Genomic DNA, 115,343 nt, shown 5'->3' with positions numbered 1-115,343 from the left:
GCAATTGCCGCACGCAGTGCACATTCATTGCAACAATCTGGGCGTTCCGGGCAACAGCGAAACGACACTGCGGACGATGGAAGCCCTAGGCGGACATCGTGGCCACTTCGCGCACACCCAGTTTCATAGCTATGCCGGCGACGAGAACGATCCGGCCAGTTTCCGTTCGGCCGTGCCCGAACTGGTGGAGTACGTCAACGAGCACGAGAACATCACCATCGACGTTGGCCATGTGAATCCAGGGCAAACGTTGGGTGTGACGGGCGACGCGCCGTTTGGCTACTTCCTGTCGAAGCTGACCGGTAATCGCTGGTACGCGGCCGACGGCGAACTAGAAAGCAGCTGCGGCGTGATTCCGATGGAGTTTCAACCGCAGAAGGTGTTGGTACACGCCGTGCAGTGGGCGGCCGCGCTGGAATGGTACTTGATGATGAAAGACCCGTGGCGAATCGCGATGAGCAGCGATCATCCCAACGGTGGTGCCGTCTTTCGTTATCCGGAAATCATTCACCTGCTGATGGATGCCGCGTTCCGTCGCGAGGCGATCGCGCGGATGCACAAGACACTCGGCGATCGGACGATGTTAGCTGATTTAGATCGCGAGTATTCGCTCAACGAAATCGCGATCATTACTCGCGCCGCGCCGGCGAAGATGCTCGGGCTAACCACGAAGGGGCATCTTGGCATCGGTGCTGACGCCGACGTAACCATCTACACGCCTAGTCTCAATCGGACTGAGATGTTCCAAAGGCCACGCTACGTAGTGCAAGCTGGTCGGGTGATCGTCGAAGATGGCGAAATCGGCCGCGAGGTGTTCGGCAAACTGTTCGCTGTCAATCCTGGCATGGACGACGGCCAATTGCCAGTCATCCAGAAATGGTTCGACGAAGCCCATACAATTCGCTTCCGTAATTTCGCGATCGAAAAACAGCATTTAGGGGAAGTTCATACGGTGGCTACGTCGTAATCCAGAGCCTGTTCCCTCTCCCCGGATTGGGGAGAGGGAACAGGATATTGGATCTTAGCCGCCGGTTGCTTCCAGCAGCTTCTCTTGCCCCAGGCGATCGCAGAAGTCTCCGAGACTTTCCCCTTCAACGCGCTGTTCCTTGAATACGGTGAGCACCTTCACCAGTTCTGGAACCACTTCATCGGCAGGGACCATGTCTTTGTAGATGTAGCTCAAGCGGTTGCCGAGCAAACGGCCGCCGAGGAACATGGTGTACTTTTCCTTCGCACGACCAACCAGGCCGATGTCGCTGTTATAAGGCCGGGCACAGCCATTGGGGCAGCCGGTCATTCGCATGGTGAACTTCTCGCCGGAAAGACCAAGCTTTTCAACTTCCTTTTCCAGGTCATCGACCATGCCAGGTAGCGCACGTTCGCTTTCGGTGATCGAAAGACCACACGTCGGCCAAGCGACACAGGCCATCGACCAGCGAAGCGTGTTGCTGATTTCTTCGGTGAGCACGACTTTGTGCTTCCGCAGGATGTCTTCCAGCTTGCCTTTGTCAGCTTCGGCGATGCCGCTGAAGATGATGTCCTGGTGGCCGGTGAAGTGAATGCCGGGATCAAGAGTCGTACAGATCTCGCGAATTGCGGTCTTCAAGCTGTGCGTCTCGTTATCGGCAATACGGCCGTTCTCGACGTTCAGACCATAGAACCAGTTACCATCCCCCTGCTCCGACCAACCTTTGTGGTCGTCGAAGTCGGTGACGTCGGCTGGGTGCGGATCGGGAAGGTCGCGGCCGAAGTATTCTTCGACCTTCTTCTTAAACTCGTCCAAGCCCATGTTGCGGACCGTGTACTTCAGCCGCGCGACCTTGCGGTCTTCGCGATTACCGAAGTCACGCTGAACTTTGACAATCGCTTCGCAAACCGGGATGAGGTCTTCTGGCGAAACGTAGGTCAGTTTCATACCGAGGGCTGGATAGGTCTTGTCCGCGCTTGGCGTACGACCCATACCACCACCGACCAGGATGTTGTAGCCAATGATCTTGCCCTCCTCGTGGATGGCGATCATGCCCAAGTCTTGGGTATAGACGTCGATGCAGTTATCTTCTGGCAGGCAGATGCCCATCTTGAATTTACGAGGCAGGTAATGCTTACCGTAGATCGGTTCGATGGTTTCGCCAGTGTCGACCTGTTCCTTCTCGCCGGTTTCCGGATCTTGCAGGAAGATCTCGCGGTAGGCGCCGGTTTTCGGGGCGAAGTGATCGGCCAGTTGGAACGACATGTCCTGGATCTGGTTGTGCAACTGGTTGTTCTTGAACGGAGCTGGGCAGCACATGACGTTACGGTTGACGTCGCCACAAGCGCCAAGCGTGGTCAAACCGACGCCCTTCATCCGCTGCATCAGCGTGCGAACGTTGTCCTTGTGAATGCCGTGGAATTGCGTGGCCTGACGGCTAGTGATGCGGAGCGTGCCGTTGCCTAGCTCATCGCACAGGTCGAGTTCTTCCATGAGTTGCTTGCTGGTCAACAGACCGGCTGGCAGCCGTGTCCGGACCATCATGATGTACTCTTTGCCCGAACCCCCGGCGGCTCGGCTGGCAGCACGAGCGTCACGATCGTCTTGCTGGTACATGCCAAAGTGCTTGATGAGCTGGATGCTCTCTTTGCTGAAATGGTCCGTTCCGTCAACCATTTCGGTGGCGATGTTGCCGCGGAGGTAATTGCTGTCGTCTTTGATGCCCTCTACCGGGCTCAGCTTTTTATCAGTGGAAGCCATGGAGCAAAGTTATTTGGGGAAAATAGGAAGGCAGGTTGGTGTGCCTGCGTAAATTCGGACTTCGGCACGCATTTTTGACCCTCTATCGATGGCAATCCGGCCAAAATAGTGGGAACACGCGCCCAATATACACATTCGGACAATTCTTCGTAATGCGTCAATCTCGCCAGGATTTCCCTAGCGGATTCCTATTTTGGACGTCCTGGAAGGGTGAGGGGTTAATTCAATTTCGTAATTTGGCGTTTGGTCGGTTGTCAGAGGGCTACCGGAGGCAGGCGTACAATCGGCAGCGGAGCGGGTTATGGGGTGGTGGTTGGCGAGGGGGATTCAGCGATAAAATGACAGGCATTCCCAACATGCCCGATAACACCCTAGTGGGGAGTATGCCCGGTGAGTGCCACGATTCTGGATGGAAAAACGGTTGCCAATGCCCTGCAAGAGGAAATCGCAGGTCGTGTGGAGCAATTCAAAAGCGAAACAGGCATTACTCCTTGTCTTGCGGCCGTACTGGTGGGGGAAGACCCAGCCAGCCAGGTCTATGTCCGCAACAAAGAGCGAGCGTGTGAAAAAGTCGGTATGGCCAGCGAGTTATTTCGCATGCCAGAGGACATCTCGCAGCAGGATCTGCTCGCTTTAGTGAATCAGCTTAACCAGGATGACAATGTAAGTGGTATCTTGGTTCAGTTACCGTTGCCAAAGCATCTCGACGCTTCCGAAGTACTCGATGCGATTGATCCCAAAAAGGACGTCGACTGCTTTCATCCCAGTAACGTCGGTTTGCTTTCGCAAGGACGACCGAACTTCCTGCCCTGCACGCCGCATGGCGTGGTACAGATTCTTAAGCACTTCGATCTACCGACGGCCGGGAAGAACGTCTGTATTCTTGGGCGAAGTGATATCGTTGGCAAACCACTTGCCCTGATGTTGATGCAGCGAACAAGCGAAACCTGTGGTCCTGACTATGCCAATGCGACTGTAACTGTTTGTCATAGCCGGACCCCAAATCTGAAAGAATTGACTGCCCAGGCCGACATTTTGGTCGCCGCGATCGGTGTGGCTAAGTTTGTCACCGCTGATATGGTGAAGCCAGGAGCAATTGTCGTTGACGTTGGTATCAATCGCACGGAAGAAGGATTGTGCGGCGATGTCGACTATGACGCACTACTGGAAGTCGCTGGAGCCGTGACACCTGTGCCGGGCGGCGTCGGGCGATTGACCGTTACCATGTTGATGGAAAACACGTTGAAAGCAGCGATGCTGCAAGCGAAGTAGGTTGCGACTAAGCTCGCTGCCGCAACGCTTCATAAAGCAGCACGGCTGCAGTGGTCGAGACGTTCAAGCTGTCTGCGATGCCATTCATCGGTAGGTGGATATTCGTAATCCCAGCTTGATGCCAATTATCACTGAGCCCGTGTGCTTCACTGCCAAGAATGAGAGCGGTAGGTTTCGTCATGTCGACGGTGGTGTAAGAAACTGAACCGTCCACGCGTGCGGCCAGCATCTGAATCCCCTCCCCTCTCAGGAATTTGATAGTCTCTTCCGATGTGGCATCGACCACCGGTACCGAGAAGATAGTGCCGAGGCTCGCGCGGATGGCATTTGGATTGAAAAGATCGGTACGCCCGTCGGCTGAGATTAACAGGTTTGCTCCGACGGCGTCCATCGTTCTTAGAATCGCCCCAACATTCCCTGGCTTTTCGACCTGTTCGATAACACCAATCAAAGGACACGGTGGGAGCTTGATTTCGCTGAGGGAAGTCTTGGGAAGTTTGGCGACCGCCACGGCCCCTTCCACGCGTTCTCCAAAGGCCAACTTCGTCATAACCTCGCGTGTGACATGTGTGATCGTATTCGGTGAAACCTTGGCCAGGACTTCTTCGAATGTGTCTTTCTCTGGGCCAGAAAGTGCCGCTGGATCGACATAAATAGTCTCAATCGGAAATCCACAGGCCACGGCGCGACTGATCTCTCGCAGGCCGTCAATAATCGTTCGCTGCTGCTGTGTGCGTCCCCGCCGGTCGCGAAGTTTCACAGCCGCTTTGATCTGCGAGTTTTGAAGCGAGCGGATAGTTTCCATGCGGCAATGATTCTTTAAATCGATAAACCGTGTTAAGTCACGCTTTCGTACCGAGCAAAATAGCCACTGGGTAGTTGGCGTCCTTTTTTGTCCGTGATCGTGAGCGGCCCTGCTTCAATCGCTTGGCGACGGATGCTGGGGAAGTACTCGCCAATCAAGGCCCTCAACGTGTCGGCCTCGAAGCCAGGGGAATGGCACGTCAGCAAGATCAATTTCGGGTCGTCACTTAGCAGTTGATTCAGGTGCCCTAGCAGCAAAGGCAGATGCTTACCGATACGCCAAACTTCCCCCTTCGAGCCATGGCCGTAGGTAGGAGGATCGAGAATCACGCCGTCGTACTTATTACCCCGCTTATTCTCGCGCTTGACGAACTTACGGGCATCCTCCGCGATCCAGCGGATGGGGGCATCGGTAAGCTGGGACAGTTCGGCGTTATGGCGAGCCCATTTCACCACGTTGGCCGCCGCATCCACATGAGCGACTTCCCCTCCGCCTAATGCACATGCCAAGGAGGAGCCCCCTGTGTAGGCAAACAAATTGAGCAATTTCAGTGGCGGCGAGCTTTGTTGGCAAGTTCGCTGAAGCCACTGCCAGTTCTCGAATTGTTCGGGAAAGAGGCCTAAGTGACCAAATTTAGTGGTTTTCAACCGAAATTTGAGCTGACCTGCGGCGATCTGCCAATTCTCTGGCAGGCGACTGCCATCGTGCCAAACTCCTTCTGTTTCGCTCTTACGTACGTACTTGGCGATGGCCTGAGGCCAGATTTTCGGGTTAGAAGCTATAAAGCCTTCGGCAGACGGGGAATAGCGATCGAGAATCACCGATCCAAATTGCTCCAGCTTTCTCCCGGAACCGAAGTCGAGCAAGCTATATTGAAAGGGAGCCAATTGGGGGGCGGTCATAGTGGCAAGGTTACAAAATACGGTTAAGGGGCGAGAAATAGGTTTTGCCCTGGAATAATTGACAATATGTCCCCACAATAACAGAACATGGCTGGCCTGTCGTCGACCCTATTAACCCGAGATTGCTTGTGACTTTCCGTCGAAATTACTGCCTGCTCGGTTGCCTGGTTTTGGGCAACATGATGTTACCGTTGGCGGTAGGGGCGGAGCCGACCGCTTCCACGTCTGCCGAGGTGACCACCACGGAATCTGCCCCCAGCGAGGCCGAAATCAAGCAGTGGATCGAGCAACTCGATAGCGACAAATTCCTAGTGCGGGAAAGTGCTACTCAGAAGCTAACGACCGCCAAGGCGAACTCGATTCCCATGCTGATTGAAAGCATCAGGACCGCCAGCAGTCTCGAAAAGGCGTTTCGTTGTATCCATGTCCTACGCAACTTCGCGGCAGGTCACGACATTGATATGGAGAAGCAAGCGACCGCCGAGTTGGTGGAAATCTCAGAAACTCAAAACGATCGCGTCGCCGGCTACGCCAAGGAAGTCCTCAAGCGGATTGCTCCCATTAAGCAAGAACGTGCGATTCGCATGCTCAGTGGTTTAGGAATTCGGTTTTCTTCGTACAGTGCCCAGCCATCGGGATTCCAGGCTCAGATCATGTCAGGGCCTGGTATCATCATCGACTCGAGCTACCAGGGGAATGTCGACGACCTGTACTATCTGCGTCATCTTCAGTTCATCGAAGACGTCCAGATCAGTAACGACAAGGTGACGGCCGATTGGTTTGCTCAGATCGCAAAGATGCCGAACGTGCGGTTGATGACTATTAAGGATGGTCCTGTCAACGTCGCGATGCTTCGCGAATTAGAACCGATCCTCCCGAAGTTAGACGCGATTCGTCTGTATTACATCGACGTGAATGTCGAGGTCGCTCCCCTGGCAGCTAAGCTTGACAACGCTACGTACGTTGAGTTTTACGGGCTTCCGCTCAGCGAAGCGGATGAGCGGCAGATTACTCAAGTCTTACCCCCCACTGCTCAGGCAAACGTCAAGTTCCGCAGCGGTGGCTTTCTCGGCGTATCTGGATCAGGTTCTGGGATGACCGGCACTTGTTACATTCAAAACGTCCATCAAGACAGCGGCGCCTACAAAGCGGGCCTGCGTGGTGGTGATACCGTGATCGAGGCCGTTGGTACGACGGTCGAGAGTTTCCAACACCTGATTAACTTGCTCAAAGATAAGAAGGTTGGCGAGACGATTGATCTTAAGGTCAATCGTCATGGGCGAACGTTGAAGATGAGTGTGACACTGGGTAAATGGCCGATGCGACCCGACTACGGCCCGTAAGGCATGACGATAGCATGCCCCTCTCTTCTCGAACTCCGCTGGGATGGTATTGCTTTGGACAAGCGGTTGCCCCTACGATAGGCCCCGCTTACGTCCCGCTGGACTAATCATGCCTAGGCGGGCAATGGCACACGACAAAAGGAGTTGTCGGCCTCATGCTATCATCTGCCCCCCGCATCCTTATCACCCGTTTGAGTGCCCTGGGAGATACGGTCCTCACCCTACCGGTTCTATGCGCGCTGCGACGTGCCTATCCGGCGTCCCAAATTGGCTGGGTGGCCGAACCAGCCGCTGCCAAGGTGTTGGCTGATCGGACCGATCTCAATTTCCTGTTCACGGTTGAAAAAGGGTGGCTGACGAAAATCAGTGAAGTTGCTCGGCTGCGGAAAGCCTTGCAGCGACACCGCTTCGAGATCGTGATCGACGCCCAAGGACTCACCAAGAGTGCCGTCGCTGGCTGGCTTTCTGGAAGAGCCGAGCAAATCACATTCTCACGTGGAGAATCGCGGGAACTAGCACCCAATCTGGCACGCACAAGGATTCAACCGACCGCGACCTACGTTGCTCAGCGCTATTTGCAATTACTGGCACCATTGGGAATTGAGCGGCCAAATCTTGAATTTCAGATGCCATACGATAGTCTCGCCCATGATTCAATCGGCGAGCGAGTGAAGACCGTCAAAGCTGGCCGCTATGCGGTACTCAACGTTGGGGCTGGATGGTACTCGAAGACCTGGATTCCAGAACGCTTCGGTGAAGTGGCTGCCCAGTTATTCCGGCAATACGACCTTCCAAGCGTCCTGTTATGGGGTAATGATTCGGAATACGCATACGCAGAAACGGCTGCTCGGACGGCACGCGCGGTGGAACCTCACTGCGTAACCATCCTTCCGAAACTGTCGATCGCGGAAATGAAAGAAACGATCCGTCATGCCCGGTTGCTAATTAGCGGTGACACGGGACCTTTGCACTTCGGCGTCGCCCTCGACACGCCCACGATTTCCCTGTTCGGTGTGACCAAAGCCGAGTACTATAGTCCAAGTCAGGGTATCCATCGTACGGTGCAAAATATGTACGATCCCCTTTCGTGCCGCGAGAGACGTAAGGCCGGAAACGAGGCCATGCAGTCAATCTCGACCGAGGATGTGCTGACCCAGGTAGACAGCCTGCTTTCAATGCGCCATTCTAAAGCTGCATGAATTGGCTGAAGCCAAGCAACTTGGATCATTTTGTGTCTTCCACGAGTATCCCATTGCCGACCGATCAGAAAGAAGAACGCGCACCGCGGTGGGCCACTTATGTGGCCGCGCTAATAGGTGTGTTGGCGATCGTCGTGATGATTATTCTCAATCGGGAGCCCAGCGAAGAGCCTGCCCCACCGGCTGCCAAGCCTGAAGATCTTTCCCGCTACTTGCCGTTCGACGGCGAGAAGGCATACCAGCATTTGGTCGACGTTTGCAAGTTTGGTCCCCGCGTCAGCGGTAGCCAGGCGATGAAGTTGCAGCAAGACTACATCCGAAAGTACCTGACCGACGCTGGTGCTCAAGTTCAATTCCAATCTTGGGACATCCGCCATCCCGAGACCGGTCAGCCGGTAACACTCTCAAACATTTTTGGCCGCTTTCACCCAGAGCGAACCGAGCGAATCTTGCTCGCTTGTCATTACGATACCCGGCCGTATGCTGACGAAGATCCTGATAACCCACGGGCTCCCTTTGTCGGGGCGAACGACGGGGCCAGCGGTGTGGGCTTGTTGTTGGAGTTAGCCAGACACATCAATGCCGTAGACACCAAGTATGGGGTCGACGTTGTCTTCCTGGATGCAGAAGAGTTTATCTTCGATCGCGAGCGTGATCCCTTTTTTGTTGGATCAACCTATCTGGCCGAAAAATATCGCAGTGCCGACATCAACTTCCGTTATAAATGGGGAATCCTGGTCGACATGGTTGGCGACAAGGACCTGCAAATCTACCAGGAACGCAACAGCATCTCCTGGCGAGACACGCGCCCGTTGGTGCTCGACGTGTGGCGAGTGGCGAAGAAATTGAATATTCCGGAATTCGTTTCTCGTCCGCGGCACACCGTGAACGACGACCATGTCCCCTTGCATGATATTGGTGGTATTCCGATCATCGATATCATTGACTTCGATTATCCAAGCCCTGGATATGGTCCGAAGTATTGGCATACCACGAAGGATGTGCCTGAAAATTGCTCGGCGGATTCGCTGGCCAAGGTTGGCAAAGTGATCCTCACCTGGCTTCAAGAACTCGAATAGAAATCGCCTCTGATCGGCGAATCAACGCTTATGCTTTTCGCCACTTCCATTCTCGCTTTGATTTTGGTTGCCACTGCCTGGATGATGCACAGTCATCACCTGCACACAGTCAAGCAGGTCGAGCAACACCCTGATTGGGATCCACGTAAGCGAAGCTTCTTATTGGCTCAGGTCCAACGCCGCAAGAAGGTGACGTTCACCATCATGGCGATTGCCGCTGCCGTGCTCTTGAGCCCGATGATACCTGAGAACCTCTTCTTCATCGCTTACTGGGGAGGGATTTGCTTGCTGGTGTTGTGGATTGTGGTGTTGGCGTGTGTCGATATGTTTGCCACGAAGACCTACATCCTTTCTCTCCGAGACGAACGAATCGCCAGCCGCCGCGCACTCGAAGAGGAAGTCAAACGCATGCGGGAAGAGCGTGCCTCGACCGAGCCTCCTGCAAAGGACTAGTGCCGTCGTCCAGCGGTCGACAATCAAGTTCGATCGACATCCTAAGATTTCTGCGTGACAGGCCAACATGCAGATGGGACAATACCGGTTCTCCCCCAACTTGTCCCCGCGCGAGGATCTCCTGCCATGCTAAATCGGCTGCTTCTTTCCGTTGTCCTGATGGGCCCAGTCTTCCTGTTTGTGTCTACGACCAACCTCGTTTATGCGGAAGATGTCGCTTACGACAAGCTTCAGTTGACCGAAGAGTATTTCGCGGAAGGTGCTTCGATCGGCGATTTCAATAAGGATGGCAAGGTCGATATCGTGTGCGGGCCAAATTGGTTCGAGGGCCCTAATTTCAAGACCAAACATATCTTCTATGACGGCAAGGCCTATCCGAACGACAGCGGGTATTCAGACAACTTCTTCTCCTTCGTTGGTGACTTCAGCGGCGATGGGTACGACGATGTGCTGGTCGTGGGATTGCCTGGCACGCCGGCTCATTGGTACGAGAACAGTCAATCCGATCAACCGTGGAAAAAGCACTTCGCCTTCCCTGCAGTCGATAACGAAGCCCCTGCGTTTGCCGACATTACTGGCGATGGCAAGCCAGAATTATTGTGTCACTTCGAAGGCCAACTGGGCTACGCAAAGCCCAACGAAAAGGATCCGAGCCAACGCTGGACTTGGACGCCGATCTCCGAGAAGCAAGGTTGGGGACGCTATCAGCATGGCCTCGGTGTGGGCGACATCAATGGTGACGGGCGGCCCGACTTCTTAATGCCGGAAGGTTGGTGGGAGCAGCCAGAGAACTGGGATGGAAACACCCCATGGAAAAAGCACGCCTACCGCTTCGCCCCAGGGGGCGCCGGGATTCATGCCTACGACGTGGATGCCGACGGCGACAACGATGTGATCACCAGCCTTCACGGGCACGGATACGGATTAGTGTGGCATGAGCAAACCAAAAGCGATAACGGCGAGATCAAGTTCACGCAGCACGAAATCATGGGAACGCCAGAGAAGTCGGTGAGCGATGCGGTGTTCAGTCAATTGCATGCAGTGGAATTGGCCGACATGGATGGGGACGGCGTGAAGGACATCGTCACGGGAAAATGCTACTGGGCTCACAACGGCCACGATCCAGGTGCCAGAGACCCTGCGGTCATCTATGTTTTCAAGACAATCCGATCAGACGACGGCAAGGTCCAGTTCCTTCCGATCGAAGTCGACAGCAATAGCGGCACCGGAAGACAGATCACGCTGGCTGACGTGAACACCGACGGAAAGATGGATATTGTCGCAGGCGATAAGAAGGGAACCTTCTTGTTTTTAGCGAAGTAGTCGTTGGTGAACCTGATTTCGCGATTTCATCACAACACCCTGTACCTCTGATGGGGTCGGGTGTTCCGAGTTGGTAGTTGTCTCCTCAATCATTTGATGACAACTGGCGATAACCGATCTGCGGTCATCAGCGACCTAACGTGCTGCCGTTCCACCTTTGCGCAGTAATAAGATCGGTTTTGTTTCTTTTTCAGGTTATTTGGCACTACTCCGATCTGGCCGTAGGTTCTCTCAAATGACTTGCGAAATTTTCCATAAGTCAATCTTGATATTGCTTAGGCCCTTCTTTGCTTGACAGATAGAGCCTAAGGGTTAGTATTTTCAAATCCTGCCCTTTGCCCCTGGGGAGGATTAAACCCCCGTGAAATAATAAAAAGACAGTTTTTTGTCTTTTTTCACGCCTTTGTTTCTGTATTTCATCCCTCCATTACCCCACCCCACATCACGCAAAAGAACAAGCGTTTGGGCTTCACGCTCGTGGAGCTTCTCGTGGTTATTGCCATCATCGGTGTTTTGATCGCCCTGCTATTACCGGCCGTTCAACAAGCGCGCGAGGCAGCTCGCCGTATGCAGTGCACCAATAATTTGAAGCAGCTCGGTATCGCGTTTCACAACTACCACGATACCTACAAAACACTGCCGGCGATGAACTATCGCCCATCCGGCAAGAACCCCTACCTCGGCTATGGCGCCGTGGTTCGAATCTTGCCATTCATTTAACAAGGCAACTTGTACGACCAACTTCAGGTCACGTCGCTGAATTTCGGCCGTGACTGGGCTGATGGTAACAACGCTGCTGTTCGTCAGACGGAAATCGATGCCTACCGATGTCCGTCCGATTCTAACTATCCAAGCAATCCTTCGGCAGGAAGTTGGCACGACGGACCAGGTAGCAACTACGGTGTGAGCTTCGGTTCCTCGCGAAGCTGGTCGAGCGTCGCGAATCAAAACGGGATGTTCCGCGGCCCAATTGGTTGGGACGGAACAAGCGAAACCGGTGGCAAGCCAGAAATGGGCTTCAACGGTGTGACCGACGGTTTGAGTAACACGTTAATGGTTTCCGAGCATTTGGTCGGTGACGACAACGACAACGTGCTGGCCAACGGAAATACCTCAGAACCACGTGAGGCCTCAGATGTCTCTTGGAACCAATATCCTACGCAAGCCGAGATCAACAGCTTCGGTCAGACGTGCCAAGGCGTGACCGCGCATAACGGCACCAATGGTCAGCATTGGATCATGTCGTTGCCAACGCAAACCGCGTTGAACACGGTGGCTCCGCCAAACTGGAAGTATCCAAACTGCCAGACCAGTGGCAGCGGAATCGCCTCGGACCGCGACGGCGTCTACGCTCCTCGTAGTCGTCACCCTGGTGGCGTTGTCTGTGCTGCTGGCGACGGTTCGACCAAGTTCGTCACAGAAACAATCGATCTCACCACATGGCAATCGTTTGGTGGTCGTAACGACGGCAAGGTCGTCGCGCTTCCATAAGAGGTCGCGTCCTTTAGTTGGACTCAGGCTCTCCATTTCTCTTCAGCCGTCTTGGCAAGCGGGCTTTCATCTGGAACGCCCGCGTTGCCTGTTTCTGGCTGACGTCACCCCAAAATCGAAATTGATACTCAGACATAGAGAGGTAACGACCATGGCGTCGTCGATTCGTATTGCTTGTTTGCTACTTGCCGGATTCGTCATTGGCTGCGGCCAAGGTGGAACGCCTGTTCCAGAGAATACCATTCCTGTTACAGAAATGATTCGTAACGATCTGAAGTCGATCGTGTCGAACAATCAATTGGGAAGCGAGATGGTGACTCTCGACGAGAATCTGAAGAAGCTTGCTGAAACCGAACCTGAGAAAGCTGCCGAACTTCGTAAGGAATACGAGAAGCTTGAAAAGTCAGGCGGTCGTCCTTCGGGGCAAGCGAAGAAGATGATGGAAAAGATCTAAGCAGTCCCACCCTTTTGAAACGATGCGTCGGCGATCGTGCTTGATCGCCGACCATCCATCGGAAGTCATCACGCTCGAATTAGGATGGCTCCCATTCTCCGCGATTCTTGCGGCTCCCCAAAAGTGTGGTGCTTCGTTTTCTGGCGAGGTTCATAACTCTGTCTAACCATTGGTGGGGTTTGTGCCCGGCAATAAATGCTTTGGTGATTTTACGGAAATGTTTTGGTTGACTCGGCGGTAGGGTCCGCAAAGGATTTGGATAACCCCACCTTTCATACCCTCCTACTTGCCGCGTCAAAAGATCACCTCTTCGATCGATGGTGCGGCGTACATTCTCAACAGCCGAGAACATCATGCCTACTTCGAAACGGTGGGGCTTCACGCTCGTGGAGCTTCTGGTGGTAATTGCCATCATTGGGGTTTTAATCGCCCTTCTCTTGCCTGCAGTTCAACAAGCTCGCGAGGCAGCACGTCGGATGCAATGCAGTAACAACATGAAACAGTTGGGACTGGCAATGCATAACTATCACGACACGTACAAGAAGTTTCCTTGCCTCTGCTACTTGGATGGTAGCAACAACCCGTCCTATCTCGGATTCAGTGCGTTTGTGCAGATCTTGCCCTACATCGAACAGGGGAATCTACAAGAGCAAGTTCGTATCGCCACCAAAAACTATAACAACCATTGGGACAGCAACAGCACCATTCAGAATCTTCGCTCGAAGAAAATCGAGGCATTCATTTGTCCTTCCGATACCTCGTTTCCCGCATCGACTGGCTGGTTGGCGAATGGGCCTGGTTGTAACTACGGCCTAAGTTTCGGCCCTACGCTAAGTTGGAATAACCTTACCAATCAAAACGGTATGTTTCGCCAGCAAAATAATGCCAAGGGGCAGGAAACCAAGATGGCGGACGTTACCGACGGTTTGAGTAACACGATGATGGCTTCTGAGCATCTTGTGGGCGACAACAACAACAGTTCGCTAATGAACGGCAATTCCTCCGAGCCACGCATCGGTTCCAGCCCCGGCTGGAGTTCACCGATGTTCCCGACTCAAGCTCAGCTGAATTCCTTCGGTCAGACGTGTCAGGGCATTACTAGCCACCTCTCAACGAATGGAAACCAGTGGATCGCACCCGTTCCGACGCAGACGATTATCAACACTGTGGCGACACCGAATTGGCGGTATCCTGACTGCCAGACGAGTGGTAGTGGGTTTGCGTCCGATCGCGACGGCATTTATACCCCGCGAAGCCGACATCCCGGCGGCGTGCTCGCCGTGGCCGGCGATGGGTCGGTGAAGTTCATTACTGAGACGGTTAACTTGCTGACATTCCAATGTTTCGGGGCACGCAACGACGGCAAGCCAGTCTCGCTACCGTAAGCGATTCTTCGCGTCGCTGGAAAGTGTCCAGTATGTGTTTGGTCTGAGAAGCAATTCGTCGAAAACTTTGGCGACGAATTGCCAAGGCCGAGCAATGTTTTCCGAATGGGCAACTTTCCTTTTCTTTGCCTTAGATTCTACTTCTTTCTGTTATCACACATGGAAAAGGAAGCGTCACGATGAAGTCGCTACTACAAGTTATCGCTCTTGGAATATTCGCGTTGGCGGTTGGTTGTGGCCAATCAAGCACACCGGTCGAACAGGTCACGGTTCCCCTCTCAACGCAGATCAAATCAGATCTCGAGTCGATTGCTTCGACGAATCAAGTTGGAAGCGAGATGATTCCGCTTGGCCAAAAGATTGATGAGTTCGCCAAAGAACAGCCTGAGAAAGGAAGCGAACTGAAGAAAGATTACCAAAAGCTGCAAACGGCTCATGGGCATGCTGCCGGAGCTTTAGCGAAAAAGATGGCCGCCAAATTGTAAGCGTTCGTCTTCTAGCTCTAGCAACGCATCAACCATCAAATTGCACGGGACGCTCTCAGGGGCAGCGCCCCGTGCTTTCGTGCGCATACTACTCGGTTTCGTAAAACCAGTCGATCGGCAGGCATTGTGTGTTGGTGACGGCTAAGCCGTTGTTCTCGCGACGATCACCGGCACAGTAGGCCATGACAGCATTGCCTTCGATGAAGTCGAGTGCGATGTAGCAGTACCAACCATGCGGATTGTCCTCCAATGTTTTCACATTAGTCCAGGTTTGGCCATCATCTTTCGAGATCGCGGAACATAGCGGCGTCCGTTTCCCTTTCAATGCATCGGGGATCTCCGAGTGATCGTTCCAGATCAACAAGAGGTCGCCTGTGGTTGGAATTCTTTCAATCGTTGCCGGTGCGAGTGGCGACTTCATGTCTGATGGTTTTAGCTGAGACCAAGTGTCCCCTTTGTCACGACTGAACGTTACAAATTGACTGCCAGCATTGGTGCGAATCCACATCATCAGTCGTCCATCTTTTAGCTCGACGACGCCTGGTTCCTGGCTGATCACGTCCTGCCCATTTCGCTTTGGCGGGCGCGCTGCATATTCACTTCGCTGCCAGGTTTCGCCAGCATCATCCGAGTAATAAACCAGAATCGCAGCCGCGTTGTTTCGTTTCGGCATGCCAGGACCAACGTGTTGGGCAACCGGTAATACCAACCGACCGTTGGAAAGCTGTACCGCGCGATCATTATTTAGGATGTAATAGCCGAGGTCTTTCTCGCCGATCACGGTGACGGGTTCACCCCACGTCTTTCCTTCATCGGTGCTGATGCGCATATACGGTCGACAGTCGGTGTGCGAATTCTTCCGCAGATAAAACAATGCCAAGCGTCCATCGGCTAGACGCAGAAGAGAGACCGACATCACGTTCAGCCCCGCTTCGTTTTCGACGACCACCTTATCTTCTTCTGACCAGGTCTTACCACCATCTTCGGAGATTCGGCTGGCCAAGTGTGCTTTGGCGTGGTCGCCAGATCCGCCATCAAAGTGCGTGTAGACCAAGAGAACGTTGCCATCCTTGAGTTGGACGACGTCCCCTTCGCTGTTGCGTGGATTTGCCGGGCCAGGCGGTAGTACCACGCTAGATTTGGGAGTTTCGGCCGCTGAGAGGGAAGGCGAAGCAAAGAGGCCAAACAGCAAGAGTAGTAGGAGCGAAGTCCGCTGCATCGAATGTCTCCGAGAACGCAATGTAGGGTGGATTCTGGCAAGGCTTCCATCATACGGTGCGTGATCCCATAGAACGACCAAAAATGGTATTCCAATATGCGGAAAACTTTCTTGAGGAATGTGTCACATCTTAAGTGGCTTACTCGTCTGGTCGGTAGTGAGGGAGAACTTAACCCTGAGTTTCGTGACTGACCAATTAGCGGGAGTAATGGCAATGAACGTGGAAGAAACCAAGGCCCAATTGCAGGCCTTCGGCGAAAAGTATGGCCACGATATTGGCTATATGGTCCAACTACTAGAGGATTCACCGCGGGCATTTGAAGCATTTGCGGCTGCTCAGACAATGGGAAGGGTTTATGAAAAACTGCCCACAGAAGCAGCTTACGTCGCCCGCGTGACAGCGATGAAGACCGACGATTGCGGACCCTGCTTGAACCTTGGTCTGAAAATGGGAGCGGAAGCAGGTGTCGATCGAGTATTACTGGCCAATGCGGTGAAAGCTCCGGAGAAGTTGCCCGCAATTTTGAAAGACGTTCACGATCACACGGTCGCGTCGCTGTTGAACCAAGGGGATGATGCCGATCGGATGGAACGAATTCGCGATGAATATGGCATCGAGGCGTTCGCGGAATTGGCCGTCATCATCACCGGCTGCCGTATCTATCCAACATTGAAACGCGCCATGGGTATGGCGGCCTATTGCGAAGTGGCGAATTTCGATTTCTGATAACGGACGGGCCTAGCCACACAGAGATGACAGACGATGACCCATGATTCCCGGGGAGCCAATGCAGTCTTTTATCTGTGGCTTGGTATCTTTGAAATCGGTGGAGCAAAACATGGTTAGTGGAAGTGAATTCGAAGCACTCAGGAAGGATCTGGTTGGTTTCTGCTACCGGATGCTGGGCAGCGTGCCTGATGCGGAAGACATTGTACAAGAGGCGTACATCCGTTGGGAGCAAGCTGGCCGACCGGTGTTGGAATCACCTCGTAGTTGGTACCTAAGAGTCTGTGCGCGGTTGTGCCTCGATCGCGTGAAGTCGGTGCGTTATCAGCGCGAGCGATACATCGGACCTTGGCTTCCCGAACCGATTCTGGCCGATCATGCCGAGCAAGCCGAACTGGATGAATCGATTTCAATTGCGTTAATGCTGACAATCGAACGACTGACACCAACCGAACGGGCCGCATTCATCTTGCATGACGTTTTTGGCTACGATTTCAAGGAAGTCGCCGATATCGTGGGACTCAAGCCCGACCATTGTCGACAACTGGCCCGGCGGGCACGCGACCATGTCCGAGGAGAGAAGCAACGATCTCCAGCGGATGTCGAAAGTGTGCGACGCATCTCAGATGCATTTTTCCAGGCTGTTCAAGCAGGTGACCTAGCAGCCCTGCGTCATGTGCTCACCGAAGATGTCACTCTCTACACCGATGGTGGAGGCAAGGTCAGCGCGGCGAAGGAACTGGTGCTAGGTCTTGATAGCGTTACAACATTCCTGATTCGCGTGTTTCAAAATGCTCAACGCGAATACCCCTTCGAGATGCGAACCGTTTGGTTCAATGGTTCGCCGGGAGTGGTTTGTTATTTGAAAGAAGAGATGATCTCGGCGTTTCAGTTTGAACTCGTCGATGGACGAATCGCTTCCGTTTTCGTCCATCGCAATCCCGAAAAACTGGCTCCGTTAAGTGTAGCTGCGAAGCCAGTTATGAAATGATCAGCCGAACTAAGGTGTTGCTTCCAGATCGAGATACTCGACCGGGACGTTCTTGAGCACTTCTTCCATGCTGGTTTCCCCCTGGGCAACTTTCAGCATCGCCGCTTTGCGGAAGGTGATCATGCCGAGTTGTTCGGCTGTCTTCTCCAGTTCGTGGGTGGGACGTCGGGCAATAATCGCTTCTCGTAAGATGCGACCGATGGTCACCATTTCAAAAATGGCCGTTCGCCCGCAGTAGCCTTCATTCTCGGCGGACAGGTCGGGGCCATAGAATGACGTTCCCTGCCCTTCTTCCAGCAGCGGTTCAATATCAGCGAACGTGTTGCCAGTATCACCCAGTTCGTATTGAACACGCGTGTTCGGATCGAGCTTGCGTACCAGTCGCTGGGCAATTACACCGCGAAGGCAGCTTGCCAGGAAGAACGGATGGATTCCGTAGGCGAGCATGCTTTGCACGGCACCTGTCGCGACCGGAGCGTGAAGCGTGGCGAACACAAGGTGACCACTGTTCGCGGCCCGGACAGCGGTGAGGGCCGTTTCCTTATCCCGAATTTCACCGATCATGATGATGTCGGGCTGTTGGCGAATCACTCCTCGCAGTAAGTCCGGGAAGTCCAAACCGATCTTTAAGTTGACCTGCGACTGACGTATACCAGGCAGCGAGAATTCAATCGGATCTTCCAGTGTGTTGATCTTGCGATTGCCGTCGTTCAAATGCTGTAAACAGGCATACAACGTGGTCGTTTTACCGGTACCCGTTGGACCTGTGACCAACACGAGGCCAGATTCTGACTGGAGCATCTCCATCAATGCTTGGCGATCGTGCCGTCCCAGGCCGATCTCGTCGAGCGAGAGAAGGTTCGAGCTTCGATCGAGTAGACGGAACGTGAGGTCTTCCCCTTCGCGAGTTGGGATGATGCTCATCCGAAGGTCGATAATCTTTTCGTCATCGCGATAGAACCAGCGACCGTCTTGCGGACGGCGACGTTCGGCGATATCGAGACCGGCGAGCGCCTTGGCGTAGTTCAACAACTGACGCCCTTCGTTGACTGGAAGGGTGGTGATTGGTTTCATCCGTCCCCAGAGCCGCATCGAGATCTGGTACTCGGGATCACCGGAGAAGACGAAAATATCGCTTGCGCCGACCATGTGACAATGCTCGATCAGAAGCCGCATCAAGGCATCCGGTTCGAGAGTGGTCGCGTCAATGTTTGAGAATTCGATACCGTGAGGGTTATTCTTGGGAAGTGACACCGGCGAGTTTCTCCGCTTCCGCGGCATTGGCCGCGCTATCAAAGACTAAATCCATACGCATCAATCGAAAGACGTTTGCGACGACTGGAGGAGCTGAGTAGCAAATCATGCGCCCTCCGTTTTCCTTGAACTTCTTATGACAAACAAGCAGCCAACCAATTCCGCTGGAATCGATCATCTCGGTATCGCGAAGGTTCAATAGAACATTTTGCGAATACGCTTCCGCGCCAAGAAGTTCCGCTATTCGATCAACGTCGCGCGTTGTCGCGTCTTGCGTAACCTTGCCAAAGATGGCGACGTGGACAACGTTATCCTTGGAGGAGGTAATTTCTAAGTTCATGGAAAAGCCAGATCGACATGCTGTGGTTGCCGGAAAGCAACAGGACAAAAGGAGGTAATGTCTGGGGGGCGTCCGGTGTTCCTAGGAGGGAACAGGCCTGGGCATGAGGGGGATTCCAGGCAGGCGATGAGGAATCTAATCAAAGGTGCGACAAGTTAAACCGCCATCGGCGAGGATCGTCGTACCTGTAATGTAAGCTCCCGCGTCGCTACCAAGCAATAAAGCTGGGCCTACCATATCAATAGTTTTTCCCCATCGCTTAACCGCCGTACGATCTGCGAAGCGTTGTTTCTGCTCGTCATTCAATAGGCTCATCGGCAAATCCGTCGCGATTGGGCCAGGGCAAATGCAGTTGACGGTGATTCCGAAGGGGCCAAGTTCTAAAGCATGAGCTTTGGCCATGCCGATAAGCGCAGCCTTCGTACCTGAATAAAGACCACGGCCTGGATTCGAGGCCAAAGCCATCACGCTAGAGAGGTGGATAATCCGCCCCCACTGCCTCTCTTTCATGTCGGGGACAACATGTCGAGCGAGCCGCATGCAGGCCGTGAAGTTAAGCTCGAGAACCTGATCCCAAGTTTCGTCATTGGTTTCCGTCAGAATTTCGGGCCGATTGGTTCCTGCGTTATTGATCAGAATATCGATGCCTTGAAAGTCTTTCAGCACATCGATTGCCATCGCATCGACCGCTGCCCGATCACCCATGTCACACACACGATAACCGACGCGTCCACTAAGTCCTTGACCGATCTCGTCCGCGGCTGTTTTCAGTTCATCTTCGTGGCGAGCCGTAATACAGACATCGGCGCCACATTCGGCGAAGGCTCTTGCGAGCATCTTCCCAATTCCCTTGCTCCCACCGGTAACGAGAGCGGAGCGGCCCGTTAAATCGAATAGACTTCGAACAGACATGGTCGGCTGCCTCCTGCGAACGGGATTTAGATAGGATTGGCCTGGCTCAGTGAATAACGTTCACGGAGCCAGGCAATGTTCGGCCGCCTTCCAAGATTTTGTCTTAGGAAAGCGCGTCGACGACCAAATCGCCCACTTCGGTGGTGCTGTAGCCCATCTTCCCTGCACTCTGGCTTTTCATCTTAGTGCCAGTGACGGTTTGGATGGCCTTCATCACGCGAGCTCCAGCGGCTGGCTGGCCGGTATGTTCCAGCAGCATGGCCGCGGCGCTGATCGCTGCGATTGGGTTGATGACGTTCTTGCCGGTGTATTTCGGAGCACTACCACCCATCGGTTCGTACATGCTCGTACCGCCGGCATCAGGGTTAATGTTCCCACCAGCGGCAACGCCCATACCACCTTGGATGATACCGCCCAGGTCGGTGATGATGTCGCCGAACATGTTGGTGGTAGCGATCACATCGTAGTACTCAGGATTCTTGACCATCCACATGCAGCATGCGTCGACGTGGTTGTAGTCTGGTTCAACGTCCGGATAGTCCTTGGCGACTTCTTGGAACGTGCGCCAGATCAGGTCGTGTCCGTAGGTCAGCACGTTGGTCTTGGCGACCAGCGTCAGCTTCTTACCTTTAGGATTGTTACGCTTTTGGGTGTACTCGAAGGCCCAACGCAGCCAGCGTTCGCAACCCTTGCGCGAGTAGATCGCCGTTTGGGTTGCGACTTCGTCGGCTGAACCCTTCTTCAGGAAACCACCGATGCCCGCATAAAGGTCTTCGGTGTTTTCGCGGACGACGACAAAGTCGATGTCTTCTGGGGTCTTATCCTTCAGTGGTGTTTCCACGCCCGGGTAGAGCTTAACTGGACGCAAGTTGATGTACTGGTCCAACTGGAAACGCAACTGCAGCAGCAGTCCTTTTTCCAAGATACCGGGTGCCACGTCGGGGTGGCCAACGGCCCCCAGGAAGATCGCGTCGAACTTCTTCAACTCGTCGACGGCGCCTTCCGGCAGAATTTCACCGGTCTTCAGGTAGTGATCACCACCGAAACCAAAATCGGTCTTTTCGACGGTGAATCCTTCCAACTTGGCGGCGGCGTCCATCACTTTCAAAGCTTCAGCGGTGACTTCTGGCCCGGTTCCATCTCCACCAATAACGGCAATCTTCATGTTCGGCATCTTTTCGGAAGGTGAGGTGTTGAGAAATGAGCGATCGCAAGGGACTTGCCCAGAGCTAGATCGACAACGCTCCGGCACGATCAAACCTTCAGTTTATCCGTCATTCCGGGCAGGAACAACGGGCCAAAGCCGCTAGATCAGGCCACTTCCGGCAAAGCGAACAGAGAGATTGCGGCTCGCGTTTGGGCGTGTTAAGTGAACCGTTTGCCCTAACGCATGTGTTGTCCTGGCCGATAGGCAGTCGCGGGAAATCAGTTTTCGCTGAAGGATATCGATGCTGCAGGCACATCACGGCCAACCGGATCGATCATGAATCGCTGATAGCAGTCGCGGCAGACACGGAAGTCCCGCTCCGGCTGATCGTCATGCAAGGTTGGATCTGGAATTGGGTAGACCTGTTCGAGGGTGTCGGCCAACACCGAGAGGTTGTCTCGGTCGGTGTCTTCGAAATCGACTTCATCGAAGTGGGGCTCAATCTCCAGGAAGGCAGTGAAACGAATGACGAAGCATGGCTCACTGCTTTTGTCAAAAACTTGCTGGCAGCACTGGCAAGTAAATTGACTCATCAGAAAAGTCCTTCTGTTTTTCTTTCGAGAAGGCCGCATGATGGAGCGGCGAATTAGCACTTTTTCATCCTAACCCGGCGTGACAATCGGAAGCAATACGAGTCTGACGAATAAAACGCATGCGGGCGTTTCGTTCGAAAATATGCGTTAAATCGACTTGACTTAATAACAATCAGAGGTTCGTGTTTTGCTTTTTAAACGACGTTATTGTTCGTGAAGTAAGCATTATAGAACCCCGTTTGTACGGCCGTATTCGTGAACAATTGTTACGAAAAAAGCCACAACTTATTCAGTTGTGGCTTTTGAATTATTGGCAACGTCGGAGGGGCCTGAAGTAGAACCCTAACAGACGTGGCGATTACTGATCGGCCAGTGGCGTCTTCTTTTCGGTGATGACTTCGCACTGAGGAGCCATTTCAGCATTCAGTTCGACGAAGCCGTTCCACTCTTCCGGAACATTGTCTTCATGGAAGATGGCTTCAACCGGGCATTCCGGCACACAAGCTTCGCAGTCGATGCATTCTTCGGGATGGATGTAAAGAATCTTGTCCCCTTCGTAAAAACATTCGACGGGGCACACAACGACGCAATCCGTGTACTTGCAGTTAAAGCACGGTTCGCAGACTACGTGAGTCATTCTTTATATCTCCTGGCCAATGGATTGGCGCTGTTGAAAACAACTTTCTCGATTCGGGGCAGCACAACTTGGGCTTGCCCCAGATTGCAAGTCGCGTCTATGAAAGGTATTGACGTGACCGTCTTTTGGTTTTTATTCCTGTCTCAACAAGGTGTCAAGGCAACATACGGCCATTTAGGGCCCGATTCCAACCTAAAACCAGTATTGAGCTTAAGTCTCAGCTAGTTTAGTTTTCTGATGCCTCATTTCGCCTGTTTTAAAAGCGCACGGAAGCGTTTGCTATGAAATCTAGTTCGGCTGACTTGCAGTTGTTGGATGAGCTTTTCAGCTCCCCTGCCCTCCACTGGCGACGTTTTGTCGATCGTTATGCCAGCACGGTCGTTCAAGTCGTTCAGCATTGCCGACAAACGCAGAAGTGGACGCTGACCAGCAAAGAGGCTGATGAAGTGGTTGTGAGCGTTTTCGAGCAATTGGCAGAGAATGACCTCGCAATCCTCCGCCGTTTCGACACTGCCAGTAGCTTTACCACTTTTTTGACGGTCGCATCCCGGCGAATTGTCGTACAGGAATTGCAAGATCGAGGAGCCGAACAGCGGATTCAAACGGCCCTGAAAGACGCCTCTTCTGAGCGGCTGCAAATACCTGGCACCTAGAATATCGCCTTGGTTGGCAGCAAGTGGTCTACCGCATCCCTCGAATAGGCGGCGAGTTGAATTCTTCACGGGCAGCCGTTTCGTAAACCGGCCGAACCGCTGTGAACTGGCTCGATGGTTGATTCATGCTAGGAGCAGTGTTGGCTCCCAGCGGGTAGCCTCCACTGGATGGATATTGAGGTGTGATCTGCGGCTGCGTGCTGGTAGGAGCATACGGATCGAATTGGCCTCCACCCGGATATGGCTGTCCGACCGGTGCCGGTTGTTGGCCAGGATAGGGTTGACCAGTGGGAAGTGGTTGTCCGGTGCTCGGGTAAGATTGGCTGGTTGGCTGATACTGTCCGCCTGGTAACGGCTGACCAGACGGAAGAGGCATGCCACTGTTACCGACCAAGTTGATCTCGGGCACGTCCGGTCGATGCGGCTTGGCAAAGGTTCCGTTTCCTTCGGTCAACTGATTGATGCGGTAGCCGATGATTTGAATGGAAAAGTCTGCCCCAGACTTCGGTAAGCGAATGTCGACTTTATACGGGAGTGAAACGTTCGAGTTGGGATCGTAGCGGTAGTTGGATGCCATGGCCGAAGCGATCGGCTGGCCCGCCATGTCGTACATGTGCTGTTCTAGGACATAGCCGTACTGCTTGTCGATCACCGTGACTTTGGTGATTTGTCCGGCGGACGAAGTCATCGTGGTGCGAATTTCATAGTTGCCGGTCGCTGTTGGGAATGGACCTTGGTGGTAATCGTTGGGGTCAAATCGCGCCAGCCCCATTGCTTGTGCGACCCAGCTTGGTTCCACCGGCAGAATAGTCTTGGCCATTGTTTGTTGGAATTCGTCGTGTCGAGCGTACATCAGGCCAGGCGACTCGAATCCCCGCCCCCAGACCCAAAACTCTTGGTCGTTACTTCCCAAATCCAAGAGTTGCCCCGTTAACGCCGTCTCGCCAATCATGCGAAACTTCATCGGAGGCATCATGTAAATTTGGGCGCGAATCGAAGGAAAACCCTTCAATCCGAGCGTGGCACCAGTCGATTCAAGCGACTGCACTCGCTGCGTGTTCATGTTGACCTGGGCCATGAGTTGCTCCATCGTCGGAGCGGTCTCGAACACGACCGGTGGCTGATAAAGAGGATCGACCGGACGCATCAACTGCGGGCAGCCGGCGCCACAAGCCAAACCAACAAGCAATATTGCGGCGACCGAATGCAGTTGAAAGTGTGTCACAGGCGCATCCTTGCGTTGTGGGGTTATTCGGCCGGAGGATCGCCCGATTGGAGCAGCGAAGTCAGCTCGTTCTGAATCTCAACAATACGATTGGCGGTCGGTTCTACCACGGGAATCTTGTAAGAGCCTTCTCGTTTGAGGCCGACCAACACCAAGCGTTCAACTCCGTCTTCGCCCTTCTCGGTATCGTCGAGACGGACGATCTTGCGGCGTACCATGAGTAATGCCACCACGTAAGCCGCATCTTGATGCTGGGGATCTTGCAGCAACCGCTCGAAGTGATCGAGCATGATGTCGTGCGGTGCCCAACTGATCTTGTTCGTCTGTGGATCGGGCATGGTTGCCTTCCACCAACAAATGGCATTCTCCGGTGGGCCCTCCCACGCTTCTTTGCTGAAATCTTGCCGCACAACCTCGGATCCATCCGGGACTAAGACCGAATAATACAGATCGCCCGGGCGCAGTTCACGCGCTGTGGCGTGGCACTTTCGGGTACAGCGTTGAATGTCGAAGTCGATCATGGCAGCCAAATTCCAAAATATGGGGGCGGCAGATCGTACGGAAATCGAGCGGATGGCTCAATATGGACGTGCAGAGGATGCTATCGCCTATGCTAGCAGGCATTCAGCCGAGTTCTTGGGAGAAGATAGTTTTTAACCACCGATTTCACGGATAGGCACGGATAAAAGAGAGCTCGACGTAATTGTTACTTCCTGGCCGTATTCGGTTAGCGTTTCGGGTTTCAGGCGATTGATACGTCGAAGCGTTTACTTCGGATTCGTTTCGACCTCTCATTCGCGCCCATCGGTGGAATCCGTGGTCTTCATTCGAATTGTTTTTTTAATACGCCGTAAAGAAGCGGTTATTGCTGCCCCCGTGGCCGATTTTTACGCGGACCTGCTTAGCACATTTAGGGCAATTGCCGACATAATGTGTGCCGTCTTTGTTTTGATAGATCCGGGCGTAGATACTGCAGCAAGCGAACTTGATTCCCAGGAAGGGGCGTACTTGGCGGGAAGACTCCCCTTTTGGTTGGTCTGGTTCCGGGTCGCTGGTGACGTCCAAGCGTTCATTCATGACATAGGAACTCCACTTTTTGCCCGCCTTTGGCAATTGAATTAGAGAAACTGATTCCATTCATCGGTCACCGATCGGATCGGTTTTCGCTGTTTTGTGGTTAAGGTCCCAGGAAAGGCGTTTCTACGGCAATTACGCCGCCTTGACCGAACCCGACCGCGGGAGTAGAGTCATTCATAGCAAAACAACTCAACTGCGAGCAAGATTTAATGAATCTAAACCTCCTACTGCTGCAACTGCTGCTAAGCACCCCTGGGTGTTAGGGAAGGTTTCGCGTTCGCATTATAACGAGATTACCAAAAGCCCTAAGGCCCAACGCCTTAGGGCTTTTTTTGTTGATTTGAAATCGATTGATTGATTTGAAGTAGGCGAAGTTTCCCATGTCGATGCCCCCCAAAATCGAAGTTCCTGGAGTGGCCAGTTCTGCCCGCCAGCTCCTAGTCGCGCCGGCTTGCGGCCGGCTCTTCGATTTCAGCGACATTTAAAACCCAACGAAACACCGATCAAACACACATCTATCCCATGAACGATACCATCAAAATCTTCGATACCACCCTCCGCGACGGCGAACAGTCTCCAGGTGCCAGTATGAACCTGGCCGAGAAGATGGAAATCGCCCAGGCCTTGGTCGACTTGGGGGTCGACATTATCGAAGCTGGTTTCCCGATTGCTTCGCCGGGGGACTTCGACTCTGTTAAAGAGATTGCCTCGAACATTCGCGGCGCCTCAATTTGCGGCTTGGCCCGCTGCAATCCACGCGACATCGAGCGGGCCTGGGAAGCGCTCAAGCATTCCAGTCAGCCTCGGATTCACGTTTTTCTGGCAACCAGCGCGATTCATCGCGAATTCAAATTGCGAATGACACCCGAAGAGATCATTCAGCGAGGTATCGACTCGTTGAAGCTGGCTTCTTCGTTGTGCGATGACATCGAGTTCTCGCCAGAAGATGCTTCGCGGACCGAGCCAGACTTTTTGTGTCGCGTGGTCGAAGCGGCGATCGACGCCGGCGCGACTACGGTCAACATTCCTGATACGGTCGGTTACGCCACGCCGAATCACATGCACAAGATCATCGCCGATCTGAAGAATCGCGTGCCGAACATTGATAAGGCTGTGATCAGCGTTCACTGCCACGACGACCTTGGCATGGCGGTCGCCAACAGCTTGGCCGCCGTTGAAGCTGGGGCTCGCCAGGTTGAATGTACCATCAACGGCATTGGTGAGCGTGCCGGCAACGCCTCGCTAGAAGAAGTCGTGATGGCCCTTCGCACTCGACACGACTATTACAACGTCGAATCGAAAATCAATACGCGTCGCCTGGTGCCGACGAGTCGGTTGCTTTCAAATATCACCGGCCTTCAGGTGCAACGCAACAAGGCGATCGTTGGTCGTAATGCGTTCGCTCACGAGTCGGGCATTCATCAGGATGGCATGCTCAAAGAGCCGACCACGTACGAGATCATGCGGCCAGAAGATGTTGGGCTCGAAAAGACGGACCTCGTGCTCGGAAAACATAGCGGTCGGGCTGCCCTCTCCGATCGTGCCAAAGCGCTTGGCTATCATTTGTCGGCCGAACAGCTTCAAGAAGTGTTCGACGAGTTCAAGAAACTCGCCGATAAGAAGAAGGAAATCTACGACGGTGATATCGCTGCCCTTTGTGATCAACAGATTCGCGGTGATGCCCGCCAGGTATGGGTTCTGGAATCACTTGACGTCAGCCATGGCACGGGCAAAGAACCTTGCGTGAAGATGACACTCAAGCATGGTGAAGAAACCAAGTCGGCCGAAATCACCGAAGGAGATGGCCCGATCGATGCCGCGTTCTGGGCGGTCGAACGCATTACCGGAGTACCACTGACCTGCAAAGATTTCCAGGTTCGCAGCGCAACCCTTGGTCGTGATGCGCTAGGGGAAGTCACGGTCGAGATTCAATCGGACAAGAAGATTGTCCGAGGTCGAGGCAGTTCGACCGATACGGTCCAAGCCACGGTTTACGCAATTCTGGACGCCGTGAACCGGATTTGTCAGATGTAAGTGAGTTGACTACCACTTGTCGACCCAACTCATTGCCTGCGGGACCTTTTGGTTTCGCAGGCTTTTTTTGTACCTGGTCTGAAGTTGCCAGTCTTCCGCTTTCAATGGGAGACGGACAAGTTCTCTATCGGATCGGAAGTTAGTGGTATGCTGATATCGATTCATTCCTTCATGCATCGATAGGAGTTGGTCGTGAATATCGGAGACTTTTCGCGGCAAGCAGACGCCTACGAGCGTTCGCGGCCAGGCTATCCACTCGATTTCTTTAAACGTCTTATGATATTGGCGGAAGTTGAGCCTGGCGATCTAGTCGCTGACGTCGGAGCCGGCACGGGCATTTCGACTCGGCTTCTTTCGGGACTCGGACTTCATGTCACGGCCATCGAGCCTAATGCGTCAATGCGTGCAAAGGGTAACGATTCCAGGGCTACCTGGGTCGATGGAACCTTCGAGTCAACTGGCTTGCCGGATGCTTCCCAGGACTGGACTGTGGCTGCGCAAGCGTTTCATTGGGCAGATGTTCCACGAGCATTGCCGGAGATGCGTCGTATTCTCCAGCCAGGCCGTTTGTTTACGATGTTATGGAACGATCGGGCAATGGAGCATTCTGAGGTACTGCGTTGGACGTCTGAGGCAATTCAACGACATGTCCCTGAGTTTGACGAAGCGTACCGTAATCGACCTTGGGATGAGATCCTGGAGTCAACTGGCGACTTTCAGTTCGTGCAAAAGGATAGTGAGTTGCACATCGTGCCGATGTCCCGTGAACGATTCTTAGATTTGTGGAAAAGTCATAACCGGTTGAATAACATTGCTGGGCCAGAGCGATTTGAATCCTTTCATTCCGAGTTATTGAATTACTTGGTTGAGCACCGCATCGATACCATCGATGTTGCGTATCACTGCCAGGCATGGTCGGCTCGAAGTCTCTAAGCTGCCAGTATTTTCAACTGCAATGTTTGAGCGTACACCAAGCGATCGATATGCTTGGTCTGACCACAAAAAATTCTGCCAGGAATATCGCGATGATTTTGTCTCGACTGTATCGTTACTTGCCTTTGTTGCTGTCTGCAATTCTTGTCTGCTGCTCACAAGTCACGGCCGAGATGCCGATAGTTGGCAGGCCGGCGCCCGAGCTTGGCAAGCTCGACGAAGCAATGCTCGAGTTTATGAAGGAGAACGATATCTCAGCCGGTTCGTTGTCGGTGATGAAAAATGGGCAGATCTTGATGCACCATACTTACGGATGGCAGGATAAGCAGCGGACGGAACCGATTCGTGAAGATGCCATGTTTCGAGTGGCCAGCGTGACCAAGCCGTTTACTGCGGCGGCGATTCGTGAGTTGATTCGTCGTGGGCAGATCTCACTCGACTCGAAGGTGTTTCGCCTGCCAGGTTCCACGGACGGAATTCTGAGATATGAACCTCTGGGCAAGCCTGACCCACGACTTAAAGACATCACGGTTGATCATTTACTACAGCATCGTGGAGGCTGGGATCGCGATATCGTGGGGGACCTGACGTATCGTGAGAAACAAATTGCCCAAGCATTTGGCGTTGCGAGTCCGCCTGGCCGTGAGAAGACCGTTCGCTACATCATGGGGCAGCCACTTCAGCACGATCCGGGGACGAAGCGTTCGTACTCGAACATCGGTTTCCTTTTACTGGGGCTAATAGTGGAAGAAGTATCAGGGCAAAGCTACCAGCAATACCTCCATCGGCATGTCATGCACCCGGCCGGAATTGCTTCAAACAATTGGCTGTTGGGGCGAACGTTTAAGAAAGATCAGAGCCCGCGAGAGCCGTATTACGACAATAACGAGGTCGTTGATAACGTTTTCTACCCGACTCACAGTACAAAACGTCAGGTCAAGCGGCCGTATGGGGGCTTTGATGTCGAGGCTCGCACGAGTCAGGGGCGACTTGTCGCCAGCGGTGTTGCCATACTGGGTTTTCTCGATCGTTATCAGGTTAACGGACCGAACATCGGCGGCCCTCGCCCTGCTCCAGGCAATTGGAAATGGAATCATAGCGGTTCGTTACCAGGAACGAACGCCGTGGCCCGACAACGTGGTGATGGAATAAACTTTGTGGTGCTATTCAATAAGCGTCCTGAGGGTGGCAACTACGCGACAATGATGCGCGAAAAGTTGGATGCCCTTTTCGATGAGGGAGAGGTTCTCTCGGGCAACTAGCAATTCACGCATTAGAATAACCCCAGGTCAGCGAACTATTGAAGAGCTGTTTTAGCCCGAACACCTAACATCACTGGAATCGGTCGATGTTTGCCGCCGGATGGTCGATTAAAAGCTTTTAGTTCATCGTCAGCCTCGTCGTGGAACATCATGATCGAACTTCCGCCTCCATCTAAGTTGATTGCGTTGGCACAACCATGTGATTGCATGAACTCGGCAAGTTCGTACAGCGTTACTCCTTCACTGTAATCTTTCCGCCGACCGTCGATCACTACCAGCAACAGATAGCGGCCTGAGGCGTCGAGTCCGATTGCCGTGCGTGGGTGTAGATCTTTATCTTTTTTGCGAGCAATTTCGCCATCGATCAATAAGGTCGAAACAAACCGGCCTACTCCTTCGTGGATGGTGGCATCAGAAGCAGGAATATTCAGATGAGGTTTAAGCTTGTCGTCTTGCCAAAATGCGGCTTCGCCTCGTGTGCGATTCGGTTTTGATTCGGACTGACTTCGAACGATGCCGTTACTTACCGCTAACCCGACGATATCAACTGGCATCCCGAGGTAATAGCCTTTCTTCTTGTCTTCTTCTCGCACTGCCCCAAATGCGTTGGCGTTGATGCCAACGATGGCGTTGAACTTCTTCATGTGCGTTTCCGGCATCGCCAAAGAAGCCTCTGCAGGGCCGTTCCCATCAGGGTCGTCTTCCATCATCACGACGCACTGGTAGTTGGGATTCAGAAGATCAATCCGCGCGAGCGAAGCGACAAGTGGTCGTGGCGAGTCGAGCTTCTCTTGCCAGAGATAAATCAGTGAAGGCTCTTTCGACGATTCGACTTCCGGAGGAAAACTCCTTACTAAAAGAGCCTCTTCCGCGAAGAGTACGCTGCTCATTGCAATCGCACAAAGAAGCGTGAAGACACGGTACGTCGAGGAAAGAAACATGGTGTCAGCTCAAGAGGTTGGGATTCCGCTTTGTCGTTGCCGCGGAGGCATACACCCAATTCTAACAATTGCCTGACTAAGAAACGCTGTAAACCAGATGCGAATGTACAAGCAACTTCGGAATTTAATACTTGTTTGTCTAAGGCGATGAATTGCATCAATGTTAGGGGCGATCTGCCGTTAAGGTGTCACAGCGTGTGACCCAATAGATTTGCTTGTGAATACTTTTTTCAAGTTCAGTGACCCAGCATTGGGCGTCACGATACGTGGTTGGGTTCCCCATCGACAAAGGATTGCCGTCGTCTCCCTGACGCATTACTTGGTAGTCTCGATGCGTGAGGAGCTCAGGCATTGTTTCTTGGAACCGTATGAACATTGATTCACGGTCGATTTGGAACATCTCGTCAGGGAAAATGCGAAGCGATTTTTTCCAATGACGGAGGTGCCGTTCGACATGCTGCGGGCAGAATACGTCGGCGGAAACGACTCCACAATTCCCAGGGTGATGAAAATACTCGAAGACAAGCTTTAGGCCGCAGGCGTATTGCACTCCCCAATAGTCCGCTAGTCCCAGGCCAGGTTCTTCTTCGATCATTGGTTCAGCGTGATAGAACGCCCTTGCTTCCTCGCGATCGATCCATACCTCGGCAACGGTGAACCATGGGCGGTCACGACTACCGATGATCTTCGACATGTCCAGGTGTTGCATTGGTCACTCCCGAATGGTTTCGTATGCCACCATGTCGAGCTTCTTCGTTGACAACAGAAGGTCTTCCGGTGCGACGAGTTGACCTACCGACGGACTTCCTACACAGGCGATTAACTCGCCGTCAGCGTCAAACAATGCGAAGTAAGGATCTGCCGAAACGCCTGGGACACGCTTGCGCGGATCGAACTCGGCATCCACTTCCCAACGGTCGTACATCTCGTTGTCACCGCTGCTCTTCATGATCGTGACCGGACGATGTCGCGTGTCGAGATAGAGACTATACTCGGCCTTGCCTTTTGGGTTTAAGTGGGTGTTACGACTTTTTTCTTTCGCATCTTCAAAGGCAACCGCAGCCGTTAAGTGAATTTGATTGATATTGCCGACGGATGTGGTGCTGGAATCGAGTTCATCGAGCTTCGTGATTACCTTTCCATCGCGACCGACCAATTCTAAAGTCGAGGCGGTATCGATTGCTTCACTGCCAATTCGTTTATCGGATTCATAGATCACGATCTTAAACTGTGATGCCTTCAGTAATTCCTGCTCCGGTCCGCGAAGCACTAAGCTTCCAAGTTGTGTCGGTCCATCGTTGGGCTCCATCTCGGCGTCTTGCTGGCAGCATCCAACCAGTTTGCCATTGTCATCGAAGAATACCGCATGAAACGCCGCATACATTTTGGTGTCCGTTGGGTTGGTAACATCGGCCAACGGATTGATACACCACTCGTCGCCAATAAACGGGGCGCACGAGATTCGTACCTGATATTTCAGTTGGCCTGCCATCTCAAATTCAAACCGGTTGTCTTGCCCGTGCTGGGGTGCGTCGAAGGTACCTTCCGCGCTAAGGCGACGCGTGGTCCCGGTGTGCTTTTTAGGCGTCGTATCGATAACCGTACTCGTGCTGCTACTCGGCGACGAACTATCAGAATTGCTTGGATTACTAGTCGTGGGTGAACTGGTTGGTTGGCATCCAGCTAAATAGCCAAGTGCGAATAACAGTAGTGTCGCGGGGGTGTGATAACGGGACATGGAACTCGCTCCTTGTTCAATGTTCGGGGCGTTCTCTTTATGCACCGTTCATCCTACCTGACTTGCCGTGCGATATCACGATGATTCGTGGCGATCCCTTTTTCGTAGAAAGACGCCGCGAGATGTGATCGTGACTGCCTTGGGATGCCGTTTACAAGAATGGCAACGCAGCGCACGCTCAAAGCTGCGGCAGCCAACCTTCCAAGCCCGGCAGGTTGTATCCTCAGCAAGATAAACTTGGCTTGGCGATTGTTACGCAACAAACGCGGCGTAGTAAAACACCCAGCCAGTGACCGCAGTCAGTAGCATGCCGATCGCGGCCAGGCGAGCCCAGAAGATGTGAGTGTTGCTATAGGGGCTGGGGGCAGCTGGATTGGGAAACTTGGCGAGTCCATGCCAGATGACAAAGATCCAAAGCAGCGGCGTCGGGATAGCGAACAAGAGATGGAAGTAAAGTAGTCCCTTGACCGTTCCCATCCCGTAGCTGGACGGCTCGGCCAAGGCTTGCCAGTCGGTGAAGAATCGCATGTCGATTTCAAAGGCCAGAACTGCCAATAGTAGCACGACCCCGGTGACGACTTGGATCCATTTGTGGACTTCAAACATTCGGCGGTAACGAACCAGGTAAATGCTGGTGCCTAGAATCAGAATGATTCCGAACATGGCCAAGAAGACGAAATCGATCATGATCGACCCGCGAGTTGGCAGAAATCCGGCGTTTTGAGCTATCAGAGTCATTGCGTTCATCAATTCGCCCCTTGGCGAGCGGTAGAAATTCTAGTTTGGGGGTCGCTCGCCTCGTAACTGTATCGTCATGCCCCGATGATATCAGGGACGAAAATCTTTCCCAGGTGGGCGGATCTTCAGCTTTCTTGCGGAGTTACGACATTCCGCATCCTGCTTGCTAGCACCACGAAAGGTTTCGGTGGCTTGCTCCGGGAAACTGACCTGTTGGTGATTGGCCCGTTTTGGCATACTCTCGCCCGATTATTTCCCTGGATCCGCTTTTTCCGAGGAATTTCATGCGCCAACTGTCACTGTTCATTCCCTACACCGACTGGAACGATTCGATCCGTCAACAGGTGGAGTCGATGGACGACGTGCTGCGCTCTATGAATGTTCGGAGCGAGATCATTTTGCTTTCTCTGGCTGCCGACTGCCAGGACACCCCGACTGGGCTTGCTCAGCGGGAGGGTATTCGGCGCGTGGAGATTCGCCGCCCAAGGACTTACTCATCCGCCCTGTTTTGCGGGACTCAGGTTGCGGAAGGAGAGTTAGTCATTCACTTGCCGGCCGAATGTAGTATTCCAGACTCGGTATTGCGAGGAGTACTGCAGCAATTGATCCAGCAGGATTTAGTCCTTGTTTCGACAAGTGATAATCAGGCGTCTGCCGTATCGGTCGTTTCCGACTGGATACAGCGACGCATGGGGAATCCAGCCCGATTGGACGTTTCGCGGCTAATTTGGGGAGCTCGTCGTGAAGCATTGACTCGCTTGCCACAGATACAAGGGTTGAGCCGCGGCTTACCTTTACTAGTTGGCATGTTGGGTTATCGCGTGGCCTATTGTGCTTCCCCTGTGATCGGTGGCCAGCCGAATCAGGCTTCCCCACTTCCCGATTGTTGGTCCTGGAAAGATTGGGCCGGGCACCGCTGGTTGCAACAGCGTTGGACCCAAGTCGATTTCAGCGAAGTAGGCGCGAGCACGAATATCCTGCCGGATCTTCGTGTGGCGTTCTTCGAAGACGAATCACGACGCAAGGCGGGCTAGAGCGAGGTTGACGGAACCGATGGAGATATTTTTCAGCGTCGGCGAACCAAGCGGCGATTTACACGGCGCGAACTTGATTCGCGCGCTTAAATCGCGCCGACCAGACATCCGATGCGTTGGCTACGGCGGGCCGAAGATGGCCGAAGCGGGTTGCCAACTGCACGAAGACCTTACGCGCTGGGCCATTATGTGGTTCCTGCGTGTATTCTTGAACTTACACAACTTTATTGGCTTGATGTTGCGAGCCAATCGTTACTTCCGCGACCACAAGCCGGACGCGGTTGTGTTGATCGACTATCCCGGTTTCAACTGGTGGATTGCTGCCAGAGCCAAGGCGAACGGAATTCCGGTGTTCTATTACGGGACGCCCCAAATCTGGGCTTGGGCCGGCTGGCGAATCGGCAAGATGCGACGGTTGATCGATCACGCTCTTTGCAAGCTACCCTTCGAAGAAGGTTGGTATCGTGAACGTGGTGTGAATGCAACGTACGTCGGACATCCTTACTTCGATGAACTTGAGAATCAGCATCTCGATACGGACTTCTTGCGACAACAAACGGAAAACACGGCACCTTTGGTGACGCTACTCCCTGGGTCGCGAAGTCAGGAAGTAACCTCGAACTTGCCCGTGTTTCTCGAGACTGCTCGCAAGATTCAGAATGAGGTCCCAGGCGTCCGGTTCGCAATTGCCGCGTTCAACGATCGCCATGCCGCACTCGCTTTCGAGCATGTGCTGGCCAGCGGTGTGGAAGCGGAGGTCCATGTCGATCTGACGCCAGAACTGATTCACAGCGCTACATGCTGCCTGGCCTGTAGCGGCTCGGTTTCGCTCGAGCTGTTGTATCACGAGAAGCCGGCGGTGATTCACTATCGCATCAGTCGAATCGCCAATTGGGTACAAAGCAAATTTCGTAAGGTGAAATACATTACGCTGGTGAATTTGCTTTCACGTGATGACCTGTTCTACGAGGACGGTTATTACACCTACGATCCAGACGCCCCAGGTGCAGACGAAGTCGTTTACCCTGAGTACCTCACGTATCGCAATCGTAGCGACGACATGGCACGGCGAATTGCCGGTTGGTTGAAAGAACCTTCTTCGACCCGGTGCATGGTTCAACAACTACGCACTTTAAAGGATCGCGTGGTTGGCCAAGGGGCGTCCAGCCGCGGTGCCGAGTATATTCTCTCGCATATGGAAGAAGCTCGGCGTGCGAAGTCGAATCCATCGAAAGCGGCCTAACCTGGACTAGCCAGGCCGCTTGTCATCAGACTGACTTCATTCAGCATACTAGCTTAGCGAAAGCGGTTGTCCTGGCTTGGGGACGTGTGGCGTCGCGTTCGTTTCATGACGAACTTTGCTGGTCCACTCTTCGATGTCCTGAGCAATCACCGGCCAAGTGTTGTAATGGCCCGGGATGATGTGTGTTGGCTGTAGCAACTTCACTGCGCGGATCGAATCTTCCGGTCCCATCGTGTAAAAGTCGCCGATTGGAAGAACTGCAGCGTCGAGTCCTAGTTCACCGATCAATTTCATGTCGGAGAACAATGAGGTGTCTCCTGCGAAGTAAATTTTGCGACCAGCAGCTTCAACGACAAATCCGGCCGGCGGACCACCGTAGGTTCCGTCGGGAAGTCCGTTGCTATGCAGGGCTAAGGTCATCCGCACCGAGCCGAACGGTAATTTAAGCGTTCCGCCCAGATTCATGCCGGTCGCATTTTCGACCCCCTTGCCGGACAGCCACGTCGCTGTCTCGACCATGGTGATTACCTGGGCTCCTGTTCGTTTGGCTATCTCGACGACATCGAGTGTTCCATCTTCGTTGGCTCCGACATGGTCGCCATGGCCATGGGTGAGCAAAATGGTGTCGGCTTCAATCTGGTCAGCCGTCGTATCCGCCATCGGATTGCTGGAGAAAAACGGGTCGATCAAGATCTTGTGATCGGCCGTATGCAGCGACCAGGTTCCATGTCCGTGCCAAATGAGTTGCAGTGCCATGATGTAAGGTTCCTTTTTCCCTTGGTCAGACTTGCTCGGTGTTCGAAATCTGAATTGCCCGTCGAGCCGATCCAGGCTGGTCGAAATTTCCAATAGTGGGGCAAGTTTTATGCCCTCGCGTTCTTCCATTGTGGCGGTGGCGAGCATGTCGCAGGAATGTGCGGTGATTGACTCTTATCGCCGGTTATTCCCGCAAGGGTGAAGCGTAAACGGCCTGAATTCCTTAATTCACTTCACGATAACGCGCTGTGGTAACGATTGCCAAGTCCAGACAAGGTTAAGCTTTAGCGTGATTGGCCTGGTTTCAACGTGGTTGTGAAGTAAGCAAAAAAGCTGATAATTAGAGGTATTGATCGTCATGCATTTTCACCACCCAGTCATTTCAAATATCCCGGAAAGAGTAACGCCATGGACCAAATCGACCTGGTTCGCAGCCTGAAAACCAAGAACGACACCAAGATCGTCATGTTTGTTGGCGACGGCCTGGGTGGGCTGCCGCACGAACCAGGCGGTCAAACGGAACTCGAAGCCGCCAAGACTCCTAACCTCGATGCTTTGGCTGCCAAGAGCGTCCAGGGAGCGAGCATCCCGGTGAAGCCAGGTATCGCTCCTGGTAGTGGGCCGGGGCACCTGGGATTGTTCGGCTACGATCCACTGAAATTCCTTATCGGTCGCGGTGCTTTAGAAGCTACCGGGATTGGCTTGCCGCTCCAGCCGGGCGACGTCGCCGTTCGTTGCAATTTCTGCACCATCGATGCGGACGGCAAGATCACCGATCGCCGTGCTGGTCGAATCCCGACCGAAGAAAGCGCTCCGCTGGCCGAAAGTCTCAACGCGATCAAGATTCCTGGCGTGGAAGTGATCGTCAAGCCGGTGAAGGAACATCGCTTTGTTGTGATCTTCCGGGGCGGCGAAGGCCTGGGCGGTAATGTGCACGATACCGATCCTCAAGCGACGGGTGTTCTGCCGCTTGATCCCGTCGGTGTCGACGATCCGAGCAAGAAGACGGCAGAGATTGCCAAGCAATTTGTCGAAGCTGCCAAGAAAATGCTTAAGGACGAGAAGAAAGCAAACTGTCTGACGATGCGTGGCTTCTCGGCCAAACCAGATATTCCGACCTATGAAGACGTGTACGGCTTGAATGCTGCTGCGATCGCCGTTTACCCAATGTACAAGGGGTTGGCGAGCCTGGTTGGAATGGAAATTCTAGGCGAACCGCAAACCTTGGAAGAGGAGATCAAGGTCCTGGAAGAGAACTGGGACAAGTACGACTTCTTCTTCATCCACTTCAAGTACACGGACTCGAGTGGCGAAGATGGTGATTTTGACGCCAAGGTCAAGCGAACCGAAGAGTTCGACGCACAAATCCCACGCATCCTGGCACTGAATCCGGATGTTGTGATTGTGACCGGTGACCATAGCACGCCATCGTTCCTGGCGAGTCACAGTTGGCATCCAGTTCCTACTTTGCTGTACTCGAACTGCTGCCGCCCAGACGGTCATAAGACCTTCGGCGAGAACACCGCCATCACTGGTGGCCTAGGTCACTTCGAGGCCCAATACCTGATGACGCTGGCCATGGCCAACGCTCATCGATTGCAGAAGTACGGGGCGTAAGCTCGAATCGCATTCTTGAACCATGATCTGCGGCGGAACGCATCCTTTGCTTCCGCCGCTTTCTTTTTCGAACGTTGTCATTGGCGGCGTAGAAACTTGCCAGCGTGGGAAAGCAAACCACGTAAGATCTCGTCGGGACAAGTCGGATCGTCGACGAAGAACCACCATTCCCCCAACTGAGTGTTGGCCGCGAATAGGTGTTGTTGGTAGGTGAAATGAATCCAGGCCTCGGTTACCTGGTCGGTGACAAACTTGGTCACCTGAACGCCAGCAAGCTGGGACAAAACGTCGCGGAGTGACTCAAAATCGCCGTTGTCAGGTAACGAGCCGAAGTGACGTGAACCGTCGTGCATGCGGAGATCGATCAGCGGCAACATGCGAGATCCAAGTCCCCTGCCCTACTCTGGTTCAAAGCGAGCATCAAGCCAGTCGGCATGATCAAGCACGTCGGCACCGTCGGCAAATTCGACCACCAAAGCCAGCCCTTTCATTCCCTTAACTGGAACATCGACATCAAGCGGTTGATCGCCGCCGCGGACAATCGGGCTTTCAAAAACCGTCTTCCACTGGCTACCGGTCTCGCTGACGTACACCTTGAAGATGACACTGCCAGCCCCATCCGTATCGTCGTCGATACCAATCTTCGCTCGGAAACGGGCATCCTGCTCACCGATACGGTAAGCGATTCGAGAAGTCGCGTGCAGACCGAGACCTTTTTGACTGATATAGCCATCTGATTTCAGCGAACCACCACTAATGTTGCGATCGTTTCGATAGTCCCATTCTGGGGCAAGGAAACCCAGGTATTTGAAACCGATCGCCTTTTCATCAGAAAGATAGCGCACAGCGGTACCAATCGGTCGCAGATAGGTAATGAATGCGTATGCATTCTCCAACGCAGACGAACGCAACGCGATACCATTTCGTGTTTGTAGCGACAGGCGTTCATTCTGCAAATTCGCATTTTGAGCGAGAAACATGCTCCCATCACGTAGACCGATCCACAGACCTTGCCGCGGAGGCGATGGCGGTCCCGCTGGCTGGGCGAAATGAATTTCCTCCACGCGTTTACGATCCAACTCAAGTGACTTCTCGCCGACCTGAAACTGGACATACAGCGGTGTCAAATTGCGGAATGTGCCATCGATGTAGTCGCCGTTGGATAATCGCAAGCGGTCCTTGGAACCGTGGTAACTTTGGATTCGATCGAGCGACTTCCTTGTTTCGTCCGCATCGAGGTGTGCCCGTAACAAGATTCCGCGGACAGGACGCAAGGGGACTTTCATCTCGTCCCAGAAACGGTTGTACCCATGCAGCGTAATGCCTTCGGTTTTCAGTTCTTTCGCTACGAAGTAAGAGCCATCTTCCAGGGAGATCACACCATCTTCCTTGATTACACCAGGATTGCCGAAACGTACGACCTGCGAAGCATCGATCGGCTCTCCCGAGTTCGACCACTCCAGCGTGCTCGTTAGATCGGTAATCGACGCGATCCGTTCCGGCTGACCCATGGTAAGCAAAGGACCTGACAACGATATTTGCCCGCAGCAGAGCGAGGTCGTGCCAAGTACGGCAAGGAAACAGGCGAAACTTAGAAGACGAACAAACAAAAGAATCACTTCTGGAAGATTGGCAAATAGTTGTTAGGAAGCTGAAGCACGATGCAAGCCATCGCAGTGCCATATTCAGGACAGATGAAATCAGTCCAAAACCCTTGAGCCGTTTGGCGATCTTGCAGGACTTCGCGAATTGTCCGGTAGTACCGTTCCCAACGCTGCGTGCCGACTTGCCAGAAAGCTTGCGCAGCGTAGTACTGGCCGTAGAAGAAATGATTGTTCCCGCGGAAGGTACTCTCTTGCGGCAAGTTGTCTTCTAGATAGCGGAGTGCTCGCTCGATGATTTCTCCGTCGTACATGCCGGCGCTATACAGGGCGACCACTCCGGCGGCCGAGCGCGGGAAGGCACTCGGGCCACCACTTAGCATGTAACTAAATCCGCCATCGGCGTTTTGACTGCGGGTGACATAGCTTATGCAGCGATCGACGGTCTCGTTCGGAACGAAAACACCTGCGTTGCGAGCCGCCCGGAGGGCCATCATCTGGCAGACCGTAACGGAGATGTCCGCTTCGCTTCGTACCGGCTGATATCTCCAACCGCCGTCAGCGTTTTGCGTGTCAACAATCAGCTTGATCGCTGCGCGAAGTGTGTCACGCAGTTCCGGATTGCCGGTCATGCCGTAGACTTCTGCCAAAAATAACGTGGCAAAGCCATGACCATACATGGGGCCGTGCGTTCGCGCATTGGGAAGTGCCACGAAGCCGCCGCTTTGCGTGTTGGCTAACAGGTAATCGACGCACGCGGAAATGTTTGCCCCGTAAGGACCGCGGTTGGGGGAACTGCCGGAAGCCATGAATGCCAGGCCTGCCAAGCCTACGACCGCTGTGTTGGCGCGATAGCCGTCGTTCCCAAACGAGCCGCGCTGATTACCAATCATGGTTTGGCGCTGAACGAGATACTGAAGGCCGTTATCGATCGTGGTTTGGACGTCCTGTGTGATGAGACCACGCGATCCGCGACGTGAAGTTCCACGCCAATCTTGAGCCGATAACAGCGAACCGATGCCGCAAGTCCCAACGGTGGAGAGGGCTGATTTGAGGATCGTTCTGCGGGAAAGGGCGTTCATGAACTCGGTGCTTTTCTACTCTTCGATTTCGGCCAGCTTGCGAAAGTATTCCTGGGTCAATCGCTCATACTTCGGCAAAAAACGCTCCATCGAGGTGTTCGAAATCTGCTTGCGAAGGTGCGGTGGCAGATTGCCCCAGGCCTTTTTGATCAGGGCGTCTTGTTCTTCGGGCGAAATGGCTAAGACCTTTTGGTCGCGCAGTTTGTCATTGCTGTCTTCACCATCCTGCGATTGCTCGCCCGGCTGCATCTGCGATTCACTCGCTTGGGAATCGCTGCCTTGCGACTCTTGCTGCGACTGTTGTTGCTGGCTGTTCTGCTGCTGCTGACCCTGTTGCTGAGATTGTTGTGATTGCTGCTGCGATTGCGATTGTTGTTGGTTTTGCTGCTGCTGTTGCTGCTGATCTTGGTTCTGGTTTTGCTGCTGATTTTGATTGTTATTTTGCTGCTGCTGTTGTTGTTGTTGTTGTTGCTGTTCCTCTAACAGTTTGTTGATCTCTTCAATAATCTCTTGTTGCATGGCGACCGTCTGTTGTTCGGCTTGGCCCTCAGCGATACGCTGCTGCACTTCCCGCATCAAACCACCGATTTTGGAGAGCGGATCACCCGCTGGAAGATCTTGGGATGGATCGGCACCAAACCCACGAGGGCCCTTGTTGTCATCGTCACTCGGATCTGGTTGACCTGGTAGTGTTTTTTTCGATGTATCTGCGTTGTCGCTCGGTTTCGTTTCTTGGGGAGCCTCCATCGCTTCTGCGGGAAGATCAAGATCGTCGAAAAGGTCACTGCCCAAATCGTTGAACAATTCCTGATCGAGCGAAGACATGCTCGGATCTTCCTGTTTTCCAGACTGGGCGGCAGCATACCGAGGTACGACCCCATTCCCAACAGCAAGAAGCATCGCAACGATCATGAGACCAAACGGAATCGATCTACTCAACATCAGGCACCTCCTGTTGTTCTTCATCCGGAATCGTTGGTTCGATCTCAGGGAGTTTATTCGGATCGAACAACTCTTCTTCGGTCGCTTTGATCAAGTTCAGAGTGAGCTCGGACAATCGACCTTGTTCCGCAGCTAATCGCGAAAGTTCGCTGGGGTTTGCTGCCTTGGGATCGGCAGCAATCTTTTCTCCCAGGGTTTGCGTCCGAGCCTTGAGCGACTCTTGCATCATTTTCAGTAATCGCAATTGGGCGGTTTGGCTGATGCCATCTTGATTCCCACCGGGCTGTTGTTGCTGTTGGTTTTGGCCTTCTTGTGGTTGTTGATCTTGTTGGCCTTGCTGTTGGTTCTGTTCTTCTTCGAGGGCTGTGACCAACTGTTGCAAGCGATCGACAGCCTCCTGTGCTAAGGCAATCATCGAAGCATCAATTTCACCGGTATCGAGCAGACGTGCCAAGTCGGTCGTCACTTCCGCCGTCATTTGCAGGGAAAGATGGTAGACTTCCGCCTTAGCGATTGCCTCGGCAAACGACCGGATCTCGTCGGTAAGAGTGGCTTGTTCTATGGACAGTCCGGAAAGCGTTTGACGCTGCGCGGATGTCAACTCGCCGTCCGCTTCTTGCAGTTCGTTCAGGCGAACCATTTCATCGCGAATACGCTCTTGGCGGATGATTAGCAATTCGATCGATTGTTTCAGCTTGGCCGCGATCTCTTGCGCCAGGTCTTGTTCGACCTTTTCTTTCTGCTTTTCGAGTTCTTTTTCGGCCTCTTCTAAATCCTTTTCCGCTTGTTCGATCTGCTGTTCAAGTTGGCCTGGGTCTTGGTTTTGAGCTTGCTGGGCGGCATCTTCGAGTCGCTCGGCTGCGTCACGCATCTTTTGGGCAGCCTCTTTTGCAGAAAGTCGCTCGAGCTTCCTAGCTAACTGTTCCGCTTGTTGCTGCAGTTGCTTTGCTTGCGCAGATAGTTGTTCCAGCTTCTGACGCTGTGATTGCTGCGAGCCGTTTTGTCCGGATGGATCGGACTCGTTCTGCATCTTGGCGTCTTGCGTCTTATCCTTCAGCGCTTTCTGACGTTGCTTCAATTCCTGCAAATCTTTCTGGGCATCGTCCAGTTTGCGAAGCAACTCCTTCTTATCGGTCTCGCGGCGATTCTGTAACGTATCGAGAACATCTTCAAGCGAGTCTTCGACCTGCTTTTGCGAATCCTTGGCAGACGAAAGTTGGTTGTCTTCAATGCGTTGGCTGGCTTGTCGCATTCGCTGCGAAACGGCTGCGTCCCGATTCTCGTTGATCGCGTCTTGAAGGGTGTTGGCAACGTCTTCGCTTTCCGGATTGTTCTGCAGCATATCCCGCATTCTTGATTGGATGCGATCCATTTCACCGGCCAGGTTCGCTTGTTGCTCGCCCATTTGCTTAAGGGCGGCTCGTTGTTCGGGCGTCATCTGCTCGACTTCCTGCCCGAGGGTTTCCCCTTGTTGGGACTCGACGTTGCGGGAAAGCTCGGCCTGACGATTGGCCAGGTCGCGGACATCCATCGCAAACCTGCGGAACGTATCCCACTTGTTCAGATCGTTTTGCCAATCTTGAAGTTCGCCGGCAACTTTCTCTTGCCGCTCGCCGATATCCTTCAGCTGCTCGTGCGGATCTTGCTGAGCATTGGGATCCGATTCGGGGTTGCCTGCGTCAGATTGTTGGTCAGCGTCGGAATTATCAGAATCACTTTTCTGGGGATCCGCTGATGTTTGTTGGGATTGAGCCCGTGATGCGCCGCGGCGAAGCTCCGTGAGTTCCGACTCAATCGGGCCAAGTTCGGCGTTTGCGACCGCCTCGATTTTCTCTTTCAAGTCGCGAAGCAGATCGGCGGCGTCGTGATCTTGCTGTCGATTTTGATCCAACTCGTTCAGCAACGCGTCGATCTTGGCTGCGGCACTTTCTTCGCCGGCCACTAGCTTGTCTCGCACACTCTTTTGGTTTTGCTCGCCGTTTTGCAGGTTCGACATCTCAGCGGGGCCCAGCTTCGACCCCTCTTCGAGCTCGATTTCAACGCTGCGAGTTTGTTGCCGGGCATCTTGCTGTAACCGGCGAGCTTCCGCGATCTTTGAAATAATGTCACGTTGTTGGCGATTCACTCGCTGATCAAGTTGTTCTTCTGAGATGATCGTAATGATTCGTGGAAGGCTCTTGCCGGTCTGTGGTCGATAGTCATTGCCGGTGATGACAAGCTCGAGTGCAATGCCAGGAACGATGTCCTTCAACTTTGTTAGATCCAACTGATACTCGACCGAACGCTCTTCCGCTTGCCCCATGGCCAGGTTTGTCGGTGCTGATTCAAACGGCCGGTCGGTCGGTCCCGTGTACAGGTTCTCTTCCAGAACGATGGAATTGTCGGCTGGTTTGCGAATGGTGAGCTTGATCGATTCGGTTTGCAAATCGTCTCGGACGCTGGCGGCGAGATCAACCATCCCTTTCGGAGTGAGCGTCATGTTCCGTTCCGGGGCGATCCAGGAAACGACAGGAGCTTTGTCTTTGACGACACGAACTGGGTAGCGTTGGCCTTCCGCTTTTTTCAGGCCGGACTCTACGGTGACTTCAATCCAGTAGTTGCCACTCGCTGCCAGGATTGGGCCGGCCGGCTTGTTGGGTTTATTGGTTGGAGTAGGCGAAGTTTTGGTAGAGAACGTCAGCCGGTCATCGCCGATGTCGAGGGGAAATGATTCCGAATTGCCGGCAGATTCGAAGACAAAGTTTGCGTCGGTGATCTTTTGATCGACCTTGCCAAACAACTGTAGCGAGGTTCCTTCTAACGCAATGATCGATCGAGGCGACTCGCTAGGAAGCCAACGCGTATACTGCGGAGGAATCAACGTGATCTGAACATCGGAGAACTTAGGAGGTTTGACTACATCGACTGGTTGCCAGGCCATCGTGTCGTCGTCGCCACCTTGCACGCGAAACTCGAATGCTCGTTGAACTCCCTCCAGTTGATAAACCATTCGCTCGGTCGGCATATCGAATTGCATCGGATAGGTGACCGGCCGACCGTTCGGTTCATAGCGAACCTGGAGCTCGACAATTTCAGGGAGGTTCTGATTGAGATCTTCGACTTCGAACGTCGCTCGTCCTCCAAGAGGAACCACCGCTGGGGGATCGACCAAAGCAAGATCATTGGTACGTGGCCATTCAACCGATTGCCACGGCATCGCTAAGCGAGCGATTGCCGTGCTGAACGACTGAGGGGAGAACGCGAGCACACTGAGCAGTACAAAAATTGAACCCCCAAACGCATACAATGAACGAGCCGCCAATTGCCGGTTGAGGGCAACCGAAAGATCGGTGTGGCTCAGTGTATCGGTCATTTCGGCGATGTGCTTGCGGCGGAAATAAGGCGAACTGCCTGTAGCATCTGCTTCGTCTTGCTGCAAGAAAAAGAGCGCGCTGGAGATCTTGTCACGTAGTTCTGGAAAGAACTGTTCGATCCGTTGAGCGATTTGTTGGAGCGACGGTTGCCACTGCCAAGCCGGCACCATCCACCAGACGACGGCAAAAACGAGTCCAGACAACGTGACAAGAGAGAGAAACCAACGGGTGCCCATGTCATCCTGACGAAGCAGATAGTCGAACAGGGCCATCGCCAGGACAAAGCTGATCGCCGCGAAAAGCCCCCAGGCCGTGCCGCGAATCCGAACTCGCCGCACAACGGCTTGGCGCGCTTCTTCCACGCGGCTAACCAGCACATGGCTGACCGGTGGAGCGTTCGATTTGCGAGCGTCGGAAGCCATCCGTTCCATTTCCTATGCGAAGATTAAACCAGACCCATTCGTTTCCGTAGGACCCACTCACCAATTAATAGTGTGACGAACAATAAGGCAAGTTTCCAGGAATTCCAGAGCGGCTCAGGGGGTAACGTCTGAATTCTTACCTGTCGCCCGCGTGGTAACACATCTAACAGGGAATCCGCCTCGAGGAACGAGAAGTATTTACCCCGTGTAATTGTGGCAGTTTGTTTTAATTCCGCCAAATCCATGTCTAATCGCGTCATCTCGCCGGCGACCGGCTCAACGGTAAACTCAGTGGAGGGTGGCTTCGTTTCACCCGTTGTCCCTCGCAAGAGGGGCTGTACGATCCATAATCGGTGATCCCCTGCTGTCAGTCCAGGTATGGTCGCCTCGAATAGATCCCGGTTCCCGGCGACCCGACTCATGGTGATGGTGCGGGTTCGGCCATCGGGCTTTTCCAGGGTCAATTGCACACCGTCATCTTCGGGTGGAGCTTGGCTTTCATCGAAAAAGCGAACGCGAGCGGTAGCTGACTCACCCGTGCGGTAAGTCGATCGATCGACCGTCAACTCGACGGCACCGTCAGAATCGAGCAAGCTGGAACGGGCCAGGTAGCGAATCGACTGCATCCAGAATTCGTCATGGTAATCCCAACGCCATAAGTCGTCGGTTCCCAGGAACATTACCTTGCCGCGACCGACGAACTGTTGGGTTAAAAGCGGTTGCTGTGAACCGTCGGGACGATCCGCATTGGCAAGCTCTTGAGCACCTGGTTTCAAACGCTCGATCGGAACATTCCAGTAGACCTGCGACATGCTTCGCCAAGCGGCGATCGTATCGGACGGTAACTGCGTAACCTGCAACGGAAGGGTATTCAAACCGAGATCGGTTAAGCCCACGCGAACTGGGTCGACGTAGGCCTGTTCGGTATCGGCTTTCCGAACGTCATCCATTGAGAAAGGGAATAATGAATCAAGGGGCGTCGACCGGTAGTCCCAGGGCATAAAGAATTGACCCGCGACAAACATCAAACCACCCCCCTTCACTTGTACGAAGTCTTGTAGGTTCTGCAGTTGTTCGCGGCTGAGAAACGCCGAATTGACATCGCCGATGATGACAACGTCGTACTCGAAAAGTTCCTGGCGAGTGGCAGGGAACGAGATTTCGGCCGTCTCGTCTTGATCTGCATACGATTGATCAGCGTCTTGCAGGATGGTTGTTAACTTGAATGCCTTTTCGTCTCGACCCGAAGTCGGGCTCCGCTTCAATTGCCGTTCAAGCAACATCTTCAAAAAGCGGAATTGAAAGCGAGGATATGCCTGGACGTACAAGACCTTGATGGTCGCGTCGAGAACCTTCACCTTGCGGAGCACAAGGTTTTGATCGTCACTCGGTGCTGGCGAACCAGCTTCCGCTTTGACTTGAAAATCGAACTCCCCGATTTGTTCTGGGCGGAACTGCAACCGTATTTCACGTGTGACTTGTTGTTCGGGGAGGGTAATCGACCGTTCGTCAAGGATGCGGCTGGGATCGTTCTTATCGGCAACGGAAATGGTAACCGACTCGCCTGGCATCCCTTGGGCAGAAAGGCGAACCACGAACGTCAGCATGTCACCCACGAAAGCCACGGGATCGACAACGACTTCCTCAATTTTGAGTTCCCTCGTAAGCTGCTGACTTCCGATACCGATCGGAAAAATGGGGATGCCGCGCAACGCAGCTTGTTGAGCACCTTCGGCGAGATTAGGGCCTTCGATCGTGATCCCATCCGAGAGCATCACGATGGCGGCCGTGGGACGCCCGCGTTGCTGTTCTAAGATCTGAGATAAGCTAGTTCCCAAGCGGCTGACCTGCCCTTGGGGACTGGTGGATCGCAGCAACTCGGAGAACTGCTCGTCAGGAGCCGATAAGGCTCGTCCTGATTCGCCCATCCAATAGGTCCGCACGTTGTACCGTTCTCGTAATTCGCTGAGCAACTTCTCGTTGTTTTCAAGCAGCAAAGTCCGAGCTTGATTCCAACGGGTCGGTTCGCCGAGGTTGGCCGATTCGACGCGTGCCCGAATGAGCGATTCTTCCTCGGTGGGAAGGGAATCCAAATGGGACATGCTTTGCGAATCGTCCAAGGCGATCACGAGGTCTGGCGCATCGGTCTGAAACGGTTGTTGCTGCAGACCGTACAGCATGAACAGCACGATCCCTACGAGTGTCAATCGACTGAACAGCAGGAAGGCCCATTTAGGAATGGCGCGTTGTACGTTCTCTCGCTGATAAATCCAGCCGAAGAAGACGATCGCCGCAATTACAATTACCAGCGTGACCCAGGCCGCCCAGGGAGGTGACCATTGCAGTGTGACTTCCATGGTCGAGTCGATGGCGGGATTATCATCCGCTAGGGACCATCGAACGAATTGTCGCCAGGCATCGTTCATCGTGCGGCTGCTCCATATCGATAGGCCAAGAAGCTTTCGAGGAACAACAAACCAAGCACCATCATCAATGCGTAACGGAACAGTTCGATCGCCGAAGGCAACGCACTCATCTGCCCGCCTCCTGCTGAGTCGATGCCATGATCGCCGGGTTGAAGTCCAGCCGGCAAAGTGTCGATAGTGACCCGCGTAAGATCACTTTCGCGTGAATCAGGATTTACCACGAACTCAACTATTTTCTTCGAATCGGTCGAGAGCGACTTCGAGTAGTAAATCCCGACTTGGTTGGTGCGGTCAAAACTCCAAAACAGACGTTCATCCCTGGCTGTCGCTTCGATTCGACTCGATTGACCATCGGGACGGATGACTTCAATCAAGTTGGCACCCAAGTCGCCTTCCACGACTCCCTCGAAGACATCACCGAGTTGGAGGTTTTTTCGGTCGAGTTGCGATGATACCGCTTGAGCGAGTGACTCCTGGACGAGTGGCGGGAAACTGGGCCACGTGGGAAAGACGGTCCATGCCGCTGGCGGCTCGACGCTACGATCCACAGATGCCGTGCTGGCGGGAAGACAAAACATAATCACCTTGCCACCAAGTTGCCTTAACGTATTTGCATCTTCATCGGTCTCTGTTTGGTAACGTGAAGTCACAATTGCGGGGTCGCCGGTGCCGAACCACAACGCGGTTTGTGCAGGTGAGTTCTCTGGAATGGTCACCCGATAGTAGGTCCAGACCGGAGTTGTCAGCAAGCCGCCCGCTTGTTGCCCGCGGAATGGCTGAACCATGGCGTGGTCGTACTCGCGTGGATCGAGAAAATATTCACCTCGGGCTGAAGGTCCATCGAATGTCAGCGGAATTAATGGGGCCTCGTCTTGGGTTGCCGTTGCCAGCGAACTATTCCAACTAGCGGCGTTTACGTGGTCACCTAGAAAGAAGACCAAACCCCCGCCACGTTTGGCATAACTCCGCAAGATCGCGACCTCGTCGGGGGCGAACCGAGCGACATTCGAGATGTAGACGGCGTCGTAGGTTAACAGGTCGATGTCCAGCAGCGACGAAGAACTTAGCGTGTCGATCTTGACCGACGATTGGACCGAATCGGTTGGGTCGAGAGCCAATTTAAGGAACTTGAGCGAAGGGACATCGTCGGCGAGGCATAGAACTTTTAGTTGCTCTTTCACATCCACCACAACATAACGATGGTTGTCGGTATCGAGCAGGTCGTTATCTAAATGAAACTCGACCGAGTGGGTACCCGCCTCTTGAAAGACCGTTTCCATCTCGACGCTGACGAGTTGATTGTCTACGAAGGGGACAATTTTCTGAGAGACCAACTTGCCATCAACGATCATTTGCAGGACCTGACTCGACAACTCGGTCGCATTATCGCAGGCGACGTCAATCCGGAATCGAGCTGGCTGCGACGGTGTCAGATACGGGGTCAACGGTTGGACGTTCAGGATTGCACTGTTGGTCGTGGAGGGTTGGCCCAAATCGAACGCGCGAACGATCGCCATTTCCTCGATCTTTTTGACCATTTCCTCATTCGTTTGCGAAACGCCACTTTCCCACGTCGTGGCCCCATAATCGGTCAATAGACAGACCTGAGCTCGACGTAAACGTGGAAAGTCCCGCGAGGCAATTCGCAATGTACCTTCGGTTTCAGCGAGTGCTAAGTCGGCGACAGCGACACCGGGATCGATGGTGATTTGGTCGATCTCACGGAGAACATCATCGGGGTCAAATGCGGGTTCCGAGATGACATTTCTGGCGGTCCGGCCCATGGTGATCAAGGTAAAGCCATCTCCTTCATCGGCTTCACTAACGATCCGACGGGCGAGCTCCTTCGCTTTATCGAGCCGCGTTTGGCCTTTCTCGCCGTACGCCATGCTGTAGGAGTGATCGATCACAAGCACTGTGTGCGTGGCCGAACCTGGGCCACCGAAATTGGCCAGGCTCGACCCGGCAGTGCACGACATGTCGGCCAGGGCAATGGCAAAGAAGAGCAAGATGGCACAGCGAACCAATAGGAGCAGAAGTTGTTCGACCTGTATCCGACGACGGTTCTTTTTCATAGCCGCCAGCAGAAACTTCATGGCGGCCCAATCGGTTTCACGATAGCGACGACGATTCCACAGATGAATGAGAATCGGCGCTAACGCGGCCAAGCCCCACAAAAGCATCGTCGCACTGGAAAAGACGAAAGGGTTCACAAGTATCCGATGGTCAAAACTGTTTCGTTAAACAAGCCGCGCGTTACGATGGTTCAGGAAGTTTCGTAACACCGCATCGAACTGTTGGTCGGTCCGAATTTGGGCATAGTCCATTTGGCTTGCCAAGGACTGCGAGCGAAGATCGTTGACGAACGCTTCGATCTCTTGGCGGTAAGCCTTGCGTACCGAAATAGGATCGGCCAAGAGCTCAGGAAATGCTTCCAGGCCGTGAAACATGGTCGGTCGATCGAACGGAAAATCTAATTCTGCGGGATCGAGAATATGCAGCAAGATGATATCGTGTTTGCGATACTTTAAATGCTTTAGCCCCGCCATGATCGAGTCGACTTCGTCGAAAAAGTCGCTCATCACGATCACCAAGCCACGACGATTCAAGCGGCCGGATAGTTCATGCAGAAGTGGACCGATCTGGGTTTTCTCCTTCGAGTCGGCCGTTTGCAACACGTCGATGACCTGCTGAAGCTGCACTGGGCTTCCGTTGGGGGGCACCAGGTTACGGACTTGATCGTCGAAGGTAACTAACCCGACGGCGTCTTGCTGTTGGAGCACCAGCCAGCCAATCGTGGCGGCCAAACACTGGGCATATTCCAACTTCGACATCGCTGCGTCCGGGCCACGATAGCGCATGCTTTCGCTGACGTCGACCACCAGATTGCAAATCAGATTGGTCTCGTCTTCGAACTGCTTAATGTAGTACTTGTCGGTTCGGCCAAGTACTTTCCAGTCGAGATAGCGCAGGTCGTCCCCAGGCGCGTAGTCGCGATGTTCGGCGAATTCGATCGAGAACCCGCGATGGGGACTGCGATGCGAACCGGCGATCAACCCTTCCACGATGTGCTTCGCACGCAGTCGAAGCCCCTGGACTTTAGCCAGCGTCTGAGGATCTAAAAGCTTCGGCAAAATTGCTGTCCTCTACCGTGGTAGGTGTCGAATCCAAAATCTTCTGAATGACGTGATCGGTGGTGATGCCTTCCGCATCGGCATTGAAGCTCGTGCGGATACGATGACGCAAAACCGGTAAGGCAACCGCTTTGATGTCGTCAGTCGTAGCGAACTCGCGGCCATGCAAGATCGCACGCGCCTTAGCACCCAAAACCAGGAACTGGCTGGCCCGGGGACCGGCACCCCATTGAATATAGGGAGCCATCGGAGATTGGTTTCCTTCCCCTTTACGAGTGAGCCGCACCAGGCGAATTGCGTACTGAGCAACCGGGTCAGCAACTGGTACGCGACGTACTACTTGGGAAAGCTGAAGGATCTCTTCGCCGGTCAACAGGGGATTAATCTTGGTATCGATGTCGGCGGTCGTCCGTTTGACGATTTCCAACTCTTCCAATTCCGATGGGTAATCGATCCGCACATTGAACATGAAGCGGTCCAACTGGGCTTCGGGGAGCGGATAGGTCCCTTCCTGCTCAATTGGGTTTTGCGTCGCGAGGACAAAGAAGGGAGACGGCAACGCATGTTTTGATCCTCCAGCGGTAACTTGCTTTTCCTGCATCGATTCGAGCAGCGCAGCTTGCGTCTTCGGAGGCGTTCGGTTGATTTCGTCCGCCAGGATGACATTGCTGAAGATCGGACCACGGACAAAGCGGTAGGCTCGTTCTCCGGTAGCACGGTCTTCCTGAATGATTTCCGTTCCCGTGATATCGGACGGCATTAAGTCAGGCGTGAACTGAATGCGATTGAATTCCAGGTGCAACGCGTTGGCGAGCGACCGAACCATCAACGTCTTGGCTAAACCTGGAACGCCTTCCAGCAAGCAGTGACCGCCAGCGAAGAGCGAGATCAAGAGCTGTTCGACGACCTCTTGCTGGCCGACAATCACTCGGCCAATCTCACGCTGCAACAATTCGTAAGATTCGGCCAGTTTCGCCGCGGCGGCGGCATCGTTTTCGCTACTCATCCGTTTGATTTCCGTCCAGGGTTTCGCTTGCGGTTTGCCTGAGTCACTGGATGTGGCTGCGTCAGGTTGTCATGTCTCTATTCTAGTTACTGGGGTCATCCGCTTCTCGTTTTGGCAAGACATCGGAGGAGGTTGGCGAGTAAACCGTCATGCGGCTTGGGGAAGCGATAATCATGAACTCATCCGAGACAAGCACATTACCTCCCTCTTCCCCGTACTGAGCCAAGTCGACGGGCTCGCCGGCTGTTACGACTTGGGCGTTCTCGTCCAAGCGAGAACCCAAGCGATAAACCGTATCATGGGTTGGCCAGTAAACTTGATCTCCTACAATTGTTCCTCGTCCGAAGCCACTATCGCGTGGATCTCTGGCGACTTGCGGAAACTCGGCACGGATTTTTCCGGAATGCAGTTGAATCCAGAAGAGCTGTTTTCCGCTAACCAAAACGTCTTCGTCGGTGGCACCCAGGATGTGCATGGGTTCGATCCCGCTGGGAACGGTTTGCCAAACGAGCTGCCCCGTGGCGGCATCTAGGGCGAACACGCGATCGCAATCGAGCGGCATGCTAATCACCAATCCTTGCGTAACAACGCATGGATTGATATTTCGCTGGACTAAGCCGTGGGCAAGTTCCAAGCGGGGTGTTGGAACGAGCGGCAATCGGGGATACCGCGTCAGCCACAACGTGTCGCCACGCTCGGCATCTAGCGCGGCGATGACTCCATGATTGGTGTTGTAGTACAACACGCCATCTTTCAGTGTCAGCAAGTTGTACGAGCGATGTCCGTAATCTGCTTCCTGAACCAAACCGCTGCCGTATGGCTGGGTAATGGAAAGGGACTTTCGCCAGAGCATTTGAGATGTAGTCCAATCGAAACAAGCCACCGCTGATTCGTCGCGGACCCCTGATTTCGTCATGCCGCAATAGAGGCGATTCCCATCAATGATGGCGGTCCCTTCAAACGACCAAGGAAGGGAAAGCTCGGTCACGGGAGGGATGCGGGCAATGAGCTTTCCTTGCTTGCTCATGTCGAAGATGACCATGTCGGCCGGATCTTGAAACTGAGCTTGGAACATTGGGACACCGATCGCAGTTATTCCGAGTCGGGCCACCAGCATGTCGCCATCGGACGACTGGGTGAAGCGAGGTACCCCCAACGCATGCAAAAACTTGATGGTCATCGCCGAAAGCAGATTGCCTCGACGACGCGATTCAAAGTCGACGTCAACTCGGCGACCAGGCGAATAGAACGCACCATACTCCAGATCGGTTTTATCAAACGCTCGTCCGCTGGTCGGAAACGCGGCCAAGCCACTCTCTAACTCAAATGCGCGAACACGCTGCTCATCGGCGACCACGACAACACCATCGTGAACGATGGGGAATGTGCTGTTGAGCTCTTTCTCGGTCTCTGAAATGAGCGGCGTGGCCTCAGGTTCTGCCGCCTGGCCGTTGGTGACACCACTTCCCGCCGGGCGGGATAAGACCTGACGATCGATTGCCACGCTCCAATTCGGCTGATAAGTACCAGCCGGTCGGGTTAGTTTTCCGTGGCCATTGCGGGAATAGGCCCCAGCGAATGTCGGCCAATCTTTTTCGTGACGGCCTGGCAAAGTTCCGTGCGATGTGTCGACAAGACGTGAGAGGAACTGAGCGAAGTTGGTTTCACGACCGCCGAGATAACCGTGGCCGTCGGGATAAAGTTGCTTGAGCAATTCCAGTTCGGATTGAGCACGATCTTCGGCACCTTCCAGCCAAGATGCCAGGCATAATCGAGCCCAGACGGCGGCTGGATCGATATTGCTGTTTGGAATCGTGGCAAGTGGGCTCGACGAGGCGTTATCTTCTAGACACTGTCGAATGTAATTGCGGTGCTTCTTCCAATCGATGCCGTCGACGGCGACCCACATCGGTTGCCCGGGCATCGCCAGTAAAACCCCGGACGGATCGTTGGGGGTACGAAACCGTGGAGAGATCCGTTCCCAAGCCGTTCGGGCTTCGTTGAAGCGAGCCTGTTCTAGTAAAAGGTCGCCAAGGTAGAGCAACGCGTCGTCGGTGTAGCTGCTGAGAAAGTAGTCGTCGATCGCGGTCGCCAACTGCGCCGGATCTCGGGATGCCTTGGCTTCATCGAGCACGGTTTGAGCCAAAGGATCAATCCGCTGCCGATAGACTTCCAGGAATTCAGGCGTCTGGCGGGAATACTCAGCAATACGTCGCTGCAAGTACGACTTCAAATCAACGTAATACGTGTACTGGCTTCCCAGGTCGACTTGATCGCTACCACGAGCGATCAGTTCATCGCCGTGGCTGCCGATCAAGCGGCCAAGGGTATCGATCGCATCTTGCCAGTTCTTCTGCTGCAAATGCTGATCGATTTGAGAGAGTAGGTTCTTTGTGTCGTTCCTGATTTCAGGAAGTTCAACCGTCAACGAGAACTCTGCGCGAACCTCCAGGTCTCCGACTTGACCGAAAGACTGTCTGGCCCCAAGCAAGCTAAGGGCGAGGAACCCAACGAGTCCCGCGGTTCGGATTGTTCGCACAGTCAGATCGATCATGCCCTCGCTTTTCCTAGCGACGTAAGATGAATACTCACTACAGTATAGAACCGCCAACCTAGCCAGAAAAGCAAACCGGCGGCCAATGTGTGCGGAAAAGGCCCGATGAAGGGGGAATCTTGCCCATTGAGGTAGGCTGGGAGATCAATGAGAAGGGCGACTTAATCGCGATTCTGCGGTCGATTACGAATCCCAGGCGGGCGGCTGCGTGGGGATCCCCTGCTCCGCCTTCTTGAGTGCCAGCTCCGACAATTCGTCGACGGACAGTTGTTTTCGCTGCTCGACAGGACGACGAAAGTAACAGGCGGCGATGTATGCGAAGAAACCCGCCAGAAGCAGATACGGAACCACCATCATGAATACGATGCTGAAAGCGTATGCCGCCACGTAGTTGTCGCTCAGGCCATCCTTGCAGGTCGGACAGGCCCACACCCAAGAAGGAAAGCCTGCCACTAGAAAAAAACTAGCGGTAGAGAACGATTTTCCAATATGGTTGTTCAGTCTGATCATCGCTTTACATAGCCGCTTCGGCCGGAAAGAACTGATACAAACAAAGATACACCAAGACACCGGTCACGGAAACATAAAGCCAGATCGGAAACGTCCATTTGGCAATACGCCGGTGAGCCGCCCGATTGTCCTTCAAGCCGTGATAGATGGTGATGACCGCCAGGAAGGGAACGGCCGCCGCAAGTACGACATGCGTTAGCAGCATCGCGTAATAGCTGTACCGAATCCAATTCGGAGGATAGTCTGGGAACGCCTTACCGTGCCCAGTGAGTAGTGCGTGGTAAACCAAATAGCATCCTAGAAAGACGATCGAAACGCCAAAGCAGCCAAGCATCGTCCACTTATGGGCGTTTACTTTCCCCTGCTTAATCAGTACGAAACCAATGATTAGCAGCAAGGTTGCCAGGCCGTTGAGCGAGGCATTCACATGCGGCAATAAAGTTACCAGGTCCACGCACTAGTCCTTCTTCTCGGGGGCTTCATCGGCGGTGTCGGTCTGAGATTCTTCCGTTGTGGCTTTCTCGGCAGGCGGAAGCATTTCGTCCAACTTTTTGCGGGCAGCTTCCATTTGTTCTGGCTTGCTTGTGCGGAACGAGTCGATCACTTTGCCTTCCCGGTTCACAAGAAAAATGCGATCGCTGTGATACTGTTCCTTCACTTCGATATCGAAAAACTCATCACCAATTCTCTTGATGGTGTCAAATTCACCTCGCACAAAGTACCAGCGGCTAGGATCAGCCTGGAAAACAGAAGCATAGCCGGCCAGCATTGCCGGTGTATCGGTCTCTGGATCGCAGGTAATGCTCACCATTTTGAGTCCGCGATCTTTGAACTCGTCACGCAGCTTGGCGATTTCCAGATTCTGCATGCGGCAAGAGCCAGGGCAGGAAGTGTAGAAGAAGCTTCCTAGCCAAACTTGATCCTTGAGCGATTTACTATCGAACGGTTGTTCTAGGCTGTCTGTCAGTTGGAAGCTTTCCATGGTTTGCTTGCGGGGCTCGTCTTCCCCTTTCGCAACTTCAGCCTTCTGAACGTCTTCCTGCGCTTCGTAGGGTTCTTCCAGCAGCTTTTCGATCATCTTTTTCGCGCGGCGGAAATCGGAGTCTTGCGTAGCGCGGAATGTGCCACGAAGCTTGCCGCTTTTGTCGATGACCATCAAGCGGTCGCTGTGTGTTTGGGTCTCGAACATGACCTGAAACGAGTCTTCCACGATCGGCTTCAACTTATCCATGTCACCAGTCAGAAAGGTCCATATACCTGGCTCGGCTTGCATCGACTCGGCGTACTTACGTAGCACTTCCGGTGTGTCATTGGTGGGATCGCAGGTGATGCTGACGAACTTGACACCATCATCGGCGAAGTCTTCCTGCAAGATAGCAATTTGTTGATTTTGCAACTTGCAAATGGATGGGCAGGATGTGAAGAAGAAGCTGGCTACCCACACGTTCCCTTTCAGAGTTTCTGTGTTGAACGGTTCTTCTTCAGCCGACGTCAACTCAAACGGCGGAATCTGTCGATCCAGTTCCATCTCTTCGGACGAGCCAGCATGGTCGTCGATTTCCATTGCCAGCGGGCGAGGTGTCCGATTCATGGCGGCCCACAGCATGGTGATTCCCAGCAAGATGAGCAGCACGGCAGATACAAAAATTCCGGTAATCGGTTTCATAACCAATCTCCTCGTCGTGTCTTGGTGGCGGCGCGACAAGATAGAGCAAACATCACAATCGCAAATAGCAAAGTAATCGTTACGCCAAAGGAGACACTTGGCAACCAGAACTGCCCTCCCGAGGCCCCTCCGAGAAAGCTTGGGGCAACCTCGGCATGCAGGATCCGGCGAATCGCCCCCAAGGCGTAAGTCACGGGATTTAGCGTCATTACCCAACTCAATACCCATTGCCCGGGCGACGTAATCGCATCGCCGGTGGGAATTGGAAAGAATGCTCCGGAAAGAAGCCACATGGGCATGAGCAGCAGATTCATAACCGCATGAAAACCCTGCGTCGAGTCCATTCGCCAGGCCAGCCAAAAGCCGAGCGACGTGAGGCCAATACTCGCGACAACCAGGATCCCGAAGATCGCAAGGAACTGAATTACCGACAGGGAGATGCCAACAAAATAACCGAGGCATAGGAAAATCATCGCTTGGCCAACTGCCAGGATGGTGCCTCCGAGTACCTTGCCCAGCACCATCGACCACCGCGGAATTGGCGATACAAGCACCGATTGCAGGAAGCCTTCGTTGCGATCTTCGATAATCGAGATCGTGGCAAAGATGGCCGTGAACAGCACAATTAGGAGCAGCGTTCCCGGGAAAAAGTATACGGTAAAGCTTTCGTCACTTCCCCCCTCCCCTTGCGTGCGAAAAACGCCTGTCAAACCGGTGCCGAACAACAGCCAAAAGATAATGGGTTGTCCAATTGCGCCGATGATTCGATTCCGTTGACGAAGGAAACGAATGATTTCGCGGTAACAAAGCGACCATGCGGCCGTCAGCGGCTTGGGCGTCGAGAGGGATTCGGAGGTCATTAGGATACCTCCTCAGAAAATTGTCGCCCCGTCATCGCAATAAAAACATCTTCTAAGGACGGCTTAGCTAAAGTGATCGCGTCGACCAAGTCGCTGGCCGATTGCATGATCGTGCGGATCGTGCCCGGTCCATCTTCGGTTTCGAGCCGCACGAATTCGCTGACCTCAGTCGCGCTCAGATTGAGGTCGTTATGTAACTTCTCGAGCAACGCTTGCGGTTGACGCGTACGTATGGTGATGGTGTCGCCGCCGATACGATCCTTGAGGGCGTCCGGCGTATCCAACGCTACCAAGTGACCTTGATCGAGAATCGCAATTCGATCCGCCTTTTCTGCCTCTTCCAGTAAATGGGAGGTCAGCACGATGGTGACACCTTGATCACGGCGAAGGAATTCCAGGTAACGCCACATGGCCTGACGAGCCGCAGGATCGAGTCCGGTACTCGGTTCGTCCAGCAACAGAACCTTCGGCGAGTGGAGCATGCCTTTGGCCAATTCCACTCGACGACGGAGCCCGCCCGAGAGGTCTTCGGTCACGTCGTTCTGGCGGTCAGCGAGTTCCAGCTTTTCCAGCAGAACGCTTGTCCGTTCCTTTAGCGTTTGACCAGCCACACCGTATAGCGCGGCTTGCTGATCAATGTTCTCTCGGACTGTTAGTTTCTTATCGAGGCTGGGCATTTGAAAGACGACGCCAATCTGCTGACGCACTTCATGCTGATGAGCCGTTACGGTGCGGCCATAGATACTTATCGAACCGTGACGCAGGGGCATGAGGGTTGAGAGCAGTCGAAACAGCGTCGATTTGCCTCCCCCGTTCGGTCCAAGGAAGACAAAGATCTCGCCCGGATCGATCGATAACGAAACATCCGCGAGCGCTTGTCGCTTTCCATAGAAATGGGAAACGTTCTCGATCGAGACAGCGCGGGGGGAAATCATTCGCAGTTCAACTTAATGGGGCGCGTTGGTCGCATCTGCGGCAGCATTATCGGCCGATTCGATGTGGGGAACCGGAGCATGATACCAACGCTCTTCCGAGTAATTCTCGGTTCGCAGGCCGATATCAGGAATCAACATACAAGTGAGGAAGATAGCCATCATGGCTGCCGGGATCGTGAGAACCCATTTCCAGTTCGCTTCCCATAGCAAATGCATGAAGAACAACATCACCAGCAACGCCTTACCGCAAGAGACGGCCATCATGAAGGCCATGCTGACCTTTGCTGGAATCGCGGTGTCCCACCATTCGAAATAGGTGAGAAACGAGCAAAGGGTCAAGACGCACAACGCCACAAACACGACCCAATACTTGCCGTTGCCGGTGGTCGCGTGCAAGGTCTCGTCGTTTTCCAGATGGGCATCTGGAAGTGGCTCGCCATGGGGTGGGACTTCGCTAGGTTCGCTCATGGTGTCGCTTTTTCTAAAACAGGTACAGCATGGGGAAAAGGAAGATCCACACTAAGTCGACAAAGTGCCAATACAACCCGGCATTCTCCAGGTAGTTGGCCTTCGTCATATCGAGGGTACTGAAAAGCACCAGCAGGAAAATGATTAGTCCGATCACCACGTGCAAAGCATGAAATCCGGTCAGCAGGAAGTAAGTACTCGCCCACATGTGACCGCTGGGAATGACCATCGGAAGTTCCATCCAGGCCATCTCGTGATTGATGCCGTGATTCAACAAATGGGCATCGTCCGCCAATAGGATATTAAGAAACGCAATCCGTTCTTCCAGCGGCTTCGCTTCAGTCTGCGTCTTGGCTTGATCTTGCATCAAGGTCGCTTGCTCGGCACGCATCTTGTTGGCATCTTCGTCAGAAGGCTTATCGTCACCTTCGGCAGCCAAGGCCGTTTGAATCTCTGCCTTACGAGCTTCGATACCTTTGAGCTTCTCGTTGAGATCGGCCAACGGACCTTCCAGCGATTTCTTTTCGTTTCGCAAACGCGTCGCCTGGTAATCGGTCGTTTCGTGGTGTCGCACGCTGTAGACTAAGGAATCGATGATTGCCTGTGCTTCGAGCGGGTTGTTCGCTGCTTCGGTCGCCTGGCGAGCCGTATAGGCGACGCCTCCGTTGAACATGGTTTCAACGAACGACTCACGAGTCACGCCAGGAGCGACTTCGATTTGCTTCTCTTCGTCCGTAAGCGACGTGCGAAGCTCTTCCAGACGGACTTTGAGTGCCGACACGTAATAGACGTCAGATCGATCGTAGAGCCGGCGGTGTTCTTTGTTGGGGAAGATGCCGTGGGCAAATTTCTCTTTGTATTCGTAAGCTTTGATTCCGAGAAAGACGCAGCCAAGCGTGAACGTGATTAACAGCCACTTCTTCGCGTTGGCTGCATTGTTCTTACGAGCCGCCTCCAGCGACAGAACGATCGACAAGCTGCTGCAAATCAGCACGAACGTATTAATCGCCCCTAGCGGTTCGCTAAGATGGACGTCGTGTGGCGTCGGCCAAGTGCCCACTGGGCTGCCGAATCGTAGAACCACGTAGGCCCCGATCAAGCCCGCAAAGAACATGATCTCGGTCGACAGAAATAGCCACAAGCACAGCTTGCCTAGAGGCAAAGGTAATGCTGGATGGTATTCCAGTTTGACGTGGTCGTGATGATCGTGGTTGGAATCGGACATGCGGGGTTCGTTCTAAGACTCGTTCCGTGGAAACTTACACGCCACTAGGCAGGATGACCAACAGGCCAAGTTGAATCGGCAGGTAAAATAACGAAGCAAACAGCAACTGGCGAGCGGTCTTCTCGTCGCGTGACGTGAAAAAGCGAAGCGAGGCGATCAACATCACCGTGCCACCAAATAGCGACAGGAGCATGTACGTGATGTTGGGCATCGCGATATAGCCGAGGCCTGGGACCACGCTGACCAACAGCAAGGCCATCGCCCCGGAAACGGCTTGAAGACCGGCTTTCGTGCCGCTTCGATCAACGACCGACCACATCTGCATGCCACCCTTTTCATAGTCTTCGCGGTATAACCACGCGATGGCCATGAAATGGGGGAATTGCCAGAAGAATAAGATCGCAAACAGCGAAATCGCCTTAATGTCGAGCGTCGGATTCACGGCCAGCCATCCCATGAGCATCGGCAACGCGCCGGCGATCGCACCGACGGTGGTATTCCATGGTGTCCACTGCTTCATCGGGGTATAGATGCAAACATAAAGCACCCACGTCAGCACCCCGATCAACGCAGGCATCCATCCGACGGTTGCTAACAAGTAGGCAACACCGATCGAACCGAGCAAGGTGCCGAACATTGCACTGGAGTAACGCGAAAGTCGCCCACTGGGAATCGGTCGCTGGGAAGTTCGGTTCATGCGACGGTCGGCATGCACTTCCAGGCATTGATTCCAGACGCAACTGCTAGCCGCGACCAATGCCGTGCCGATGATCACGTTGACCAAGCGAACGACATCAGGCTGACCACCGCTGGCGTAGAAGCCGGCAATTGCCACGCAAACTAACAGTAGAACGGCGATCTTCGGCTTGGTGAGTTCCAAGTAGTCGCTCAATTGCTGCTTCATGCCCGAGGGGCGTTCGGTCAAGGTGGCGGGACCTGTGCTCATACCATCACCTCCTTGGCGGACGCGTGGGATGTCTGCGGCGCGGAGTTCTTTGAGATTTTCATGGAATTGGAATAACAACGCGAACTGTAAGTTGCCAGCATCACGGCTACGGCCAGAATTGCAGAGCCAACAGCGACGTGGCCTGTGACGATCATTGCTTGTAAATTGCTTTCCCACTCGATCACAAACCCGGCAAAGTAGCTACTACGTGGCAGGAAAGTGGGCCAATTATATTTGACGGTGTACGCGGCGATACCGAGGCCAATTTGACCCACGACCAGCAATACTGCAATCACGGCGACCACCACGATATGCCGATTCGATTGTCGATCGCGAACCGCCAACCAAAGCAAGATCATCGCATTGGCGGCAACCAGGAATGCCGTGATTACGTGAAAGAGGACCGCGACCCGAAATGATTGATGCGGCATCGTCGCTGGGACGTGCCGGATTAACGATCCGAGCGCGATTTGCAGGAAGGCCAGCACTACGAATGAAACGGAACGTAAGACGTACGTTCGGCCGAATTCGCTCTCGATCGGCGACATCAACTGCCATCGCCGCGAAGTACGACACTCGAGATAGACCAAGTAGCCGAAAAAGAGTGGGCCGACGCAGCCGTGGACTCGTGCGATAGTCGTCGCATCCAAAACAACCCGCAGGCCACCGAGAATTCCCTGAGCCAAGACGAGGACTAACGCCGCGGAAGCCAACCAGATTTGCGTCCGATCTTTCCGCCAGATTGCCAGACCTAAGAACAAGATGCACAAAAATCCAACCGTCGAAGCCAACAGACGATGCCCATGTTCCAGGAACAGGTCATAGGGACCGAACACCCACGTCTGCCACGGATACAGAAACATGTTGTATCCATAGGTCGACGGCCAATCCGGAACGGCCATGCCGCTCTTGGTGGTCGTGACCAGACCGCCGATCCAGATCAGCGGATACGTCGTCAAGACCAACAGCAACGCCAAGCGATGCGGCCAGCGAGATTCGGATTGGGATAGTTCAGTCATACGTACTTAGTCAGCAGCTAAAGTCGGTGGGACGTCTGCTTTGCCACGCTCGGTCGGTGGCTGAGTCTGTGGGTAATAATCCTGGTCCGTTTCGGGTGATCCATACTCGTAAGGACCACGATAGACAATCGGCTGAAAATCGAAGTTGCCATGCCCAGGAGGACTCGGTGCTTGCCATTCCAGACCGTTGGCGTGCCAAGGATTGCGTCCAGCCTTGGGGCCGAAGAACATGCTGTAGAAAAAGTTCAAAATGAACGGGATCTGCGAGGCCACCATCAAAATGGCACAGATCGTCATGAACTGGTTGATCGGTTGCAAGTGGCGGAATGTCTCGTAGTGGTACGGATCGGCTAAACGACGTGGAAAACCCACGGCGCCCAGGATGTGCATCGTGAAGAATGTCCCGTTGAGGAACACAAACGTCAGGAGGAAGTGCACCTTTCCCCAGAACTCGTTCATGGTGCGACCGAACATCTTGGGGAACCAGAAATAGATCGCACCGAACACGGCCATCGCTGTTCCACCGAACAAAACGTAATGGAAGTGAGCGACAATGTAATAGGTGTCGTGGATGAAGATATCCACCGGCGTTGCAGCCATGAAGATACCGGAGAGGCCACCCACCACGAACATCGAAACAAATGCCAGCGAGAACAACATCGGCGTGGTGAACTGGATTTTTCCGCCGTAGATCGTGCCGAGCCAATTGAAGGTTTTTACCGCACTTGGCAAGGCGATCATCATCGTCGCGACCATGAACGTCATGCCGAGACCAGGATTCATACCAGAGACAAACATGTGATGTCCCCAGACAATGAATCCGAGACCCGCAATCCCATTCATGGCGTAAACCATTGGTTTGTAACCGAACAGCGGCTTGCGAGCGAAGCAGCACAAAATGTCCGAAACCATCCCCATCGCTGGCAAGATCATGATGTAGACCGCCGGGTGGGAATAGAACCAGAATAAGTGCTGCCACAGCAGCGGCTGTCCACCACCAGGTGCCATGGGCGAGTTGTTCACCGACAACGCTTCTGGAATGAAGAAACCAGTCCCCACGGTGCGATCGAGCAGTTGCATAAAGCCTGCGGCGGTCAGCACGGGCAAGGCGAACGCTTGCAGGAGCGCTGTAATAAACATGCCCCAGATCGTCAGCGGCAGACGCATCATCGTCATGCCAGGAGCACGCATCTGAATAATCGTAGTCAGGTAGTTGACTGAACCCATCATCGAACTGATGCCGACACAGGTCAGACCAAGCAGCCACATCGTTTGCGCGAGACCGCTACCAGGAGCCGATTCTGGCACTGAGGATAATGGGGGATAACTGGTCCAACCACTCGATGCTCCGTTACCGGCAACGAAGAAGCTTCCTCCAAAGAAGAAGAACGCTGGCCACATCACCCAGTAGCTGAGCATGTTGAGCGTGGGGAAAGCCATATCGTCGGCCCCGATCATCAGCGGGATTAAGTAGTTGCCGAATGCACCCGCCAAGATCGGAATGATCACCAGAAAGGTCATCACCGTGGCGTGCATGGTAAAGAGCATCGTGTAGAACTCAGGTGAGATCTGACCACCTTCTGCCGAGAAGAGCATTGGCCCGATCACCGGCATGTCGCTCCAAGGCCAAGCCAATTGCCAACGGATGCCAATTGCAAGCAAACCGCCCACCAGGAACCACAGCAAGGTCGAGAACAGGAATTGAATCCCAATTACCTTGTGGTCGCGTGAAAACACGTAGGTCGAAATGAACTCGCCAACGCCAAATTCGCTGGACGAGTGGGCGTGCGATGCGTGCCCATCCGCAGTGATGCTGCTCATCGTATCTTACTCTGCCTCAGCCAGCGAAAATTCGGACAACTCTTGTTCGTCATAGGTCTTCTTTAGCCAGACGTCGAAATCATTCCGCGACTGGACGGTAATTTGACCTTTCATCTTGTAATGACCCCAACCGCAAAGCTCGGCACAGACAATATCGTACGAACCATCTTTGATCGGCTTGAACCAAATAAACTGCTTCATACCGGGGACGACGTCCTGTTTGACGCGGAAGTTCGGCAGAAAGAAGCTGTGCAGCACGTCTTCACTTTCTATTTCAAGGACCACTTCCTCGTCACGGGGAACGTGCAAAACGTTGGTAACATAGAGATCGTCTGGCGTGTCGAACTTCTGGTCTTCACCCGGGTATTGCATCTTCCATTCAAACTGCCGACCTGTCACACGCGCGATCGGCGGTTTGGGCTGGCCGTTGGCCAACACGGGACGTTCCATTCGAGCACCCGCCCAAGCATCCATTTGGTATATAGCCAAAAAAAGCAGGATGATCGCCGGAACGACTGACCACATCACTTCCAGGTAATGACTGCCGTGTGTGAACACGACTGGCTGGTCATTCTTGGCTGCATCGTATTTCCACAGAAACCAGAACAGAAGGATTCCCGTTGCGATGAAGACAATGCCGGTCAGCCATAGGATGAAGTAGAAAAGGTGGTCGATGTTACCATCCTCGACAACCCGTTCAGGGAACCAGTGGCCTTCAAGCGGATACCAATCCATGGCTGCCCACACAATGATGAGGGTGCCCAAGATTGGGATGCTCAAAAAAACAAGACTCCAGAATCTTCCCACCAGGGACTCTCCTACTTCCAGCCTGTGCTGTATGGCATGTTCGACGAGGTGTCTCGTCGAGCGATCAAAGGTTGTGCGGTTAGTTTCTTAGCCGAATATTCTCTTGCTCATGCAGCGACGGCTGGCTCAAGCTGTCGTATGGCAAGCCCTTCAGAACAAAGTCGACTAAGTGCCAGACGTCCTCGTCTTGCAAGTCGTAGGCAGCGGCAGGCATTTTGGCGCCTTCGATGCCGTTTTTGATACGCCAGTAGACATCGACCGGGCGGCGACCACCACGGAAGTTGCCCAAACGCAAGTTACGGGGGTCGAGCTTGCGAGGTGGCAAAGCGCCTAACGCCAGGAACTCTTCCAGATTGTCAGGGGCTTTTGGATCGAAGAAGTCTTCCGTCCAGTCGTCATAGAACATTTCGGCCGTTTGACCATCGCCCAAGCCAGACTGTCCATGACAGGTCGCACAGCCACCCTTACCGAAGAACAAAACCTTCCCGGCGGCAATCGACTCGTCGAGATCCCAATCGGGACGTGCTGGGACTTCAGTCGGTTCGGCGTCACGCCACTTCTCGTAAACTGGTAGGATGAAGTCCATTCGCGCGTATTCGGTCAGCTCTTCGACTTCCGCCTTGAGGTCTTCCTTCGCTTCGGCCAGCTCTTCGGGAGACATCTCTTTGATGTATTCTTTTTCTTCCTCGTTTCGCTTTTCGGCTGGCTTGGCGACCGCCGCGTCCAGTTGCGAGAACTCCATCAACAGATTGCGTTCGGATTCGCCCCGGATTGTCAGATACTTCACGTATTGAACGAGTGCTTCGACCTCTTCTTCGGGAAGCAGTTTGAAGCTGGGCATCGCGGTGCCAGGAGCTCCGTTCATGATGATCCGTTTCAGATCGTCGTGAGTTGGTGGAACACCTGTCTTGGTCGACTTCCACTTAAACTTGCCCATACGGAAATCGCGTGGGTAAGGGTTTAAGAACGCAGCCGTCGGACCTGCTCCATCGCCGTTGATACCGTGGCAGTGAACACAGTGTTGGCGGTACAGTCCTCGTGGGCTGCCATCTTCTTCGCTTCCGTAAGGGCCAGCGGCCATCTTTAGCATGTCGATCTTCAGCAGATCTTTGATGCTGGATTGTTCGACTTCGAGTTTCGCCTTTTCATCTTCGTCGAGGCTTTCAGGATCCTCGTACAGATCGGGGAACAGTTCTTCGTAGTCGAATTCTGGAACCTTCGGATCGTCAGGCGTGCCGAAATTCTCGGACAGAATCTTGGCGATCGGATCGATCTGATACTCCAAGCTAAGGCTTGCGTCTTGCGTGATTTCGGTTTTGCGCAAAGCGACTTCGTTCAGATCGAACTGGGGAGGTTCTGACGTGCATCCAATGATTGCCCCAACCAAGACGGCCAGAACCAGGCCTCCCGCCTGATAACGTCCGCCAAACTCCGGGGCCTGGCAAATTCGCATTGTTGATTCCAGTTTGCCTTCGCCTATCACTGGGAAGACGACGCTGTTAGGTGGATCTTCAGAAACAGAGCAGAGTTGGCTTCCACGAGAGCCAAGCCTACGTTCGCTTACAGGGATCAACGCGGTCCCCATAAACAAGGACCGCGTTCTCACTGTTTTCATCACGTTACTTCAACAGGTTGGCATCGATCACGATGTCGCCCAGGTCGTTATTGCCTGGTTTGACGTCGATTTCGATGATGCCCTTTCGGTCTTTCACCGTCTTGCCGTCGATTTTCATTTCTTTGACGTAGTTGCTCACCGGATGCCAGACCTGGAATTGGTGCTTACCAACCGGCAGGTTCTCGATGGTGAATTTCCCGTTCTCGCCAGATACCGCCATATAAGGAGAATCACGCATCACGATACGCGACTTCATCCAGCCATGGATCGTGCAGCCAGCCATCATCGGCGACTTCTCTTCCGAATTGAACTTCTTTTTCATGCTTCCACCGGCGGGCACTAACGTATTGATGCCACCGTTGCTGAAACCATCGATTTTGAAGTTGTGCGGAATCGGATCGGAATTCTTGAATTCGATTTCCTGTCCCGTGCACACCAAGGCAACTTGAGGGTCGTACAGGCAATCCTTGTTATCGACCACCACCGTCTCCTTCACCTTTGCGGCATACATCGGATGAGGATCAGGTGCCTTGTCACCGCGATCGAGGAACAGCCACAACGCGGCATCTTTCAAGTTCCCTTCGGAATCGACTTGCAATGCCGGATCGGGAATCTTGTTACCGCAGAACTGGTTGTCCTGGGTTACCGTCAGATCTTTCAGGTTGTTAGGCTTTCCGTTGACCACGAATCGCCCGGTCACCGTGCCCCACTGCTGGGCTGATGCATTCTGGGTCATTAAACCCAGAATGCCCAACAGCAGGACTGCAAACTTGGCAGTTCTCATGACTTACTCCGCAGAAATGAAGTGTGATACTACTTCTTTGGCGTCAACAAATCGGCTTCGATCTTGATGTCGCCCAGGTCGTTATCACCTTCCTTCACTTCAATCTCGAGCAGACCCTTACGGTCTTTCACCTTCTTGCCACCGACGTTCATTTCTTTGATGGTGCCAGGGATTTCGTGCCAGATTTGCAGCTTGTGCTCGCCAACCGGCAGATTCTCGATGGTGAAGGTACCGTCCTTAGCCGAAACCGCCATGTATGGGGATTCGCGAACGATAATCTTGCCGGCCATCCAAGGGTGGATCGAGCAACTGGCATTCATCGGATAACGTTCTTCCGAGTCGAACTCGTGCTCGAACACACCGCCGACAGGAACCAGATTGTTCATGCCAGAGTTTGAAAAGCCTTCGACCTTGAAGTTGTGCGGAATCGGGTCGGAGTTCTTAAATTCGACCGGCTGGCCAACCAGGATACCGACCACGTGTGGTTCGTATAGACACGCCTTGTTGTCAATGACAACTGGCTTCTTGGCGGCTTCGGCGTAGGAAGGATGCGGAGTCGGGGCCTTATCGCCACGATCCAGGTAAAGCCACATCGCAACGTCCTGAATGCCACCATCGTCGCTGACCTTCAGCGAAGGATTCGGTAGCTTGGCGCCGCAGAATTCGACGTCTTTTGTGATTTCATCTTCTGGCAAGGTTGGGGCTTTGCCATCGATCACGAAACGACCAGTCACCGTGCCCCATTTTTGGGCTTCGGCGCTTTGAACATTGACAGCGAGGACGGCCAGAAGCATCAAACCAAGTTGCGTTATTTTCATCCAGTACTCCTTAATTGGCTAATTACTGAGGGGGTTTTTGTAGGAAGGATGGGTTGAAAAGCGAGGGAAAAACACTGCCCTCATAGGGGCGTGGAATTCCACCACACATTATATGCATCTGCGATTTTCTTGCCCATGTATTCTGTCGCACCCCAATGAGGGGAGCGTAATTGGTTTAATTTAAGAGCGAAACAGCCGCGTTTCCACCCCCAAGTAGGCGGATTCAAACGACTGTAAAAGATCTCAAGTGCCGTGAGGCAAGGTGGGGAGGTAGGAAGGTGGGAGCTGAGCGGGCCAGCGAGGGAAGTGGGATTTCGTGGTAGATTGCCTGTTTTACCAGGGTAAACGCTGGAATCAAGCCTTAGTTTCTTGCAACGAGATGCAGATTTTTGCCAAGTTGACGACCAATTCGCGGTCGCTTTCCTCGTTTTTCCGCTAGAGGTGAGCGAGACAATGGTAATTTGGTACACTGCACGATTCTTCAGTTCGTCGATTTTATCGCCAGGAAAGCGGCAGCCGTTTTATGAACGTTTTGGTCTTAGGTTCGGGTGGACGCGAGCACGCGTTGGCTTGGAAGTTGTCGCAAAGCTCGCGCGTGCGGAATGTGTTCGTAGCTCCAGGCAATGCCGGGACACAGATCGATGCTGAAAACATTGCAATCGACGAAACCGACTTCGCCGCTTTGGCAAATTTCGCCAAGCGTAATGATGTTGGTCTCACAGTCGTTGGGCCAGAAGCTCCTCTCGTGGCTGGTGCGGTTGATTACTTCCGTGAGCAAGGTCTGAAGATCTTCGGCCCCAACAAGGCGGCTGCTCAACTGGAAGGAAGCAAGGCCTTCTGCAAGCAAACGCTGCGAAGCGCCGATGTTCCGACCGCCGACTATCGCGTATTCCGAGAAGCGGATGCGGCAGCTCGCTACATCAAGGATCGTTTCCCACACGAAGGGGAAGACGTTCCGGTTGTTATCAAGGCCGATGGTCTCGCTGCCGGCAAAGGCGTTACGGTGTGCGATACAGCGGAAGAGGCGTTGGAAGCGATCGATCAGATTGGTCGTCAGCGGGTCTTCGGCGATGCGGGGGCTCAGATCATTATCGAAGAGCGGCTCGATGGCGAAGAGGCCAGCGTTCTAGCGATCACCGATGGTAAGACAATCCTCACCCTGCCCCCCGCTCAGGATCACAAGCCTGCTTACGACGATGACAAGGGACCGAACACCGGCGGGATGGGAGCTTACTCCCCAACGCCGCTAGTTACGCCACAAATCATGTCGATGGTCGAAGAGAAGGTTCTCGTTCCGACCGTTCATGGAATGAAGCGGGCACGCAATCCGTTCCAGGGTGTTTTGTACGCTGGTTTGATGATGACCAACCAAGGTCCCAAGGTGTTGGAGTACAACGTTCGTTTCGGCGACCCTGAATGTCAGCCGATTTTGATGCGGTTGAAGTCCGACCTCGCCGACATTTTGGAAGCCTGTGCGGAAGGTCGGCTCGATTCAATCGACCCTCCAGAATGGGACACCCGCCCCTCGGTCTGCGTGGTGATGGCTTCCGAAGGCTATCCTGGCAGCTACGAAAAAGGGAAGCCGATTCGCGGCCTCGACGAAGCCGCCAAGCTGGAAGACGTTAAGGTCTTTCATGCTGGCACAAAGTTTGACGGCGAACAGATTGTGACCAATGGCGGTCGCGTTTTAGGCGTGACGGCGATTGGCGACACAATCTCGGCTGCCAAGCTTAAAGCCTACACCGCGGTGAAATGCATCCGCTGGGATGGGGCCTGGTGTCGCAAGGATATCTCGGACAAGGCACTGCGGCACTCTTAATGGGTATTTCGCGAGAGCCGGTATCGTCAACGGATGCCGGTCGACAGCGAATAACCTGTCAGTTGTCTACTCGTTCGTTCCGAAGAATTCGTCCGCGATCTTCTTGAGATAGTCGTCTGTGAAGACGTTCGGCGAACCTTGCTTCCCCTCCCCTGTCTCAGGTTCTCGATTGCCAGATGTCTGCTTCGAGGGACGTGTTTGGTCGCCTGGTGGCGGTGAGGTTGGTGGGGTCTTGCGCGGCGTAATCTTAGCGATTGAAGTTTCAGGTGGCGCAAGTTCGTCCAGATCGATTTCGCCGAAGAATTTAATCCATTCGTTGACCTGAGCGTTAGGAACCGAGGCAGATGGTTGCTTAGGCGGTGGTGGTTTCTTCGCCTCTTGCTCCCGGATTCGCTTACGCGTTTGTCGCATCAAGCGGAACCAGCTATCGCTATCGATCGCTTTCGCCTTACGCCGTCGGGCGGCACGTTGCACGCGGTGATCGCTGGAGACTACCGTTAGGCGTTTGGGGGCATGATGATCGCGAATCAGTTCTTCGATCATCTCGTCCGCATCGGCGTAACCAGTGGCAAAACGCACGGTGATTTGTTGATGATGAACCGTCCGCGGCAGACCAGGTGGAGGATTGGCAGAATCGAAAACCACCGTGGTTTGTGGTAGTTCCTTCGGGTCGATCACACTTAGTAGAGCGTCGAGTAAGGCCCGGCGTTCCCCCTCAAATGATCCTTCCCCATCGACAGAGCCCACGAGCCCAGCTGCGTACAGCAGGTTGTATCCGTCGATGATCAGCGACATGGAAGTCCCTCTCTTTCCTCGGCAACGAGGCGTACTACGAGAAAGGCGATTTACGCTGCATCGTAACGGAACTTGCTGACTCCGCCTACAATTGTCTCGACAACGCGGCCCACTAGTTCTTGGCCATGAAATGGACAGTTGAAGCTTTTTGAGCGGTAGCTCGCAGTATCTACCGTCCAGCGTTGTTCGGGATCGATGATCGTGACATCGGCATCGGCACCAACTTGAAGCGTTCCCTTGGCCAGGCCGAGAACTTGAGCGGCGTTGAACGACATTGCTTTAATGGCGATCGCCCAGTCGAGGTGCCCTGCTTTGATCAGGTGCGTGCTAACCAAGCCAAGTGCGGTTTCCAGTCCGACCATTCCGAATGGTGCTTCCGTGATCGCACACATCTTCTTTTCCGAAGATCGCGGCGCGTGACCACTGGCAATGACGTCGATCGTGCCATCTTTCAGTCCGGCGATACAGGCCTGGATGTGGTCGGCCGATCGAAGTGGCGGGTTAAGCTTGAAGCTGGTGTGAAACCCTCGCATCGCTTCGTCGGTGTTGGCGAACTGGTAGGCACAGATACTAGCCGTCACTCCGACGTTGCGGATTTTCGCTCGGCGGAGAATGTCGACCGTGCCGCTGCATGAAATCCCCAGCAGGTGAAGCTTCCCTCCCGTGGCTTCGCAAATGCGAATATCACGGGCGGCCATCACGTCTTCCGCTTCGGTCGGCATCGGAGCCAGGCCCAACACGGTGGAAACCTTCCCGTCATGCATCACGCCATCGCGAGATAGCTCGACCATTTCTGGCCGGTTCAGCACCGGACGGTCGAACATCAACGTGTATTCGAGGGCTCGCCTCAGCAGTTCAGGATTAGAGACAGGGCGAGTTCCATCGCTGAACGCAATCGCGCCGGCGTTGTTCAAGATGCCGATTTCGGCCATCTCTTCCCCTTGCCGTTCACTGCTTACGCAAGCTACAGGGTAAACGTTGCAGTGATCGGCCTCAGTTGCCTGACGACCGAGGTAGGTTACAGCGGCAGCACTATCAACGGGAGGATTCGTTTCCGAGATGGCGGCAATCGAAGTGAAACCACCAGCCAGAGCGGCGTAGGCTGCTGACTCAATCGTTTCGTCTTCTTCAAATCCAGGTTCGCGAATTTGGACGTTCAGGTCGATCAGCCCAGGAACAACCAGCATTCCCGTGGCGTCGATAACACGTGTGGCTTCCAAGCCTGAGTCGACATCGATCGCACCGATACGTCCCTCTTCGATCAGCAGGTTCGTAACGCGGTCGATCCCCTGGCTAGGGTCGATCACGCGACCATTTTGTATGAGCGTTCGGGGCATGGTTGGTTCCAATCGCCTTGGTTCTTGCTTGGAAAGGCTCGGAGGCGAAATCTCTTTGGCTGACGTTCTCAGAATTTACGAAGTGGCTCGACCATCATTGAGCAGCCACATGGCCGCCATTCGGACAGCTAGGCCATTGTTGACTTGATGTAGGATCACCGAGTGTTCCCCATCGGCGACCTCTGGGGTGATTTCCACCCCACGGTTAATCGGGCCTGGGGCCATGATCAGGATGTCCGACTTGGCCCGTTCCATTCGTTTACGATCCATTGCATACAGCAGTGCATACTCGCGAACGGACGGAAATGGTCGGGTGTACTGACGCTCGAATTGAATCCGCAGCAAGTTCAGCACGTCACAACGCGGCAAGATGGAATCAAGATCGTGCGAGACCTCGACGCCGAATTCTTCCCAACGACGGGATACGAGCGTTGAAGGACCACAAACGATCACATGGGCACCTAGCTTTTGCAGGCCCCAGATATTCGAGCGGGCAGTTCGGCTGTGAGCGATATCGCCGACCATGGCCACCGTCTTGCCGGCCAAGTCGCCGCGGTGTTGGCGAATGGTCAGAATGTCGAGCAGGCCTTGCGTGGGGTGTTCGTGAGGGCCGTCGCCGGCATTGATCACGGCACAGTCCAGGTTCGCGGCTAACATCTGAGGTGTGCCGGGGGCCTTGTGGCGACAAACCAAGGTGTCAATGCACATCGACTCGATGGTCTTCGCCGTATCGAGCAGCGTTTCTCCCTTGGAGAGACTACTGCTGGAGGCAGAAAACTCGACAACGTCCGCTCCTAGACGGCGGGCAGCCAGCGAGAAACTGGTGCGAGTGCGTGTCGAATCCTCGAAAAACAGATTAACCGAGGTTCGCCCGGTGAGTACGGGCAATTTGCGACGGCAGCTTTCCGTCGAGTCTTTAAACGCTTGTGCGACGTCGAGAAGAAGGGTGATTTCGTCTGACGTCAAACTTTCCAAATCGAGCAAGTGCCGCTTTGTCCAGCGGCCTTGAAAGGGCTCGAGAAACCCAGGCGTCTCCATGGAATTCCAGAATATGCAAAGCGGTTAGGTCGTTCTACTTGGGGCCAAATTCTAAGGATTCCAGCGGCTGGTCACAACCTGGGGGACGGTGGAATTTGCTTCGAAACACAAAACGGGTGATCCGAGAGGAGGCCCTCGAATCACCCGCGTTAGCTTGCGAAACGTTGAAGATGACCGCTTTTGACGGCTAGTTGTCCCCTGGCATCGGTACCGGCAAGGCCTCGGCTGGTTGGAGGCCGTCATCTTCGTTCAGAGGAAGACCCGGTCCCATCGGAGCTGCCGGATTGGCTGGACCATTGGGGCCCATAGGGAGTGGCGGGGCATTCGGATCACCTGGCGGTGGCAGAACGAGCTCGCTTGGGTCAACTGCATTCGGATCGGAAGCAACGGCGAATGGATCGATCCAACCACCACCGAGGGCCTTGTACAACGAGACCACCGAGAGGTAAATGTTCCCTTCCGCTTCTGCCGTCTGGTCGTCCAGTTCGGCCTGCACGCGTTGAGCGTCCAACAGCGTCAGGAACGGAATCAAACCACCGTCGTACTGCACCTTCGAGATCTCGGCTGCTTTCCGTGCCGATGCCGCTGCTTGACGCAGGCTTTGGGCTCGATCGATGCTGTAACGATATTGCGACAGAGCATCTTCCACTTCCGCGGCGGCTTCCACCACGGAGTTTTGGTAAGCGTAAACCAGTCCTCGCCAGCGAGCTCGCTGAACTTCGATATCGCTACGGACACGACCAAAGTCCAACAGTCGCCATCGCATTGCCGGGCCGGAAGAGTAGGCGATACTAGGTGTCGTGAACCAACGATTGAAACGCGTCGAATCGACGGTGAACGTACCGGTGATTGTGAAGCGAGGATACAGTTCGGCAACGGCCACACCAATGCGAGCTGCCTGAGCCGCCAGCTGGCGTTCGTACGAGCGAATATCAGGTCGTTGGCGAATCAGTTCGATTGGCAGACCAACGCCGATGTCCTCTGGCAGCAGCGGAAACTGTTGGTTCGGCGTAATCTGCTGCGAAAGGTCGGAGGGTGGTTCACCCATCAAAGCGGACAGTCGATGGAAGGCCAATTCCATTTCCTGCTTCAACAATGGAAGAGCCGCTTCAGTGCGGTACAAGTTGTACTTGGCCTGTTCGACGTCGAGTTGGGTAACCGTACCGGCATCGAGCTTAACTTCTGCGTCTCGGAGGGCCAAACGTTGAAGTTCGATATTGCGTTCCGCAAATTGAATTCGACGTTGATAGGTACGGACCGTAATGTAGTTGGCACCCACTTCGCCTTGAAGGCTGACCATCAAAGCGTTGTGGTCTTCGATCGCGACTTCAATGTCCTGCGTGGTGGCCTGCAAGCGACGACGAACGGCACCAAAGATATCGATTTCCCATGTAGCATCAAAACCAGCCGACCAGAAATTGAACGGTGGTGGCTGGAAGTTTGCCAGACCGAGCGAGTTACCACTTCCCGATTGCTTACGCCGCGTGTAGCTCGAGATACCGTCGATATCAGGAAATAGTCCACCGCGAGCAATTCCTCGTAACGCACGAGCTTCCGCGATCTTTTCAGCGGCTTGACCCAAGGTCAGGTTCTGTTGAGCCGTCCGCACGATCATGCTGCTGAGAATTGGGTCTTGGAATTTCGTCCACCAGGCAACCGAATCGTTGACTGATTGATTGATCCCTGGGGGTAAGGGAGGTATCCATTCGCTGCGGAACGGCGCTCCCGGGTCGACGTGGTCTGGCCCAACCAGGCATCCGGTAAGCCCGAGCACAGTCGCTGCGACTGTGCATAGGATCGCCTTGCCTATGATGATGGGCGAAATGTTGTGGGGTTTTAAGTTTCGCATAAACCGTTCGCTAACTAACTGTTTTGTGCTGAGATATTTTACTTCCCAATAAAATGGCCTCAGCTAAGTTATCGGTGGAACGGTTATGCGGAATTGGAGGTCAAGTTTTCGGTCTGTACGGGTTCCTCAATCGTTAATCTTGACGATAGTAACGATAGCAATTCTTTGCGGGGTTCCGTCGATTCTTCCGCCCGATGGGGTAAAGGCTATCTGTGGCATGGTTGTTGCTAGCGATCTTAGCTCTTCCTATCTTTACTAACCGGAAATATCTGGGAAATCGATTCAACTTGTGAGATAGGTTCAACCGATACCATTTCCAACGGCTGCGTAGGAAACGCGCTGTTCAGATGCCCCCTTTGGTCCTCGCTTCGCAAGGGATTGTGAAAATGATCCAACGATTTCCCCTGTTCACTTTCCCCGTGCTGATGATCATCTTGCTGGGAAGCGGTTGTAGCATGATGCAGCCGATGGCCAACTCTGATTCGGCTTTATCGCAAGACGAACCAACTGGTCCACCCAATCAACCGATGATCCTGGTCGAGATGCAATCGAAAGACGCGGCAGGTTCAACGAAGCGAATCCCGCTGACCATGGCTCCGACTTTGCAGGCAGCGGTCGATCAAGCAAAGGCAGAGGCGAAGTTCAAGCGATTCCATATTGCCGTGAGCCGGTTGCCACAGCATCACGGCGGTCAGCCTCAGAAGCTGGTCTCGAAGTACGATCACGTCAGCAAAGAAATCCCGCCTGAATACAATTACCAGCTTTTCGCAGGCGACCGTGTTGTGATCGTGGAAGACCCACGGAGCACCATGGACGATCTCTTTGGTGGTATCGTCGGTCCGCTGCGTGTGATGGCCGGCGGTCAGCCAACCGGCGGGTCGCCATTCTAGTAAGCGACACGCCAGCGGGTACGAAAGAGCCAGACCATCATCCCGAACAGCAAAACGTTCGCACCGATCGTCAGGCCCATATAGATACCGAACCGTTGCCAATTTCCTGGATTGTCAGTAGCACCATCCAGGTCTACCTCTAACGGCACATCCCACAGCGCGGAGAATGGGCTTACCAGCGTTAATTTCTCGGCGAACTCTACGACAGTCGAAGACAATGGCTTTTCAGCCTCTTGATTCTCTTCCGACGAATACTCAACGATCGACGTGTTTGTCGGCGGCGTAAACGCCAACTGGGCGAAGTAATCAAACGCCAAAGTTCCGCAGAACAGAGCGATGATTACCAAGTAGGTGCACATTAAGCTGTGCGACGTCTTACGAAACATCACCGAGCAAAAAAGTGCGAGCATCGAGGTTGTGACACACGTGATGAGCACGACCGATAAGTAGGCGACGACCGAAAGCCAGTTCGTCCAATAGTACGGAACCATCAAGCAGGCCAGCGCTAACGGCCATAACAGAAAACCGGTCAACACGCTGGATACCCGGAAGCCAGCGATCAGCTTCCCGGAAAGAATCATCCAGGGAGAGATCTCGGTGGTCAGCAATAGGTCGAGCGTTTCTCGTTCGCGTTCTGAAGTGATGCTACCGGCGGAAAAAACCGGACCGACGAGGATGTTGAACAAGATCACGTACGCCATGTAAAGTGGCGCGTACTGCGGTTTGAAGTACAGGCAGACCGCCATGAGCGGGATCGCCAGGAACATGCTGATCTGAATGACCAGCCGCAGCATCAAGGTTCCTTGAGCGAAGATTTCGCTGTGAATCTCTTTGTCGTAAACCGGATTCCGATTGTCATCCAGCAGCTGAGTACGCTTGGGCGGGGCAAAAAAACGATCCGGAAATTGATCGCGTTGGATCACCAAGCCAACCGCTTCTCGGGCTTCTTTGTCTAAGTCGATCACATCTTTGCCTTCACTGCCGACGTCGTTGGGGTACAACAGAGTTTGGGCGGTATAGGCCGAAAGGAGCACGATCGTCGCGAGCGCGAGCAGCGGGACGGTCATCAACAAGACGACCAGTCGCAAGCTACCGTCTTGCCCGAGCATCTGCCAGAAGAACGCGCCGGCTAAGGCGATCGGCAGGATTAACAGGTAAGAAACAACCAGCGAAGAAGCGGTTCGCTGGAAGAAGCTGCTACACGCGACACTAATCATGCCGAACGTCGCCACCGCCACCATCAAGATGGCGTATGCCGCAAGGAGTTCATAAAGTGAGACACCACCAAGTGGTAGACACAGCATCACGATTGGGAGCGACGTGAAAATTAGCAGAGCCAAATGAGCCAGGGATGCCAGCAATTTGCCGATCACGATCGCGCCCGGTTTAAGCGGGCTCGCTAAGAGCATCTCGTATGTTTTGCGTTCTTTCTCACCGGTGAGCGTGCCTGCGGCAAAGCTGGGGGCCATCAACGACGCCAGGACGAATTGCCCCAGGAAGAAGAGATCGAACAAACGTCTAGCCGATTCCTGATCGGTAGAGAGATCGAGTCGCTCGACCTGAGGCCAGGCAAAATACACGATCGCAGCTAGCAATATTTGATAGGCCAACAGCAGTAAGAACGCGCGAGCTGTCCGCAGATTGACCAGCAACTCCCGCTGTAGGACGGGATTTTCAAGCAAATACATTCCGGCAAAACCGTATCGAGGTCAACGAAACCGATCTCATCCTCCCGACGAGGCCCGGTCATTGTAACCCCCTGAAAGTTGCGGAAGCTAGTCTCTGGTCAAGATTCCCCAGCGATTCCTTTTCACCCGTTGATCAGCCGCGGACGAACGCTTGATAGGTAAGTTCTGAGAACGATTTGCGTCGGTTTCTCTTCAAACGTTCCTGCGAAGAGCTTGAGAGTTCCGTCTCGAGATGAGCAGACTCTTCGTCCTAACCACTCAGGTTTGCCTGAAAAACAATATCACGCGTTAGCACATCGATTAGGCAGATAAAGAATCGGTCGCCTAACGAGGTAGCAATCGTTAGTACCAATGGGGAATATCTCTCGAATCGTTGAGGTACTGCATCTATTTAATGGCGAAGAATATGTAAAAACTCTTCGGGGCAACCTTCGACGTTGCCAACCCGTTTAAGGGAATCAGATTCCACTAACGGCAAGTTCTCTTCGGTATACCGAAATATCGCGGCCGTAATGGGCATTTCTTGCCCACTGTTTGGAACACCGTTTGAGGTTAAGGGATGTGAATTGAACTATGTTCATTGCACAACATCTCCCCGGAGACCTCCAAGTGATTACCTCCAGAACCACACGAAGTGGATTCACCCTGGTAGAACTGTTGATTGTGATTGCCACGATAGGAATCATCGTGGCGTTGCTGCTTCCCTCTGTGCAACAAGCTCGCGAGATCTCGCGACGTATGCAGTGCACGAACAATCTGAAGCAAATCGGCCTCGCACTAACGGACTATCACGACACCTTTTCGGCATTCCCGTACCGCGAAGGAGGCCCAGGACAGCATCAGTTCAATGGCGGGGCGATTGCTCCCTTTCAGCGTTTGAGCGGATACGTGACGCTACTTCCTCACCTGGAAGAAGGTCAGGTAATCGAAGCCATCCAATTTGAAGGGATGTCGCAGACACCATGGGAAAGCACTTATCAACCTTGGAAGCAACGATTCTCCGTGTTGAATTGCCCTTCGAGTCCCCATCATTATGTGAATGATGGCATTGGCGATTCGAACTATGCATTCTGTGCGGGTGATTCCCTGGAGACCGAAACACTAAATCCACGCGGAATGTTTGGTTTGGTCAATCATTCATCATTCGATAGTATTGCCGACGGTGCGACTTACACCGTTGCCTTCGCAGAGCGAGCATTGCCCAACAGTCTGCGTGATCAAAGAAACGTGAATTATGGAAGCGATCCTGAGACGCCAGCCGAATGTGCGCTCACGTTTGATCCGTTCGTAGGCTATGCCAAAGCGAACGGGGCTCCTGGCGGCCGCTGGTCCGATGGTGGGTCTGCTTTCTCGGCGGTGAATACCTGCCTTCCTCCGAATAGCCCGCAATGTGCCTACTCGAGTCACGAAGCCCAGAACGGTTTTTACACGGCATCGAGCGATCATCCCGACGGGGTGATGTGTATCTTCGCGGATGGCTCGGTTCGATTCATCACCGACGAAGTCGATTGCGGCGACCAGGGTGCACGCCCCGTAGCCACCGGCCCAAGTCCGTACGGAATCTGGGGATCAATGGGTAGCACCAGTGGCAGCGAACTTCTGCCGGGAGTTTAACAACATGAATCGCCGTGGCCTGTTGGCCATGCTAACAGTGGCCGCCTGCTTGGTGGGCTGCTCTTCCGGTTCCTCAGAAAAGGTTCCTGGGCGTTCTCTCACCGTGAACGTCATTGGAACTGTCGCTCTGAACGGCAAACCGGTCGCCGGGGCAACTGTGATGTTTAACTCCGAATCGCTCAATCTAACTGCCTACGGCAAGACTGATGCGGACGGGAAATTTCAGCTGACGACCTACGAGCCGGGCGACGGCGCCCCAATCGGACACTACCGCGTTGTCATCAAAAAGGTCGAGCAATCGGTAACAGGAGAAAGCGACCACCCTGCCCTTCCTCCCACAACGCAGTCCTCATCTAAGCTTCCGTTGCAATATGCGAACTGGAAAACCTCCGGCTTGACGGCAATGGTGGTCGAAGGTCAAGACAACGCGTTCCGGTTCAATCTCTCGGAAACGCCAGCGTCGTTCTAAGAGTACCTCTCTTGGGTGTGACGTTTTAGGTTGCGCCCTGCTTTCTCGAACAAGTACAATTGTCGAAACTGACAAGCGAGTTTCGGAAGTTCTTCTTAGGCAACAGGTTCGCGGCGACCAATTGCGAACCTGAGGGAACGATTTTGGAGGTAAGCGATGGGACCGATCAGCGGTCTGTGGCGGGATACGTGGTGGCTGTGGTGCGTTTTCATGGTCGCTCTGCTAGGGGCGGTCTTCTTTGTGACGCCGTTCTTTCTTTTTATGGCACCTGCTTTCGTTGTCATGTTTCTTTACTTCGCCTTCGTCCGCTACGACGAAAATGGAAAGAATCGCGGAGACATGTAACCGTGTTAGAATAACGCTCGTTCTGGCCTTGATCGATTCATGCGAAATCGAAGTCAGAAAAGAACTTCGTCAGCGAATTACCAGGTAGCAAACCCATAGGCATCGCTGAAACCGTCCGACAATTCGGGCGTAGGAGGTTATTGGATTCGATGAATGGCCCCGAGAGTATTTTCGGCCTCTTCGTAGGTCTTATCTTTTTCGCATTGATCATCCGCCTTGTCGCTGGCGGATTGGATCGGGAACGTGTCCGGCAATACTTCCGGTCTCGCGGTGAAGAATTGTTGGAAATGCACTGGTCCCCCTTCGGCCCCGGTTGGTTCGGGGAAAAGAACGACCGCATCTATTCCGTTCAATTTCGTGATCGTGACGGAAATATGCATGCGGGTCATGTGAAAACGTCGCTGATGAGCGGTGTCTATGTCACGAACGATCATATCGTTGGACAAGATGAAATTGCTTCCGCTTCGCATTCCACGGTCGACTTACTGCAGCCAAAACGGGAAACGGTTGAGCAGGAAAAAGCTCGACTGCGTAAGCGATTAGCCGAGCTAGAGGCCCAGAGCGACCATCACGGTTAACTCCCATCGATCTCCCGCAGACCGAGCGACATGCAATTTGCCAGCGAAGCGACTAGAATTAAGTAACCTACCGCTTCCCTCTCTCCTGATTGTTGCATGCGATTCTTCAGACATCTACCGTTGGCCTCCCTGCTACTTGGCCTCTTTGTGGTTCCGGCGACTGCCGCAACCTACTTTGTTGCTCCCGACGGAACGGATACCAATCCTGGTACGATCGAACAACCGTTCGCGACGCTAGGGCGTGCCCAGCAAGAGGTTGCTCCCGGCGACACGGTCTACCTGCGTGGTGGAACGTACCCTGTCGACGAGTCTCAGATCGCCTACAAGCGGCGAATTTGGGCGCACGTGTTTCGCCTTAACAAGAGCGGAACGGAAGAGGCCCCGATTCGATATTGGGCTTACGAAAACGAGCGGCCTGTATTTGATTTCTCAGCAGTGAAACCGACTGGGATGCGGGTGCACGCATTTTCGGTTTCCGGCTCATGGCTTCATTTTCGCGGAATCGAAGTGGTCGGCGTGCAGGTGACGATGAAGGGACATACCCAGTCGATCTGCTTTGCCAGCGATGGTAGCCACAATATCTTCGAGCAACTGAGCATGCACGACGGCATGGCGATCGGCATTTATGCGGTGCGTGGATCGGACAATGTCTTTCTCAACTGCGACGCTTACAACAACTACGACTCGGTTTCGGAAGGAGGCCGCGGAGGTAACGTCGACGGATTCGGCTGTCATCCGGTGCCTGGTGCAACCGGCAATGTCTTTCGTGGCTGTCGAGCATGGTTCAACAGCGACGACGGCTTCGATTGCATCAATGCCGCCGAGACTGTTCGGTTTGAGAACTGCTGGGCATTTTGGAATGGGTATGGCCCCGAGTTCACGCGGCGAGCCGATGGCAACGGTTTCAAAGCAGGTGGCTACGCTGGTACTCCGGTCTTTCGCTTGCCTCGCCCCATCCCGCGCCATGAAGTCGTTAAATGCCTGGCAGTACGCAACAAGGCATACGGATTTTATGCGAACCATCACATCGGTGGATGCGACTGGCTGAACAATACCGGCTATCGCAATGGGGCCAACTTCAATATGCTTTCGCGCCAGAAAGATAACGCCACCGACGTGCCAGGTTATGGGCATGTCCTGAAAAACAATTTGAGCTTCCGTGGTCGCGACCTGGTGAATGTTGACGAAGAAGAGTGTGAGTTGTCGCACAATTCGTTCGACGATGCTGTCGATGTTTCAAGCGATGACTTCCGAAGCTTGGACGAACAGCAACTCCTCTTGCCGCGCCAAGCCGATGGGGAACTGCCCGAGATAACGCTTCTTCATCTGTCCCCAGGTAGCGACTGCATTGACCGCGGCATCTCGGTTGGGATTTCGTTTGAAGGTGAATCCCCTGATCTCGGCGCGTTCGAAACTGGGATCGGCCGAAAGTAGCAACGCGGATGACGGTCCGTTAGACTCGAACTTCCAACTTCTTCTCCTGCCAATCGTGTGAAATCCTGCTCTTATGAAACGACGCACTTTCCTCGCCGCCTCGTCTGCTGTTCTGTTGACTCCGCATCTCTCGTTTGCCGCTGAGGCAAAGCGACGTGTGGCTGTGATTGGTCACACGGGTCGTGGCAACTACGGGCATGGTCTCGATACGGTTTGGTTACAGATGCCGGAGACGGAAATCGTGGGCCTCGCCGACGCGAACCCCGTTGGTCTGGCGGCCTCGATGGCCAAACTGAAGACGACAAAAGGTTTCGCTGGCTTTCGCGAGATGCTGGATCAGACGAAGCCCGAGTTTGTGACGGTGGCTCCGCGTCATCCCGATCAACACCATGACATGATCATGGCCGCGATCGAGTCAGGCGTGAAGGGTGTGTACTGCGAAAAGCCTTTCGTTCGCACACCAGCCGAAGCCGACTCACTGATTGCAGCGGCCGAAAAGCACGGGACGAAAGTCGCCATCGCCCACCGAAATCGTTATCACCCTGCCCTGGCCCAAATTGATCAGCTGATGTCCTCAGGCGAGATGGGAAAGCTGCTTGAAATTCGTGGTAAAGGGAAAGGAGATCGACGCGGTGGCGGTGAAGACTTATGGGTGCTAGGCACGCACATTGTCAACTTGTTCGCCTATTTCGGCGGCGCGCCACAGACTTGCTCCGCAATCATGCTGCAAGATGGTAAGCCGGTCACCGCTGCCGACGTAAAGCCAGGCGCAGAAGGATTAGGACCGTTGGCAGCGAACGAACTGCATGCCCGCTATCTGATGGAAGATGGAACGATTGCTTACTACGACTCGATTGCCAATGACGATACCGCTGGCAATGGCTACTGCTTACAGTTGATCGGTAGTAAAGGTGTTGTGACCTGGCATATCGACCGTGACCCGATCACTCACTTTGCCCCCGGCAATCCATTTGACCCGGCCCTACCGCCCCGTAAGTGGCTGCCGATTACTTCCGTGGGAGTCGGTAAGGAAGAGACGAATCCAAAACAGATCAAGCAGGTGCACAACCATGTATTGGCCGTGCGTGACCTAATCGACGCGGTTGTTGACGCTCGCGAACCCATCTGCAATATCCACGAAGGTGCGACCACCGTCGAGATGGTTTGTGGTGTATTTGAGTCGCACCGGCAGAACGGCCAGGCGGTCGAACTACCGCTGGCCGAGCGTGATCATCCACTGGCGAAGCTCCCGTCGACAGGTTAATTCTGGTCCCACAGTTTGAACGGATCGTCGAGACGACCCATTTCCTGCCGAAGCAGTGTTTCGAGTTCTTTTCGTTTCGCAGCGTACTCGGGCTTATCGGCCAGGTTTGTTTCGTTGGCCTTTGGCGTGTAGCCTGTTACGGCGATCACTTCTTTCTCGTGATGTTCTGGGAGCAGTTCCAGCGGGTTTTCCGCCAAGTTAAACAACTGGGTCTCATGCACGCCGGCATTTGGTACGTCGTACTTGACCAGCTTCCAGTCTCCCTGCCGCACGCTCCGCATGCCGGGTTTCTGGCCGCCGCTATAAACACCATATAACACGTCGCGTATGGTCTTCTGCTTTCCTTCCAGCACGGGTTTGAAACTGATTCCCTCGTTCGTCTCAGGAGCTTCGACCCCTGTCAGATCGCACATCGTGGCCAGGACGTCCATCAAGTAGACGTTGCCAGGTGCACGCGATCCAGGCTCGATGCCAGGGCCTTTGACGACAAGGGGAACCCGCCAGGTGTGTTCGTATAGATTCTGTTTTCCTTGCAGACCATGTCGTCCGATCGCCATGCCGTGGTCGGCCGTATAGAAGACGTACGTGTTGTCGAGCTCGCCCATCGCTTCCAACTTCTTCAGAACACGTCCGACTTGATTGTCGATGTTTTCACTGCAAGCGTAGTCACGGCCAAGTTCGTTACGGATGGTATCTTCGTCTCGGTTTTTCCAAACACCGCTGACGTTCACTTCGTCACGAACATTCAAATGACTATTTTCGAATGGGTGCGTTGGTAGCCAATTGGCAGGAAGCTGCGGCTGTTTCGGATTTCCTGCGGGAAGGGAATCTTTATCGGCGTGGTTGGTGGCTCCGTACTTTGCCAATAACTTTGGGGTGCCGTCACGCGTGTCATGAGGGTGCGAGAATCCAAAGTAGATCAGGAACGGATCGGTGTCGTTATTCTTTTCCCGTTCGTCTAAGTATTCCAGGACTCGTTTGCCATGCCAGGCACTACCGGTCTGAGGTGTTCCGCCCCGCTTCATCGCTTCATGAACGATGGTGAACTGCTTGTTGGCTGCCGCGTAGCTGTTACCTGTTTTGCAGGTTCGCATGGTGTCGTAGCCGGCACGGTTGAAAACGGCGGCCATGGTGAAGTTCGCTAAATCGGGCGGGACCAAGTCGGACTTCGCTTCGTTCGGATTGGTTTTGCGCCGCGCTTTGCTGGGAATATGCCACACACTGCGGCCCGACATGACCATGTGTCGTGATGGCGTGCAGACCGCGCCCGACCACGAACCCATGTGGTAAGCGGCATCGAACACCATGCCGTCAGCCGCCAACTGGTCGATGACCGGCGTCTGTAGTTTGGATTTCGGATTGTAGAACTTGAAATCAAAGGGCGATTGATCGTCGGCAATGATAAACAAGATGTTGGGTCGCTTACCTTCGGCCGCGTGTGCCGTCGGTACCAGGCTACCTATTAGCGTGCACAAAAGAAGCAGATGAAGTGTTGTCCAGGTTTTCATGCAAAGTCCTTGTCGGGGAAGAAAAGCGTTTGGGGCGGGCGGCGAACGATTACTTTTCACTCTTCCAAAGTTTGATCTTCGTAGTGTCGTTTTTTGCGGCGGGACCATCGGTGCTTCGGCCGCGGCGAATATCTTCCTTCAGTTGTTTCAATAAGCTCGCGGCGATCTCAGGTTGGGTGAGATATTGATTCGACGTTTCACCTAAGTCATCGGTCATGTGGTATAGCTGGGCCTTAGGAGCGTCGCTGGCCGCCTGCTTTTCCGTCGGAGAGGTCCAGCCACCGGAAGCTTTCGCTAGGGCGAGTTTCCACGGTCCCTGACGGTAGGCGAAGTGCCCACTCACCGAATGATGTATCACGCCTGCTCGTGAGGAAACAATCGGATCACCTGATAGTGCAGGGAGAAAGCTGACGCTATCTTCGCCGCTTCCTGCTGGCATAGCCTTACCAACGATTTGGGCGACGGTGGCCAAGAGATCAACATGGCAGATGAGTTGGCTGCTGTGAGAGCCTGGCTGAACCTTCCCTGGCCAACGAACGATGAACGGCACGCGATGCCCACCATCCCAGATATCTGCCTTCGATCCGCGCAAGTCGCCGCTAACGAAGTGCCCTTGTTGGGCCAACTGTTTGATACCCGCTGCTTTACTGCAGCCATTGTCACTGGTGAAGATAACCAGCGTGTTGTCGGTCAGGTGGTTGCGGTCCAAGGCATCGGAGATTTCTCCCAACGTGTTATCGGTTTGCATTACGAAATCGGCGTAGTCGCCCAGACCACTCTTTCCTTGCCACTCGGCCGTCGGCAGGATCGGCGTGTGGGGCGAGCCAAGGGGAACGTACAGGAAGAAAGGTTTTTCATCCTGGGCATGGGTGTCAATGTACTCGACCGCTTTTTCGGTTAGTCGAGGAAGCATGTTGATCGGCGGATCGTGCGCGACGACCGTGTCGTTCTCGATCACCGTTTGCATGTCGCGAGCATGGTGGAAGCCGTGGTAGTAATCGAAACCTCGGTGGATCGGGCCATCTGGGATTTTCGTTCCCACGGGTGGTGATTTGAAGTCTTTCGCTCGGTAAGGCTCACCCGTCTGTGGGTCGCAGTACTGAAAGTCGAGATGCCACTTCCCGATAATCGCCGTTTGGTATCCCTGATCGCGTAAAAAACTAGCCACGGTCGGTCGATCGGCCGCAATCAAGCAAGGGGCGAATCCAGTAACGACTCCCTGTTGAAGTTTCGTTCGCCAACTATAGCGACCGGTAAGCAGACCGTAGCGGGTTGGCGTGCAAACCGAAGAGCCAGAATGAGCATCGGTGAATACCATACCCTCGGTCGCCAGGCGATCCGCACTGGGCGTTTTGATCTTACCGTGCTCTGCGTTCAAGCATTGAACGTCACCATAGCCAAGGTCATCGCACAAAATGTAAACGATGTTTGGCAGTTCGGACGCCGATAGGGAGGTCGCGAAAAAGCTGATTAGAATCAGGCAGACCAGCGACAAGTCGAAACGATACATAACGAGATTACTTTTCCAAACGAGGTGCCGAATGGCCTTGTTTCTGAATCTTGGCGAGCAGGTCTTGCATCTGCTTCACTTTCTCGGGATGCTCGGCGGCAACATTCTTACGCTGGCCGATATCTTTCGCCAAGTTGTACAGCTCGACCGGCTGAGCGTCATCGCCAGAATAGTCATGTCGGGCTTCCCACGGTTTGAAGCCACGCGATCGATAACCCGTTTTCGCATCGATCAAAAGCCAGTCGCCATCGCGAATGGCATATTCGTTTGCGAACGTGTTGTGAACATGTGTCTGACGAACATCCTCCGTTTCGCCAAGAAGGTGAGGTAACAGATTGTGCGAATCTTCGGCTGCGTCTTGCGGTAGTTTTACGTCCAAATTGGCAGCGAAGGTCGCCATTAAGTCGATTTGCGAAACCAAGGCGTCGCTGACCTTGCCCGGTTTCGTCACGCCGGGCCAACGGATAATGAAGGGAACATGGTGCCCCCCTTCATAGATATCTCGTTTGAGGCCGCGGAACGGTTCCGCTGACCAATGCCCGAATTTTTCATCTCGGGCATAGGCGTAGTGCTCCGGTCCATTGTCGGCGGTGAAGACAACAATCGTGTTGTCGGCTTGGCCCGATTTGTCCAATGCGGCGAGCAGCTTACCGACCATGGCGTCCGTTTCGACCACGAAGTCACCGAACGGACCAGCACCGCTTTTGCCGTCGAATTCGTCATTGGGAATGATCGGGGCATGCGGGCAAGGAAACGCGAAGTAAAGGAAGAATGGTTCCTTTGCATCTTTACGCGACTCGAGATACGCAACCCCTTTCTCGGTCAAAGTCGGTAGCACCGCATATGGATCCCAACCCGTAACCATTGGTCCGGGGCGGCACTCCCAGTTTCCTTCCTTAATCCGCTTCCATGTTTTTTCATCTTTCAGCGTATCTGGGATTTGGGCCATCTTGGCGTCTTCAATCCAGGCATACGGGGGAAAGTTGATGACCGTATCGCCGAAGTAATGATCGAACCCATGGGCGAGCGGACCATCGGGAATCGATTTTGACCAATCGAAGCAATCGGGGCCGATCCCCTTCTTGGTTCGAATCGCTTCCCAGTCCCAGCCTAGGTGCCATTTGCCGATACATGCCGTCGAGTAACCTTTTTCTTGTAGCATCTCCGGCATCGTGAGACGTTCTGGCTTGAATACGGAAGGTCCCATTGCCCCGACGATGCCATGAAAGTCACGCCAGTGGTGTCGCCCGGTTAGCAGTGCGTAGCGACTTGGCGTGCAAATGCCAGACGAACAGTGACCATCCGTGAATCGCATTCCCTGGGAAGCCAATCGATCGAGATTGGGCGTGGGGATCTTCCCTTGCGGGTTGTAACACGAGAGATCGCCGTAACCGAGGTCATCGGCATACAGGATCAAGATGTTGGGCTGCGTTGGCTCTGCGGCCTTCAACGAAACAGAAAACAAGGTCAGCCAGGCCAGAGCGGCCAACGCGAACGTGCGAGTCATGAGGCAAGCCGTGGGAGTGGAAGGAGTCAAATGAGAGAGAAGTTCCCACTAGTTTAGATGTTTATCAGGTGGGAATTCATGGGAAAACTTGGGCGACTTCCGTTTCTTTTTCGGAAATCGCCTGAAAAATGGCGTCACCTTCACGATTTAGGGCTGAGCATCATCGGTTCGGAAAGGAACCGCTGGCAAGCCTTGGCCGTTGGTCAGATTAACATCGGGAAAGGCAGCGAACGCATAGCGAACGGCAGTCGGGCGAGACACCTCGGCGCTACTTAGTCGTATGCGATTCCCATCAATCTCGGCTGTAGCAGGTTTCCATTGCAGATCCTTGCCGGCGATCCAGAAACCTGTGGGAGTCTTGCCGTCGGTCGTCGTCAGGTCTTGTGCATGGTCAAACGCGACGATGGCATGATCGCCATCGATTTTCAGGCCGGAAAACGTTGGGCCGGACGCCTCGACGGAACCTGGCTTCAACAGGTCTTCCGCAATCAAGGCCAGACGCCTGCCAATCGGGCGTTTGTCTTTGGGATGAATATCTTTTTCATCCCCCAGGTCGATCGTGTTGGCGATGCCCGTGCCAGGTAAGGTTAACAGCTTGGCTTGCGATTCTCGAAACCACGCCCAACTATGTGCTGCCGGAGAGGTGACATCTTTGGTTGGGGACGATCCCGCCACGCGACCGTACCGTGGTAGCATGACGGCTAACATTTGAAAGTCGTCGGTCCACATTGAACGCAAATGCTTGGTCCAAGTGGTCAGCGTGTCTCCATATTGTTGCATGGAAGCGATCGAACCGGTGTTCGCTTCACCCTGATACCACACCATGCCACGAACCGTAAACGGAGCCAACGGAAAAAGCATGGCGTTATAAAGAAGATTGGGCCGAGTCCTTAGGTAGATATTATCTTCCCGGATCCATCGCTTCCCGGCATCGCGATCTGCGATCAGCTTGGCAACTCGGTCGTGATCCTTGGTATCGAGCTCCTGCAGTTTCTGTTGAAAATGAGGCATATCCTTCGCTAAGCTGCGTGGCATCCACCCTTCAATGGAAGAGCTTCCCCAAGAGGTCTCAATCACTGCCACCGGAACATTCAGGGTTTGCTGTAAGTCATAAGCAAAAGCGGTTGCGACGGCGCTGGAGCCAGGTCCGACGATCCAATGCGCCTTACAGCGAGCTTGCGGCGCGAAGGCCACATCTTGCTGCACGCTCAAACAGCGAATCGGAAGCCTCTTCGCCTTCTCGGCCAGCTCTTTGATTTCAGGAATGCCTCCATAGCCCATTTGCATATTCGACTGGCCAGAGCAAATCCAGACTTCGCCGACGAGCACATCTTGCAGTTCGATCGTCTGTCCTTCACTGCTCGCGGTTAACATAAGTGGTCCGCCAGCAGGCAGCGGCTTTAAAGTTAGCTTCCATCCTCCTTGATTGTCCGCGGTCGCCGTCACGGTTTGCTTTGCCACGGCGACTTCGACCTTCGCATTCGGCTTACTCCATCCCCACACATTCAAGGGCAGATCGCGTTGGAGCACCATGTGATCACCGAACGGGGAAGCCAGTTCAAGGTCTTGAGCTGAGGCCTGAAACGCCACCGAAAGCGTCAGGCTGACAACCAATAACGGAAGAAAAAAGCGAATCATGGGAGAGATAATCCTGACAAGGGGGTGGGAGTGGCAGGTCGGGCAGGATGTCCTTGCGCAGGCTTGTTTTACAGCAATTGAACCTGCGAGGCAAACTGGGCGATTGGTCGGCAAAGAACTGCTATTTCGACAAAATCTCCCTTGGTTCTTCGCAATTTGACAGCGAGACTATTGCAATAATGAAGAATTGCACATAAAACTTCGCGCGGAATAGCATGAAATATCGCGCACGCCGATGAGTCCCACCTTCGCCTGGTAACCTAATGTCCGACAAGATCACGATTGGCATTCACGCCGCTTCCTGGACCGATTACTCCCGCCGCGTTCTGCAGGGATTGCTGAACTATATGGAGGAGTATCCGGCGATCCAAGTCCGTGATTTCCGCTACTCGAGTAACGACCCCAATCTGGTTGGGAATCCCCCTTGGACTGGCAAGGTAGATGGCGCGATCGTCTCGGCGGGACGAAACCCGGGAATTCTGTCCTGGTTGAAACGGGGTAAGGTGCCTGTCGTCATTGCTGGGGGCGACTTGATCGACTCGGGGTTGGTGTCGGTTTATACCGACGTACACTCAGTTGGTTACTTGGCCGCCAAACATTTGACCGAGGCAGGATACGAAAACGTCGCGTTTGTCGGCTATCAAAAGTCAGACGGCTCGAAACGGCGCCGCGACGGGTTGGCAACCGAGTTGGCCAAGGAAGGTATCCAATTGAAGGCGTTGGCACTCAAAGAGATTCCGCTCGATTCGATCGACAACTCTGAGATTCCGACCGAAGAAACGCTCGACAAAGTTAAGAAGCTGTTAGAGAAGTCTCCCAAGCCGCTGGCCGTCGTCGCGCTCAACGATCGGATTGGCGAACTGATCGTCCAATGTGCCCATGATTTGAATCTCAATATTCCAGATGAAGTCGGTGTGCTCGGGGTCGGAGACACCGAACAGGCACGCATGTCCGATCCGCCGCTATCGAGTCTGCAAACGCCGGCCATCGAAATCGGCTACCGCTGCGCATCGCTGCTGCACGCGATGATTTTGGGACAGGCTCCTAAGGAGACCGTTTTCGAGATCCCCGCTCAAACGGTGATGGCTCGGCGCTCAACGATTGGTTGGAAGCGGGCCGCCGTAACCGATATCGACCGGGCTCAAGATTACATCTATAAGCACGCCTGCGAAGGGATTCGGCTGAAGGATGTGGCCACGGCCGTACGGATTCCGATTCGAACCCTTGAAATCGAATTCAAGAAGCAAACCGGACGCTCGATGGGCGAAGTAATCCGTGAAGTTCGCTTGGAACGAGTGAAGCATCTGCTGGAAACGACCAATCTCTCAACGCAGCGAATCGCGGCCATGGTCGGCTACAGCCACTATTCTTATCTCAACAAGCTGCTGCGTGATGAATTGAACGTCACCCCCAGCCAGTATCGCAAGCAGCAGCGTCTCGCGAACGGTGGCAAGTAATCGACCAAAGTTCATTGATCTTGGCCCAGGAATTGCTGTGAATGGGCAATTCGTAAAACGTTTTGGGATTTTATGGTCCCATTTCACGCGTGGACAAGAGATGATAAACGGCTGAACCAGCGAGTACGTCTTGGCAGCAGTCGGCGAAGGAGATCAGCATGCGTTGGCGAGGGCGGCGAGGTAGCGAGAATATCGAAGATCGACGGTCGGCTCGAGGCCCCGTCATGATGGGTGGTGGTGGACTGATCGGGATCATCCTGGTCGTTGTCGTGATTCTGATGGGTGGCGACCCGCGCGCACTTTTGCGGATGCTGGTCAATCAGCAGCAAGCAGGTGGCGGCGGTGGTGCCCCCGCTCAGGTCGACGAGAAGAGTGACGAGCGTGCCCAATTTGTCTCGGTGGTGTTAGCCGATACCGAAGACGTTTGGGCTCAGCAGTTTCAGCAACTCGGCAAACAGTATCGCGATCCGAAACTGGTTATGTTTCGCGATCGAGTTCAATCGGCATGTGGTTTTCAGCAAGCAGCAACGGGGCCGTTCTATTGCCCACTCGATCAACGGGTTTATATCGACTTAAGTTTCTTTGACGAGATGGAACGAGGGTTGGGTGCCGGTGGCGACTTCGCCCAAGCATACGTGATTGCTCACGAGGTCGGGCATCACGTGCAGAACTTGCTCGGGCAAAGTGACGAAGTTCACAACATGCAGCAGCGGGTTGGCGAGGAAGAGGCGAATCGCCTGTCGGTACGGCTGGAACTTCAAGCCGACTTCTATGCTGGCGTCTGGGCTCATCACGCCGAGCGGAATTGGGATGTTTTGGAAGAAGGGGACGTTGAAGAAGCGCTCAACGCGGCGACCGCGATTGGTGACGATCGCTTGCAGAAACAATCACGCGGGTACGTCGTGCCCGAATCGTTCACGCATGGTACCTCGAAGCAGCGAGCCAAATGGTTCTTTCTCGGTCTGAAGACGGGCGATATGAGCCGGGGGGATACGTTTAACATCCCGTACGATCAACTGTAGCGAATCGGGCGTGTCGATTCGTCAGGGGGATTGAACTACAATCGGTCCATCGATTCGTTGTTGCCTTCACCCCCTGCCCTTTTTCGCTGGTACCCCGATGCTGAACACCACCTTTCGCTTGGCTTTGCTGGTTGCTCTCTCCTTCGTTCCCTCGCTGGCGTTGGCACAGAGCGCGACGCCCGGCTCGAGTCTGAAGAAGGATATTCTGTACCGCAGCGAAGAAGGTTTAGATGACTACGCGAAAAAGCAGTGCCGGCTCGATGTGCACTATCCGAATACGAAGGGTTTCGCCACGGTCGTTTGGTTTCACGGGGGTGGTTTGACCGGCGGAGACAAGGCGATTCCGCAGTACATGCGGGATCAAGGATATGCAGTCGTCTCGGCTAACTATCGCCACAATCCTCAGGTAAATGCTCCGGTCTATATTGAAGACGCTGCCGCCGCAGTCGCTTGGACATTCGAGAACATCGAATCTTTTGGTGGTGATCCTGAGAAGATCTTCGTCAGCGGGCACTCGGCGGGTGGTTATTTAACAAGCATGGTCACCCTCGACAAACGTTGGTTAGCCGCCCACAAGATTGATGCGGATCGAATTGCCGGTGCGATTCCACATAGCGGACATACCATTACCCACTTCACAGTGCGAAAAGAGCGTGGTATCGATCGCCTGAAAGTCGTGGTCGACGACCTGGCACCCCTCAATCACGTTCGCAAAGACGCGCCGCCCCTTCTCTTGACCACCGGCGATCGCAATATGGAAATGACCGGTCGCTACGAAGAGAACGCCTACCTGTGGCGGATGTTCAAAGAAGCGGGGCATCCTGATTGCAAGCTTCGCGAATTGGAAGGCTTTAATCATGGCAACATGGTGCAACCTGCTGCCCTGCTCATGAAGACGTTTGTCGAAGCTCATTCCTCTGGCAAATAGTTTCACGGCGAACCGTGATCAAAAGTCGCGCTTTTCAATCCAGATCATTAATCCCTGGCTTGGACTTGGCGACGGTCCTGAGGAATTCGGGCCAGTAGAAACCGAGATTCGTTTTCGGAGCAGTAATACTTCGGAATCGGCATCAAAGGTCGTCGTGTCTTCGGAGGGAAGAACTCCTTCCGAGACATATCCGCCGGAACCGCCGACGTAGGGAACTTCATTCGCCTTGAGTTCGTAGACTTCTTCGTCGGAGTAAACCTCTGTGATTTCCCTCATCCTACCGTTCGTGGAAATATAGCTTCTGCGGCGATTCGGATCGTCCCAGGTTGTGGTGACTTTGACTATTCCATGTTCGCCAGCTTCCGGCGAAAGCGTTACTCGCACGGTTGATTGGCCACCGAGTAGGTCGACCGAACCTGGCAAGGGTTCAGGAATTCCGGTTTGAGGAATCTGGCTGGCTAGCATTCGAATACGATAATGACCTTCTTCGGGAACATGGACACGCCACTCCCAAGATTCTTCGTCGGAGTGCCAGACATCGGGCGTTGGAACGGCACGACAATAAATCTTGCTATCGTCTCGCACGTATATGTGGTTGAGTTTACTCTTATAGAACTCCGCGATCTCTTCCGCTTCGGCCACGCGTCTCGAATCATCTCCTGCGGACCAGATTAAGCGAATCTGCGAAGATGCCATTCCGATCACGGTAATCAGCAGCACGAGATTGAACAGGGTAAAGCGAAACTTACCTTGTCGATTGTCGGAAGGAAGTAATGCGTTTTCCAAAATGCTGTTCTCCTTTCCATGTAGGTTGGGCGTCGCGGCGGAGGCACTATGTGCCCGTTGTTCACAGAACCATGTGACGCCGCGAATACTCGCGAGTAACACGAGGGCATAGATAATCGCGATTAGGCAATAGGCGAGTGCCACAACGATAATCGTCACGGTGTTCGCGAATGGGAGTAGCGGTGCGAAAAGTGCGACAACCGTGATCGAGGCGTAGACGATTCGCAACCGTCTCAGATGGGCAAACCAGCCAGACTCTGGGGCAATCGACGTGACTTTCATCATCAAACCGACAATCAGCCAGACGAACAATGCGTGGAGCAGTTCCTGAATCGATTCGACCGTTGACGAAAACCAACCCCATGTCGTCATCTCGGTTCGCGTCAACTGAATACCGTTGACCGTCGGTTGATTGACATCGGGAAAATCAACCCAGGTGACTAAGGATAGGGCCGCTAAGAGAAACGCAATCGTCCGCATCGTCTGAGCAAGTGGAACTCGTGAGGTCAGAGGAAGCATTGCTCCAGCCAACCACAACCAGCCCACGAAGTCGGGCAAAATGTCGATCTTGATCTCGTTAAAACCCAGCTGGATATCGATCAGCACCAAGATAAACGGCCAAAACATATGCCGGAATGCTTGAGCGAGGATCGACCAGACGCCGTCAGGTTCGGGCGATTCATCAGGCGGGCTAGTTTCGACAACAATCGACAAAATAGTTCTCGTTACGCGGGACGTTGGAGATGTTTCTTCAGGAACGCCTCGACGGGTTGCCGGTATTTCTCTGAATAGAAAACACTGCCGCCATGGCCTGCTCCTGGGATGATGATCAACTCGAGTGGTAGGCCTGCTTCACGATAAACCTTTTCGATACGCTGTGACTGGTCCAGTAATACGGTGTTGTCCTTATCGCCATGCAAGACCAGAAACGGCGGATCGTCCTGCGTGACGTGAAAAGCCGCCGAGGCAAGTTTCGCGAGCTCGACCTTTTGATCGGCTCCACCTCCAAGTAGCTTGTAGACGACGGACCCCTCTTTATTCGCTCGGCTGGGCTGAGTCTTGGAACGTAAAACGAAATCGGTCGCGCCGAAGTAATCGACCACGCAGTCGACGCGTGACGATTGATCGAGATTCCCCCCGACCGTTCCTTCGAGTTGCTTAACATCGCCACTAGTTCCCACAAGTGCAGCTAAATGACCGCCGGCGCTTGAGCCAGCCACGGCGATTTTGTCGGTAGCGTAACCATATTTCTCCGCATTCGCACGCAGCCAGCGAATCGCTCCTTTACAATCGTGGATCTGAGCAGGAAAGGTCGCTTTGTCGGTCAAACGATACGAAATGCTGGCCACACTGTAACCATGCTCGGTAAGCCACTGGATGGGACACGATTTTTTGCTGCCACCTTGCCATCCGCCGCCATGAATCCAAACCACTAGCGGGCCCTTGCCAGTCTCAGGCTGATAGAGGTCGAGCCTTAGACGATGGCCGTCAACATTGGCGAATTCGAGATCCTTGGTGATCCGTGGTCCCGCGGCTTGAGCGAGAGGCAACAACTGAAACAACAACAACACCGCGAGCAAACGTGTGACGATTGTAAGAGACATAAGGAGTGTTCTTCCTGGAAGAGTTCGTTGGCAGGCGAGCGATTGATTTGAGGCAGATCATAAATTGCCCAGATCGATATTTCCAGCAACTTCAGCGAAACAAAGCTGTCGCCCACTGGTTAAATGTTCGATATACTGGTAAACCAGTAGAATGAATGCCTACCGGAGCCCCCACCGTGCGAAAGTTTCATTTAGTATTAATCGGATTGTTGTCCGTCGCCCTCGGATCGGCGCCTATGCTGGCGCAATTTGTTCCGAGGATGCGTCAACATTTAGTCAACCAGGCGCGAGCTTTAAGCTTGATTCCCGCCAATCAAAAGGCACCTGGTAAGAATCAAATATCGATCGAAGTCGTTGGCGATCAGCGGGTTATTCGCGCGAACGGCATTCCCGATCATCTGACTGGTGCGTTTCCCAACCGAGGAAATCCCAATCCGATCGCCGCACAGCAGTATGTCTTCCGGATTCCTGCCGAGCCGAAGATGGCCGAGCAGATCACGCCGCTACGAATGCAGGACTTCGGTATTGGCGTGAATGGAGTTCCTTTTGATCCAGGTGCGGCCGAATGGTATCAAGGTAATCCCCGTGGCGGCTGGCAGTACGAGGCCCTCTCCGGTGCCGTCGTGCTCGGAATCGATGCGAATCATGCCCATGTCCAGCCAACAGGTGCCTACCATTACCACGGACTGCCGACCGACCTGTTGAAAAGCTTGGGCGTCAAACAGGGACAGCATTCGCCAATCGTCGGCTGGGCTGCCGATGGTTTTCCGATTTATGCGCTATACGGTTTTCAAGACGCGAACAAAGCAGAGAGTCCCATTGTCGAACTCAAGTCTTCCTATCGCTTGAAAAAAGGAAGACGTCCCGGTGGCGAAGGGAATCCCGGAGGGAGCTACGACGGAACCTTTCTGGCAGATTACGAATTTGTCAAAGGTGCAGGCGATCTAGATGAATGCAACGGTCGTTTTGCTGTGACGCCTGATTTTCCTGAGGGCTCCTATGCGTATTACCTAACCAACCAATGGCCGGTAATTCCTCGGAACTACCGAGGAACGCCTTCTAGCGATTTTGAACGTGGCCCAAGGTCTGGTGGCGGTCCGGGCCGCCGACTGCCCCCGCGCGGCTTCGGACCACCACCGCCTCGACGTTGATTCTTAGGAACATGTAAGGAGCCCCCACCTTGCCTTGTTGGAACATTCTATTTGTTTGCTCACGCAACCTTTGGCGTAGCCCGACCGCAGAGAGAATCTATTGCGACGATCCTCGGATGGCGGTTCGATCGCGTGGCCTTAGCCCAAAGGCAGCGCGATGCCTGTCCACCAAGGATCTGGGATGGGCCGATATCGTATTTGTGATGGAGCACGATCACCTCACACGGTTGCGATCCAAGTTCCGTCGTCACTTGGCCCATCAGGTCGTGCAGGTGCTCGATATCCCTGATGAGTACCAATTTATGGACGCACGTCTGGTCGAACTTCTGCAAGATCGAGTAGAGTACTTCTTGCACCAAATTCAAGAAGACCTAACGACATCGATGGAATGAACCCACACGAAACGCTCGCCGTAGATGGTTACCTAATGTTGCCGAATGTCTTCGATTCGACCGCGATCGAGTCGTTAGCTGAGCGACTCATGGATGACCTGGTTGCCCATCCGGGACCCGCTGTCCTGCAAAGTCGCGATCGTATTTACGGATCACGCAATTTATTGGCTGCCAGTCCATGGCTCGCCGAGTTGGCAGCACACCCAGGCTTGTACCGTGTTTTGCGACAAACGCTGGGCGAGAACGTTGGCCTGGTGCGTGGGCTCTTTTTTGACAAGCCGCCTGATCGAACTTGGTCACTTCCTTGGCATCGTGATCGAACCATTGCGGTAAAAGATAACTCCCAACCGACGTTTACCTTTAAGAATCCCACATGCAAAGCGGGGATTGCGCACTTTGAGGCCCCAGAATCTTTGCTGAATGAGATGCTAACCCTGAGGATTCATCTCGACGCGATGACTGCCGAAAACGGTCCATTGGCGGTCATCCCTGGTTCGCATTTATTGGATTCAAGCCAAGAAGCGGCTCCTCTGGTACTCAGTGCGAACGCCGGGGACGTGTTGGCGATGCGCCCCCTGCTCTCTCACTCAAGTAGCATGTCAAAGGAAGGAACGACCGCCCATCGGCGAATCGTCCATCTCGAATTCGCGGCAGAAAAGAACTTGCCCGATGGCGTGCAGTGGAATGACTTCCTTCCTTTGCCAGTCAATCGGTGATCGATTTCATCTTAGTTCGGTTCCAGCCAGAACATGAAACCGTCGGTTGGTGGATCCATATCGCGATTACGCCGAAACATGTCAGGTTTTGCACGGACGCGCACTAGCTGAATCGGAAGATCAGCATCCGAGGCCTTCTGGCTCTCCACGGGCTCTAAAATCTTACGATCACCTAGGATAAAAATCCGCTGCCAGTCGATCTCAGACTCATGGACCTTTGCGAAGTGTTCGTAAATCAACGAATCGCTAACACGGTCGATACGTTCTACCCACTTACCATCTGTTCGCCGGGTTAACGAGAATGTAAGAATCCACTCGCCGGGACCGATCGTGTTGGATGGCTTGGCTTGCGGAAGCTCGACTTCGGGGATCTTGCCGACGACCGATTTCACCGCGAACGAAGTCGCCACGGGCACGAAGACGCGAAATTTCCAAACCATATTCTGGTGCGTCTCAAGCGCGATCACGTGAGCCATCGCTGGATCTTGGATCGCAAGGATACCTAATTGTTGGCGATATAATCGCAACTCTTCTTCCTGAACGCGGATCGTTTCCTTGCGCGCCCGGCTCAACACATGCACCTCGCCAAGTTGCCAGGCCGTGTAAAGATTTGAGAACACCAAGGAAACAAAGATTGCTGCCAGAAATAGCGTCAATAGTGAGAATCGTGGCCAGCGGGAACGCGGGGTTCGTAGCTTGCGTGAAAGGGCTCGGAGGCTCATGGCAGGCGTTATGATCGACCGTAGATCCGAGTCAAGCGATCGGTGGTCGTTGATGGAGGGAACTGATTAATTACCAGCGAGATAGCATACCTCAAAGCTTCAATTCATGGCGAAAATTTGGTCAAAGTCGATCAGCACAATCGCTAGTTGGCCCGTGCGTCTGGCCTGTTCACCGATTCCAACTTATTCACCGGCTCCAACCACAATACAAACCCATCGGTCGGCTTACTTTGATCCGGGGTGACGCCTGGTTCAAATCTTGGCCATTTTCGGATTCGAATCAGCTCGATTCGTTCGGACGGAACTTCTGTTTTTTGGCCGTAGTTCGGACTGAATTCACTGGTTCGCGTACTGCCCGGTTTTCCGTACCAAGACATCTTTTCTTCGTCGAGATGTATGGTCATGCTGGACTTGTCTCTGCCTTGCGCCATTTCGATTTTTTCTTTCCACTCACCAGCAGCATCCCGAAATATCGAAACGGTCAAACGCGTTTCCCCCGAGCTGAGTGTCGTATACTGATGGGCGACCGGATAGTCGTTTTCGGGGATGTCGCCGACTACTGAGCGAATGTCATACTTTTCTCCTTCGGGCACGAAGAGCCGCCAACACCAGACCAAGTCTTGATGCATTTCGATCGCGATAAGATGCGTCTTTGTTTCGTCCCCCACGCGAAGAATACCGAGTTGGTCTTTGTATTGCTCAATTTCTGCCAGATGCGAATCGATTTCCGCATTCTTCATGGCGATCGTCTCTTGCGACTTGCGTAAATGCCACGAAGTGATCAGGTTCGAGATCACCAGCGAGAGAAGTATCGCCAGGACAAAAAGAGTCCAAAGTAAGAATCGAAGCGGGAACCGCCGTCCCTCTTGGACGGCGGATTGGTTTTCATTGGCATCCATGCTGAGGCCTGGGGCAAATGGGGCTAGGTGGACGAGGGCTGATCGCCGACATCAATTTTGAACAATCGAGCCGCATTCTTCCACAGGATCAGCTCTAAACTTTTCTCCGGAAGTCCCAAGCCGCGGATAAACTTCAAGTAACTTTTCATGCCGCAGATCGGCCAGTCCGTACCGTAGAGCAAATATTTCGGCTCGCCTGCGTAAAGGATCATCTCCCGAATTTCCTGGAGCATGAATTTCTCGAACCGGTCTTCAAAGTCCCCCAGCACGAGCCCGCTAATATCGGCATGGGCGTTCTCATTCTTGTAGACGACCTCCATGCAGTCCCGAATCCATGGATTCCCGACGTGGCAAATCACCAGTTTTAAGTCTGGATTGTCGACCGCCACATCGTCGATGTGCAGCGGATGCGAGTAACGCACCTTCCCGGTAGGGCTATAGGTATCCCCACTGTGAATCATCACTGGTACGTCGAATTCCATGGCCAGGTCGTAGATTACCTGCAACCGATTGTCGTGCGGGTAGAACGGTTCGTATCCGGGATAAAGCTTCAGCCCTTTCACCAGGCCATCAGCCAGGAAGTCCGCGATCTCGCGCAGGTCGCGTTCCTTGTAGTGCAAATAGCTGATGCCGGCGACGACGAAGATGTTGTCCAGATCACGCGTGGCGGATACCACATCGCGCGTAGCTGGCCGATGCTCGGTAATTTTGTAAGAACTGAGCACCATTGCGTAGTCGACGCTGTTGTCGTGCATGTCAGCTTGCAACTTGTCGAGGCACTCTTTAATGGAGACAACCCGTTCCTCGTGGTAGTTATTCAAGTGGGTGTGGCAGTCGATGATCATCCTGAACTCCTCGGTCGAAAGTCATAAGTTTCGCGAACGAAGTGCAAATTTCATTCCGTTTCCTGCGTGCCGATTTCTCGACAGATTGGCTTGCTTTTCCTACCATACAGGCGGTCGGCCCTGCGGCACCATCCTTTTCTTGGGGCCTTTTTTGGGCCGCCAAAGATTTTCGGAGTGTGCTGCCATGATCGCTGATTTGCTGCGAGAAGAAAACAAGCCATCGACCCCGTTAACACCCCAAGTGGCGGATCATCCATGGCGGTTGTCGTTGAGTTGTTTCTGGTCAATCGTGTTTCTCTCGATCGGACTCATCGCTCCCAAATTACCTGACCTATTTCCTCATCTGCGGATTGGTTGGATGGTGGCCAGCTTCTTGCTCGCAACCGCCGCGGCAAGCATGACGTCTAGCAAACGATCGCTGCGGTTGATCTCAGCGGCGATCGGCGCTGTGCTGACGTTTGGCGTCTTCAGTTCGCTGGTTCAATACAACTTGATCGACGACGAGATGGACTATCGCTTGATGGACGCGAGTTGGTTCACGTCACGCGGTTACTTGGTGGCCGTATTGTTCTCGCCGATGGTCGCTTGGCACTGTGCCAGGATCGAACAACGGCTAAGCGATATTCCCGTGAGCAAGCGCGAACGAACCGCGGTTTGGCTGGGATTGCTGCAAAGTATCGGGATCGCCTTGGTTATCGTCGCTTTACTTTTTGTTGCGCCGATGCTGGCGGCTCAGGACGATTCAGCGAACGCTGGAAAATTCCTTGCCACGGGCGAGAATCCTTGGTTTGTCTTGGCAATCGGTGGTAGCACCCTGGTAGCGGGGACGATCAGTGGTCTCTTCGTTAGCCTGTTGCCTAGTCGATCGCAGTAACCTCATGACCAAGAGGATATGCCTGGTCACGAAGCTTCTGCATTTTGGGCACTCAACCGTCATGCCCAGACTCATATTACGATTCCACGCTTTGATAGCCGATCCTGCTGGTGGCTCCGAGGAGTTTCAGATTCAGTTTTCCACCGTGGAACAGCATCTCGTCGAGCGCGTTGTCGACGTCTTCCCGCGAGACCGTATCCGTGCCGTTGTGTTCTAGATGAAACTGAACGCTTCGCCGCATCAGTTCTTTGATGAACGCCGCACTGACTCCTTCGGTGCGACGCACTATTTCTGCGACGCTGTCTTCTGAAAGCCGCATTCCTTGGGAATAGAGCTCTACCAACTTGGCTCGTCCCTCTTCATCTGGCAGCGGGAACTCAATCGCCTGGTCAACCCTTCCCGGTCGCGAAGCGAGCGCCCCCTCAAGAGCTTCCGGACGATTGGTCGTCAGGATGAAAAGGATCGCGGCATCTTCCTTCAGACCATCCATTTCGTTCAACAGTTTGTTCAACAGCGACTCCTGCCCAGGCGTTTGAAGGTGTTCGCGATCGCGGGCAATCAAGTCGACATCCTCCAGTACAACCACACTTGGCTGCAGCAAGCGCGCCAGCGTCATGTAATCGGCCAGGTGTTGCACCTGCTCGGCCGAAATGATCAGTGTGGTGTGCCCTTCCAACGCTCGCGTCAGGAAGTGGATGGTATGCGTCTTGCCGGTTCCGGGAGGCCCATAGAAGAGCAACCCTTTTCGTGTCGATTGCCCAAAGTTCGCCAGCTGAGCTCGATTTTTCGTGAACTGGATTACGTTTCTCTCGAGCAGCTTGAGCGTGGAATCAGGCAGGATAATTTGTTCTCGTTCGACTTCGCGTAGTTTATGAACGCGAATCCCCGCGACGGCTCCAGAGTATTCGTCGCCAGCGTCTTCTAACGAGAGGATCTTCCCCCGATAACTAGGAGCCGATTGGATCGCGGATTCTAACTTTTCAAGTAAGGACTCGGCTGCCGCGGTCCCTGCCGGCGTATTGCATGATTGAACATGCAGATTCACCGAGGGAGGTGAACATGGATGCAGCATTCGCGATACCAGCATGCCCAATGCTTCACCTTGGTAGCGAAGCATCCAGAACCCATTTTTCACCACGCGAACTGGAGCCTCTCCTCCGATATCGACCGTCTCATACTCTGGCGAAACTGATGAAAGGGGATTGCTTCCTTGCATGGCGCCTGCCAATGTCATTCCGTGATAGATGTTCTCGTTTTGCACACCAACCGACGCCAGGATTTCGACACCCTCGTTTTTCATCGCATCGATCGCCCGCTGGATATCGGCGCGGACGCGAGCAGGAAAACGCCGTTCCGAAATGCAGACGTCGTCAACGCTCTTGCCACGAAAGTGTTTCCGCAACAGCGAGGGGATCGATGTCTTGTCGGACAACAACCGCATGGTCACATCCTTGATGATGACAAACAGCACGATGCCCGTGAGAACACCGCAGAAGAAGGTGAGATAATCCATGGCAAGGCCTCCGCACAAAATAAGAAGAGATCGATGAAAAAGTAGGCAGATAGAAAGGAATGATTGCCTTCGGTCATGGTAGCGAAATCGGTTGAGAATTGCGCGAATTCTTCAGCTGAATTGAAGACAAGCTGGGGCGATGAGATTTCGTTCGACAGGTTTGGCAAAAACTGTTTGCAATCGGCAAGCGGATGCGCAGAAAATGAAGGGAGACGTCGGGTCGGGAAAGGAGGCCTAGGCGGCGTTTCATGTTGTGTTTCGGCAACATGGCCAGCATTTAGGCGTTTGGGGCAAACATGCGAATTCGATCTGACTCTCTGGTATCGGTTTTGACGGTGCCGCGCACTTCAGATTGGGATTCGAGTGAACTTAAAAAGCCGATTGTCTGATTTAGGGGTAGAGTTGAAGGCATTGTCATCCCAGGGTGACGATTCGGTGAATTCCTGGCTCGACCCCAAAAGGTAAGAGCAATCAGGGCAGCCGTTCTTGAGACTCGCCAGAGCCCTCGATCAACGACTGCCACGCCATAAACCTCCATTTCCTAATGCTGAGTCTATCAAGGACACCCATCATGAGAGTTTGGCCCAAGCTCGCTTTCCTCTTCTTGTTTGCCTTCGTAACGCTGACGAACGCTTCGCTCGGTACGACGCTCGCCGCTGACGATGCAACGTTGACCGAGATTCGATCTGGCTCGGAGACATTCGTGAAGGCGTTCAACGCAGCGAACGCCAAGGCGGTCGCCGACCTTTGGACGAAACAAGGTGAATACGTCGACGGCGCCGGTCAGGTATTCAGCGGTCGCGAGGCGATTGAAAAAGAATACGCCACATTCTTCGCCGATCATAAAGGCGCGACCATGAAGGTCACGATCGATTCGTTGCGTTTGGTCGGTGACAATATCGCCATTGAAGAAGGTCGTGCGGAGGTCGAACCATCTCCCTCCGGCACCCCCGGTTACACGCTCTACACCGTTGTGCATAGCAAGGTCGACGGCAAGTGGCTGATGGCTTCCGTGCACGACAAGTTTGTCGCCAAGCCATCCAACTACGAAAGTATCGCCGACTTAGAGTGGATGATCGGTACCTGGGTCGCGGAAGAACGAGGAGCCAAGATGGAATCGGTCTGCCGTTGGGTGGCCGACAAAAGCTTTGTCGAGCGTACTTACACTACAACTCGCCACGACGGGACAACCTCTTCCGGTGTGCAGATCCTTGGTTGGAATCCGGTGACCAAGTCCGTCCAATCTTGGAACTTCAGCGCCGATGGTGGCCATGCGGTCGGCTTGTGGGTGCCCATTGATTCGGGATGGCGAGCAAACATGCGTGGCATGACGGGCGATGGGACAGTGACGACGTCGGTGAACGTACTGACTCGTCTGGACGACAATGCTTACTCGTGGCAGTCGGTCGATCGTACCGCTGGCGACGTTGCTTTACCGAATTCGGAAGAAGTGGTCGTTAAACGTCAGTAGACGCAACCGACTGAGAGTCATCCTCCCCCAATCCAACAGATCTCTGCGAGAAACCTTGTTATGAAACGCGTAATTACCTTCGCCTCGATCACACTTTGTTTTGCGATGCTGCTTCCTGCATCACCTAGCTGGGGCCGCGGCTTCGGCGGTGGTGGTTTCCATGGAGGTGGCTTCGGTGGTGGAGGCGGTTTCCACGGAGGCGGACCAGCCCTAGGTGGTGGTGGCTTCGGCGGAGGTGGCTTTCACGGTGGTGGCCCCGCACTTGGTGGCGGCGGCTTAGGTGGCCTAGGCGGAGGTGGTGGGTTCCAAGGTGGACCTGGCCTCGGCGGTGGCGGCTTTGGCGGCGGCGCTGGTGGCGCCGGATTGGGTGGCGCTGGACTTGGAGGTAACGGTTTAGGCGAACGCGGCTTGGGCCCGGGCGGTCTGGGTGGAAACGGCCTTGGCGGTGGCGGCTTCGGCGGCGCTGGGGGACCTGGCTTGGATGCCTTACGAGGAAATCTGGGTGGCGGTGCTGGACTGAATGATCTGCGGGGCAACCTCGGTGGCGGAGCGGCATTGAATAATGCGCGCGGAAACCTGGGTGGTGGACTCGGTAACCTGTCGCAAGACAGCTTCGGCGATCGTTTCTCTGGCAACGCTCCAACACGCAGCCAGTTGAGCGGTTTCCTCGGCCTTCCTTCCGATGGTGGCATGCATGATCTGAGCAACAACTTCAACGTCAATCACGGATCGTATAACGGACCTGGTGGCGACGCCCACGGCTCGAGCATCACCGGCCCTCGCGGCAACACCGTTTATCACGGCGGAGCAGAAGGAGCTGGTGGCGGTGACATTCATGGTAGTGGGGTTGCTGGAAACGACGGTGGCGGCGCGGCTCATATTGGCGGACAAGGCCCCGGCGGCGATCGATTTGCTGGTTCCGGCGTGCGTGGCCCTGATGGTGGCGCCGCTGCCCGAGGTGGTGTGGTCGGTCCCAACGGTGCCGCTGGTGGTCGTGCCGTGCGAGGACCGAACGGTGGATTCGCTGCTGGTGGAGCTGCGGTTGGCCCACGTGGGGCCGCCGCTGGTTTCGTCCGTGTTTCTCCTTCCGGACGTTATCACTCGGCCGTGGCGGTTCGCTCGAACTTCAATAACTGGGGAATGTATCACGGCGGTTGGTATACCAGTCACCCAGGGGCATGGTTCTGTGCCGGCTGGGCCGCTGGCACGGCCTGGCAGTGGGCAACTTGGAACTCGGTTGGTACGTGGATGGCCTATTATCCAACGACACCAATCTATTACGACTACGGTAACAACGTGACCTACGTCGACAACAGCGTGTACGTCAACGGCCAAGACGTCGGGACTTCGCAAGAGTACTACGATTCGGCCAGCCAGTTGGCGACCGACGGCGCCGATGCCAAGGCCCCCAGCGATGGCGATTGGATGCCACTGGGCGTGTTCGCACTGACCAAAACCGACGAAACCAAGTCAAACGTCACCATCCAGCTGGCGATCAACAAGCAAGGTATCATTCGCGGTAACTACACCGACAACGAGTCGGGCGATACCCAGGTGGTCGAAGGTTCCGTCGATAAGAAGACGCAGCGTGTGGCGTTCACCGTGGGGGACAATAAGAACGACGTCGTTGAGACAGGCCTTTACAACCTGACCAAGGACGAAGCTCCCGTGCTGATTCACTTCGGTGCGGAGAAAACCGAGCAGTGGTTGCTGGTGCGACTCAAAGATCAGAATTCCTCTTCTGACGATTCTTCTGCCAGTAGCTAATCTTGAGAAAACCGGGTGCCATGTCCTCGTCTACGTTGCATGGCACCCGTTTTGCTTTTCTTGCGTCACGATGCCCCGCCAGGCATCACTTTCTGGACGCCACGCTCGTTGATCCGACTGAGCACTCGTCGCCGAGTCAAACGATTCGAAAGAATTTACGCGCTTAACCCCAATATCGGGAAAGCCCTAGCGAAGCACTCCGGCACGGAACAAATGGATCGAGACAGGCTCGATGGTGACGTGCTGCACGAATGCCCCTACGTTCCAACCCCGAGATGAACATCATGCCTCAAAAACAAAAGAATCCCATGCTTGATCCGGTTGTCATGAGCTTAATTGCCTCCACGATCGCTACCGGGCTCGCTTGGAAAGTATCATTCATCGACCAGCAATTTCAGAAGCCGAGCGTCCAATGGGGCTTTGCAATTGCGATCCCGGTTATGTTCTTCGGAGCAACGGCCGTCATCTCGTTGGTGCGGCAATGGATTCGAAAGAAGTTCGGCTAGTAGACCATCGCCGCCAGAGTTCTCTAAGCAAACCGATTGCCTGACATCGATCGTCAGGCTTTATTTGCCAAGAGCATCACGAACGGCAGGTTCGATCTTCTCGGGACTCGTTTGCGGAGCAAACCGCTTGATCGGCGTTCCATCGCGGCCGAGGAGGAACTTCGTAAAATTCCATTTAATCCCCTGCCCCAAGATCCCCGGCAGCTTCTTCTTCAGCCACACAAACAGTGGGTGCGTTCCCTTACCGTTGACTTCAATCTTTTCGAACATCGGGAAGCTCACGCCGTAATTGATTAAGCAGCCTGAGGCGATCTCTTCGCTATCCCCCGGTTCCTGACCACCAAATTGGTTGCAGGGAAAACCAAGGATCACCAGCCCGTCGTCGTGGTACTTCTTGTAAAGATCTTCCAGGCCAGCGTACTGGGGCGTCAAACCGCACTTGCTTGCGGTGTTAACGACCAGAACAACCTTGTCCTGAAACTGCGAAAGATCAACGTCCTCTCCCTTCAGAGAGTTCGCGTGGAAGTCATAGAACGTCTGGTTCTCTTGCTGGGTCGTCATAAGCTCAATCGGGATTAATTCGTCGACGGCGTGGCATCGACCGTGGATGGATCGAAGTTTGCTTCGGCTTGACGATACTTGTTCAGTTCCCAGGCGAGCGCGGCCACGGCGGCGATGATCACGGCAGCGTCGTCGCTCAAACCGACCAGCGGTAGCAAGTCAGGCACGGCATCAATTGGCGTAATCAGATAAACAATCGCACCGATCGCCATCGACCGGGAAACCCAGCTGGCATTCTTGTCGGTGATCATTCGCCACAATGCCATCACGTCGTTCCACATCTTGCGAATCGGTCCCCGGTTCATGCCGCGGATCTTCTCTCGGATCTGTTCGACGTCCTCTTCACTCGCCCGTTGGGCATATTCATTGAGTCGTTCGTAAGCGTCAGCAGTCATAAATATCTCTCTAGCTCCTCGATTGAATCGTAGAAGCAGCCCCGAAAATGTCCAGCCACGCCAATGGGTGAGATGGCAACTCTGAACATTCGGCGCATACCTATACACCGTGGTATTCGTCGTTGAAAAACCGATCTTGCAGGTATTTTCTAAGAAATGCGTTTGTAGACAGAATCCACCGCTGGTTGCCCTATGTAGTTTGGCCCCGCGTGGTCGTTGGCACCTAGGTAAGCGAAAGGGAAGCACAATAAAGGACTTACCGCGACTTCAAGCAGTCGACTTTTTGAGGAATAGCTTCCCCCTGCCTGACGAATCACAGCAGCAACTTCGCGGCCAATGGATTGGCGGTTGATGCACTGAACGTTGTTCATATCGAGATGACCGACAAAACGTCCACCTGGTTTCAGCCATCTGGCGGCTCGCTGCAGGAGCCCCAGCTTATCACCCACGTAATGCAAGCCATGGACGCAAGTGATCAGATCGAAAGGATCATCCGGTTCCCAATGGTGGAGCGATGCTGCAACGAGTGTGAGGCTTGGCAAGTCAGTGCCGCCTGGGTCGAACATCGGGACAAGGTCAACTCCAACAATTTCAATTGACAGTACCTCCTGCCGAACGATTTTGGCCGCATCCATGATCGCTTTGCCGGTTCCACAACAGAGATCAAGCCACCGTACCGATTTCCCAGCCTCGGCATAAGAACGCATCGCGTCCAGCGGGTTAAAACGCAAATCAAGTGCGTAACTGTTGGGGCCACTTAATTGCCGCTCGCGATTCATCTGCGAGTTCGCAACGATATCCGATGCTTCTAATTCATGGAGAGAGAGCATGCTCTTCCTCAGGCTGCTGCTCACCACGCGCCGCTTCGACCGCTTCTTCGTAGTCGGCTAAGGTTCCCTTCGTCACGGTCGCTTTCGATGGACTCACATAGATCCAATGCCCTGCTGACCACAGCACCGAGAACAGCCCGGCGTCGATCATCAGCGTCGAACCCTTATCGACTACTTCCGCGCCACTGTTCGTGCTCGGCCGGCGAATGCGATAGTAATTCTCTTCTACTTTTCCTTTGCCGCTCACCTCGGCGTCGTACTTCTTACTGTAAGTACGGAACTTGTATCGATCGCGGTCGGAACTCTTAGTCTTGGAAACTTCCAGAAAGCAGATGAAGTCGTCACTCGTGATGATCGCGCCACCCTCGCTGGGGACCCCGAAGCTTTCGACAGGAGAATCATCGCTGATCGATGGGGCCTGCTTCATGAGCGCTTTTAATTGCCAAGGAATACCCGGCGGTGGCTCAGGCGAATCGGCAAGCACGTCGGCCACGAAGAAGAACGATAACGTGACGACCATCCATAGGTTGAGTACGGTTTTCAATGGAGGCTCCTGGCATGGGGATGATGTTGGGCCGCTTCTTACGCAACTCCGTTATCGTACCCCTAGAAGCGTGTCGGATCGACGATTTCATGCCAAATAATCGCGAGTGTCGTGGGAGAGATAGCGATGGGATTACGGATCAACGGGAGAAAGCCAGAACATCATACCGTCAGTGACTTCCGTAAAGTCGGTGTTCGTGGACGGCGCAGCTCGATGTTTCAAGAGCAAAATATTTGAGCCGAGATCGAACGTTTGCTGTGGTCCTCCCTTGAAGATGCCGCGTTCACTCTTGAAGGTCTTGTCGCTGATCAGCGGGGCCATATCTTCGTCCCGAATTCCCCAAGACATGTCGCTTCGTTCACCCGAGTCATCGGTCACCAGACGATGAAAACGCCAGCGATCTTGGCCGTCTCGCTGAATGCTGAGCGTTATCAACAACTCGCCATCCGCAACGGGGTAATGACTACTTCGCTCCTTCGGGAACTTGAGATCGTCCGGCTGATGATTTATGCCAGGGATTTCGCGATAGATCGCGCACAGTTCGTACTGCGCGCCCGGTGGAATGTAAACCCGCCACTGCCAGGTAAGCTCGTGGTGAGGATCGACCGCGATGACGTAAACCTTGGCTGGGTCTTCTATCGAGAGATGCCCGAACTCGGTGCGATATTGGCGAAGTGTGCGGTTCGCGTCGTACAGCAACCAGGAAGTTCGCAGGTGCGATCCGATCAAGCAAATCACAAACAGAACCAGAGTCATGCTACCGAGCGAGAACCGAAAACGTCGCCATCGCCGGGGCGAAGACTCAATTTCTGACTTAGTAACAGACGACTCAGACATAAAGCGGGCGTTTCCTGGGACAGGGTTAGGACGCGAATAAGACTCGTAGTGATAAGCGTTCACTGCAGAGCATGCAAGTCGCAACCGTCTGTCCCCTCCATAGTTCACCTCGCGTTTTCAGACCCCCACGAAAACTTTCTTCCCCTGCCTGGGCAACGCCTTACGCTGGCCTGGAGGAAAATATTGCTTGCAAGGTTTACATGATCTCTGGATAACCAAACGCATCTCGAAACCAATCCCTGATTCTATCGTAATCCAAGTATTTCCATTCGATGACCGAGACCTATTTACAACTGGCGAAAGAGCTCGACGCGTACACCGCGGGCGTTCTGCCGCCGCTCGGTCGAACGGCGCCACCCACCGGCGAAGAGATCAAACGTTCAGTACGTGAGCTTGTCACGCACATCGATCACACGCTGGTTTCGATCTCTGGGCGGATACGTGCCCTGGATGAATCGCTGAAAGAAACGCAGTTAAAACAAACAGGTAGCGACGAACCTCTCCCGCCGCGGACGCCGAAAGAGGTGCTGGACGATCTAAAGCTGAGTGTGAATACCCCGGCACCGAGAAATCGGTTTTCCTGGTCCTCGGTCGGCAAACGGCTGAAGCGGCTGATCAGACGTGTCAACGACGAACAAGAGCATGCCGATCAAGAGGAGGACCGCCGGCAGCGTTACCGGGAACAACGAGAGCAAGAGGGCAAAGATCTTTGGTCATGTCGCCCGCCGGGGCCAACACCCCGCCCCAAACGCCGCCGCTCACACGCACCACCCAAGGTGAACCTTAAAGAGCCAAGTGAAGTGCCAGAAGGTATTGGCCCTTTCATTAACCTAGCAGAAGAAAGTTGCGCTCAAGCAACCAGTTCTCCTCGGTGTGCCCCTGGCATCCTGCCCGGGTCTTCGAAGGATGTGTCCAACGATTCAGCGAATTCGATCGAACTCCACGATCAGCAAGTTCTCACGTCGAAAGACACGGACCAGAGGCCCGTGGCACACAGCAAGGGAAACGCTGATGCGTTGGACGTATGCTCGAAAGAGGCTGTACTAGCGCATGAAAAAGGATGGCGACCGGAAACTACCAGCGGCCATCCTGATGTTGTGACATGGGACTGCGGAGAAAAGATCCGCCGCCAATCGTTAGTAAGGACGCGGGGTAACGCGGCCTTGGACGCGGCTCGGCAGACCTTGGATTCGCAGGAAGCCTTCGGCGTCGTCCTGGTTGTAGCTGCCGCCACCTTCCATCGTGGCGATTCCTTCGTCGTACAAGCTGGTCTCGCTCGAACGGCTGTCGACGATGATGTTCCCCTTGTACAGCTTGAAGGTCACTTCGCCGGTGCACTTCTCCATCGCGTTCTTGATGAAAGCGAGCAAGGCATCGAACTTGGCGTTGTACCAGAAGCCGTTGTAAACGTCTTCGGCGACAATCGTCTTCAATTGGTCACGCAGGTGAATCAGGTCGCGGTCGAGCGTCAGCTGTTCGACGTTCAGCAGAGCATCGTACAGGATGGTCATGCCTGGGGCTTCGTACACACCACGGCTCTTCATGCCGACGAAGCGGTTTTCGACCATGTCGATCCGACCGATGCCGTTGCGTCCGCCGATGTCGTTCAGCTTGGTGACCACTTCCAAGGCGGTGCATTTCTCGCCGTTGACGTGGGTCGGGACACCCTTCTCGACCTTGATGGTGACCGTTTCCGCTTGATCGGGGGCATCCTGAGGACTGACCGTCATGCCGAAGTCGACCAGTTCGACACCGTTGACGCCCAAGTCTTCCAATTCGCCCGCTTCGTAGCTGATGTGCAGACAGTTTTCGTCACTGCTGTACGGCTTGGCAGTCGAAGCCTTGACCGGGATGTTCTTTTCGTTGCAGTAAGCGATCAGCTCGGTGCGGCCAGGGAACTTATCACGGAAACGCTTAATTCGCCACGGAGCGATCACCTGCACGCTCGGGTCGAGGGCTTCGGCGGCCAACTGGAAACGGCACTGATCGTTCCCCTTGCCGGTCGCACCGTGAGCGTACGCGTCGGCACCCACTTCTTTGGCAACCTGCAAACAAAGCTTGCTGATCAGCGGGCGAGCGATCGAGGTACCCAGCAGGTAAATCGATTCGTACTTGGCTTGCCACTGCAGAACGGGGAACGCGAAATCGCGGCACATCTCTTCACGGCCGTCAACAATGCGGGACGAAACGGCGCCACAATCCTTGGCTTTCTGCAGGATGGCCTCGCGGTCTTCGCAAGGCTGTCCCAGATCGACGTAAACGGCATGCACGTCGTAACCTTCGTCTTGCAGCCATCCCAAGATGACCGAAGTATCGAGACCCCCAGAGTAAGCAAGGACACAGCTTGGCATTTTGATGCTCGCAGGCGAATAGGCAATGAAGCGGAAAAACGGGATTCGGCTGGCGGACGATCCGCAACGACGCGAACGGCCAGACTGCCAATTCCCTACGTGGGAAGAGGAAGCCCCGAAACAAGAGGTTCATTCTGCGATAGGGGGGGCGATGAGACAAGGGGCGGTCAGGGCGAAATAGAGACAACCGCACTGGGGATTATCCTTGCGACGGCTCATCAGGCCGGGTACTTTGCAAACGCCACGAGCGGGGAAAGCCCCATTGTGGCTGGCAACATCCCTCCCCCACCGCGACCTATCTCCGGCATGAATTCAGCGTCCGACAATATGACCGAACAACGAGTCCCGGCAGAAACCAACCCTTTCACTTCGCCCGAAGTGGCGGTGGTCGACCAACAAGAGTTCCCAAACGTTCCCAGCGGGCGGGTGCTTTGGAGCTGCCTGGTGATTGGCAGCGTGCTGAACTTGCTGACGTCGATTTCGTATTACGCGAATTCCGACGTCTATTTCATCTGCAAAGTATTGTGGAGTTTGCCCAACTTTCTGTATGGCGTCATGTATGGCTTGGGGTTGGCGCTGCTGACGCATGCGGTTGTCCATCGACGGTTATCAACGCTCTCGCCCGGGCACTGGCGGTTGATTGTTTTCTTATCGCTCTTAGGAGACGAATTGGCATGGTTTGTGTCGTTGGCGCTGTCGACGGCGCTATACCTCGTGTTCCCAGTGGTAACGAAGGAGTCACGCGCATGGCGACATCATGCGCGGGTAATGGCAGCCGCATATTCACTCGACTTGGTCAGCAAGGGGCTTGCCAGGGTGGTGGAAGAAGTTCACACAACCGGAGTTCGTTCTTTGCTCGGAGGGTATGAACTCCTATACGGTGTGATGATTACAATCAACTGGGGGTTGCTCGTTCTGAATCTCGTGGCGGTGATTTTAATTCTGCTGGGCATTCGTTCCGATCGTCAAGCAAACATTCCTCGTGACAGTTATCACTACGCCGGACTCATGCTCATTGTGCTGGTTCCGTGGCTGCACATGGCGGTGTACCAAATCATCGTCACGTTAGCTGCTTACGAATAACTGGCAGCCCTACTTGCGACTTTGATTTTCGCCTTTTCAGAATCCACCAGGAGTAGGGCTCGATTTCAATTCATTCGCCGGATCTGGCAATTTGGCGTAATTAATTGCTGTTATTATTTGGCCGTAAATTAAGCTGAGCCTAAGAGTTCGTATGAGTCCTACCAGCCCAGAGAACACCCCCTTGGAAGAAAATCCGTTTGCTGCCCCCAGTATCGAGTCGATGGAGGTCGAACCGTCGGAAAATGTTGTAGGGCTTGGCTTGCCGTTAACGCCTGGGGTGCCGTTCGTGGCGGTGTGCGTCGTGCTCGGGATCCTCTCGAAAATGGTGGTCTTCTACGGGATCGCCTTCTTGATGGAGGCCCAGTGGATCGAAATGTGGAGTTGGGTGCTTGAGGAAGTCGTGTGGGGGGCGATCGCTGGCCTTGGGGCGGCTGTTTTCTTCCACGCGGTGCGCCGTGGTCAGCTGACCCAGTTGATGCCAGGGCATTGGCGGCTGGTGGCAATCTCGGGAGTGATCGTTGGAGATCTGCTGTACACGTTTGCGATTCTGACTCAGCTGGTTAACGAAGATAACAACTTCGTGGGCGTCCAGATCATCTTTCAGCAAGGGATACGAGAGTTGTTGGCGGCGGCCCTGTTCTTGATGGTCATTCGGACAACCGTGGAAACCTACCCTTGGCGAGTTTACGCTTGGATGTGCTTGGTCTACTACGTCGTCATGCTATTGGCTTCGCTTGCATCCCCGTTTTGGTTCGACGGCTTCGCCGGTGCAGGATTTGGGAGTGTTTACATCGTTTTAACGGGGATCTCGAATCTGATTGCGGCGGTGATCCTGGTCTTGCTGCTCATGGCCATCGTCATCGATTTTCGCCGCAAGATTCCTCGCGATGCGTACCACTACTTGGGCTTGGCATTGCCTATCGCAGCGTTGCTGTTCCAGGTCGGCTTGAATTCGATCTTGTTTGGTTTCTAATTTGCCCGCTTGCTACGTTCCAAGCTGACCGCGAAGATCACTTCATTACCGCACGAAAACTATGTCTCCACCCTCCCCTGAAATCGACTCGCCCGAGCCACACAATCCGTTTCAATCGCCTGCCATGACCGAGGTTGAAGCGATCGAGCCGGAGCACCTGGAAAAACTGACGCTACCCAGTTGGCGGTTGGTGGTGGGATGCGTTCTTGTGGTGAGTGGAATACTTGGCGTTACGTGGTCCTCTTTTCCAGATTTCCAGTTACCTGAAACCATCGGGGGAGGACTGATTCTGACATTTATTGTTTGTCTTTTGATAGTGGCCGTGACGGCAGGGATGGGGATCTCGCTATTTATTCAAGCAGTTCGTCGACGCGAGTTCTCTCGGCTTATGCCAGGTCATTGGCGACTCATCGCCTTTGCGACGAGCATCGTCGGTCAGGTTGTCGTTGGGATTGTGGACTTATTCGCGGGTACCGTAAAAACCAATGGGCTGGGGTACTTTCTGGTGTACATGCCGGAAGCGATTCTCGCATTCGCGTTCTATGGTTGGGTGCTACGAACCACACAGGAAACGAAATGGTGGAGACAATATGCCTGGATATGTGTGGTCTACTACCTATCGATCGGCTCAGAAACGATCGCCCGGTGGTTGGTTTACCAGAAAGGTTTCGGGAGCCCTTGGAACCCATACAATGGGTTTGAAGTGGCATACGTGTTAGCTGGTTTAGTCGCGATGATCGCTTTCATCGCGGCCATGCTGGCAGACGACCGGCGTCAGACCAAGCGAGATTGGTATCACGCGGTGGGATTGGTGATGCCACCGTTCGCGTTATTCGCGACATGGATGATGTTCGCAATTATCATCCGCGCCGATTAACGGTTACCCCTGAGAACACAAAAAAATACTACGACCCTAAGTCGTTCGTCCGCAACTCCTTCAACTTGCCTGCGAGGCGTGCTTTGAAATCGGCGACTAGGTCTGCGTAGTCGGGATCGGAAGCCAGGTTGTTGTATTGCTGAGGATCCTTGTGCATGTCGAACAGTTCCACACCACCGGAAGCGTCTTCGTTGTATTGAATGAACGCCCAATCGGCGGTACGTAGCAGAAAGCCATTTTGCATCGGCGAGACGTTGAGGATCTCGTCGTGAACAATTTCCTTGGGATCGCTCAGAAGGGGTGAGATGTCCTTGCCTTGCAGACGATCTTGTGGCTTGAGCCCGCACAATGCGGCGGTGGTTGGGTAGAGATCGAGAAGCTGCGTCAGCGAATCGCAAACGGCCGGCTCCTTGCCAGGGACTTTGATGATCAGCGGCACGCTGGCCGATTCCTCGTGCAGGCTCACCTTCGCCCAGAAGTCGTGTTGCCCGAGGTGAAAGCCGTGATCGCTGGTGAAAATCACAATCGTATTGTCCGCTTCCCCAGAAGCCTCGAGCGCGTCGAGCACCTTGCCGACCTGGGCGTCGAGAAACGCAACAGCCCCATAGTATCCACCGACCGCTTTTTTCTGGCGGCGGATATCCATTTTCATGTTTTTGCTAGTCTTATAGTTAATCCCTTGCTTAGGAATATCATCCCAGTCGCCCGGCACCTTCTCCGGCAATTCATTCTTGGCGTACGGCTTGTACGCTTCGACATATTTGCGGGGAGAAACAAACGGCACGTGCGGGCGAACGAAGCCGACCGCCAGAAAGAACGGCTGCTCGGCCTTCGCATGCTGCTCGATCAACTCAACTGCTTTTGCCGCCGTTTTGCCATCGCTATGAACCAGGTCGTCCCCGTCCGCTTCGACCACGACAAACGTGTTGCCACCAACCACCGGCCTCTTTCCGTCGGGGTTGCTTTCCAACG

104 protein-coding genes and 1 pseudogene (2 of these 105 cut by a window edge) are annotated in these 115,343 nt (G+C 54.0%); 41 read left to right on the top strand and 64 right to left on the bottom strand.

Annotation, left to right across the window (positions count from 1 at the left end):
* A protein-coding gene (locus C5Y83_RS13655; protein ID WP_105330288.1) for a formylmethanofuran dehydrogenase subunit A crosses the window boundary here: on the top strand, nucleotides 1-967 show its 3' portion. The gene continues 689 nt to the left of window position 1, outside the view; 967 of the gene's 1,656 nt are visible here — the last part of the coding sequence; its start codon lies off the left edge, out of view; it ends in the stop codon at nucleotides 965-967.
* 54 nt (nucleotides 968-1,021) lie between these two features.
* Here the strand turns inward: C5Y83_RS13655 and C5Y83_RS13650 are convergent, their stop codons facing one another.
* Complete coding sequence (locus tag C5Y83_RS13650; protein WP_105330287.1) at nucleotides 1,022-2,728, bottom strand: NADPH-dependent assimilatory sulfite reductase hemoprotein subunit; 1,707 nt, start codon at nucleotides 2,726-2,728, stop codon at nucleotides 1,022-1,024.
* A gap of 390 nt (nucleotides 2,729-3,118) precedes the next feature.
* On the opposite strand from C5Y83_RS13650, the gene folD reads away from it, so the two are divergent.
* On the top strand, nucleotides 3,119-4,000 hold the full coding sequence (gene folD / locus C5Y83_RS13645; RefSeq protein ID WP_105330286.1) for a bifunctional methylenetetrahydrofolate dehydrogenase/methenyltetrahydrofolate cyclohydrolase FolD: 882 nt from the start codon (nucleotides 3,119-3,121) through the stop codon (nucleotides 3,998-4,000).
* 7 nt (nucleotides 4,001-4,007) lie between these two features.
* Here folD and C5Y83_RS13640 read toward each other — a convergent pair whose 3' ends face one another.
* Together C5Y83_RS13640 and C5Y83_RS13635 are read right to left on the bottom strand one after the other, a co-directional pair.
* A complete protein-coding gene (locus tag C5Y83_RS13640; protein WP_105330285.1) occupies nucleotides 4,008-4,805 on the bottom strand; it encodes a TrmH family RNA methyltransferase in 798 nt (265 codons plus the stop codon).
* Nucleotides 4,806-4,837: 32 nt separating this feature from the next.
* Entirely contained in the window at nucleotides 4,838-5,707 is an 870-nt protein-coding gene (locus C5Y83_RS13635) for a class I SAM-dependent methyltransferase (RefSeq protein ID WP_105330284.1), read from the bottom strand.
* 128 nt (nucleotides 5,708-5,835) lie between these two features.
* Between C5Y83_RS13635 and C5Y83_RS13630 the strand changes: the two genes are divergently transcribed.
* The 9 genes and pseudogenes from C5Y83_RS13630 to C5Y83_RS13585 all read left to right on the top strand — a co-directional run bounded on the left by C5Y83_RS13630 (nucleotide 5,836) and on the right by C5Y83_RS13585 (nucleotide 14,919).
* Nucleotides 5,836-7,050, top strand: a complete 1,215-nt coding sequence (locus C5Y83_RS13630) for a PDZ domain-containing protein (RefSeq protein WP_146117774.1) — start codon at nucleotides 5,836-5,838, stop codon at nucleotides 7,048-7,050.
* A 155-nt stretch (nucleotides 7,051-7,205) separates the two neighbouring features.
* On the top strand, nucleotides 7,206-8,249 hold the full coding sequence (locus tag C5Y83_RS13625) for a glycosyltransferase family 9 protein (protein ID WP_105330282.1): 1,044 nt from the start codon (nucleotides 7,206-7,208) through the stop codon (nucleotides 8,247-8,249).
* A gap of 32 nt (nucleotides 8,250-8,281) precedes the next feature.
* Nucleotides 8,282-9,328: a M28 family peptidase gene (locus C5Y83_RS13620; RefSeq protein WP_233207213.1), complete on the top strand. Its 1,047-nt coding sequence runs from the start codon at nucleotides 8,282-8,284 to the stop codon at nucleotides 9,326-9,328.
* A gap of 30 nt (nucleotides 9,329-9,358) precedes the next feature.
* The gene (locus tag C5Y83_RS13615) at nucleotides 9,359-9,781 is read left to right on the top strand and encodes a hypothetical protein (protein ID WP_105330280.1); all 423 of its coding nucleotides are present in this window, start codon (nucleotides 9,359-9,361) and stop codon (nucleotides 9,779-9,781) included.
* 126 nt (nucleotides 9,782-9,907) lie between these two features.
* Entirely contained in the window at nucleotides 9,908-11,104 is a 1,197-nt protein-coding gene (locus C5Y83_RS13610; RefSeq protein ID WP_105330279.1) for an FG-GAP repeat domain-containing protein, read from the top strand.
* Nucleotides 11,105-11,566: 462 nt separating this feature from the next.
* Nucleotides 11,567-12,595 (top strand): annotated as a pseudogene (locus C5Y83_RS13600) (DUF1559 domain-containing protein).
* Between the two features lie 151 nt (nucleotides 12,596-12,746).
* Complete coding sequence (locus C5Y83_RS13595) at nucleotides 12,747-13,049, top strand: hypothetical protein (protein WP_105330277.1); 303 nt, start codon at nucleotides 12,747-12,749, stop codon at nucleotides 13,047-13,049.
* A 353-nt stretch (nucleotides 13,050-13,402) separates the two neighbouring features.
* Nucleotides 13,403-14,434 carry a DUF1559 domain-containing protein gene (locus C5Y83_RS13590; RefSeq protein ID WP_105330276.1) on the top strand — a complete coding sequence of 344 codons (1,032 nt, stop codon included), beginning with the start codon at nucleotides 13,403-13,405 and terminating at the stop codon, nucleotides 14,432-14,434.
* A 179-nt stretch (nucleotides 14,435-14,613) separates the two neighbouring features.
* Nucleotides 14,614-14,919, top strand: coding sequence for a hypothetical protein (locus C5Y83_RS13585; RefSeq protein WP_105330275.1), 306 nt, complete (start codon nucleotides 14,614-14,616; stop codon nucleotides 14,917-14,919).
* Between the two features lie 88 nt (nucleotides 14,920-15,007).
* Here C5Y83_RS13585 and C5Y83_RS13580 read toward each other — a convergent pair whose 3' ends face one another.
* Nucleotides 15,008-16,138, bottom strand: coding sequence for a sialidase family protein (locus C5Y83_RS13580; RefSeq protein WP_105330274.1), 1,131 nt, complete (start codon nucleotides 16,136-16,138; stop codon nucleotides 15,008-15,010).
* Nucleotides 16,139-16,352: 214 nt separating this feature from the next.
* Here C5Y83_RS13580 and C5Y83_RS13575 point away from each other — a divergent pair, with 214 nt between their 5' ends.
* Together C5Y83_RS13575 and sigJ are read left to right on the top strand one after the other, a co-directional pair.
* On the top strand, nucleotides 16,353-16,865 hold the full coding sequence (locus tag C5Y83_RS13575) for a hypothetical protein (protein WP_105330273.1): 513 nt from the start codon (nucleotides 16,353-16,355) through the stop codon (nucleotides 16,863-16,865).
* A 61-nt stretch (nucleotides 16,866-16,926) separates the two neighbouring features.
* On the top strand, nucleotides 16,927-17,856 hold the full coding sequence (gene sigJ, locus C5Y83_RS13570; RefSeq protein ID WP_158262355.1) for an RNA polymerase sigma factor SigJ: 930 nt from the start codon (nucleotides 16,927-16,929) through the stop codon (nucleotides 17,854-17,856).
* Between the two features lie 9 nt (nucleotides 17,857-17,865).
* On the opposite strand, the gene C5Y83_RS13565 is transcribed toward sigJ, so the two are convergent.
* The 6 genes from C5Y83_RS13565 to C5Y83_RS13540 all read right to left on the bottom strand — a co-directional run bounded on the left by C5Y83_RS13565 (nucleotide 17,866) and on the right by C5Y83_RS13540 (nucleotide 22,739).
* Complete coding sequence (locus C5Y83_RS13565) at nucleotides 17,866-19,110, bottom strand: GspE/PulE family protein (RefSeq protein ID WP_233207212.1); 1,245 nt, start codon at nucleotides 19,108-19,110, stop codon at nucleotides 17,866-17,868.
* Nucleotides 19,091-19,450 carry an STAS domain-containing protein gene (locus C5Y83_RS13560; protein WP_105330270.1) on the bottom strand — a complete coding sequence of 120 codons (360 nt, stop codon included), beginning with the start codon at nucleotides 19,448-19,450 and terminating at the stop codon, nucleotides 19,091-19,093. The genes C5Y83_RS13565 and C5Y83_RS13560 overlap by 20 nt, the downstream gene beginning before the upstream one ends.
* A 135-nt stretch (nucleotides 19,451-19,585) precedes the next feature.
* Nucleotides 19,586-20,362, bottom strand: coding sequence for an SDR family NAD(P)-dependent oxidoreductase (locus tag C5Y83_RS13555; RefSeq protein WP_105330269.1), 777 nt, complete (start codon nucleotides 20,360-20,362; stop codon nucleotides 19,586-19,588).
* A gap of 103 nt (nucleotides 20,363-20,465) precedes the next feature.
* Nucleotides 20,466-21,527 carry a 3-isopropylmalate dehydrogenase gene (locus tag C5Y83_RS13550; protein ID WP_233207211.1) on the bottom strand — a complete coding sequence of 354 codons (1,062 nt, stop codon included), beginning with the start codon at nucleotides 21,525-21,527 and terminating at the stop codon, nucleotides 20,466-20,468.
* Nucleotides 21,528-21,787: 260 nt separating this feature from the next.
* On the bottom strand, nucleotides 21,788-22,102 hold the full coding sequence (locus tag C5Y83_RS13545; RefSeq protein ID WP_105330267.1) for a hypothetical protein: 315 nt from the start codon (nucleotides 22,100-22,102) through the stop codon (nucleotides 21,788-21,790).
* A 358-nt stretch (nucleotides 22,103-22,460) separates the two neighbouring features.
* The gene (locus C5Y83_RS13540; RefSeq protein WP_105330266.1) at nucleotides 22,461-22,739 is read right to left on the bottom strand and encodes a ferredoxin family protein; all 279 of its coding nucleotides are present in this window, start codon (nucleotides 22,737-22,739) and stop codon (nucleotides 22,461-22,463) included.
* Nucleotides 22,740-23,020: 281 nt separating this feature from the next.
* On the opposite strand from C5Y83_RS13540, the gene C5Y83_RS13535 reads away from it, so the two are divergent.
* A complete protein-coding gene (locus C5Y83_RS13535; RefSeq protein WP_105330265.1) occupies nucleotides 23,021-23,392 on the top strand; it encodes a hypothetical protein in 372 nt (123 codons plus the stop codon).
* 28 nt (nucleotides 23,393-23,420) lie between these two features.
* Here C5Y83_RS13535 and C5Y83_RS13530 read toward each other — a convergent pair whose 3' ends face one another.
* From C5Y83_RS13530 to C5Y83_RS13520, 3 genes are all read right to left on the bottom strand, one after another.
* Complete coding sequence (locus C5Y83_RS13530) at nucleotides 23,421-24,617, bottom strand: hypothetical protein (RefSeq protein ID WP_105330264.1); 1,197 nt, start codon at nucleotides 24,615-24,617, stop codon at nucleotides 23,421-23,423.
* A 23-nt stretch (nucleotides 24,618-24,640) separates the two neighbouring features.
* Nucleotides 24,641-25,138, bottom strand: a complete 498-nt coding sequence (locus C5Y83_RS13525) for a hypothetical protein (protein ID WP_105330263.1) — start codon at nucleotides 25,136-25,138, stop codon at nucleotides 24,641-24,643.
* A gap of 319 nt (nucleotides 25,139-25,457) precedes the next feature.
* Nucleotides 25,458-25,694, bottom strand: coding sequence for a hypothetical protein (locus tag C5Y83_RS13520; RefSeq protein WP_146117773.1), 237 nt, complete (start codon nucleotides 25,692-25,694; stop codon nucleotides 25,458-25,460).
* 522 nt (nucleotides 25,695-26,216) lie between these two features.
* On the opposite strand from C5Y83_RS13520, the gene C5Y83_RS13515 reads away from it, so the two are divergent.
* The 3 genes from C5Y83_RS13515 (at nucleotide 26,217) to C5Y83_RS13505 (ending at nucleotide 29,923) form a co-directional block, all read left to right on the top strand.
* Complete coding sequence (locus C5Y83_RS13515; protein WP_105330261.1) at nucleotides 26,217-27,728, top strand: 2-isopropylmalate synthase; 1,512 nt, start codon at nucleotides 26,217-26,219, stop codon at nucleotides 27,726-27,728.
* A gap of 192 nt (nucleotides 27,729-27,920) precedes the next feature.
* Nucleotides 27,921-28,661: a class I SAM-dependent methyltransferase gene (locus tag C5Y83_RS13510; protein WP_105330260.1), complete on the top strand. Its 741-nt coding sequence runs from the start codon at nucleotides 27,921-27,923 to the stop codon at nucleotides 28,659-28,661.
* Nucleotides 28,662-28,753: 92 nt separating this feature from the next.
* Nucleotides 28,754-29,923 carry a serine hydrolase domain-containing protein gene (locus tag C5Y83_RS13505; protein ID WP_158262354.1) on the top strand — a complete coding sequence of 390 codons (1,170 nt, stop codon included), beginning with the start codon at nucleotides 28,754-28,756 and terminating at the stop codon, nucleotides 29,921-29,923.
* Nucleotides 29,924-29,958: 35 nt separating this feature from the next.
* On the opposite strand, the gene C5Y83_RS13500 is transcribed toward C5Y83_RS13505, so the two are convergent.
* The 4 genes from C5Y83_RS13500 to C5Y83_RS13485 all read right to left on the bottom strand — a co-directional run bounded on the left by C5Y83_RS13500 (nucleotide 29,959) and on the right by C5Y83_RS13485 (nucleotide 33,349).
* Nucleotides 29,959-30,864 (bottom strand): phosphodiester glycosidase family protein, encoded by a 906-nt coding sequence (locus C5Y83_RS13500; protein ID WP_105330258.1) that lies wholly within the window; start codon nucleotides 30,862-30,864, stop codon nucleotides 29,959-29,961.
* A gap of 163 nt (nucleotides 30,865-31,027) precedes the next feature.
* Nucleotides 31,028-31,573, bottom strand: a complete 546-nt coding sequence (locus C5Y83_RS13495) for a hypothetical protein (protein WP_105330257.1) — start codon at nucleotides 31,571-31,573, stop codon at nucleotides 31,028-31,030.
* A 3-nt stretch (nucleotides 31,574-31,576) separates the two neighbouring features.
* Nucleotides 31,577-32,602 carry a hypothetical protein gene (locus C5Y83_RS13490; protein ID WP_146117772.1) on the bottom strand — a complete coding sequence of 342 codons (1,026 nt, stop codon included), beginning with the start codon at nucleotides 32,600-32,602 and terminating at the stop codon, nucleotides 31,577-31,579.
* A 252-nt stretch (nucleotides 32,603-32,854) separates the two neighbouring features.
* A complete protein-coding gene (locus tag C5Y83_RS13485) occupies nucleotides 32,855-33,349 on the bottom strand; it encodes a DUF420 domain-containing protein (RefSeq protein WP_105330255.1) in 495 nt (164 codons plus the stop codon).
* 275 nt (nucleotides 33,350-33,624) lie between these two features.
* Here C5Y83_RS13485 and C5Y83_RS13480 point away from each other — a divergent pair, with 275 nt between their 5' ends.
* On the top strand, nucleotides 33,625-34,374 hold the full coding sequence (locus tag C5Y83_RS13480; protein ID WP_105330254.1) for a hypothetical protein: 750 nt from the start codon (nucleotides 33,625-33,627) through the stop codon (nucleotides 34,372-34,374).
* Nucleotides 34,375-34,393: 19 nt separating this feature from the next.
* Nucleotides 34,394-35,617: a lipid-A-disaccharide synthase gene (lpxB, locus tag C5Y83_RS13475; RefSeq protein WP_105330253.1), complete on the top strand. Its 1,224-nt coding sequence runs from the start codon at nucleotides 34,394-34,396 to the stop codon at nucleotides 35,615-35,617.
* Nucleotides 35,618-35,665: 48 nt separating this feature from the next.
* Here the strand turns inward: lpxB and C5Y83_RS13470 are convergent, their stop codons facing one another.
* On the bottom strand, nucleotides 35,666-36,373 hold the full coding sequence (locus C5Y83_RS13470) for a metal-dependent hydrolase (protein WP_105330784.1): 708 nt from the start codon (nucleotides 36,371-36,373) through the stop codon (nucleotides 35,666-35,668).
* A gap of 408 nt (nucleotides 36,374-36,781) precedes the next feature.
* On the opposite strand from C5Y83_RS13470, the gene C5Y83_RS13465 reads away from it, so the two are divergent.
* Nucleotides 36,782-37,990 (top strand): 2,3-bisphosphoglycerate-independent phosphoglycerate mutase, encoded by a 1,209-nt coding sequence (locus tag C5Y83_RS13465; RefSeq protein WP_105330252.1) that lies wholly within the window; start codon nucleotides 36,782-36,784, stop codon nucleotides 37,988-37,990.
* A 77-nt stretch (nucleotides 37,991-38,067) separates the two neighbouring features.
* Here C5Y83_RS13465 and C5Y83_RS13460 read toward each other — a convergent pair whose 3' ends face one another.
* The 24 genes from C5Y83_RS13460 to C5Y83_RS13340 all read right to left on the bottom strand — a co-directional run bounded on the left by C5Y83_RS13460 (nucleotide 38,068) and on the right by C5Y83_RS13340 (nucleotide 67,984).
* On the bottom strand, nucleotides 38,068-38,367 hold the full coding sequence (locus C5Y83_RS13460) for a hypothetical protein (RefSeq protein WP_105330251.1): 300 nt from the start codon (nucleotides 38,365-38,367) through the stop codon (nucleotides 38,068-38,070).
* Nucleotides 38,368-38,388: 21 nt separating this feature from the next.
* Nucleotides 38,389-39,501 carry an NPCBM/NEW2 domain-containing protein gene (locus tag C5Y83_RS13455; RefSeq protein ID WP_105330250.1) on the bottom strand — a complete coding sequence of 371 codons (1,113 nt, stop codon included), beginning with the start codon at nucleotides 39,499-39,501 and terminating at the stop codon, nucleotides 38,389-38,391.
* 104 nt (nucleotides 39,502-39,605) lie between these two features.
* Nucleotides 39,606-40,673, bottom strand: a complete 1,068-nt coding sequence (locus C5Y83_RS13450) for a prenyltransferase (RefSeq protein WP_105330249.1) — start codon at nucleotides 40,671-40,673, stop codon at nucleotides 39,606-39,608.
* Between the two features lie 15 nt (nucleotides 40,674-40,688).
* Entirely contained in the window at nucleotides 40,689-41,615 is a 927-nt protein-coding gene (locus C5Y83_RS29435) for a hypothetical protein (protein ID WP_158262353.1), read from the bottom strand.
* Nucleotides 41,605-45,390 carry a hypothetical protein gene (locus C5Y83_RS13435; protein ID WP_105330246.1) on the bottom strand — a complete coding sequence of 1,262 codons (3,786 nt, stop codon included), beginning with the start codon at nucleotides 45,388-45,390 and terminating at the stop codon, nucleotides 41,605-41,607. The genes C5Y83_RS29435 and C5Y83_RS13435 overlap by 11 nt, the downstream gene beginning before the upstream one ends.
* A gap of 23 nt (nucleotides 45,391-45,413) precedes the next feature.
* Nucleotides 45,414-47,816, bottom strand: a complete 2,403-nt coding sequence (locus C5Y83_RS13430) for a hypothetical protein (protein ID WP_105330245.1) — start codon at nucleotides 47,814-47,816, stop codon at nucleotides 45,414-45,416.
* Nucleotides 47,813-50,029: a BatA domain-containing protein gene (locus tag C5Y83_RS13425; RefSeq protein ID WP_105330244.1), complete on the bottom strand. Its 2,217-nt coding sequence runs from the start codon at nucleotides 50,027-50,029 to the stop codon at nucleotides 47,813-47,815. The genes C5Y83_RS13430 and C5Y83_RS13425 overlap by 4 nt, the downstream gene beginning before the upstream one ends.
* Before the next feature lie 27 nt (nucleotides 50,030-50,056).
* Nucleotides 50,057-50,950, bottom strand: a complete 894-nt coding sequence (locus C5Y83_RS13420) for a DUF58 domain-containing protein (protein WP_233207210.1) — start codon at nucleotides 50,948-50,950, stop codon at nucleotides 50,057-50,059.
* Entirely contained in the window at nucleotides 50,916-51,956 is a 1,041-nt protein-coding gene (locus C5Y83_RS13415; protein ID WP_105330242.1) for an AAA family ATPase, read from the bottom strand. The genes C5Y83_RS13420 and C5Y83_RS13415 overlap by 35 nt, the downstream gene beginning before the upstream one ends.
* Nucleotides 51,957-52,038: 82 nt before the next feature.
* Complete coding sequence (locus C5Y83_RS13410; RefSeq protein ID WP_105330241.1) at nucleotides 52,039-54,510, bottom strand: PQQ-binding-like beta-propeller repeat protein; 2,472 nt, start codon at nucleotides 54,508-54,510, stop codon at nucleotides 52,039-52,041.
* A gap of 183 nt (nucleotides 54,511-54,693) precedes the next feature.
* Nucleotides 54,694-54,963, bottom strand: coding sequence for a hypothetical protein (locus tag C5Y83_RS13405; protein WP_105330240.1), 270 nt, complete (start codon nucleotides 54,961-54,963; stop codon nucleotides 54,694-54,696).
* Between the two features lie 61 nt (nucleotides 54,964-55,024).
* Nucleotides 55,025-55,474: a DUF420 domain-containing protein gene (locus C5Y83_RS13400; protein ID WP_105330239.1), complete on the bottom strand. Its 450-nt coding sequence runs from the start codon at nucleotides 55,472-55,474 to the stop codon at nucleotides 55,025-55,027.
* A gap of 3 nt (nucleotides 55,475-55,477) precedes the next feature.
* Entirely contained in the window at nucleotides 55,478-56,686 is a 1,209-nt protein-coding gene (locus C5Y83_RS13395; protein ID WP_105330238.1) for an SCO family protein, read from the bottom strand.
* Complete coding sequence (locus tag C5Y83_RS13390) at nucleotides 56,683-57,546, bottom strand: ABC transporter permease (protein ID WP_105330237.1); 864 nt, start codon at nucleotides 57,544-57,546, stop codon at nucleotides 56,683-56,685. Before C5Y83_RS13390 ends, C5Y83_RS13395 begins: the two co-directional genes overlap by 4 nt.
* On the bottom strand, nucleotides 57,546-58,481 hold the full coding sequence (locus tag C5Y83_RS13385; RefSeq protein ID WP_233207209.1) for an ATP-binding cassette domain-containing protein: 936 nt from the start codon (nucleotides 58,479-58,481) through the stop codon (nucleotides 57,546-57,548). The genes C5Y83_RS13390 and C5Y83_RS13385 overlap by 1 nt, the downstream gene beginning before the upstream one ends.
* Nucleotides 58,482-58,493: 12 nt before the next feature.
* Nucleotides 58,494-58,949: a cytochrome C oxidase subunit IV family protein gene (locus C5Y83_RS13380; protein WP_105330236.1), complete on the bottom strand. Its 456-nt coding sequence runs from the start codon at nucleotides 58,947-58,949 to the stop codon at nucleotides 58,494-58,496.
* A gap of 13 nt (nucleotides 58,950-58,962) precedes the next feature.
* Complete coding sequence (locus C5Y83_RS13375) at nucleotides 58,963-60,174, bottom strand: heme-copper oxidase subunit III (protein WP_105330235.1); 1,212 nt, start codon at nucleotides 60,172-60,174, stop codon at nucleotides 58,963-58,965.
* A 34-nt stretch (nucleotides 60,175-60,208) separates the two neighbouring features.
* Nucleotides 60,209-61,120, bottom strand: coding sequence for a heme o synthase (gene cyoE, locus C5Y83_RS13370; RefSeq protein WP_105330234.1), 912 nt, complete (start codon nucleotides 61,118-61,120; stop codon nucleotides 60,209-60,211).
* The gene (locus C5Y83_RS13365; RefSeq protein ID WP_105330233.1) at nucleotides 61,117-62,139 is read right to left on the bottom strand and encodes a COX15/CtaA family protein; all 1,023 of its coding nucleotides are present in this window, start codon (nucleotides 62,137-62,139) and stop codon (nucleotides 61,117-61,119) included. The genes cyoE and C5Y83_RS13365 overlap by 4 nt, the downstream gene beginning before the upstream one ends.
* A gap of 6 nt (nucleotides 62,140-62,145) precedes the next feature.
* Nucleotides 62,146-63,960, bottom strand: coding sequence for a cbb3-type cytochrome c oxidase subunit I (locus tag C5Y83_RS13360; protein WP_105330232.1), 1,815 nt, complete (start codon nucleotides 63,958-63,960; stop codon nucleotides 62,146-62,148).
* 6 nt (nucleotides 63,961-63,966) lie between these two features.
* The gene (gene coxB / locus C5Y83_RS13355; protein WP_233207208.1) at nucleotides 63,967-64,740 is read right to left on the bottom strand and encodes a cytochrome c oxidase subunit II; all 774 of its coding nucleotides are present in this window, start codon (nucleotides 64,738-64,740) and stop codon (nucleotides 63,967-63,969) included.
* Nucleotides 64,741-64,846: 106 nt separating this feature from the next.
* Nucleotides 64,847-66,220 (bottom strand): c-type cytochrome, encoded by a 1,374-nt coding sequence (locus tag C5Y83_RS13350; protein WP_158262352.1) that lies wholly within the window; start codon nucleotides 66,218-66,220, stop codon nucleotides 64,847-64,849.
* 166 nt (nucleotides 66,221-66,386) lie between these two features.
* Nucleotides 66,387-67,166: a hypothetical protein gene (locus C5Y83_RS13345; protein ID WP_105330230.1), complete on the bottom strand. Its 780-nt coding sequence runs from the start codon at nucleotides 67,164-67,166 to the stop codon at nucleotides 66,387-66,389.
* Between the two features lie 29 nt (nucleotides 67,167-67,195).
* Nucleotides 67,196-67,984: a hypothetical protein gene (locus C5Y83_RS13340; RefSeq protein ID WP_105330229.1), complete on the bottom strand. Its 789-nt coding sequence runs from the start codon at nucleotides 67,982-67,984 to the stop codon at nucleotides 67,196-67,198.
* A 523-nt stretch (nucleotides 67,985-68,507) separates the two neighbouring features.
* Between C5Y83_RS13340 and purD the strand changes: the two genes are divergently transcribed.
* A complete protein-coding gene (gene purD, locus C5Y83_RS13335) occupies nucleotides 68,508-69,803 on the top strand; it encodes a phosphoribosylamine--glycine ligase (RefSeq protein ID WP_105330228.1) in 1,296 nt (431 codons plus the stop codon).
* 66 nt (nucleotides 69,804-69,869) lie between these two features.
* On the opposite strand, the gene C5Y83_RS13330 is transcribed toward purD, so the two are convergent.
* The 4 genes from C5Y83_RS13330 to C5Y83_RS13315 form a co-directional block, all read right to left on the bottom strand.
* A complete protein-coding gene (locus C5Y83_RS13330) occupies nucleotides 69,870-70,598 on the bottom strand; it encodes an NYN domain-containing protein (protein ID WP_105330227.1) in 729 nt (242 codons plus the stop codon).
* Nucleotides 70,599-70,648: 50 nt separating this feature from the next.
* A complete protein-coding gene (locus C5Y83_RS13325) occupies nucleotides 70,649-71,935 on the bottom strand; it encodes a dihydroorotase (protein WP_105330226.1) in 1,287 nt (428 codons plus the stop codon).
* 75 nt (nucleotides 71,936-72,010) lie between these two features.
* On the bottom strand, nucleotides 72,011-72,973 hold the full coding sequence (locus C5Y83_RS13320) for an aspartate carbamoyltransferase catalytic subunit (RefSeq protein ID WP_105330225.1): 963 nt from the start codon (nucleotides 72,971-72,973) through the stop codon (nucleotides 72,011-72,013).
* Nucleotides 72,974-73,160: 187 nt separating this feature from the next.
* Nucleotides 73,161-74,822, bottom strand: coding sequence for an efflux transporter outer membrane subunit (locus tag C5Y83_RS13315; protein ID WP_105330224.1), 1,662 nt, complete (start codon nucleotides 74,820-74,822; stop codon nucleotides 73,161-73,163).
* A 386-nt stretch (nucleotides 74,823-75,208) separates the two neighbouring features.
* Here C5Y83_RS13315 and C5Y83_RS13310 point away from each other — a divergent pair, with 386 nt between their 5' ends.
* The gene (locus tag C5Y83_RS13310) at nucleotides 75,209-75,712 is read left to right on the top strand and encodes a hypothetical protein (protein WP_146117771.1); all 504 of its coding nucleotides are present in this window, start codon (nucleotides 75,209-75,211) and stop codon (nucleotides 75,710-75,712) included.
* On the opposite strand, the gene C5Y83_RS13305 is transcribed toward C5Y83_RS13310, so the two are convergent.
* Entirely contained in the window at nucleotides 75,709-77,400 is a 1,692-nt protein-coding gene (locus C5Y83_RS13305; RefSeq protein WP_105330222.1) for an ABC transporter permease, read from the bottom strand. The genes C5Y83_RS13310 and C5Y83_RS13305 overlap by 4 nt on opposite strands.
* Before the next feature lie 609 nt (nucleotides 77,401-78,009).
* On the opposite strand from C5Y83_RS13305, the gene C5Y83_RS13300 reads away from it, so the two are divergent.
* The 6 genes from C5Y83_RS13300 (at nucleotide 78,010) to C5Y83_RS13275 (ending at nucleotide 83,104) form a co-directional block, all read left to right on the top strand.
* Nucleotides 78,010-79,014, top strand: a complete 1,005-nt coding sequence (locus C5Y83_RS13300) for a DUF1559 domain-containing protein (RefSeq protein WP_158262351.1) — start codon at nucleotides 78,010-78,012, stop codon at nucleotides 79,012-79,014.
* A 4-nt stretch (nucleotides 79,015-79,018) separates the two neighbouring features.
* Complete coding sequence (locus C5Y83_RS13295; RefSeq protein ID WP_105330220.1) at nucleotides 79,019-79,483, top strand: carboxypeptidase-like regulatory domain-containing protein; 465 nt, start codon at nucleotides 79,019-79,021, stop codon at nucleotides 79,481-79,483.
* Nucleotides 79,484-79,639: 156 nt separating this feature from the next.
* Nucleotides 79,640-79,828, top strand: a complete 189-nt coding sequence (locus tag C5Y83_RS13290; protein ID WP_105330219.1) for a hypothetical protein — start codon at nucleotides 79,640-79,642, stop codon at nucleotides 79,826-79,828.
* Nucleotides 79,829-79,977: 149 nt separating this feature from the next.
* Entirely contained in the window at nucleotides 79,978-80,406 is a 429-nt protein-coding gene (locus tag C5Y83_RS13285; RefSeq protein ID WP_105330218.1) for a hypothetical protein, read from the top strand.
* 96 nt (nucleotides 80,407-80,502) lie between these two features.
* A complete protein-coding gene (locus tag C5Y83_RS13280) occupies nucleotides 80,503-81,840 on the top strand; it encodes a right-handed parallel beta-helix repeat-containing protein (RefSeq protein WP_105330217.1) in 1,338 nt (445 codons plus the stop codon).
* Nucleotides 81,841-81,913: 73 nt separating this feature from the next.
* The gene (locus C5Y83_RS13275) at nucleotides 81,914-83,104 is read left to right on the top strand and encodes a Gfo/Idh/MocA family protein (RefSeq protein WP_105330216.1); all 1,191 of its coding nucleotides are present in this window, start codon (nucleotides 81,914-81,916) and stop codon (nucleotides 83,102-83,104) included.
* On the opposite strand, the gene C5Y83_RS13270 is transcribed toward C5Y83_RS13275, so the two are convergent.
* From C5Y83_RS13270 to C5Y83_RS13255, 4 genes are all read right to left on the bottom strand, one after another.
* Nucleotides 83,101-84,612: a sulfatase-like hydrolase/transferase gene (locus C5Y83_RS13270; RefSeq protein ID WP_105330215.1), complete on the bottom strand. Its 1,512-nt coding sequence runs from the start codon at nucleotides 84,610-84,612 to the stop codon at nucleotides 83,101-83,103. The genes C5Y83_RS13275 and C5Y83_RS13270 overlap by 4 nt on opposite strands.
* 49 nt (nucleotides 84,613-84,661) lie before the next feature.
* Nucleotides 84,662-86,122 carry a sulfatase family protein gene (locus C5Y83_RS13265; protein WP_105330214.1) on the bottom strand — a complete coding sequence of 487 codons (1,461 nt, stop codon included), beginning with the start codon at nucleotides 86,120-86,122 and terminating at the stop codon, nucleotides 84,662-84,664.
* 7 nt (nucleotides 86,123-86,129) lie between these two features.
* Nucleotides 86,130-87,629 carry a sulfatase family protein gene (locus tag C5Y83_RS13260; RefSeq protein ID WP_105330213.1) on the bottom strand — a complete coding sequence of 500 codons (1,500 nt, stop codon included), beginning with the start codon at nucleotides 87,627-87,629 and terminating at the stop codon, nucleotides 86,130-86,132.
* A 147-nt stretch (nucleotides 87,630-87,776) separates the two neighbouring features.
* Complete coding sequence (locus C5Y83_RS13255) at nucleotides 87,777-89,267, bottom strand: sialate O-acetylesterase (RefSeq protein WP_105330212.1); 1,491 nt, start codon at nucleotides 89,265-89,267, stop codon at nucleotides 87,777-87,779.
* Between the two features lie 263 nt (nucleotides 89,268-89,530).
* Here C5Y83_RS13255 and C5Y83_RS13250 point away from each other — a divergent pair, with 263 nt between their 5' ends.
* The 3 genes from C5Y83_RS13250 (at nucleotide 89,531) to C5Y83_RS13240 (ending at nucleotide 92,674) form a co-directional block, all read left to right on the top strand.
* Nucleotides 89,531-90,724, top strand: a complete 1,194-nt coding sequence (locus C5Y83_RS13250; RefSeq protein ID WP_105330211.1) for a substrate-binding domain-containing protein — start codon at nucleotides 89,531-89,533, stop codon at nucleotides 90,722-90,724.
* Between the two features lie 158 nt (nucleotides 90,725-90,882).
* Nucleotides 90,883-91,746 carry a neutral zinc metallopeptidase gene (locus C5Y83_RS13245; protein WP_105330210.1) on the top strand — a complete coding sequence of 288 codons (864 nt, stop codon included), beginning with the start codon at nucleotides 90,883-90,885 and terminating at the stop codon, nucleotides 91,744-91,746.
* A 97-nt stretch (nucleotides 91,747-91,843) separates the two neighbouring features.
* On the top strand, nucleotides 91,844-92,674 hold the full coding sequence (locus C5Y83_RS13240; RefSeq protein WP_105330209.1) for an alpha/beta hydrolase: 831 nt from the start codon (nucleotides 91,844-91,846) through the stop codon (nucleotides 92,672-92,674).
* A gap of 18 nt (nucleotides 92,675-92,692) precedes the next feature.
* Here C5Y83_RS13240 and C5Y83_RS13235 read toward each other — a convergent pair whose 3' ends face one another.
* Together C5Y83_RS13235 and C5Y83_RS13230 are read right to left on the bottom strand one after the other, a co-directional pair.
* Nucleotides 92,693-94,174 (bottom strand): hypothetical protein, encoded by a 1,482-nt coding sequence (locus C5Y83_RS13235; protein WP_105330208.1) that lies wholly within the window; start codon nucleotides 94,172-94,174, stop codon nucleotides 92,693-92,695.
* Nucleotides 94,175-94,185: 11 nt separating this feature from the next.
* Entirely contained in the window at nucleotides 94,186-95,064 is an 879-nt protein-coding gene (locus C5Y83_RS13230; protein WP_105330207.1) for an alpha/beta hydrolase, read from the bottom strand.
* 236 nt (nucleotides 95,065-95,300) lie between these two features.
* Here C5Y83_RS13230 and C5Y83_RS13225 point away from each other — a divergent pair, with 236 nt between their 5' ends.
* From C5Y83_RS13225 to C5Y83_RS13215, 3 genes are all read left to right on the top strand, one after another.
* A complete protein-coding gene (locus C5Y83_RS13225; protein ID WP_233207207.1) occupies nucleotides 95,301-96,215 on the top strand; it encodes a YHYH protein in 915 nt (304 codons plus the stop codon).
* Between the two features lie 116 nt (nucleotides 96,216-96,331).
* On the top strand, nucleotides 96,332-96,607 hold the full coding sequence (locus C5Y83_RS13220; protein WP_199195038.1) for a hypothetical protein: 276 nt from the start codon (nucleotides 96,332-96,334) through the stop codon (nucleotides 96,605-96,607).
* The gene (locus C5Y83_RS13215; RefSeq protein WP_105330204.1) at nucleotides 96,604-97,323 is read left to right on the top strand and encodes a phytanoyl-CoA dioxygenase family protein; all 720 of its coding nucleotides are present in this window, start codon (nucleotides 96,604-96,606) and stop codon (nucleotides 97,321-97,323) included. The genes C5Y83_RS13220 and C5Y83_RS13215 overlap by 4 nt, the downstream gene beginning before the upstream one ends.
* 11 nt (nucleotides 97,324-97,334) lie before the next feature.
* On the opposite strand, the gene C5Y83_RS13210 is transcribed toward C5Y83_RS13215, so the two are convergent.
* The 3 genes from C5Y83_RS13210 to C5Y83_RS13200 all read right to left on the bottom strand — a co-directional run bounded on the left by C5Y83_RS13210 (nucleotide 97,335) and on the right by C5Y83_RS13200 (nucleotide 99,789).
* A complete protein-coding gene (locus tag C5Y83_RS13210; protein WP_105330203.1) occupies nucleotides 97,335-97,979 on the bottom strand; it encodes a hypothetical protein in 645 nt (214 codons plus the stop codon).
* A 209-nt stretch (nucleotides 97,980-98,188) separates the two neighbouring features.
* Entirely contained in the window at nucleotides 98,189-98,944 is a 756-nt protein-coding gene (locus tag C5Y83_RS13205; RefSeq protein WP_105330202.1) for a hypothetical protein, read from the bottom strand.
* A gap of 23 nt (nucleotides 98,945-98,967) precedes the next feature.
* On the bottom strand, nucleotides 98,968-99,789 hold the full coding sequence (locus C5Y83_RS13200; protein ID WP_105330201.1) for an amidohydrolase family protein: 822 nt from the start codon (nucleotides 99,787-99,789) through the stop codon (nucleotides 98,968-98,970).
* 184 nt (nucleotides 99,790-99,973) lie between these two features.
* On the opposite strand from C5Y83_RS13200, the gene C5Y83_RS13195 reads away from it, so the two are divergent.
* Nucleotides 99,974-100,663, top strand: a complete 690-nt coding sequence (locus C5Y83_RS13195; protein WP_105330200.1) for a hypothetical protein — start codon at nucleotides 99,974-99,976, stop codon at nucleotides 100,661-100,663.
* A gap of 76 nt (nucleotides 100,664-100,739) precedes the next feature.
* Here C5Y83_RS13195 and C5Y83_RS13190 read toward each other — a convergent pair whose 3' ends face one another.
* The gene (locus tag C5Y83_RS13190) at nucleotides 100,740-102,176 is read right to left on the bottom strand and encodes an AAA family ATPase (RefSeq protein WP_105330199.1); all 1,437 of its coding nucleotides are present in this window, start codon (nucleotides 102,174-102,176) and stop codon (nucleotides 100,740-100,742) included.
* Nucleotides 102,177-102,747: 571 nt separating this feature from the next.
* On the opposite strand from C5Y83_RS13190, the gene C5Y83_RS13185 reads away from it, so the two are divergent.
* The 3 genes from C5Y83_RS13185 (at nucleotide 102,748) to C5Y83_RS13170 (ending at nucleotide 105,920) form a co-directional block, all read left to right on the top strand.
* Nucleotides 102,748-103,647 carry an SgcJ/EcaC family oxidoreductase gene (locus C5Y83_RS13185; RefSeq protein ID WP_158262350.1) on the top strand — a complete coding sequence of 300 codons (900 nt, stop codon included), beginning with the start codon at nucleotides 102,748-102,750 and terminating at the stop codon, nucleotides 103,645-103,647.
* A 60-nt stretch (nucleotides 103,648-103,707) separates the two neighbouring features.
* The gene (locus C5Y83_RS13180) at nucleotides 103,708-105,414 is read left to right on the top strand and encodes a protocadherin (RefSeq protein WP_199195037.1); all 1,707 of its coding nucleotides are present in this window, start codon (nucleotides 103,708-103,710) and stop codon (nucleotides 105,412-105,414) included.
* 284 nt (nucleotides 105,415-105,698) lie between these two features.
* Complete coding sequence (locus tag C5Y83_RS13170) at nucleotides 105,699-105,920, top strand: hypothetical protein (RefSeq protein ID WP_146117770.1); 222 nt, start codon at nucleotides 105,699-105,701, stop codon at nucleotides 105,918-105,920.
* 60 nt (nucleotides 105,921-105,980) lie between these two features.
* Here C5Y83_RS13170 and C5Y83_RS13165 read toward each other — a convergent pair whose 3' ends face one another.
* From C5Y83_RS13165 to C5Y83_RS13140, 6 genes are all read right to left on the bottom strand, one after another.
* Nucleotides 105,981-106,481, bottom strand: coding sequence for a glutathione peroxidase (locus C5Y83_RS13165; RefSeq protein WP_105330194.1), 501 nt, complete (start codon nucleotides 106,479-106,481; stop codon nucleotides 105,981-105,983).
* A gap of 14 nt (nucleotides 106,482-106,495) precedes the next feature.
* Nucleotides 106,496-106,876, bottom strand: a complete 381-nt coding sequence (locus C5Y83_RS13160) for a YkvA family protein (RefSeq protein ID WP_105330193.1) — start codon at nucleotides 106,874-106,876, stop codon at nucleotides 106,496-106,498.
* A 149-nt stretch (nucleotides 106,877-107,025) separates the two neighbouring features.
* On the bottom strand, nucleotides 107,026-107,706 hold the full coding sequence (locus C5Y83_RS13155) for a class I SAM-dependent methyltransferase (protein WP_105330192.1): 681 nt from the start codon (nucleotides 107,704-107,706) through the stop codon (nucleotides 107,026-107,028).
* Nucleotides 107,690-108,250, bottom strand: coding sequence for a hypothetical protein (locus tag C5Y83_RS13150; protein ID WP_146117769.1), 561 nt, complete (start codon nucleotides 108,248-108,250; stop codon nucleotides 107,690-107,692). The genes C5Y83_RS13155 and C5Y83_RS13150 overlap by 17 nt, the downstream gene beginning before the upstream one ends.
* A gap of 132 nt (nucleotides 108,251-108,382) precedes the next feature.
* Entirely contained in the window at nucleotides 108,383-109,087 is a 705-nt protein-coding gene (locus C5Y83_RS13145) for a hypothetical protein (protein ID WP_146117768.1), read from the bottom strand.
* A gap of 1,136 nt (nucleotides 109,088-110,223) precedes the next feature.
* Nucleotides 110,224-111,438 (bottom strand): argininosuccinate synthase, encoded by a 1,215-nt coding sequence (locus C5Y83_RS13140; protein ID WP_105330189.1) that lies wholly within the window; start codon nucleotides 111,436-111,438, stop codon nucleotides 110,224-110,226.
* Nucleotides 111,439-111,744: 306 nt separating this feature from the next.
* Here C5Y83_RS13140 and C5Y83_RS13135 point away from each other — a divergent pair, with 306 nt between their 5' ends.
* The 3 genes from C5Y83_RS13135 to C5Y83_RS13125 all read left to right on the top strand — a co-directional run bounded on the left by C5Y83_RS13135 (nucleotide 111,745) and on the right by C5Y83_RS13125 (nucleotide 114,371).
* Entirely contained in the window at nucleotides 111,745-112,521 is a 777-nt protein-coding gene (locus tag C5Y83_RS13135) for a hypothetical protein (protein WP_146117767.1), read from the top strand.
* 151 nt (nucleotides 112,522-112,672) lie between these two features.
* Nucleotides 112,673-113,494 (top strand): hypothetical protein, encoded by an 822-nt coding sequence (locus C5Y83_RS13130; RefSeq protein WP_105330187.1) that lies wholly within the window; start codon nucleotides 112,673-112,675, stop codon nucleotides 113,492-113,494.
* Nucleotides 113,495-113,555: 61 nt separating this feature from the next.
* On the top strand, nucleotides 113,556-114,371 hold the full coding sequence (locus C5Y83_RS13125; RefSeq protein ID WP_105330186.1) for a hypothetical protein: 816 nt from the start codon (nucleotides 113,556-113,558) through the stop codon (nucleotides 114,369-114,371).
* Between the two features lie 28 nt (nucleotides 114,372-114,399).
* Here the strand turns inward: C5Y83_RS13125 and C5Y83_RS13120 are convergent, their stop codons facing one another.
* On the bottom strand, nucleotides 114,400-115,343 hold the 3' portion of the coding sequence (locus tag C5Y83_RS13120) for a sulfatase (protein WP_105330185.1). It continues 496 nt past the right edge of the window; 944 of the gene's 1,440 nt are visible here — the last part of the coding sequence; the start codon falls outside the window, past its right edge — the gene reads right to left on this strand; its stop codon occupies nucleotides 114,400-114,402.

This window comes from Blastopirellula marina, assembly GCF_002967765.1.
Lineage (GTDB): Bacteria > Planctomycetota > Planctomycetia > Pirellulales > Pirellulaceae > Bremerella > Bremerella marina_A.
This window is presented reverse-complemented; position numbering and strand designations above follow the sequence as displayed.

Coding starts and splice junctions, on each gene's coding strand:
- C5Y83_RS13650 (WP_105330287.1), bottom strand. CDS start 2,728: ATGGCTTCCACTGATAAAAAGCTGAGCCCGGTAGAGGGCATCAAAGAC.
- C5Y83_RS13640 (WP_105330285.1), bottom strand. CDS start 4,805: ATGGAAACTATCCGCTCGCTTCAAAACTCGCAGATCAAAGCGGCTGTG.
- C5Y83_RS13635 (WP_105330284.1), bottom strand. CDS start 5,707: ATGACCGCCCCCCAATTGGCTCCCTTTCAATATAGCTTGCTCGACTTC.
- C5Y83_RS13625 (WP_105330282.1), top strand. CDS start 7,206: ATGCTATCATCTGCCCCCCGCATCCTTATCACCCGTTTGAGTGCCCTG.
- C5Y83_RS13615 (WP_105330280.1), top strand. CDS start 9,359: ATGCTTTTCGCCACTTCCATTCTCGCTTTGATTTTGGTTGCCACTGCC.
- C5Y83_RS13610 (WP_105330279.1), top strand. CDS start 9,908: ATGCTAAATCGGCTGCTTCTTTCCGTTGTCCTGATGGGCCCAGTCTTC.
- C5Y83_RS13595 (WP_105330277.1), top strand. CDS start 12,747: ATGGCGTCGTCGATTCGTATTGCTTGTTTGCTACTTGCCGGATTCGTC.
- C5Y83_RS13590 (WP_105330276.1), top strand. CDS start 13,403: ATGCCTACTTCGAAACGGTGGGGCTTCACGCTCGTGGAGCTTCTGGTG.
- C5Y83_RS13585 (WP_105330275.1), top strand. CDS start 14,614: ATGAAGTCGCTACTACAAGTTATCGCTCTTGGAATATTCGCGTTGGCG.
- C5Y83_RS13580 (WP_105330274.1), bottom strand. CDS start 16,138: ATGCAGCGGACTTCGCTCCTACTACTCTTGCTGTTTGGCCTCTTTGCT.
- C5Y83_RS13575 (WP_105330273.1), top strand. CDS start 16,353: ATGAACGTGGAAGAAACCAAGGCCCAATTGCAGGCCTTCGGCGAAAAG.
- sigJ (WP_158262355.1), top strand. CDS start 16,927: ATGCAGTCTTTTATCTGTGGCTTGGTATCTTTGAAATCGGTGGAGCAA.
- C5Y83_RS13560 (WP_105330270.1), bottom strand. CDS start 19,450: ATGAACTTAGAAATTACCTCCTCCAAGGATAACGTTGTCCACGTCGCC.
- C5Y83_RS13555 (WP_105330269.1), bottom strand. CDS start 20,362: ATGTCTGTTCGAAGTCTATTCGATTTAACGGGCCGCTCCGCTCTCGTT.
- C5Y83_RS13550 (WP_233207211.1), bottom strand. CDS start 21,527: ATGAAGATTGCCGTTATTGGTGGAGATGGAACCGGGCCAGAAGTCACC.
- C5Y83_RS13545 (WP_105330267.1), bottom strand. CDS start 22,102: ATGAGTCAATTTACTTGCCAGTGCTGCCAGCAAGTTTTTGACAAAAGC.
- C5Y83_RS13540 (WP_105330266.1), bottom strand. CDS start 22,739: ATGACTCACGTAGTCTGCGAACCGTGCTTTAACTGCAAGTACACGGAT.
- C5Y83_RS13535 (WP_105330265.1), top strand. CDS start 23,021: ATGAAATCTAGTTCGGCTGACTTGCAGTTGTTGGATGAGCTTTTCAGC.
- C5Y83_RS13525 (WP_105330263.1), bottom strand. CDS start 25,138: ATGATCGACTTCGACATTCAACGCTGTACCCGAAAGTGCCACGCCACA.
- C5Y83_RS13520 (WP_146117773.1), bottom strand. CDS start 25,694: ATGAATGAACGCTTGGACGTCACCAGCGACCCGGAACCAGACCAACCA.
- C5Y83_RS13515 (WP_105330261.1), top strand. CDS start 26,217: ATGAACGATACCATCAAAATCTTCGATACCACCCTCCGCGACGGCGAA.
- C5Y83_RS13505 (WP_158262354.1), top strand. CDS start 28,754: ATGATTTTGTCTCGACTGTATCGTTACTTGCCTTTGTTGCTGTCTGCA.
- C5Y83_RS13500 (WP_105330258.1), bottom strand. CDS start 30,864: ATGTTTCTTTCCTCGACGTACCGTGTCTTCACGCTTCTTTGTGCGATT.
- C5Y83_RS13495 (WP_105330257.1), bottom strand. CDS start 31,573: ATGCAACACCTGGACATGTCGAAGATCATCGGTAGTCGTGACCGCCCA.
- C5Y83_RS13490 (WP_146117772.1), bottom strand. CDS start 32,602: ATGTCCCGTTATCACACCCCCGCGACACTACTGTTATTCGCACTTGGC.
- C5Y83_RS13485 (WP_105330255.1), bottom strand. CDS start 33,349: ATGAACGCAATGACTCTGATAGCTCAAAACGCCGGATTTCTGCCAACT.
- C5Y83_RS13480 (WP_105330254.1), top strand. CDS start 33,625: ATGCGCCAACTGTCACTGTTCATTCCCTACACCGACTGGAACGATTCG.
- lpxB (WP_105330253.1), top strand. CDS start 34,394: ATGGAGATATTTTTCAGCGTCGGCGAACCAAGCGGCGATTTACACGGC.
- C5Y83_RS13470 (WP_105330784.1), bottom strand. CDS start 36,373: ATGGCACTGCAACTCATTTGGCACGGACATGGAACCTGGTCGCTGCAT.
- C5Y83_RS13465 (WP_105330252.1), top strand. CDS start 36,782: ATGGACCAAATCGACCTGGTTCGCAGCCTGAAAACCAAGAACGACACC.
- C5Y83_RS13460 (WP_105330251.1), bottom strand. CDS start 38,367: ATGTTGCCGCTGATCGATCTCCGCATGCACGACGGTTCACGTCACTTC.
- C5Y83_RS13455 (WP_105330250.1), bottom strand. CDS start 39,501: ATGGGTCAGCCGGAACGGATCGCGTCGATTACCGATCTAACGAGCACG.
- C5Y83_RS13450 (WP_105330249.1), bottom strand. CDS start 40,673: ATGAACGCCCTTTCCCGCAGAACGATCCTCAAATCAGCCCTCTCCACC.
- C5Y83_RS29435 (WP_158262353.1), bottom strand. CDS start 41,615: ATGTTGAGTAGATCGATTCCGTTTGGTCTCATGATCGTTGCGATGCTT.
- C5Y83_RS13435 (WP_105330246.1), bottom strand. CDS start 45,390: ATGGCTTCCGACGCTCGCAAATCGAACGCTCCACCGGTCAGCCATGTG.
- C5Y83_RS13430 (WP_105330245.1), bottom strand. CDS start 47,816: ATGAACGATGCCTGGCGACAATTCGTTCGATGGTCCCTAGCGGATGAT.
- C5Y83_RS13415 (WP_105330242.1), bottom strand. CDS start 51,956: ATGAGTAGCGAAAACGATGCCGCCGCCGCGGCGAAACTGGCCGAATCT.
- C5Y83_RS13410 (WP_105330241.1), bottom strand. CDS start 54,510: ATGATCGATCTGACTGTGCGAACAATCCGAACCGCGGGACTCGTTGGG.
- C5Y83_RS13395 (WP_105330238.1), bottom strand. CDS start 56,686: ATGAAACCGATTACCGGAATTTTTGTATCTGCCGTGCTGCTCATCTTG.
- C5Y83_RS13390 (WP_105330237.1), bottom strand. CDS start 57,546: ATGACCTCCGAATCCCTCTCGACGCCCAAGCCGCTGACGGCCGCATGG.
- C5Y83_RS13385 (WP_233207209.1), bottom strand. CDS start 58,481: ATGATTTCCCCCCGCGCTGTCTCGATCGAGAACGTTTCCCATTTCTAT.
- C5Y83_RS13380 (WP_105330236.1), bottom strand. CDS start 58,949: ATGAGCGAACCTAGCGAAGTCCCACCCCATGGCGAGCCACTTCCAGAT.
- C5Y83_RS13375 (WP_105330235.1), bottom strand. CDS start 60,174: ATGTCCGATTCCAACCACGATCATCACGACCACGTCAAACTGGAATAC.
- cyoE (WP_105330234.1), bottom strand. CDS start 61,120: ATGAGCACAGGTCCCGCCACCTTGACCGAACGCCCCTCGGGCATGAAG.
- C5Y83_RS13365 (WP_105330233.1), bottom strand. CDS start 62,139: ATGACTGAACTATCCCAATCCGAATCTCGCTGGCCGCATCGCTTGGCG.
- C5Y83_RS13360 (WP_105330232.1), bottom strand. CDS start 63,960: ATGAGCAGCATCACTGCGGATGGGCACGCATCGCACGCCCACTCGTCC.
- C5Y83_RS13350 (WP_158262352.1), bottom strand. CDS start 66,220: ATGCGAATTTGCCAGGCCCCGGAGTTTGGCGGACGTTATCAGGCGGGA.
- C5Y83_RS13345 (WP_105330230.1), bottom strand. CDS start 67,166: ATGAGAACTGCCAAGTTTGCAGTCCTGCTGTTGGGCATTCTGGGTTTA.
- C5Y83_RS13340 (WP_105330229.1), bottom strand. CDS start 67,984: ATGAAAATAACGCAACTTGGTTTGATGCTTCTGGCCGTCCTCGCTGTC.
- purD (WP_105330228.1), top strand. CDS start 68,508: ATGAACGTTTTGGTCTTAGGTTCGGGTGGACGCGAGCACGCGTTGGCT.
- C5Y83_RS13330 (WP_105330227.1), bottom strand. CDS start 70,598: ATGTCGCTGATCATCGACGGATACAACCTGCTGTACGCAGCTGGGCTC.
- C5Y83_RS13325 (WP_105330226.1), bottom strand. CDS start 71,935: ATGCCCCGAACGCTCATACAAAATGGTCGCGTGATCGACCCTAGCCAG.
- C5Y83_RS13320 (WP_105330225.1), bottom strand. CDS start 72,973: ATGGAGACGCCTGGGTTTCTCGAGCCCTTTCAAGGCCGCTGGACAAAG.
- C5Y83_RS13315 (WP_105330224.1), bottom strand. CDS start 74,822: ATGCGAAACTTAAAACCCCACAACATTTCGCCCATCATCATAGGCAAG.
- C5Y83_RS13310 (WP_146117771.1), top strand. CDS start 75,209: ATGATCCAACGATTTCCCCTGTTCACTTTCCCCGTGCTGATGATCATC.
- C5Y83_RS13305 (WP_105330222.1), bottom strand. CDS start 77,400: ATGTATTTGCTTGAAAATCCCGTCCTACAGCGGGAGTTGCTGGTCAAT.
- C5Y83_RS13295 (WP_105330220.1), top strand. CDS start 79,019: ATGAATCGCCGTGGCCTGTTGGCCATGCTAACAGTGGCCGCCTGCTTG.
- C5Y83_RS13290 (WP_105330219.1), top strand. CDS start 79,640: ATGGGACCGATCAGCGGTCTGTGGCGGGATACGTGGTGGCTGTGGTGC.
- C5Y83_RS13285 (WP_105330218.1), top strand. CDS start 79,978: ATGAATGGCCCCGAGAGTATTTTCGGCCTCTTCGTAGGTCTTATCTTT.
- C5Y83_RS13280 (WP_105330217.1), top strand. CDS start 80,503: ATGCGATTCTTCAGACATCTACCGTTGGCCTCCCTGCTACTTGGCCTC.
- C5Y83_RS13275 (WP_105330216.1), top strand. CDS start 81,914: ATGAAACGACGCACTTTCCTCGCCGCCTCGTCTGCTGTTCTGTTGACT.
- C5Y83_RS13270 (WP_105330215.1), bottom strand. CDS start 84,612: ATGAAAACCTGGACAACACTTCATCTGCTTCTTTTGTGCACGCTAATA.
- C5Y83_RS13265 (WP_105330214.1), bottom strand. CDS start 86,122: ATGTATCGTTTCGACTTGTCGCTGGTCTGCCTGATTCTAATCAGCTTT.
- C5Y83_RS13260 (WP_105330213.1), bottom strand. CDS start 87,629: ATGACTCGCACGTTCGCGTTGGCCGCTCTGGCCTGGCTGACCTTGTTT.
- C5Y83_RS13255 (WP_105330212.1), bottom strand. CDS start 89,267: ATGATTCGCTTTTTTCTTCCGTTATTGGTTGTCAGCCTGACGCTTTCG.
- C5Y83_RS13250 (WP_105330211.1), top strand. CDS start 89,531: ATGTCCGACAAGATCACGATTGGCATTCACGCCGCTTCCTGGACCGAT.
- C5Y83_RS13245 (WP_105330210.1), top strand. CDS start 90,883: ATGCGTTGGCGAGGGCGGCGAGGTAGCGAGAATATCGAAGATCGACGG.
- C5Y83_RS13240 (WP_105330209.1), top strand. CDS start 91,844: ATGCTGAACACCACCTTTCGCTTGGCTTTGCTGGTTGCTCTCTCCTTC.
- C5Y83_RS13230 (WP_105330207.1), bottom strand. CDS start 95,064: ATGTCTCTTACAATCGTCACACGTTTGCTCGCGGTGTTGTTGTTGTTT.
- C5Y83_RS13225 (WP_233207207.1), top strand. CDS start 95,301: ATGCTGGCGCAATTTGTTCCGAGGATGCGTCAACATTTAGTCAACCAG.
- C5Y83_RS13220 (WP_199195038.1), top strand. CDS start 96,332: ATGGCGGTTCGATCGCGTGGCCTTAGCCCAAAGGCAGCGCGATGCCTG.
- C5Y83_RS13215 (WP_105330204.1), top strand. CDS start 96,604: ATGAACCCACACGAAACGCTCGCCGTAGATGGTTACCTAATGTTGCCG.
- C5Y83_RS13205 (WP_105330202.1), bottom strand. CDS start 98,944: ATGGATGCCAATGAAAACCAATCCGCCGTCCAAGAGGGACGGCGGTTC.
- C5Y83_RS13200 (WP_105330201.1), bottom strand. CDS start 99,789: ATGATCATCGACTGCCACACCCACTTGAATAACTACCACGAGGAACGG.
- C5Y83_RS13195 (WP_105330200.1), top strand. CDS start 99,974: ATGATCGCTGATTTGCTGCGAGAAGAAAACAAGCCATCGACCCCGTTA.
- C5Y83_RS13190 (WP_105330199.1), bottom strand. CDS start 102,176: ATGGATTATCTCACCTTCTTCTGCGGTGTTCTCACGGGCATCGTGCTG.
- C5Y83_RS13185 (WP_158262350.1), top strand. CDS start 102,748: ATGAGAGTTTGGCCCAAGCTCGCTTTCCTCTTCTTGTTTGCCTTCGTA.
- C5Y83_RS13180 (WP_199195037.1), top strand. CDS start 103,708: ATGAAACGCGTAATTACCTTCGCCTCGATCACACTTTGTTTTGCGATG.
- C5Y83_RS13170 (WP_146117770.1), top strand. CDS start 105,699: ATGCCTCAAAAACAAAAGAATCCCATGCTTGATCCGGTTGTCATGAGC.
- C5Y83_RS13165 (WP_105330194.1), bottom strand. CDS start 106,481: ATGACGACCCAGCAAGAGAACCAGACGTTCTATGACTTCCACGCGAAC.
- C5Y83_RS13160 (WP_105330193.1), bottom strand. CDS start 106,876: ATGACTGCTGACGCTTACGAACGACTCAATGAATATGCCCAACGGGCG.
- C5Y83_RS13155 (WP_105330192.1), bottom strand. CDS start 107,706: ATGCTCTCTCTCCATGAATTAGAAGCATCGGATATCGTTGCGAACTCG.
- C5Y83_RS13145 (WP_146117768.1), bottom strand. CDS start 109,087: ATGTCTGAGTCGTCTGTTACTAAGTCAGAAATTGAGTCTTCGCCCCGG.
- C5Y83_RS13140 (WP_105330189.1), bottom strand. CDS start 111,438: ATGCCAAGCTGTGTCCTTGCTTACTCTGGGGGTCTCGATACTTCGGTC.
- C5Y83_RS13135 (WP_146117767.1), top strand. CDS start 111,745: ATGAATTCAGCGTCCGACAATATGACCGAACAACGAGTCCCGGCAGAA.
- C5Y83_RS13130 (WP_105330187.1), top strand. CDS start 112,673: ATGAGTCCTACCAGCCCAGAGAACACCCCCTTGGAAGAAAATCCGTTT.
- C5Y83_RS13125 (WP_105330186.1), top strand. CDS start 113,556: ATGTCTCCACCCTCCCCTGAAATCGACTCGCCCGAGCCACACAATCCG.